Source organism: Vibrio sp. ECSMB14106 (genome assembly GCF_000972265.1).
Taxonomy (GTDB): domain Bacteria; phylum Pseudomonadota; class Gammaproteobacteria; order Enterobacterales; family Vibrionaceae; genus Vibrio; species Vibrio kanaloae.
This window is the reverse complement of record NZ_LAUM01000004.1, coordinates 230,685-312,171: the sequence shown is the minus strand read 5'-3', so window position 1 is coordinate 312,171 and position 81,487 is coordinate 230,685. Positions and strand designations below refer to the sequence as shown.

At 44.6% G+C, this 81,487-nt stretch carries 67 protein-coding genes and 1 pseudogene (1 of these 68 running past the window's edge); 38 read left to right on the top strand and 30 right to left on the bottom strand.

The window, feature by feature from the left end:
• Positions 1 to 211 precede the first annotated feature (211 nt).
• Positions 212 to 913: a lipoate--protein ligase family protein gene (locus tag WR49_RS04770; RefSeq protein WP_046223259.1), complete on the top strand. Its 702-nt coding sequence runs from the start codon at positions 212 to 214 to the stop codon at positions 911 to 913.
• Positions 914 to 1,080: 167 nt separating this feature from the next.
• Here the strand turns inward: WR49_RS04770 and WR49_RS04765 are convergent, their stop codons facing one another.
• Both WR49_RS04765 and WR49_RS04760 read right to left on the bottom strand, forming a co-directional pair.
• A complete protein-coding gene (locus tag WR49_RS04765; protein WP_046223258.1) occupies positions 1,081 to 1,890 on the bottom strand; it encodes an SDR family NAD(P)-dependent oxidoreductase in 810 nt (269 codons plus the stop codon).
• 279 nt (positions 1,891 to 2,169) lie between these two features.
• Positions 2,170 to 4,242, bottom strand: a complete 2,073-nt coding sequence (locus WR49_RS04760; RefSeq protein ID WP_046223257.1) for an alkyl/aryl-sulfatase — start codon at positions 4,240 to 4,242, stop codon at positions 2,170 to 2,172.
• A 189-nt stretch (positions 4,243 to 4,431) separates the two neighbouring features.
• Between WR49_RS04760 and WR49_RS04755 the strand changes: the two genes are divergently transcribed.
• The gene (locus WR49_RS04755) at positions 4,432 to 5,334 is read left to right on the top strand and encodes a LysR family transcriptional regulator (RefSeq protein ID WP_046223256.1); all 903 of its coding nucleotides are present in this window, start codon (positions 4,432 to 4,434) and stop codon (positions 5,332 to 5,334) included.
• Here WR49_RS04755 and WR49_RS04750 read toward each other — a convergent pair.
• On the bottom strand, positions 5,331 to 6,230 hold the full coding sequence (locus WR49_RS04750; protein WP_082082739.1) for a DMT family transporter: 900 nt from the start codon (positions 6,228 to 6,230) through the stop codon (positions 5,331 to 5,333). The two genes, WR49_RS04755 and WR49_RS04750, sit on opposite strands and share 4 nt — an antisense overlap.
• Positions 6,231 to 6,427: 197 nt before the next feature.
• Here WR49_RS04750 and WR49_RS04745 point away from each other — a divergent pair, with 197 nt between their 5' ends.
• Complete coding sequence (locus tag WR49_RS04745) at positions 6,428 to 6,817, top strand: VOC family protein (RefSeq protein WP_046223254.1); 390 nt, start codon at positions 6,428 to 6,430, stop codon at positions 6,815 to 6,817.
• A gap of 51 nt (positions 6,818 to 6,868) precedes the next feature.
• Positions 6,869 to 7,180 (top strand): annotated as a pseudogene (locus WR49_RS04740) (hypothetical protein).
• Between the two features lie 47 nt (positions 7,181 to 7,227).
• Here WR49_RS04740 and WR49_RS04735 read toward each other — a convergent pair.
• Positions 7,228 to 8,607 (bottom strand): hypothetical protein, encoded by a 1,380-nt coding sequence (locus WR49_RS04735; RefSeq protein WP_046223253.1) that lies wholly within the window; start codon positions 8,605 to 8,607, stop codon positions 7,228 to 7,230.
• Positions 8,608 to 8,668: 61 nt separating this feature from the next.
• Complete coding sequence (locus WR49_RS04730; protein ID WP_046223252.1) at positions 8,669 to 10,231, bottom strand: bifunctional metallophosphatase/5'-nucleotidase; 1,563 nt, start codon at positions 10,229 to 10,231, stop codon at positions 8,669 to 8,671.
• A 317-nt stretch (positions 10,232 to 10,548) separates the two neighbouring features.
• Between WR49_RS04730 and WR49_RS04725 the strand changes: the two genes are divergently transcribed.
• From WR49_RS04725 to WR49_RS04715, 3 genes are all read left to right on the top strand, one after another.
• Positions 10,549 to 11,988 (top strand): 6-phospho-beta-glucosidase, encoded by a 1,440-nt coding sequence (locus WR49_RS04725; RefSeq protein WP_046223251.1) that lies wholly within the window; start codon positions 10,549 to 10,551, stop codon positions 11,986 to 11,988.
• Between the two features lie 98 nt (positions 11,989 to 12,086).
• On the top strand, positions 12,087 to 13,085 hold the full coding sequence (locus WR49_RS04720; RefSeq protein WP_046223250.1) for a LacI family DNA-binding transcriptional regulator: 999 nt from the start codon (positions 12,087 to 12,089) through the stop codon (positions 13,083 to 13,085).
• Positions 13,086 to 13,286: 201 nt separating this feature from the next.
• Entirely contained in the window at positions 13,287 to 13,850 is a 564-nt protein-coding gene (locus tag WR49_RS04715) for a sugar O-acetyltransferase (protein ID WP_046223249.1), read from the top strand.
• Between the two features lie 57 nt (positions 13,851 to 13,907).
• Here the strand turns inward: WR49_RS04715 and WR49_RS04710 are convergent, their stop codons facing one another.
• Positions 13,908 to 15,095 carry an MFS transporter gene (locus WR49_RS04710; RefSeq protein WP_017062388.1) on the bottom strand — a complete coding sequence of 396 codons (1,188 nt, stop codon included), beginning with the start codon at positions 15,093 to 15,095 and terminating at the stop codon, positions 13,908 to 13,910.
• A 281-nt stretch (positions 15,096 to 15,376) separates the two neighbouring features.
• Here WR49_RS04710 and WR49_RS04705 point away from each other — a divergent pair, with 281 nt between their 5' ends.
• Positions 15,377 to 16,258, top strand: coding sequence for a LysR family transcriptional regulator (locus WR49_RS04705; protein ID WP_046223248.1), 882 nt, complete (start codon positions 15,377 to 15,379; stop codon positions 16,256 to 16,258).
• 246 nt (positions 16,259 to 16,504) lie between these two features.
• Positions 16,505 to 18,037 carry a phospholipase D family protein gene (locus tag WR49_RS04700; RefSeq protein ID WP_046223247.1) on the top strand — a complete coding sequence of 511 codons (1,533 nt, stop codon included), beginning with the start codon at positions 16,505 to 16,507 and terminating at the stop codon, positions 18,035 to 18,037.
• Between the two features lie 90 nt (positions 18,038 to 18,127).
• Here the strand turns inward: WR49_RS04700 and nfsA are convergent, their stop codons facing one another.
• The 3 genes from nfsA to arcC form a co-directional block, all read right to left on the bottom strand.
• The gene (nfsA, locus tag WR49_RS04695; protein WP_046223246.1) at positions 18,128 to 18,850 is read right to left on the bottom strand and encodes an oxygen-insensitive NADPH nitroreductase; all 723 of its coding nucleotides are present in this window, start codon (positions 18,848 to 18,850) and stop codon (positions 18,128 to 18,130) included.
• Positions 18,851 to 18,943: 93 nt separating this feature from the next.
• Positions 18,944 to 19,564 carry a TetR/AcrR family transcriptional regulator gene (locus WR49_RS04690; protein ID WP_046223245.1) on the bottom strand — a complete coding sequence of 207 codons (621 nt, stop codon included), beginning with the start codon at positions 19,562 to 19,564 and terminating at the stop codon, positions 18,944 to 18,946.
• A 124-nt stretch (positions 19,565 to 19,688) separates the two neighbouring features.
• Entirely contained in the window at positions 19,689 to 20,597 is a 909-nt protein-coding gene (arcC, locus tag WR49_RS04685) for a carbamate kinase (protein WP_046223244.1), read from the bottom strand.
• A gap of 396 nt (positions 20,598 to 20,993) precedes the next feature.
• Between arcC and WR49_RS04680 the strand changes: the two genes are divergently transcribed.
• The 7 genes from WR49_RS04680 (at position 20,994) to WR49_RS04650 (ending at position 28,675) form a co-directional block, all read left to right on the top strand.
• A complete protein-coding gene (locus WR49_RS04680; RefSeq protein WP_046223243.1) occupies positions 20,994 to 22,430 on the top strand; it encodes an APC family permease in 1,437 nt (478 codons plus the stop codon).
• A 16-nt stretch (positions 22,431 to 22,446) separates the two neighbouring features.
• Complete coding sequence (aguA, locus tag WR49_RS04675; RefSeq protein ID WP_046223242.1) at positions 22,447 to 23,538, top strand: agmatine deiminase; 1,092 nt, start codon at positions 22,447 to 22,449, stop codon at positions 23,536 to 23,538.
• A 170-nt stretch (positions 23,539 to 23,708) separates the two neighbouring features.
• Complete coding sequence (gene argF / locus WR49_RS04670; protein WP_046223241.1) at positions 23,709 to 24,755, top strand: ornithine carbamoyltransferase; 1,047 nt, start codon at positions 23,709 to 23,711, stop codon at positions 24,753 to 24,755.
• A 175-nt stretch (positions 24,756 to 24,930) separates the two neighbouring features.
• Positions 24,931 to 26,196 carry a RidA family protein gene (locus tag WR49_RS04665; RefSeq protein WP_046223240.1) on the top strand — a complete coding sequence of 422 codons (1,266 nt, stop codon included), beginning with the start codon at positions 24,931 to 24,933 and terminating at the stop codon, positions 26,194 to 26,196.
• A 178-nt stretch (positions 26,197 to 26,374) separates the two neighbouring features.
• Positions 26,375 to 27,358 carry an HAD family hydrolase gene (locus WR49_RS04660; protein ID WP_046223239.1) on the top strand — a complete coding sequence of 328 codons (984 nt, stop codon included), beginning with the start codon at positions 26,375 to 26,377 and terminating at the stop codon, positions 27,356 to 27,358.
• Between the two features lie 207 nt (positions 27,359 to 27,565).
• The gene (locus WR49_RS04655; RefSeq protein WP_046223238.1) at positions 27,566 to 28,261 is read left to right on the top strand and encodes an aspartate/glutamate racemase family protein; all 696 of its coding nucleotides are present in this window, start codon (positions 27,566 to 27,568) and stop codon (positions 28,259 to 28,261) included.
• A gap of 177 nt (positions 28,262 to 28,438) precedes the next feature.
• Positions 28,439 to 28,675, top strand: a complete 237-nt coding sequence (locus WR49_RS04650) for a YdcH family protein (protein WP_017057820.1) — start codon at positions 28,439 to 28,441, stop codon at positions 28,673 to 28,675.
• A gap of 228 nt (positions 28,676 to 28,903) precedes the next feature.
• On the opposite strand, the gene glpD is transcribed toward WR49_RS04650, so the two are convergent.
• From glpD to WR49_RS04625, 5 genes are all read right to left on the bottom strand, one after another.
• On the bottom strand, positions 28,904 to 30,463 hold the full coding sequence (gene glpD / locus WR49_RS04645; RefSeq protein ID WP_046223237.1) for a glycerol-3-phosphate dehydrogenase: 1,560 nt from the start codon (positions 30,461 to 30,463) through the stop codon (positions 28,904 to 28,906).
• Positions 30,464 to 30,742: 279 nt separating this feature from the next.
• On the bottom strand, positions 30,743 to 31,534 hold the full coding sequence (locus WR49_RS04640) for a DeoR/GlpR family transcriptional regulator (RefSeq protein ID WP_029627181.1): 792 nt from the start codon (positions 31,532 to 31,534) through the stop codon (positions 30,743 to 30,745).
• A 253-nt stretch (positions 31,535 to 31,787) separates the two neighbouring features.
• Positions 31,788 to 33,314: a glycerol kinase GlpK gene (gene glpK, locus WR49_RS04635; RefSeq protein ID WP_017057823.1), complete on the bottom strand. Its 1,527-nt coding sequence runs from the start codon at positions 33,312 to 33,314 to the stop codon at positions 31,788 to 31,790.
• A 60-nt stretch (positions 33,315 to 33,374) separates the two neighbouring features.
• On the bottom strand, positions 33,375 to 34,220 hold the full coding sequence (locus tag WR49_RS04630) for an MIP/aquaporin family protein (RefSeq protein WP_046223236.1): 846 nt from the start codon (positions 34,218 to 34,220) through the stop codon (positions 33,375 to 33,377).
• Between the two features lie 448 nt (positions 34,221 to 34,668).
• The gene (locus WR49_RS04625; RefSeq protein ID WP_046223235.1) at positions 34,669 to 35,100 is read right to left on the bottom strand and encodes a PACE efflux transporter; all 432 of its coding nucleotides are present in this window, start codon (positions 35,098 to 35,100) and stop codon (positions 34,669 to 34,671) included.
• A 130-nt stretch (positions 35,101 to 35,230) separates the two neighbouring features.
• On the opposite strand from WR49_RS04625, the gene WR49_RS04620 reads away from it, so the two are divergent.
• Positions 35,231 to 36,118 (top strand): LysR family transcriptional regulator, encoded by an 888-nt coding sequence (locus WR49_RS04620; protein WP_046223234.1) that lies wholly within the window; start codon positions 35,231 to 35,233, stop codon positions 36,116 to 36,118.
• A 112-nt stretch (positions 36,119 to 36,230) separates the two neighbouring features.
• Here the strand turns inward: WR49_RS04620 and arsB are convergent, their stop codons facing one another.
• The 3 genes from arsB to WR49_RS04605 form a co-directional block, all read right to left on the bottom strand.
• Complete coding sequence (arsB, locus tag WR49_RS04615) at positions 36,231 to 37,286, bottom strand: ACR3 family arsenite efflux transporter (RefSeq protein ID WP_046223233.1); 1,056 nt, start codon at positions 37,284 to 37,286, stop codon at positions 36,231 to 36,233.
• A gap of 105 nt (positions 37,287 to 37,391) precedes the next feature.
• Positions 37,392 to 37,733 carry an ArsR/SmtB family transcription factor gene (locus WR49_RS04610; RefSeq protein ID WP_046223232.1) on the bottom strand — a complete coding sequence of 114 codons (342 nt, stop codon included), beginning with the start codon at positions 37,731 to 37,733 and terminating at the stop codon, positions 37,392 to 37,394.
• 124 nt (positions 37,734 to 37,857) lie between these two features.
• Complete coding sequence (locus tag WR49_RS04605; protein WP_017057829.1) at positions 37,858 to 38,391, bottom strand: HPP family protein; 534 nt, start codon at positions 38,389 to 38,391, stop codon at positions 37,858 to 37,860.
• A 141-nt stretch (positions 38,392 to 38,532) separates the two neighbouring features.
• Here WR49_RS04605 and WR49_RS04600 point away from each other — a divergent pair, with 141 nt between their 5' ends.
• The 5 genes from WR49_RS04600 to WR49_RS04580 all read left to right on the top strand — a co-directional run bounded on the left by WR49_RS04600 (position 38,533) and on the right by WR49_RS04580 (position 42,694).
• A complete protein-coding gene (locus tag WR49_RS04600; RefSeq protein ID WP_046223231.1) occupies positions 38,533 to 39,117 on the top strand; it encodes a TetR/AcrR family transcriptional regulator in 585 nt (194 codons plus the stop codon).
• 241 nt (positions 39,118 to 39,358) lie between these two features.
• Complete coding sequence (locus tag WR49_RS04595) at positions 39,359 to 40,156, top strand: Cof-type HAD-IIB family hydrolase (RefSeq protein ID WP_046223230.1); 798 nt, start codon at positions 39,359 to 39,361, stop codon at positions 40,154 to 40,156.
• Positions 40,157 to 40,337: 181 nt separating this feature from the next.
• On the top strand, positions 40,338 to 40,985 hold the full coding sequence (locus tag WR49_RS04590; protein ID WP_046223229.1) for a DsbA family oxidoreductase: 648 nt from the start codon (positions 40,338 to 40,340) through the stop codon (positions 40,983 to 40,985).
• Positions 40,986 to 41,019: 34 nt separating this feature from the next.
• Positions 41,020 to 42,219: a winged helix-turn-helix domain-containing protein gene (locus WR49_RS04585; RefSeq protein ID WP_046223228.1), complete on the top strand. Its 1,200-nt coding sequence runs from the start codon at positions 41,020 to 41,022 to the stop codon at positions 42,217 to 42,219.
• A gap of 136 nt (positions 42,220 to 42,355) precedes the next feature.
• A complete protein-coding gene (locus WR49_RS04580) occupies positions 42,356 to 42,694 on the top strand; it encodes a hypothetical protein (RefSeq protein WP_046223227.1) in 339 nt (112 codons plus the stop codon).
• 102 nt (positions 42,695 to 42,796) lie between these two features.
• Here WR49_RS04580 and WR49_RS04575 read toward each other — a convergent pair whose 3' ends face one another.
• Positions 42,797 to 43,552: a DeoR/GlpR family DNA-binding transcription regulator gene (locus WR49_RS04575; protein WP_046223226.1), complete on the bottom strand. Its 756-nt coding sequence runs from the start codon at positions 43,550 to 43,552 to the stop codon at positions 42,797 to 42,799.
• A gap of 281 nt (positions 43,553 to 43,833) precedes the next feature.
• Between WR49_RS04575 and ltnD the strand changes: the two genes are divergently transcribed.
• The 8 genes from ltnD to WR49_RS04535 all read left to right on the top strand — a co-directional run bounded on the left by ltnD (position 43,834) and on the right by WR49_RS04535 (position 53,105).
• Positions 43,834 to 44,748, top strand: coding sequence for an L-threonate dehydrogenase (ltnD, locus tag WR49_RS04570; RefSeq protein ID WP_046223225.1), 915 nt, complete (start codon positions 43,834 to 43,836; stop codon positions 44,746 to 44,748).
• Positions 44,749 to 44,750: 2 nt separating this feature from the next.
• Positions 44,751 to 46,007: a 3-oxo-tetronate kinase gene (gene otnK / locus WR49_RS04565; protein ID WP_046223224.1), complete on the top strand. Its 1,257-nt coding sequence runs from the start codon at positions 44,751 to 44,753 to the stop codon at positions 46,005 to 46,007.
• An 11-nt stretch (positions 46,008 to 46,018) separates the two neighbouring features.
• Complete coding sequence (gene otnC / locus WR49_RS04560; RefSeq protein ID WP_372257019.1) at positions 46,019 to 46,684, top strand: 3-oxo-tetronate 4-phosphate decarboxylase; 666 nt, start codon at positions 46,019 to 46,021, stop codon at positions 46,682 to 46,684.
• Positions 46,684 to 47,460 (top strand): 2-oxo-tetronate isomerase, encoded by a 777-nt coding sequence (otnI, locus tag WR49_RS04555; RefSeq protein WP_046223223.1) that lies wholly within the window; start codon positions 46,684 to 46,686, stop codon positions 47,458 to 47,460. The genes otnC and otnI overlap by 1 nt, the downstream gene beginning before the upstream one ends.
• Before the next feature lie 167 nt (positions 47,461 to 47,627).
• On the top strand, positions 47,628 to 49,082 hold the full coding sequence (locus WR49_RS04550; RefSeq protein ID WP_046223222.1) for a GntP family permease: 1,455 nt from the start codon (positions 47,628 to 47,630) through the stop codon (positions 49,080 to 49,082).
• A 113-nt stretch (positions 49,083 to 49,195) separates the two neighbouring features.
• Positions 49,196 to 50,365, top strand: a complete 1,170-nt coding sequence (locus tag WR49_RS04545) for a glycerate kinase (protein ID WP_046223221.1) — start codon at positions 49,196 to 49,198, stop codon at positions 50,363 to 50,365.
• 199 nt (positions 50,366 to 50,564) lie between these two features.
• Positions 50,565 to 52,016: a catalase gene (locus tag WR49_RS04540; protein ID WP_046223220.1), complete on the top strand. Its 1,452-nt coding sequence runs from the start codon at positions 50,565 to 50,567 to the stop codon at positions 52,014 to 52,016.
• A gap of 216 nt (positions 52,017 to 52,232) precedes the next feature.
• A complete protein-coding gene (locus tag WR49_RS04535; RefSeq protein WP_046223219.1) occupies positions 52,233 to 53,105 on the top strand; it encodes a patatin-like phospholipase family protein in 873 nt (290 codons plus the stop codon).
• Between the two features lie 102 nt (positions 53,106 to 53,207).
• Here the strand turns inward: WR49_RS04535 and WR49_RS04530 are convergent, their stop codons facing one another.
• Both WR49_RS04530 and WR49_RS04525 read right to left on the bottom strand, forming a co-directional pair.
• Complete coding sequence (locus tag WR49_RS04530) at positions 53,208 to 54,200, bottom strand: 2-hydroxyacid dehydrogenase (protein ID WP_046223218.1); 993 nt, start codon at positions 54,198 to 54,200, stop codon at positions 53,208 to 53,210.
• A gap of 327 nt (positions 54,201 to 54,527) precedes the next feature.
• Entirely contained in the window at positions 54,528 to 55,331 is an 804-nt protein-coding gene (locus WR49_RS04525; protein WP_046223217.1) for a ferredoxin--NADP reductase, read from the bottom strand.
• Between the two features lie 327 nt (positions 55,332 to 55,658).
• On the opposite strand from WR49_RS04525, the gene WR49_RS04520 reads away from it, so the two are divergent.
• Positions 55,659 to 56,603 carry an acyltransferase gene (locus WR49_RS04520; RefSeq protein WP_052715019.1) on the top strand — a complete coding sequence of 315 codons (945 nt, stop codon included), beginning with the start codon at positions 55,659 to 55,661 and terminating at the stop codon, positions 56,601 to 56,603.
• Between the two features lie 110 nt (positions 56,604 to 56,713).
• On the opposite strand, the gene WR49_RS04515 is transcribed toward WR49_RS04520, so the two are convergent.
• The 3 genes from WR49_RS04515 to glgX all read right to left on the bottom strand — a co-directional run bounded on the left by WR49_RS04515 (position 56,714) and on the right by glgX (position 61,526).
• Complete coding sequence (locus WR49_RS04515) at positions 56,714 to 57,436, bottom strand: tRNA (adenine(22)-N(1))-methyltransferase (protein WP_046223216.1); 723 nt, start codon at positions 57,434 to 57,436, stop codon at positions 56,714 to 56,716.
• Positions 57,437 to 57,581: 145 nt separating this feature from the next.
• Entirely contained in the window at positions 57,582 to 59,324 is a 1,743-nt protein-coding gene (locus tag WR49_RS04510; RefSeq protein ID WP_046223215.1) for a sensor domain-containing diguanylate cyclase, read from the bottom strand.
• Positions 59,325 to 59,552: 228 nt separating this feature from the next.
• Positions 59,553 to 61,526: a glycogen debranching protein GlgX gene (glgX, locus tag WR49_RS04505; RefSeq protein WP_046223214.1), complete on the bottom strand. Its 1,974-nt coding sequence runs from the start codon at positions 61,524 to 61,526 to the stop codon at positions 59,553 to 59,555.
• Positions 61,527 to 61,963: 437 nt separating this feature from the next.
• Here glgX and lamB point away from each other — a divergent pair, with 437 nt between their 5' ends.
• Positions 61,964 to 63,172 (top strand): maltoporin LamB, encoded by a 1,209-nt coding sequence (lamB, locus tag WR49_RS04500; RefSeq protein ID WP_017057851.1) that lies wholly within the window; start codon positions 61,964 to 61,966, stop codon positions 63,170 to 63,172.
• Between the two features lie 165 nt (positions 63,173 to 63,337).
• The gene (locus WR49_RS04495) at positions 63,338 to 64,165 is read left to right on the top strand and encodes a MalM family protein (protein WP_017057852.1); all 828 of its coding nucleotides are present in this window, start codon (positions 63,338 to 63,340) and stop codon (positions 64,163 to 64,165) included.
• Positions 64,166 to 64,732: 567 nt separating this feature from the next.
• Here WR49_RS04495 and pulA read toward each other — a convergent pair.
• The gene (pulA, locus tag WR49_RS04490) at positions 64,733 to 68,380 is read right to left on the bottom strand and encodes a pullulanase-type alpha-1,6-glucosidase (protein WP_156155660.1); all 3,648 of its coding nucleotides are present in this window, start codon (positions 68,378 to 68,380) and stop codon (positions 64,733 to 64,735) included.
• 554 nt (positions 68,381 to 68,934) lie between these two features.
• Here pulA and WR49_RS04485 point away from each other — a divergent pair.
• Entirely contained in the window at positions 68,935 to 69,324 is a 390-nt protein-coding gene (locus WR49_RS04485; protein WP_046223213.1) for a DUF1294 domain-containing protein, read from the top strand.
• Between the two features lie 54 nt (positions 69,325 to 69,378).
• Here the strand turns inward: WR49_RS04485 and WR49_RS04480 are convergent, their stop codons facing one another.
• A complete protein-coding gene (locus tag WR49_RS04480; protein WP_017057855.1) occupies positions 69,379 to 69,963 on the bottom strand; it encodes a LysE family translocator in 585 nt (194 codons plus the stop codon).
• A 142-nt stretch (positions 69,964 to 70,105) separates the two neighbouring features.
• On the opposite strand from WR49_RS04480, the gene WR49_RS04475 reads away from it, so the two are divergent.
• Positions 70,106 to 70,546: an Lrp/AsnC family transcriptional regulator gene (locus WR49_RS04475; protein WP_032547968.1), complete on the top strand. Its 441-nt coding sequence runs from the start codon at positions 70,106 to 70,108 to the stop codon at positions 70,544 to 70,546.
• A gap of 26 nt (positions 70,547 to 70,572) precedes the next feature.
• Positions 70,573 to 71,502 (top strand): LysR family transcriptional regulator, encoded by a 930-nt coding sequence (locus tag WR49_RS04470; protein ID WP_017057857.1) that lies wholly within the window; start codon positions 70,573 to 70,575, stop codon positions 71,500 to 71,502.
• A gap of 145 nt (positions 71,503 to 71,647) precedes the next feature.
• Here WR49_RS04470 and WR49_RS04465 read toward each other — a convergent pair whose 3' ends face one another.
• The 5 genes from WR49_RS04465 to dsrO all read right to left on the bottom strand — a co-directional run bounded on the left by WR49_RS04465 (position 71,648) and on the right by dsrO (position 78,863).
• A complete protein-coding gene (locus WR49_RS04465; protein ID WP_046223212.1) occupies positions 71,648 to 72,703 on the bottom strand; it encodes a c-type cytochrome in 1,056 nt (351 codons plus the stop codon).
• Between the two features lie 9 nt (positions 72,704 to 72,712).
• The gene (locus tag WR49_RS04460) at positions 72,713 to 73,354 is read right to left on the bottom strand and encodes a c-type cytochrome (RefSeq protein ID WP_017057859.1); all 642 of its coding nucleotides are present in this window, start codon (positions 73,352 to 73,354) and stop codon (positions 72,713 to 72,715) included.
• Positions 73,355 to 73,801: 447 nt separating this feature from the next.
• On the bottom strand, positions 73,802 to 76,894 hold the full coding sequence (locus WR49_RS04455; protein WP_046223211.1) for a tetrathionate reductase subunit A: 3,093 nt from the start codon (positions 76,892 to 76,894) through the stop codon (positions 73,802 to 73,804).
• Positions 76,895 to 76,908: 14 nt separating this feature from the next.
• The gene (gene nrfD / locus WR49_RS04450) at positions 76,909 to 78,030 is read right to left on the bottom strand and encodes an NrfD/PsrC family molybdoenzyme membrane anchor subunit (RefSeq protein WP_046223210.1); all 1,122 of its coding nucleotides are present in this window, start codon (positions 78,028 to 78,030) and stop codon (positions 76,909 to 76,911) included.
• Positions 78,027 to 78,863, bottom strand: a complete 837-nt coding sequence (dsrO, locus tag WR49_RS04445) for a sulfate reduction electron transfer complex DsrMKJOP subunit DsrO (RefSeq protein ID WP_046223209.1) — start codon at positions 78,861 to 78,863, stop codon at positions 78,027 to 78,029. The genes nrfD and dsrO overlap by 4 nt, the downstream gene beginning before the upstream one ends.
• 259 nt (positions 78,864 to 79,122) lie before the next feature.
• On the opposite strand from dsrO, the gene WR49_RS04440 reads away from it, so the two are divergent.
• Both WR49_RS04440 and WR49_RS04435 read left to right on the top strand, forming a co-directional pair.
• Positions 79,123 to 81,006: a sensor histidine kinase gene (locus WR49_RS04440; protein WP_046223208.1), complete on the top strand. Its 1,884-nt coding sequence runs from the start codon at positions 79,123 to 79,125 to the stop codon at positions 81,004 to 81,006.
• 11 nt (positions 81,007 to 81,017) lie between these two features.
• On the top strand, positions 81,018 to 81,487 hold the 5' portion of the coding sequence (locus WR49_RS04435; protein WP_046223207.1) for a response regulator transcription factor. The gene runs 133 nt beyond the window's last position; only the first 470 of its 603 coding nucleotides appear in the window; it begins with the start codon at positions 81,018 to 81,020; its stop codon lies beyond the right edge, outside the window.

Here is an 81,487-nt window from a genome sequence, read left to right as displayed (position 1 = left end):
CTTCACGTCACCCCTTATTCCATAAGGGGTTTTCATGATCTTGCCCTGTGGTTTATGTGCAAACAGGGATCGAGTAAATATAAGAATAACAAGCGACTATGGCGCCAATAACTAACTTTTGGTGCTGTTTCTATCTTATATCGCTCTATTTATAATCAACAATTTCAGAACGTGAAATGGTAGGTCACCACCATCTGTAGAGGAAAGTGCATTGAAGTTAACGAATAAACTCGTACGTTACCCGAACATTGATGTTGATCGTGCGTTTGAAAAAGAAGCTGAATTATTGCAGCAAATACAGGCCGGTGAGATTGGACAAGCCTTAATGCTTTGGCAAGCAAAAACGCCGACACTCGTTTTGCCTGCGGGTAAAAAGTGGCCAGTGACGTTAGAGTCTAGAAAACAACTTGCGGAACAAGGCTGGCAACTCACCTCGCGAAAAACAGGTGGCGCTCCCGTTCCTCAGCTACCGGGGATCATTAACCTATCGCACATTTACCATTGGCCTCGCGATGAAGCCTATAATATCCAAAAAGCGTATCGACATTTATGCGATGTATTAACCCTGTTTTTTAAAGAACTGGGCATCGATGTGGATGTACACGCAACCCCCGGTTCTTATTGTGATGGTGACTACAACCTCAATATCAATAAACAAAAAATAGTGGGTACTGCGCAGCGTGTATTGCTTAAACAAGGGGGCGGCCAAATTGTACTTTCGCAAGCTTGTATCTTGTTAGATGCCGACTTAGAGAACATTGTTGCGCCTGTGAATTTTTATAATCAGATTTGCGGTAACCCGACGGTGGTGGATGCGCAGGTTCATACGCTGTTGTCCGCACATTTGACGAGCCTCCCCAACGTAGACTCACTCTTTCAGCGGTTAAGCCAAGCTTTTATCAAGTATGCGTAATGTCTTCCTTTCGCTAACACCAGTTAACTTGTCGGGTGGATGAACCATTTCAATTCTATCTAAACAATTGCTGGAGTTCTGTCGTAACCACATCAGACAACTTTGGGTTGTGGAGTGCTCCTAAATACGGAGCACTCATTGTATCTGACTAGTGAGCGTGGCATTAGCTAGAGCGGTTCTGTAAGTAACTGGTCGAGAGTCGTCATCAGTTTCTGATTTTTCTCCGTATTTAGTGCATCAGCATGAGGGTCTTTAAATAGCCCTGAGTCATTATCAAAATACTTCCCAGAAGCGTTAGAAAATTCTTCCGATAGTGCCGCTCGGCATAAGATATCAGCGCCAATCCTTAAGTCATTACCTTCCAAACCATACGCATCTTTAACCAATTTACTGCCAAGAAATGAGGCCGGATTAACGGGAATGATTAGAGGCCCTTGATCTCTTAATTGATGCGCAAGATGGATTGACCACATCGTTAACGCCAACTTACTTTGTGCGTAGATGGGGCCATCTAAAGCGTCAGAATTTGGGCTGACAAGCGCCTCGAGATCGACCGATGACTGAGCTGCTGAAGATAGATTGACGATGCGACCGTTGGCATCAAAAAGTGGTAGCAGCTTTTGAGTCAGTAAATAAGGGGCAATGGTGTTCACAACAAAACGTACATCAAGGTTGTCTGAGGTGGTGACTTCCGAAACCTTGTAGACACCAGCATTGTTAATGAGTACATCGAGCTGTTCATGCTTCGACTTTATTTGGTTGGCGAGGGCTTTAACTTCAGAAAGAGAAGAGAGATCAGCAACATAACTTTCGATAATCGCATCCTTGGATAATCGAGAAAGGCCGGTTTCTACTTTGCTGAGTTTTGTTGGGTTACGTCCATGGATAAGGATGTGATGCCCTTGTTGGGCTAGCATTTTCGCGGTCTCTAAACCGATACCATCTGTCGCACCTGTGATCATGATCTTTTTTCGCATCTTCCTTCCTTGAATAAAGAGTCCGGATGACTTTTATAACAAAGTTTGATTGCACAAAGTTTCTACTACTTCACATGCTGAGATATAGAAAGTACGGATGTGTATTGCTATTGAGAAACCGTGAAACAAGGGTGTGGTTTTTCATTTTATTTTCTTGATATCGAATAAAGCTCAAATCAAAAAAGCCTCAACCAGTTTAATGGTTGAGGCTTGGTCGTATTAGCCTTGTTTCAGCCTATTTAGGCCAGTTTGACGTTGTGATTTTTACCTTTGATCTGCTTAGTGAGCGTGCTCGTGTGAATCTTGGTATAGCTCTGCATCCACTTCTTCGCCTTTGTTTGGACGCGGTACAATCTCAAAAGAGGTGTCAGCTTCTGTCAGTGAAGACAGCAGTTTGTTAAGTGATGTCTTATCACCTTTCACGCCTGCTTGTCCGTCTTCTAACAGTTTTCCAAGGCTTGTTTTCTTAAGCACGATGTCAGACACGTCAGATTTATTGATGATCAGTGTCGTATCGGCGTCTTGTAGCTCGTTCACTTGAATGTTGTTCAGGTTGCCGTTAGACATTTCAACGTAGTAGAACTCTTGCACATCTGGTAGCTGAATATTCAATGTAAATGGTGTTTCTTGCGCTTTTAGCGAATCCACTTTTACTGCTAAGTAATCGAGTAGGTTTTCAATGGTCATGTTCGCTAACACATCCGGAGATGCAGTCTTTGGTGCGCCCGGTTGTGTGCCAATACGGAGCTCTTGAGCACCCGTTAGATAGATGTTTCTCCAACCAGCACCTTCTGATTGATAACCCAATTGCTCGTAAGTATCTGCCAATAGGCCACGCGCAACTTTGTTCTCTGGTTCTGCTTGAATCACCTTATTCAGTGCTGTTGCAACGAAGCGGTATTCACCTTCTTGGAAGTCTTGCTGTGCTTTTTCAATCACAGCGTCGCTGCCGCCCATGTACTCAACAAACTTCACTGACTCTGACTTGATTGGTAATGGGTTTAGGTTAGCTGGGTTCATGTCGAAGTAACCAAGGTACATGTTGTACACAGCGCGAGCGTTGTGAGAGTAAGTACCGTGGTAACCGTTGGTGTGCCAAGACTGTTGAATGCTGTCTGGCATTACCTTGTAAATCTCGTCACCGATGTCTTGGAGAACCACACCGTTATTGGCTAAGCGAAGCGTTTGGTTATGAGTAAAACCGTAAGCGTCACGCTGCATTTTTAGGTAATCAGAGATCTCTTGTTCGCCCCAGATTGGCGATGAGTGAGACGCAAACAGCACCTCAGTATCTTCACCCCAAGTGACTAACATCTCGTTGATTTTCTTAGACCATTTCAAGCCGTCACGCACTTTAGCGCCACGCAGCGTGTACAGGTTGTGCATGCCTTGGTAGGTCAGTTCGCCAGTCCAAAGTGCTTTCATGCTTGGAATGTAGGTCACCATTTCAGAGGCCGCTTCGGTACCTGAAGCATCCATGAATTGCATTTCTAAGCCGTCGATAACCAGAGTTTCAATCTCTTCGTTATGGTTCAGTTCGTAGTCTGGCAGTACGTAAGTAATGCTACCGGTTGATAGGCCTTTCGACAGTGCTGCATCAACAATACCGTGTTCGTGTCGATTCAGGGTTGCGCCATATTGATAAGCAGTACGACGAGACATTGCATTACCTGCCAATACGTTTTCGTCGACGATTTCTTTAGTGATGTTTTTCGAACCGTACACTTTTACATCTGGGTACGCGTCTTTGATTGCTCTTGCGCCACCAAAGTGATCAGCGTGCGAGTGAGAGTAAATCATTGCAACGACGGGCAGTTCGCCGCCATCAGGCACATTGTTCTTGAAGAATTTGAGTGATTTAGCGGCCGCTTCTTTGGTAAGAAGAACATCGTAAGCGATCCAACCGTTGTCACTACGAATGAAAGAGATAGACGCTAAGTCAGCACCTCGAACTTGGTAAACTTTACCCGGAACAACTTCATATAAGCCTTCTGCTGCTTGGTTCAATACCGCTTGGCGCCACAGTGAAGGGTTTACTGAATCTGGTGCTTGGTCTGCATTCGTCACACTTGGGTCGATGAAGTTAAAGCTATTGCGAATGATGTCGCCCGTCTCTTGGTCGAAGCTAGCAATAAGACCCTTGTTGTTATTGTCGAAAGCGCGAGTGTCGGCAAAGTTAAGTGTTTTTGCGAACTCTTGGTTTGCCTTAGTCGTCATCTCGGTTGCGCTTTTGCCACCTTGGTCGCCAATTTCGCTGAAGTGTGCGTGATCATGGTTAGCTGCAGCTGCAGGGAATGCGAGCGAGATAGCTAGGAACAGTGATGCATTTTTGAACGTGCGAGAAGTTGTCATAAGAGCCTCTTCATTACAGAAATTTGTTTCGTTGAGGCGATTATAGGAATAAGACATATAGCAAAAAATAAAGTAAGCTTTATTTAACACATCACGAACTGTTATGTGTTGTATGCTTAAACGTAGCAGATTGAAGCGCAAAGCTTGTCGCATACCCAATGCGAGTGCACCTAAACATGGAGAGTGACCGTGAGTGATGTTGAAAAGTTAGATCTAAATTTACTGAGCGTATTTTTGGAAGTGTACCGACTGCAGTCGATCACCTTAGCATCTGAATCGCTTGGTATGACTCAGCCTGGGGTGAGTGGAGCCTTGAAGCGATTGCGATCTCAGCTTGATACCGACCTGTTTATTCGTGAAGGGCGCGGGATTATTCCGACCAACGCTGCGGTGCAATTAGCAAACCGAGTGGAACCAGCCCTTGAAGGCATAACCAGTGCAGTTAGCACCTTAAAGCAGTTCGATAATCAGCAGCATCATGTGTTTCGAATTCTGGTGAATGAGATCGGCTTAACCAAGCTTCAACCCCTTGTCGAGCAAGATGAAACGCTGGGGAATATCTCTATCGAGTTCAATATGGTGCCGAACAACGAAGAAGAGCTTCTTCAGAGTTTAAGCATGCAGCAAGCCGATTTGGCGATTGATATCCATTACCCGCAAGTGAATGGATATATGAAGCAGCCGATGATTGAAGATGAGTTGGTGCTGATAGCTCGAAAGGGGCATCCGAGAATCAATGGTTCAGTGACTGAAGAGCAATATTACAACGAAAAGCATGTTACTTTTAGAATGCGTCGAACCCGTTTATACACGGCAGATTATTTTACCAAGTCGCCACTGAAACAGAGAAAAGTGAGTGCCGAGTGTGACTCGCTGATGACCATGTGTGTGCTGGTATCGGGCTCAGATTGTGTCGGCAGTACGTCGCGTGATTTTGCCAATCAATTTTCTGAACCCTTCCAGCTTCAAGTCCTTGATCAGCCGTTTGAAATATTGCCGATGCAGCAGTACATGATCTGGCATAAAAGAACCGATTTGAATCCTGCTCATCAGTGGTTGAGAAACAAGATTCAACAATATATGGCTGACTAACGAGCCGCTATTGCTGCTCGTTTTTGTTTGGCGCTCTCTATCATCTTAGAAGGCGTCATACCGGTCACTAACATGGTGCCGATGATAACCAGAATTGAACCAACAATCGTATTGATGCCAATTGCTTCATCTAAGAACAAGTTACCCCAGAGAATACCAAATACCGGAATGATGAAGGTCACGGACAGGGCTGAAGGTGCGCCGAGTTCAGAGACTAGATTGAAGTAAAGTAGATACGCTAACCCAGTACATACCGCTCCTAATAAGATAACTGACGTAGTGATCGTAACGTCGGGTGTTTCTCTCATTGGAATAAAGGATACAAATGGCAAAACCAGCAACACCGCAGCCCACATGCTGCCATGAGCATTGTTGAATGCCTCAACTTTAGGGGCTTGCTTGGTATAGTTTGACGCTATTCCGTAGCTAAAGGCCGCCATCACTGCTGCAAAGATAGGAAGCATAGCCTCACGGCCAATGTTCATCGCATCCCAACCGACTAACACGCCAACTCCCGTTACCCCAATCCCAAGTCCCAATAGAACTTTCGCCTCGAGTGCTGTTTTGGTCCATATTGCACCAATGATTGCCGCCCATATTGGCGCGGTAGAGTTCAAGATGGCGAGTGTCGAGGCGTTAAGTGTCTGCGCGGCATAAGCGAAAAGCAAAAAAGGAAGTGTGGTGTTAAACAGCCCGAGAATGAAGAAGTGTTTAGCGTGATCATGAAAAGAGACCTTCTTTTTTAAATAAAAAGAAACTAAAAGCAGAGTAAGTGCTGCAAACAGAACTCGCGCTTCAATCAAGACTGCGGGCCCTAATGGATTGGCCGCCATTCTCATGAAAAGAAACGAGCCTCCCCATATAGCCGCAAGTAGTATCAGTTTTAAAAAGCTCACAGTTTGAATCTCAGATTGTGTAAAACCTGACTATGGAGGAAAGATAACTATTACACAAACATAGATGCCAATACTGTGCAGTTATGGATATAAAATCGAGCCCGTTAATCAGGAACAATTTCGATGAATTTCGTTCTGTTTATTGTTCCTTATTTGATGAGTAATCTAGCGGTAGATATCAAACTTAGGCAAACAAAATGAAGATTGAACACATCGCAATTTGGACCAAAAAACTCGAAGTACTGAAGCGATTTTATGAAGATTATTTCGGTGCCACATCGAACTCAAAATATCACAACCCAACCAAAGGGTTTTCTTCATACTTCCTCTCTTTCGAAACTGGGAGCCGTTTAGAGATCATGGAAATGGACTCGGTGCCTGAATCGAAAGATGACATCTATGATCAATTTACAGGCTTCATTCATATGGCGATTTCATTAGGCTCGGAACAAGCGGTTGATGAACTTACAAGTCGCTTGGTCGAAGACGGCTATGAGCGCTTAGATGGCCCAAGAAGAACAGGCGATGGCTATTATGAGAGCTGTGTACTCGATCCAGATGGTAATCGCTTGGAACTTACCGTTTAATGGAGGGCACTTGAATAGTTTTTAACTCACTAACGGAACTGAGGTATTACAATGATGAAGCATGCTGCGACTTTCCTTTTTAGTCTTGGGCTGATGGGATGTGCTACCTCAGAACCGGTATATGAACCAGAGGCTGACTCGAAGCCTGAACCATCCCAACCCATAGGTTACCTTGGCTTCAAAGCCCATCAAGAGTGGGCCATTCAATTTAACGATTGCACGGTCTACGATTTAACAGGCGCACAACCCTAAGAGGGTTGGATTCACCTCACACTAGCCGATCAGACACTCGTTCAGTTCTACCCAGGAACTCAAGACCAATCTGGAAAATCACAACACGACCAGTATTTTGAGCAGCATTGATGTTGGGATGCCATTCGTTCTTATTATGATAAGAGGTTTGTACAGCTTTATTTGGAAGCTGAGGCGTTGAGCGCTGTGACTATTTCTAGAATTGATTCGAATTCATATTCGGCGAAACATTGGCGTCTATCTTGGCTATAGGTGAAGTTGTATAAGTAGTTGAATATGGTACGCCAATGCTGCGACATCTGGTAAGAGATGGTCTTTTGATATTGGGTTGGTAGCCATTGAACTAGCTGGTTTAAGTAGTTTTGATGCCATTCAATGCCGTTGAACTCAAGGTTCGGTTCTTTGCTTTCAGTTAGAGCGCATAGAGTGACATCCCAATAGCCACTTGGATATTGCTTAGTTTGAGTCGACCAGTTTTCTCCCCACCAACCAATACTCTTTTGCTCAATATCAGTCTCGGAATTGTTTTCCGAGGGTGTTGTGTATAGGTAATAAAGATTGTAACGACCAGCCATTATACCTTGGGTAAGATTGGTGATAGCGCCACCGCGAATGAAACTCTCGTGTTCTAGAAAGAAGTCGAATCGGTGATGTTGAGGCAATATCTTAGACAAACTTATCCAATGGGCGTGGGCTGCATAGACAGGTCGAAGCACGCTTCCTTCATTGGACTGACACTCCATTTGATAGGCGTAACCAAATTCATCAAATTTACTTCGAGAGAAAATCTTATCGTAAGTCGCTTGAACGGTTGCTAAAGGTGAAGTTGACGACTCATCCGTTGTTTCGACGGAGTCTAAGTAATAAAGCCCTGCGGGGCTGTTCTGTGCGTCATGTCGATAAAAGTTGTCAGTGTCTAAGACATGGAAACCATACTGGCTTTCGGTAGTCGAAAGGTTCCAGCATTTCAGGGTATTTCCTTTTCCTGAGCGTGATAAAAATACGAAGCTTGAGGTGTGCAGCGACATGCTGCTTTCGGCCTTGCTAAGATACTTTTGAATCAGCAGTTGATTGAACTGTTGCAGCAATTGAGCCAACTGTTTTATGCGTGCGTAGAACAATTTGCTATTGAGTTGAGATAGCCGTTGAAGATCTTTAGGTGAAACGCCAGAAGTGATCAGCGTTAACAAAGGTTGCAGTTTGCTACTGGTCTTGTGCGGATTGAGTAGGCTGAACACCGTTGAGCATTGTTTGCATCTAACACGCGGTGTGCCGATCTTTGTGCTCCCATAGGCACTGGTTTTAGTGTGTCTTAAGCAAGTAGGGCATTCAATCTCAGGTAAGCGGAGTTGATTAGTTTCGATTTGCTTCGCTAAAGCGAGGATCGGCTCGTTTTCCAGTATCGGAGTAAATGCCCCACACAAGGGGCATTTATAAGACGCGAAGCCTAATTGAGAGCTGCGCTGATAAAGGCTTAGATCAGGATTAGCTAGGTTAAAACAATTATATGTTTTACAGCAATTGAACTGAGTTCTCATGAGTGTTGTACCTGCTAATCCCTGATACGTATCTTATGACGTAGGTTGTTGGATATCTCTGTTACTGACGACTTACATCGACTTGACGACCAAGTTCAGGAACTGTGATGTTTTTACGTTCTTGGAAACCTTCAATCAGTACTTGCATGACCGGATCTCCGTTCGATAGTGTTTCGCCTTTATTAAATACAGTGTAACCATCGCCGCCACTTGCCGCGTATGAATACGTAGCAACTTTGTACTTCTGATTCTTGGTTACGGGCTCGCCGTTGATACTCAAGCTAATCAAACGCTCACCTTCCGGTTGTGTACTGTCGTAAGTGGCTTTGATCCCTGAGAATTGCGCCAGACCGTAAGGTAATGTGTAGCTGTATTCCAGCAGCTCTTGAACGTTGTCACCTGTTAATTCAACCACAGTTAGTGTGTCAGTAAACGGGAAAAGGTTCATTACATTTTCACGAGTGACTGCACCTGGATTTAGGTCAACACGAAGGCTGCCTGAGCTGATCATCGCGATGTCAGCTTGGCCTGCATCTTTCATCAAATCAGCCACTAGGTTGCCAACATTCGACTCTCGATAGTAACGGCGTGATGCGGCTTTATCTAGGGTAGAAAGCTGATCGGCTAATGTTGGGTGAGCATCGCGAATTTTCTGAATCAATGCGTAAGTCGCTTCGTCACGCTCTAATTTGGCAGATTCAACGGGAATCAATTTTCCGCCTAAGAATGTCACATCATGCTTTTCGGTATCGACGGTAAATTTGGTGTAGCCAAGGTGCATGCCTTGACCAAAGGTTAAACCAATAACCGTGCCTGTTTTTGGATGAACGACTGGTTCAACTAAACCATTATCAGAGTGGCCCCCGAAGATCACATCAACGCCTTTGAGCTTTCCGGCCATTTCGTAGTCTTCATCGAATCCGCGCTGAACTTCTGCATCGGCTTCTTTGTCGGTTTGCATTGGCGCCGTCTTGTTTTGGTGCGTTAGTACTACGATCATGTCAACATCATCGCGGATCTTATCAGCCCATTGTTGAGCGATTTCCGTAGGATCTTTGACGGTTAGCCCTTTACGGTTTCCTTTCCACATTGTGTTGTAGAACGCATCAATTCCCATGACACCAATTACGCCGATTTTAACGCCATCACGCTCAAGGATTGTGTAAGGTTGAGCAAACATCGAATCAGAAGCTTCATGGAAGATATTCGCGTTGAGCACAGGGAAACGAGCACGCGGCATAGTTTCTACCAGTGATTCCCAACCGTATTCGAATTCATGATTACCCAGTGTGATTACGTCATAACCCATTGAGTTATACAGGTCGAAAGGCAGCTTACCTTTCGATTTTTTAGAGAGTGCGCCCGTATAAATATCACCAGCGTCTAATAGAAAACTGGTTCCTTCTTCAGCTTGAACGTTTTTGATCAACGTCGCCAAGTAAGGGATACCGCCAATCAGCTCAATGTCATCATTCCAGAACGCGTCTACGGGTTCGTAAACACTTTCAATATCGTTGGTATGAAGCAGAGTGATCTCTTTTATTTCGGCTAAGGTTGGCATTGAAGCCACTGTCGTTAATACGGAGACAGCAAAGCATAAAGGTTTCATTTTAAGGTTTTTCATAGCGTGCTCAGTCAGTGAAGGAAACGTTTGCCATTTTAGTGAGCACGAGTGGGATGAGTGTGCGCCAAAGCACAGTCTTTAGCCTAGATTGATCCTGGAAATTAAGAAATTACCTTTTGAGTTGGTTTTTGGTTAAAGGAGTCTAGTTGTCAGGTGTGACCTTAAATGCCTCCTAACTTTGATCAAAAAAAGATCAAAAAGGCATTGCTGAAGCCGGTTTCAATCTGTATCTTTGCTTTTATTGAAATCGGTTTCAGGGTTGTAATCGCAGCTCTAATCCTGGTATTTTTCACGAATAACTTGTAGCGAGTGATGGTATGAACAACGAATTTCCGAACGATTTTTTATGGGGTGGTGCAGTAGCAGCGCATCAGTTAGAAGGCGGCTGGGATGCGAATGGTAAAGGTGTCAGTGTTGTTGATGTATTAACAGCGGGCGCTCATGGTGTACAACGTCGAATCACCGATGGTGTGATTGATGGCGAAAACTATCCAAACCAAGTCGCAGTGGATTTCTACCATCGCTATAAAGAAGACATTAAGTTATTTGCTGAGATGGGCTTTAAGTGTTTCCGTACCAGTATTGCTTGGACGCGTATTTTCCCAAATGGCGATGAAGCTGAGCCATGTGAAGCGGGTTTAGCGTTTTACGATGATCTGTTTGATGAGCTTCTGAAATACGACATTCAGCCTGTGGTAACACTGAGCCACTTTGAAATGCCTTATCACTTAGCCAAAGAATACGGCGGCTGGATGAACCGCAAAGTGATCGATTTCTTTGTTAAGTATTCAACTACGGTGATGGAGCGATACCAGCACAAAGTAAAATACTGGATGACGTTTAACGAGATCAACAACCAGATGAACACTTCGGCGGACATTTTCGGTTGGTTGTGCTCTGGCGTGAAGTTTCCACAATGTGAAAAGCCGCAAGAAGCGATGTATCAAGCGGTTCACCATCAGTTTGTGGCAAGTGCTTTGGTGGTTAAGAAAGGTCACGAGATCAATCCAGATCTTCAAATCGGCGCAATGTGTGCGATGGTGCCTTTCTACCCTCGTTCATCTAAACCGGAAGATATTATGGTGGCACAGCAAGCGATGCGTGATCGCTACTTCTTCTCGGACGTGATGGTGCGCGGTCATTACCCAAATTACGCTAAGCGTGACTGGGCAATCAAAGGCTTCAACATTGAGATGCAGCCCGAAGATCAGCAGATCCTAAAAGAAGGCAAGGCTGATTACTTAGGCTTTAGTTACTACATGTCGAATACCTTGGATTCTTCTTCGCATCAGTCGACTGAAGAGGCGATGGACGGCGGTCATGAGAATTCGGTCGATAACCCGTTCATCCAGTCTAGCGATTGGGGCTGGCCAATTGACCCAACGGGTTTACGTTTCTGTTTAGCGTCTCTGTATGAACGTTATGAAGTACCATTGTTCATCGTTGAGAACGGTTTTGGCGCTGTTGATACTATTGAAGAAGATGGCGGCATTGATGACGACTATCGCATTGCTTACCTTGGCGATCACATCAAAGAGATGAAAAAAGCCGTTGCGATTGATGGTGTTGATTTGATGGGCTATACCCCTTGGGGCTGTATCGATTTAGTGTCGTTCACCACGGGTGAGATGAAAAAACGCTACGGATTCATTTACGTAGATAAACACAACGATCAGTCTGGCTCACTAGAACGCAAGCGCAAGAAGTCTTTTGAGTGGTATAAAGGCGTGATTGCATCTAACGGTGCCACTATTTAGAATGCATTTCCCAGCGCAGTTATGTGAACTGTGAGCTGTCATTTTGCAATGAATTAGTCGGCCTATGTCGGCTAATTTTTTATAAAGGAAAGAAGCGAATGGTAACCATGCTTGATGTCGCGAACCGCGCAGGCGTATCTAAATCGACCGTTTCTCGTGTCTTAAATGGCAAGAACATCGTGCGCCCAGATGTGGTGAAAAAGGTATTCGATGCGATTCAAGAAACAGGTTATCGCCCGAACTTGTTGGCCCAGCAATTGGCGACCAAGAAGACCAATTTCATCGGCTTTGTAATCACTAATGAGTTGTTCAATGGCCCTTACTTTTCTTCCTTGATGTATCACGCGGCTTCTTATAGCGAAAAGTCGAATCACCAACTGGTGATCACCGATGGCAAACACAGCGCTGAAGACGAAAGAAAGGCGATCAACTTCCTGCTGGATATGAAGTGCGCGGGCATCATCATCTATCCGCAATGCTTAACCGAAAGCGAGATTGCAAAGATCATCGACAGCACTGATACACCGATTCTGGTACTCAACCGAGAAATGCCGTCGAAGCCTAATCATGCTATCACCACCGACCACTATCAGAGCGCTTGTTTGATGGTGGAGCACATCATCGAGCAAGGCCATACCGAGATTGCAGTCATTCGTGGTAAAGCAGGCTCGTCGACTGATGAGCAGCGTTATCAAGCCTATCAAGATGTACTAACCAAGCAGGGTATGGCATTGGATGAGTCTAAGGTTGTTCAAGGTGATTGGACGATGGAGAGCGGTTATCACGCGGCTCAGGCTCTGGTAAAAAGCAAAGTAACCTTCACTGCTATCTTGTCTGAAAACGATGACATGGCGATTGGTGTGATTAAGGCGTTAACCGAACTTGGGTACTCATTGCCTCAAGATGTTTCTATCGTCGGCTTTGATAACAGCAAAGTGGGGGCGTTTTTAACGCCAAGCTTAACGTCTGTCAGTGTGCCATTAGAGCAAATGACGCAAAAGGCGATCCTGCAAATTGTCGGTGAAACAGAGCAAGCGACCACCATCAATACCACTGGCAGTTTGGTGTTACGTGATTCGATAGCGAAGATAAATTAACACTGTTCGAATTTCATATTTCACCTACAAAAAGTGACGAGCTGCGCATCTCTTAAACCAAGCGTAGACACTCATTATTCACTGTTATTTAGATGTGCGATATTGCGTTTTTGGTCGATGAATTGACCACCATGAGTTAAGCAATGTGAAAACGGTAAGTAATGTGAAACTAGCTAAGTGATGTGAGAATAGGTAAGTAACGTGAAAACAGAAAAACAAAAAATGCTAGCAGGCGAACCTTATCAGGCTTGGGATAAAGAGCTTTATGCTGCTCGTATCGAATGTCGCAAGGTGCTTCAAAAACTCAATAACAGTATTCCTGACACACCTGAATGGGAAGCGGCAACGCAAGAGCTCATTCCTGGCTGTGAAAATGCGCATTTAGAACCTCCATTTCGTTGTGATTACGGCTCGAACATCAAGCTGGGCAAGAACTTCTACGCTAACTTTAACTGCGTGATATTGGATGTGACTGAAGTGACCATTGGCGACAATGTGCTGCTTGGTCCGAATGTTCAAATCCTGACCGCAGGTCACCCACTCGATGTGAAAGGCCGTGTAGAAGAAGGCGTTGAGTTTGGCACACCGATCAACGTCGGCAACAATGTTTGGCTTGGCGGTGGTGTGATCATTTGCCCGGGTGTCACTATTGGCGAAAGCAGCGTGATTGGCGCAGGCAGTGTGGTAACTAAAGACATCCCAGCTAATGTGGTTGCAGTCGGTAACCCATGTAAAGTGCTGAAATCGATCGATAACGGACAATAATCAGATTTAAATGACGAAGCCCGAACCTAGGTTCGGGCTTTGTTTTTTCTATTCTTGCTAGATGCTAGATGGAACAGCTTGTTGTGCTTGCTTCTTATCTAACGCACCACTGAATCGAGTCAGAACAAGAGCGATCAGAACGATCACAGCACCTACCCAAGGGGTGTTCATTAATCCAGATTTCGCAACAATCAAACCACCGCCCCATGAGCCCAATGCAATACCGACGTTGAAGGCTGCAATGTTCAACCCAGAAGCGACATCGACGGCGTCAGGTGTGTATTTCTCAGCCAGTTTCACAACATACACTTGTAGCCCCGGAACGTTACCGAATGCAAATGCACCCCAAACCAAAATAGTCGCAACGGCTGCGTAAGGGTTTACAGCGGTAAAGTTGAATACCACCAATACCGCGGCTAAACCAGAGAAGATAACGGTCAGCGCTTTAATCGGGCCCATCTTGTCAGCCATTTTTCCGCCCCAGATGTTACCCACCGCCACTGACACACCGTAAACCAACATGATGAGGCTGATTGAGCTCGAATCAAACCCTGATACGTTTTCCAGTATTGGAGCAAGGAAGGTAAAGGCTGTGAATGTGCCGCCATAACCTAGTGCTGTGATAGCGTAAACCAACAGCAAGCGTGGTTGAGTTAGAACCTTTAGTTGTGCCGAAATCTTCGCCGCTGGTGGTTGCTTAAGGTTGCTTGGAACCAAGATAGCGCTACCGATAAGAGCAATAAGACCAAGCAGAGCAACGATCAAGAAGGTCGCTTGCCATCCAAAGGTTTGGCCGATATAAGTACCCAGTGGTACTCCAGTTACCAATGCAACCGTTAAACCCGTAAACATGATCGCAATGGCACTGGCTGCTTTATCTTTTGAAACCAAACCTGTCGCGATGGTCGATCCGATCGAGAAGAACACACCATGGGCAAGGCCGGTCAAAATTCGTGCGGCGATCAGCGTGTTATAGCCTGGAGCTTGCCACGCCAATAAGTTACCAATGACAAACAATGCCATCACGGTTAGCAGCACCGCTTTACGATTCCATTTTCCGGTTAATGCCGTTAATACTGGTGCGCCAATAGCAACGCCAAGCGCGTATAAACTGACTAATAGGCCTGCCGATGGCAGAGATACATTCAAGTCGCTCGCCATGGTAGGAATCAAGCCTACGATGACAAATTCTGTGGTTCCGATGGCAAAGGCGCTGAGCGTCAATGCAAGTAATGCTAGTGGCATAATCATCTCTCTTACTGTTCTTTGTTAAATACCGAGCGCGATAAAATGGGGCAGCTTGTGACTGTAATAGGAGCGCTTCGTTTGATGGCGAGGATTATCTAGCAAAATATATTTGTGAAAAATGCTACCATTAACAAATAACCTTTGTGTTATTTGCAATAATTGGAGAGTTAGCCGATCATAGGGTTAAGCTGATGAGGTCGAAAAGACACAGATGATTTGAGCTGTGATGATCACAAGCGAGATGACATTAAACAAAATGAAGATAGCGAAGGAGCCTCATGTTAACCCGTTCAGATGATTTAGAAATGGTACTCACCGTTGTCGATGCTGGTGGTTTTTCTGCGGCGGCAGAGGCGCTGGATGTGCAGGTCGCCAAGGTGTCTCGTTCGGTGAGTAAGGTTGAGTCGCAACTCGGCGTCTCAATATTCAACCGAACAACGAGACGCGTGGAATTGACGGAGGAAGGGCGGCAGTTTGTCGATTCAGTCAGAGTGGGATTACAAATGATCCAGAGCGCGGAAGAAGAAATCGTGTCGCGCGGTGAGTTGCCAAAAGGTCGTTTAAGAGTCGATGCCGCAAGTCCATTCGTATTCCATCAGCTAGTGCCGTTGGTGCAGCCATTCAAAGAGGCTTACCCAGACATTGAGTTGGAACTCACTTCCAACGAAGGCTTCGTTGATCTTCTGGAAAAGAGAACTGATGTTGCGATTCGAATCGGTAAGTTGTCCGATTCAACACTGCACGCTCGCCCGTTAGGAAAAAGTTTACTCCATATTGTGGCGTCACCTGATTATTTCGCAAAGCGTGGGCTGCCCACCAAACCGGAAGATTTGAGTTCACATCAAATTGTGGGTTTTGCAGGGAACAAAGTGCTTAACCATTGGCCTTTACCAAACCAAAGTTATGTCGCGCCTACTGTGACAGCCAGTAATGGTGAAACCGTGCGTCAACTAGCACTAGCTGGAAACGGGATTGCTTGTTTATCGGGTTTTATGGTGCAGGAAGATATGGCAGCAGGGCGTCTAATCCCTATTCTGGAACAAGACAAACTTGCCAACACAGATCGAGAGCGAGTGAATGCGGTTTACTACAAGTCGTCTTCTGTCTCTAAACGTATCTCGGCGTTTATTGATTTTATACAGCCCCGTTTGAAGCTCTAACTAAGGCAGACTACTTGGACTGTAACTAAGCAATCTTAGTCATCTCGTTAAGTGTAAATAACGTAACATCCAGTATTCATTAATTCTACTTTGCCTTGGATGATGATGTTGTTCTTATCTTGGATAATTACCTATAAATTTCCGGCTTTAGCAGTAATAATCAATTAATAGATCGGGATAGCTTGTTCATTGAAAAGCTGTACGGAAAGTTTCTAAAGACGTCATCGTGAAAAGGAAGTCAGATACATGCCTGTGCTCCAACGCATCAGTTTAACGTTAATCTTAATCGCCGTTTTAGGTGGGTGTTCTTCACTTCCTGAAGGCATCGATCACCCGACAGAACCGCCAACCTCTCCTGCACCTAGTTCTTTATCGGTTCTAACCAATGAGTTTCAGCCTGAAGCTTTAGAGCAAGGCACCACTGCGGTTCGTCTGCAAGAGTCGGGTTGGGATGCTTTGGCACAGCGATTAGCACTGGTTGAAAGTGCAGAGCACACCATAGATATTCAATACTACATCTGGAACTCTGACGAATCGGGCCGTTATCTAGCCAGTCGTTTGTTAGAAGCAGCGGATCGGGGGGTAAAGGTGCGCGTGATGCTTGATGATATTAATCTCAATGAGCGTGAAGGCCTGTTGTCGGCTCTGGATGCACACCCGAATGTAGAGATCCGAATCTTTAACCCAACGCCAACGCGCCGTGGCTTCAGCAAATGGTTGAGCTTTGTTGGTGACTTTTCTCGCTTAAATCGCCGAATGCACAACAAGTCGTTTACCGTCGATGGCACTTTGTCTGTGGTTGGCGGCCGTAATATTGGTGATGAATACTTCGATCTTTCTGACGAGATCAACTTCCGAGATCGTGATGTATTAGTGATGGGCTCAGTCGTTACCACTATCCAAACTAGCTTTATAGAGTACTGGAATAGCCGTTGGTCTTATCCCATCGATATGTTGGGTGATGAGGTGTTGCCAGATATCTCTATTTTGATTGGCACTGAACCTCCTTCTTATAAACATTTTCCTGAGTTACCAATAGACGGTAAATCAGCGGCTAAATTATTGAAAAGTACATTGAGTCAAATGACCTGGGTCAATGCTCGTTTTGTATACGATCCCCCCGTGCCTATCGACTCGGATAATACCGACTTACCGAAAGTTACGGCAGTTTTACTGGCAGATTTAGCGCGCAAGTCTAAATACGAAATCTTATTGGAATCCGCTTACCTGGTGTTTGACGATGGCCAACTTGATGAGTGGCATTCATTAAGTAACAACAACGTTGAGATAAAGGCGCTCACCAATTCAATGGCTTCGAATGATCTGGTGACCAACCACTCTGCTTACGCAGGAAGGCGTAGCGATATGTTAGAGCATGGTATTGAATTATTTGAGCTGAAGCCTGAATCTCAGTTATGTGAGGCATCTACCAAAGACGCTTCTAAATGTGCACCATCAACAGCTTATGGTTTGCATGCGAAGTCGGTCGTATTTGATAAACGCATTGCCAGTATTGGATCATTTAACTTCAATTTACGTTCTACGTATCTCAACACGGAATCAGTGCTAATCATCGAAAACAAAACCATTGCCGAAAAACTAGCAGAAACCATTGAGCAAGCAATGAGCGAAGAAAACAGCTGGCGGTTAAAACTTAATGAGGGGGATGTGAATTGGTATTCCGGCGAGCAAAGTTGGGACAGCGAACCTGAGACAGGTCAATGGGAACGAATACAGTCAGGCTTCTTACAATTGTTACCGATTGAGAAATATCTGTAACAAAACAATTACCGTATAAACAAAAAATGTCAGCGTATATTGCGCTGACATTTTTGTTTGTGCTGCTTTTTGCTGCAATAGCTTAACGACTCAACGCTTGGTCAACTGCTTGCTGTTCAAGTAAGGCAGGATATGCGGTCGAGATTCACCAGACAGCTTTTGTGTGATTTGTTGTGACCAACTGCTTTGTTTCTGATTGCTTGAACGGTTCGCGTAGTAGCTTTGCATCGAATCATCGTAACGTGCAATCTCATTGAGACTCAGCGGCTGGTATTGGTTCTCATGCATCACCACGTGAGCAGGAAGGCGAGGCTTAACCTCTGGTTGTTGTGCCGGGTGACCTAAGCACATCCCGAACAACACGGCGGTATGTTGTGGTAGTTCTAACAGTTCATCCACTTGTTGTGCGCTGTTACGTAAGCCACCAATATACACACCACCTAAACCCAAAGATTCCGCAGCCAGCATACAGTTTTGTGCCATGATGCCAGAATCGACAGCGCCAATCAGAGTCAGTTCAGTGAAATCTGTTTTAACCTCTGGGTTGATTTGAACGTGGCGTTGATAGTCGATACAAAACACCAAAAACTCAGCCGCACTTTCTACATAAGCTTGATTACCTGCGTATTCCGCTAGCAGCTTACGCTTCTCTTTATCTGTCACTCTCACGATAGAAACGGCTTGCAATAAGCTAGACGATGAAGCCGCGAGGCCAGCCTGAATAATCACATCAAGTTGTGCTTTTTCAATCGGTTGATTTGTATATTGACGAATGGAGCGATGCCCTAAGATGGTATCAATCGTGCTGTTCATGCTATCAGACAGTCCTTGTTTTTATGATGTATTACAAATCACCATAACGACATTTGAGGTTGAGGTAAACCTCAAAACAGCCTTTGTTGAAGACTAGTGGGTTTGGTTTTTCATCGTTTTAGGGCAAATGTGAGGAATGTACAATTGTAGGTAAGATTCCGTTAGCCGGATGGCTTCATTAGCAAGTTCTGGAGTGATGTGACCGTGTTGGCGATAAGATAACGAGTATATTTTATCTGCGACTTGCAGTGAGATAGCGAAGACATTGATGGATTGCGGTAACTGAGGAACATCAAAAAACTGTCGATAAATCGTTTCTACTTCTTTACCAAGAATTAAGTCATTCTCGGTGTCTGCATGTCCTAGTTCAGTGAATGTATGACGACCTAGAATTAACTTTTTAGCAATCGGGTGATTGTTGTAATAATTAACATACGCTGTTTCAATCATGCGATTGATGTCAGTCCAATGATTAACATGCTCGTAATCTATACATTTACCTAGCAGAGAGTCGAAATCAGTAAAAACGTCATCTAATAGATTATGAAATAAGTTCTCTATGTTTGGATAGTGGTGATAAACCGTGGATGTTGCCATTCCACACTCTTTGGCAACATCGTACATTGAAATATCAGTCGCTTCACGGCGTTCCATTAGTTGCACAACAGCATCATGAATTCGAATTAACTTTTCTTCGGTTGTTACTTTGCGCATCTAATGATCCTAATTTTTATTTGGAACACAAAAAACATAAAGGGTTTTCAAGAAAAGTTCCAATCGGAATATCGAAACTTAGACTTTATTACCCTTTATTTATATAAAGCATTATAACCCAATATTAAGCATTAATATGTGTCCCCGTTTTTCCTTCTATGATCTCTAATGCACTCGACAGGTCACCAATGTATCCATGCTGTTTTGTTTTTTTTACAAATTGACAACATGCGTCGACCTTCGGCCCCATAGAACCTGCTGGGAAAGTGTACTTTTTCATTTGTTCAACTGACACGTTCTCAAGCTTCTCTTCCTTTGGGGTTCCCCAATCTAAACAAACATGAGAGCCGTCAGTGAGGATCAGTAAATGTTCTGCGCCGATTTCTTCTGCGATAAGAGCCGCTGTCATGTCTTTGTCGATTACCGCTTCAAAACCCACATAAGCGCCATCTTTTTCGACGACTGGAGCGCCACCGCCACCGCCACAAATAATTAGGTGCTCTTTCTCTAGCAAGTCTTTGATGGCTTTTATTTCAAGCACTTCTTTTGGTGAAGGCGATGGCACCACGCGACGCCAGTGTGCACCGTCAGGTTTCACAACCCATTGGTTGGCTTCTGCGAGTTGTTTGGCTTGTTCTTCTGTATAGATAGGGCCAATAAATTTGGCTGGGTCGGCAATCGCAGGATCATTCTCGTCAATCACAATTCGAGTCAGAATCGTGGTCGTAAAGCGATCTTTAATTGCAGCATTTAGCCCTTGCTGGATGAGGTAACCAATCATCCCTTGAGTCTCGGCACCAAGCACATCAAACGGATAAGGAGGGCAATCTTTATAAGCATTGTTCTGTAATGAGAGTAGGCCGACTTGAGGGCCATTTCCGTGCACAACCACTAAACGGTAGTCTTTGCTGAGTTCAGCCAAAGAGCTGGCGGTTTGCGCGATGCTCTTTTTTTGGTTTTCGCAACTCATTACTTCACCACGCTGTAGTAAAGCGTTCCCACCGACAGCAACAACAATAATAGGCTTCGACATGTTTAACTCTCCAAATAATATTTTGCTCAGGGCAAATAAGTTAGTTTGAATTGTATTTAAATAATGCAGGTGTCGTGGGGATAGAAATCACAATTCGATTTGTGCTTAATATTTGATGTTTTTAGTCGCCTATATGTCACAGAAAGCCTTAATTCCCCCTAGATTAACTAGATATGTGATCTTGGTTTTGAAATGGAAAATGTATTTATTAATCGAATGGTTATTGACCAAAATCAAGTATTCCGACTTTTAGCATTATAAATCTAATATTTGTTGGGTTTATTTTGTTTTTGCTCCGAACTCGTTTGTGTAAAACCGATATTCAATTTTCATCCCAGTTTACTTCATCGCTTTGCCATTTAATTAATCCCGAATTAGAGATTAAGGAGTTAAGAGATGAGTAACGATACGCAAGGAAAAATGGGGGTTACGGGAATTGCACTCTTTACACTGTGTGCAGTTTTGGTGGTCGACACATTAACCGCGTCAGCCAGTATTGGTGTCAGTGCCATTGGTTGGTGGGTGTTAATGCTGGTCTTCTTTGTCATTCCATATGGCTTAATTACTTCCGAACTGAGTACCACCTACCCAGGTGAAGGTGGGATTTACGATTGGGTAAAACAAGCCTTCAATTTTAAATGGGCAGTCAGAACAACGTGGTTTTACTGGATTAACGTTGGTTTATGGATGCCTGCGGTGTACATCATGTTTGCAGGGATGTTTGCCGAACTCTTCATGCCAGATCTGTCTTTATGGGGACAAATCGCCATTTGTATATTACTGACTTGGCTAACGGTTTTGATTTGTAATGTGTCTGCCGACATCGGTGTGTGGGTCACCAATATTGGCGCAATATTAAAAATTGTTGTGATTAGTACATTGGGTGTGGGCGGCTTTATCTATGCAATGAAAAACGGCGTTGCCAACGAATTTACGTTGCCAGCTATGATGCCTTCATTGGATTCTGCGGTCTCTTTCTTACCCGCGATTGTGTTCAACCTAATGGGTTTTGAACTGGTTGCGACCATGACTAAAGAAATGAAAGATGTTCGCGACATGCCTAAGGCCGTCTTCCTTTCTATCGGTATCACCGCTTTCTTATACATCTTCGGTACGGTAGGCATCTTGATGGCGCTTCCTGTTGAAAGCATTGGCTTAGTGTCTGGTCTTATCGACACCTTTAAAACACTTTTCGGCACTGGTGTGGTTGGTACAGCGATGGTGTACATCTTCGGTACTTTCGCTTTGTTAACGCTTATCGGCAACATGGTGAGTTGGACAATGGGCGCTAGCCGAGCTGCTGCTGAAGCCGCTCAAGAAGGTGAACTTCCAGCCCCAGTCGCGAAAGTGTCTGAGAAAGGCTCTCCAGTTGGCGCAAACAACATCACAGGCACAGTATCAACGGTCGTTATCCTGTCTTACGCGCTGTTTGCTCAGGGTAATGATGATCTGTTCTGGTCGATATTTGCCTTCTCTAGCTGCATTTTCTTACTTCCTTACCTGTTCATGTTCCCTGCATACCTAAAGCTTCGAGTGGTTGATGGTAAACGCGAACGCCCATTCAAAGTTCCGGGTGGCATGGCGGCTCAATGGGTCATGTCGATTGTTTGTTTCTTGGTCGTCCTTCAAGCCGTGATCTTATTCATTTTCCCTGAGGCCCTTGATCTCACTGTTGCTGATTGGGGATACACAGGACCTGTTTTGATTGGCGTGATCGCCACCATCCTTGCTGGTGAATGGATTCTTCTAGGCGCTCTAAAGCGCAAGAAGCAGCAAGGTTCAGGCGATGACGACACGACCGAGACACAAGATAAAAAAGAAGCTCAAGCATAATTTAGGGGACATAACGATGAAAAAACTGATTGAGACTACTCCAAAACATGATGGCTTCAGAATGCCAGGGGAACACGAGCCACACAGCGAAATTTGGATGGCTTGGCCAGAACGTACTGACAACTGGCGCAATGGGGCAAAACCAGCGCAAGCGGTGTTTGCAGACGTTGCTACCAAGATCAGCCATACAACACCAGTCACCATGCTTGCGAGTTCTGACCAATACGATAACGCAGTATCTCGCTTACCAGAGGACATTCGAGTGTTGGAAATCTCGACTGATGACTCTTGGATGCGTGATATCGGTGCGACTTATGTTGTTGATGACAGCGGTGAACGCCGAGGTGTGGATTGGGAATTCAATGCATGGGGCGGGTTTGTGGATGGTTTGTATTCACCGTGGAATCGTGACAACCAAGTTGCTCAAAAGATGTGTGAAACCATTCGTGACTCTCGATACCGCGCTCCAATCGTACTAGAAGGCGGCTCAATTCACGTTGATGGCGAAGGCACGCTCTACACAACAGAAGAATGCTTGTTACACGAAAGCCGAAACCCAGATATGAGCAAAGAAGAGCTGACTGAAGTACTTTGCGAACACCTCAATGTTGAGAAGGTAATTTGGCTACCTCGTGGTTTATACAACGATGAAACCAATGGTCACGTCGACAACATCCTTCACGTCGTGAAGCCGGGGGAAGTCGTTCTGACGTGGTGCGATGACAAGAATGATCCTCAATATGAGATCAGCAAAGAAGCCTATGACTACATTACCAGTCAAACCGATGCCAAAGGCCGTCAGATAAAGGTACATAAGCTGCCAATGCCAGGCCCTCTATTCATGACCGAGGAAGAAGCGGCAGGTATCGATATCGCAGACGGAATGGAGCGAGAAGCGGGTGAGCGTTTAGCGGCGTCGTATGCCAATTACCTGATTACCAATAACCAAATCGTGTTGCCGTTGTTGGATAAGCGCTACGACAACGATGTTATCGGGATCTTAGAAGGCATTTATCCCGGCTACGAAGTGAACGGCGTCCCGGCTCGAGAGATTTTGTTAGGTGGCGGCAATATCCACTGCATCACCCAACAAGTGCCAAGAGTTTAGTTACAACGATAAAGCCTAATAACAGCTAAAGACTGAGAACAGTCGTTAACACCAATATTTAATCCCAAACGTAGCGGTTCTTGAAAGTGATGGCAGGTATTCAAAATCAAATTGCCATGAAAGTGAACTGAAAGAACTGCGCACAAAATTATGAAAAATAGGAACTTATTATGAAATTACCTTCTTCTAGCGCGACTGAACTAAACAAAGCAAACCTAGAGCACATGGTTTCCATGAAAGATTTCTCTGTTGAAGAGATGGATAACATGATGGAGCTGATGACTCACCTGAAGCAGGCGCGCAAAGACAACGCAATTCCACCATTGTTTAAAGGCAAGTCAGTTGGGATGATCTTCGAAGCGGGCTCTACTCGTACACGTGTTTCTTTCGAGGTAGCGGCAACATTACTGGGTGGGCATGCGCTATTCCTATCACCAAAAGACATTCACTTAGGTGGTAAAGAGTCGATTGATGATACTTCTCGAGTGTTATCACGTATGTGCGACATCATCATGGCTCGTACCAATAGTCCTGAAACACTAGATGGCCTACTTGAAATGTCGACAGTGCCAGTAATCAACGGCCTTGATACGCGTTTCCACCCAACTCAAATGCTTGCTGATCTCTACACGATCAGAGAACACATCACTGATGGACGTAAGTTGTCTGATCTCACCTTGGCATTCATGGGTGACGCGACGGATGTGTGTCGTTCGCTGATGCTGACTTGTGCTAAGTACGGTATGGGCTTTAAGCAAATTGGTCCTAAGAAGTACCACATGGAGCAAGAGTGGATCGATATGGCGCTGAACTTCTGTGAAGAGTCTGGTGGCACGATTGAAATTACGGATGATGTAGAACGCATCAGCGCCTGTGATGTGGTGTACGGCGATAGCTTCTACTGGGTCACTCAAATGGATGAAAAGGAAGAGCGTCTTGCGGCATTCATGCCCAACTACGTTATCACAGAAGAGTTAATGGCGAAGGCTCGTCCGGGCGCAATGCTACTGCACTGCCTACCTGCGAATGACAAAGAAGAAGTGACTCGCGGCGCACTAGAAAGTGAATACTCAGTGGCGTTTGATGAAGCAGAAAACCGACTCACAGCTCAGATGGCGATTTTGGTGTACTTCACACATAAAGATGCGGTTATCCCGACACAAGAAACCGTTAAGCATCATGAAGAAAAAATCAGTAGCTTCCTAAGCACTCTGTAGAGGTTTATTTGTGGGGGCGTAAGAACCTCCACTGTGTTGCTCGAATTAAGCTGAACCAGTATTTATCACGATTTATTGGTTCGGCTATTTTTGTACCTTTTATTTTGAAATGTCGATAAACACGTGGCCGATTGGCTCTATCTGACATCAATACTCGAATAGGAGATGTATCGACATGAGTGCCGATATTATTAAAGTTTCAAGAAACACTGAAGATGCACCGCTGAGCCCTTTCTCAACACAATCGGTGGCATTCTCACACTACAATAACCTCTCTGCTCAATTACCGATTAATCCAAGAACGGGCGGTTTGATCTCTGACTCTTTGGAAGATCAAACCAAGCAGTGTTTGTTAAACATTCAAGCGATTGTGGAGAGCATTGGACACCGCATGCACGATGTTGTGAGAGTAAATATATATTTGAAGAACATTGCGGATATCGACTCGGTTAATGAAATCTATGCGTCCTTTTTCCAACACTACGTACCAACGTGCACGACACTCGCTGTAGCCGATTTACCGCTCGAAGGTGCTTATTTGCAAATGGATGCGGTGATCTCTAATGGTGAAGGCACCTACCCTCAAGCGGCTTGTGAGTTAGTTAAAATTGCAAGAAACACCCAACACGCACCAGTCAGTTCTTTATCGACTCAGACGGTGGCTTTCTCTCACTATAATCACGTTTCAGCTCAGCTACCTATTGACCCTCAATCGGGCAGTATCGTTGCTGGTGGAGCAAAAGAGCACGCGATTCAATGCCTCAGAAACATTAAATCGATACTGGAAAATGTTGATGTTCCTCTTGATGACATTGTGAAGGTAAATATCCATGTCAGAAGCCTTGATGACCTTGCAGCAGTCAATGAAGTGTATACCACCTTCTTCCCGGACTCCGCGATTGCGAGGGCTGTCGGCTACATGCCTGCGCGCTCGGTGACGGTGGTTGAAGGCCTTGCAATGGGAGCGTTAGTACAGATGGATGCGACCGTGTCACACGGTGATGGGACTCCGCCGCAAGCGGTTGAAGACCGACATGGGATTGTAATTAATGCGAACAATACCAAAGCTGCGCCAATAAGCCCGCTTTCAACGCAAACTGTCGCCTTTTCACACTACAACAATATCTCCGCTCAATTACCGATGGATCCAAGAGTTGGATCGATTGTTGCGAATGGCGCAAAAGAGCAGGCGATGCAGTGCCTGAATAACATTAAAGAAGTGATTGAGAGCGTTGGTCATGTCATGGATGATATCGTGAAGTTGAATATCCAATTAAGAGACATGGCAGATCTAGATGTGCTTAATGACGTTTGCACGCACTACTTTGACGGTCCGTTGCCTGCGCGCATGGTGATCGGTGTGTCTGATATTCCTATGGGTGCTTTAGTGCAAATTGATGCGATTGCTTCCAATGGTGAAGGTACTCCACCTAGCCTTTAAGCTTTCTATTTAGCTTTTTAAACAACGAGGGTTGGCCGTGAGGTTAGCCCTCGTTTTACGTTTGTTCCAATACCAACATGAGTATTGGTTATAGTGTCCATAAGTGGAAAATCAGAGTAGACCAACTAGGATGAATTGAATTAAACCCTACAATTAATTCAACAACATGGTAGTTGCTATGAAGAAAATAACTCTTTTATCCGTCGCGATCTTATCCAGCCTCTCTTTCTCATCTTTTGCTAAAGATTGTGATCCTAACTTGCTGTCATCTTGGAAGGACAGTGACAGTAAATCCGCCATCGTCGACTTTGTGGCCCAAGCCACCAAAGCTGAATCCGATACGTTCGTGGCAATTGAAGATCGTATCGCCGTGTTCGATAATGACGGTACGCTTTGGTCAGAAAAACCTTACTACTTCCAACTAGCCTTTGCACTAGACCGTGTAAAAGAGATGGCGCCTGAACACCCTGAATGGAAAACAGAAGCACCGTTTAAGTATGTACTTGAAGATGATATTGAAAGTGTTCTGGGCAGTGGCGAAGAAGGGTTATTGAAAATCATTATGGCGACACATTCTGGTATGACTGTTGAGCAATACCAACAAGACGTTGAGCAATGGTTGACGGTAGCAAAAGACGGACGTTTCAATAAAGACTACACAGACCTGACTTATCAGCCAATGAAAGAGATGCTGACTTACTTACAAGAGCATGATTTTAAGACTTACATCGTGTCGGGAGGTGGAGTTGACTTTATGCGAGCGTGGGCTCCGCAAGCGTATAACATTCCGCCAGAGCAGATCATCGGCAGCGCGCTTAAATACAACTACAGCTACAACGATGGTAATCCGACCGTGACCAAAGACTCGTCCATTTTGACGATTGATGATAAAGCCGGAAAAGTCACTAATATTCAGCATATTATCGGTAAGAAGCCGATTTTGGCGGTGGGTAACTCAGACGGTGATCAAGCGATGATGCAATGGGCAACCAGTCAACCAAATTCAATGTCAATGATTGTTCACCATACTGACGCCGAGCGCGAGTGGAAGTACGATCGCGAATCTCATGTCGGTAAGCTTGATAAAGCACTCGATGAAGCGAATTCTAGAGATGATTGGACACTGATCGACATGAAATCCGATTGGTGTGAGGTGTATTAACACCTAGCTAACTCTTCACTAAAACAAAAAAAGCTCGGATTTTTAATTCGAGCCTTTTTTGGGAACGGACGTTTTTTAACTCAGAATTACGGGGAACGGTTTTGCAAACAATAGAGGCCTAATGTCTCGCTTTAAGCAAGAACGTACTATAAATTTTTAGCGCATGGCGGTTTAATCGGGGTAGTCGGAAAATAAAGGAATAGAAACATGAAAACGATCGGTTTACTTGGCGGTATGAGTTGGGAGTCGACAATGAGCTATTATAAATCCATTAACGAAGGTGTAAAAGCCACACTCGGCGGACTCAATTCTGCAAAGGTTTGTATGTATAGCTTGAACTTCGATGAGATAGAAAAACTGCAACACCAAGGTCGTTGGGTTGATACTGCAGACATCTTGTCGGACGCGGCTTTATCGGTTGAAAAAGGCGGGGCGGATTTCATCCTGATTTGTACCAATACTATGCATAAGGTCGTTCCTGAGATCGAAGAGAAGATCACGATTCCTATCTTGCACATCGCTGATACCACCGCGCAGAAGTTGATTGAGCAAGGTGTACAAAAAGTAGGACTGCTTGGTACGGCTTTCACGATGGAGCAGGATTTCTACAAAGGGCGCTTAACCGATAAATTCGGTATCGATGTCGTGATTCCTGATGAAAGTGATCGAAAACAAGTGCACAACATCATTTACCAAGAGTTGTGCCGAGGCGAAATAAAAGAAGAGTCTCGAGTTGTTTATCATCAAATCATTGAGAAGCTAAGCCAGCAAGGTGCTGAGGCGGTTATTCTTGGGTGCACTGAAATTGCTTTGTTGATTCAGCAACAACACACCGATGTTCCGTTGTTTGATACCACTGCCATCCATGCTGAAGCGGCAGTGCGCTTGGCGATAGGAGCCTAGTGATAAGCTTCTAACAGGTTCCTATTTTGTGGCTACACGCTGTATGTTTGTGAATCTTAGTCGTCGATATTCTATGCTGTGTACTGGATCTCATTTGTTATTCCTGCCAATTGCTAAGGTAATTAGTGAATATGTAGTAGACATACCCAATCACTTTACTCAACTGAAGAGGTTTCTATGCTAGGTGAAAATCACTCTCTTGTTCACGAATTTCCTGAAATGAAAGACAAAATTGCTGAGCTCGCTAAAACAGACGATGGCTTTGCAACAGACATGAAGACATACGACAACCTTGATAAAGAGATTCGTAAACTAGAGCTGAAAGATTCACCCATTGATGACAGTTCGATGCAGCTACTAAAACATGAGCGCTCTGTGCTTAAAGACTCATTGCATATTCGTTTATCTGCTTAGTTAGTCGACGTGCTCTAGTTTTAAATAATTAAACTCCTTCGGGAGTTTAATTATTTTGGTTCAATGTAGAGCAATGGTATGTTCATAAAGCGCTCTAATGCTGCTAACTGCTAATGTGAGGACTTGCACACGATTATTAATATTTTTTTAATCAGATAATAAAAAAAGCTTAGCGTGGGTAGCGCTAAGCTTTGTGACTTTTAGGAACAATTCACTCTATAAGAATAATTATCCTACTTGAGAAAAATTCACCACTTTGCTTTGAAGTTTTTCTTTCAAGTAATCAGAAACGGCTTGCTGCTCTGCTTCGTTTAAGTACAGGCCAAGCTTGGTTCTGCGCCATAAGATGTCTTCGTCTGTCATCGCCATCTCTTCGTTGATCAAGTAATCGATCTCAGCTTGATAAACGCCATGTGCTTCGTTTGAAAAGTTAATTCCAAGGTCAGCTTCGCTCGTTGCACCTTCCAATAGGTTCCACGTGTAGGTACCAAATTGAGTCACGTAACGCAGCAGAAGTGCTTCTGATACCCAAGGGTATTTAGTGTGGATCATCTTCGCCAGTTGTTCTCTGCTGCAGCTGAAGTTACCACCTGGCAGAGTATCGTTAGCCGTCCACGGAGCCCCCATGTTTTTCAGGTATGGTTCAAGCTTTTTAAGTGCCGCTTCACCGAGCTTACGGTAGGTCGTTAACTTACCGCCAAAAATTGAAAGCAGTGGTGCTTGGTCTAGCTCTGCATCTAACTCTAGTGTGTAGTCGCGAGTGATCGCTTGTGGAGAATCAGATTCGTCATCACACAGTGGTCGAACGCCGCTGTATGTCCAAACTACATCCTCACGAGTTAGTTGATGAACAAAGTGCTGGTTAACGATGTCGACCAAGTAATCTACTTCGTCATCAGAGATAGCAACTTCACGTGGGTCGCCTTTGTATTCAAGATCGGTGGTGCCAATGATCGAAAACTTATCTAGGTAAGGGATCATAAACACAATGCGATTGTCTTTGTTTTGCAGAATGTACGCTTGGGGTTCGTCGTGAATACGCGGTACAACAATGTGCGAGCCTTTAATAAGACGAATATTACGGGGTGAAGCTTGCTCTAAGCCATCATCGAAGAATTGCTTAACCCAAGGTCCTGCCGCATTGACGAGTGCCTTTGCTTTGCGTTCGAAACGTTGATCCGTCATTACATCGTGGATCGTCACGTGCCAGATCCCACCTGCACGGTGTGCTTTCTCAACACGGCAGTAGTTACGTGCTTCAGCGTTATTCTCTTTGGCTGCTAGAACGTTAAGCAATACCATACGCGCATCATCAACCCAACAATCTGAGTATTCGAATCCTGTCTTCATTTCTGGTTTCAGTAGGCCAGATTTCGCTAAGTTGACTGTCTTACTCCCAGGAAGCGTGGTGCGCTTACCTAAGTTATCGTAAAGGAACAGGCCACAACGAATCATCCAAGCTGGGCGTAAAAATGGTCGATGGGGTAAACGGAAACGCATGGGTTGAGCAACATGAGGCGCTTTTCTTAGTAATACTTCACGTTCAGCAAGAGCTTCCGATACCAAACGAAATTCGTAATGTTCAAGGTAGCGTAGGCCACCGTGGATAAGCTTTGAGCTAGCAGAAGATGTCGCAGACGCGAAATCATTTGCTTCGTATAAGCCAACGTTAAGACCACGACCTGCTGCATCTGCCGCGATGCCTGCACCATTGATGCCGCCGCCGATCACGATCAAGTCTAAAGTGGAAGGTGTACTATTTTTTGAATTATTTTGTTGAGCACTCATGATTTTGACCTCTTTCTGAGCGAACGAGCATTTTAGAACATAATTGAATCCTATATGAACTTTCGTTTTTGGTCATTATTTATTTTCGTTTATGCGCGTTTTATGTGATTTGAGCATAAAAAAACCTCTGCTTATGAAAGCAGAGGTTCAAATAAGTCTAATTCGAGCATAGAATTGGTATAGATAAACAGCAAGATATACTCGCTCAATGCTAATCAATAATCGCGTTTTTTACAAAGAGCGCGTTTATGTGATTCCCTTGTTCACGTGTTTCTTACGTTACGATTCTTCAGCCGTTACTTGAGCCGTATTGATAACTTCGAGCGGTATGGAGAAGTCCTTAAGTATGTTTGTAATCTCTTCTGGTGGTTGTTTATTGGTAAACACCATGTGTGCTTGAGATATATTTCCGAGCTTAACCATCGCATTACGACCAAATTTACTGTGGTCGACGGCTAGCAAGATGCTACGGCTGTTGTCTATGATCGCTTGTTTCACACGAACTTCATGGTAATCAAAATCGAGCAGTGAACCATCGAAGTCGATGCCACTGATCCCTAAGATGCCGAAGTCGAGACGGAATTGCTTCACGAAATCGAGAGTGGCTTCACCCACGATACCGCCATCGCGATTCCGTACTTCGCCGCCTGCCAATATAACTTTGATCTCTGGATTAGACAGAAGAATGCTCGCAACATTGATGTTGTTGGTGACAACTCTAAGTTGCTTATGATTCTTGTTGAGAGCTCGGGCTACCGATTCTGGTGTGGTGCCGATATCAACAAACAAGGTAGCACCATCTGGGATATGCTTAACCAGTTGATCCGCTATCACATCTTTTTCGTTGAAGTTGAGTGCTTTACGAGTGCTGTAAGAGGTGTTTTCTGAGCTTAAAGGAATAGTTGCACCACCATGATAGCGACGAATCTTATTGTTATCGGCGAGTTCGTTTAGGTCGCGTCTTATAGTTTGAGGACTGACATCGAACTTCTCTACTAGCTCTTCGGTACTCACATATCCTTGTGTTTTAACCAGGTCGACTATTTGCTGGTGTCTTGGTATTTGCTTCACTTTACTTACCACTCCCTGCGCGCTGCTGTGTTTTAGCGCACCTAATTCTAAACATAACCTCGCGCTATTGTGCTCGAATTGATACGTAGAGAGAAGTAATGATGGTAAGGAATCATGTCTAAACCGCAAAAACGAAGCTCAAAATACAAAAACAAACGCTGAAACGCAAAAAAGAGCACAATAAAGTGCTCTTTTTAGTTTCGTTTACTGCGACTCGAACAACTGTACCTGTCCGATATAGCCTATTTGTATCTTAGTCTTCGCCTTCATCTTCAGTGTGAAGCTCAGACCAAACTTGAGCACACTTGATTGCGCGTTTCCAGCCTTTGTAGCGGCGGTTACGCTTCTCTTCATCGTGGTGAGGCATAAATGTACGGTTTAGAACGGCTTTGTATTGAAGCTCGTCAATATTGTCCCAGAAACCAACCGCCAGGCCAGCAAGGTAAGCCGCACCAAGCGCTGTTACTTCTGTTACTTCAGGGCGATGAACTTCAGTATCCAGTACGTCTGATTGGAATTGCATTAGGAAGTTATTCGCTACTGCTCCACCATCAACTCGTAGGTTTGCTAGCTTGATGCCAGAGTCTGCTTGCATCGCGTCTAGGACGTCGCGAGTTTGGTAGGCAATCCCTTCTAGTGTTGCACGGATGATATGATTAGAGTTAACGCCACGAGTGAGGCCAACGATCGTACCACGAGCATAAGCGTCCCAGTATGGCGCGCCTAAACCAGTAAACGCAGGCACCACATAAACGCCGTTTGAAGTATCTACTTTCGTCGCGAAGTATTCAGAGTCTTCAGCGCCATCCAGTAGCTTCATCTCATCACGTAGCCATTGGATTGATGCCCCTCCCATGAATACCGCACCTTCAAGCGCGTATGCAGGTTCGCCTTTAGGGCCACATGCTAGCGTTGTTAGTAGGCCGTTTTTAGACGTTACTTTCTCTTGGCCTGTGTTCATTAAAAGGAAACAACCTGTACCGTAAGTGTTCTTAGCTTGACCTGCTTCTACACACATTTGACCGTAAAGTGCAGCTTGTTGGTCACCCGCAATACCCGCGATTGGGATACGAGTACCACCTTTACCACCAAGGTTTGTTTGACCGTATACCTCAGAAGAACGTTTCACTTCTGGCATCATTGACGTTGGAATACCCATTTCGTCAAGTAGCTTCTGATCCCAACATAGGTCATTGATGTTGAACAACATAGTACGTGACGCGTTGGTGTAATCCGTAACGTGTACACGTCCTTGGGTCATTTTCCAAACCAACCAAGTATCAACCGTACCGAACAATAGCTTGCCTGCTTCAGCGTCTTCACGAGCGCCTTCAACGTTGTCTAGAATCCATTTTACTTTGGTACCTGAGAAATACGGGTCAAGGACTAAGCCTGTATTATCACGTACGTAGTCTTCTAGGCCACGTGCTTTAAGGTCTTCACAGATATCTGCAGTACGGCGACATTGCCATACAATTGCGTTATAAACTGGTTTGCCAGTTTCTTTGTTCCAAACAATAGTGGTTTCACGTTGGTTAGTGATACCAATGCCTGCCAATTCATCGCTGCGAATACCCGCTTTAGCTAGGGCTTCAACCAATGTAGAGCTTTGAGAGGCCCAGATTTCCATTGGATCATGCTCAACCCAACCGGCTTTAGGGTAGATCTGAGTGAATTCTCGTTGAGAAGAACTTACGATGTTTGCATCGTGATCGAGGATTACAGCGCGAGAACTTGTGGTGCCTTGGTCTAGGGCAACAATGTATTTTTGCTCGGTCATGGTAAGAATCCTTTTTTGTCTTGTTATTTATATTTTAGTAAATGTACGGTCGCTTAGGGATTAAGCTTGAGCTTCTTCTTCTGTTTCACATTGGTTTGGAATCGTGCAACCTTGGCCTTCTATTGGTAAGTAAGCACCGATAGCTTTTGGGTACAACCAACCACCAAAGCACGCGCCAGCAATTGGAGCGATAATTGGTACGATGAAGTAAGGGATATCACGAGCACCAGTCAGAGCGAAGTCCCAGCCAGCAAAGTAAGCAAAGAGTTTTGGTCCGAAGTCACGAGCAGGGTTCATTGCAAAGCCTGTCAGTGGGCCTAAAGAACCGCCAATTACCGCGATAAGAATACCGATTAGCAGTGGGTTCATTGCACCGCGAGATGCGCCATTGTTCTCATCACCTAGTGCCAAAATTGCAAACATCAACACAGCTGTAATCACGAATTCCACAGCAAAAGCGCCAAAGAAAGAAAGTGAAGCATGTGGGTAAGTTGAGAAGATACCAGCGGTTGATAGTGCGTCTTGGCTGCTACGAACGAAGTTATGTGCAATCTCGTAGTCAGTGAATAGGTTGCTGTACAGGCTGTAAACTAATGCCGCAGAGCAAAATGCGCCAAGTAGCTGAGAAATGATGTAAGGCACAACTTTCGCTTTATCAAAGCCATGGAACATTGCCAGTGCGATGGTGACTGCAGGGTTAATGTGTGCGCCAGAAACACCGGCAGTACAGTAGATTGCGATAGCAACACCTAAGCCCCAGATGATGCTGATTTCCCATTGTCCGAATGTCGCACCAGTTAATACCAGTGCAGCCACACAGCCAACGCCGAAGAATATGAGTAATCCTGTACCGATAAATTCAGCCAAGCATTGCCCAAATAAAGAAGGGTGTTTGTTTGTTGTCATGTTCGAGTCCTTTTTAGTTTTGCTTATCTAGCACGTGTATTGTGCATATATTTGCGAACTCGAAAATAAACGAACATCAAAAGTGAGCGTTTGAGCATAAAATTGTTAATTAAAGTCACTTGAAATGTTAATCCGAACACTTTTGCTCGAAAAAGATGCTCGCATGAATGTCATTGTTCTAATTGATAGGTTGCGAAGCCGCTCAAACTACCTATATGTAAATGAATGCGCAACTGGTACGAGGAGTTTATGTTTGGATTTGTGATGCTACTTCGTGAGTGGCGGATTATTAGACTTAATTAGGGAGGGCTGTGTGATGTTTTTGCTATGTAACAGGGGCGTTAACAAATGAGCTTATATGCATAAATGAATAAACTGCCAACTATGTTGTAGTTTGGCAGTTTTAATTTGGGTGTATGTTCTTGTTATACGATACGAACTTACCGCTCTAAACCAGAGCTGCCACTTTTCCTTTCGCTACCAATTGATCTCGAACCGAGTCATATACCCAGTTGAACGCAATCGCGTAAAGTACGAAGAAAATAACTAGGCCGATGTCCATGATCAGTACGGTTAGGAAGTCGAGTTGTAGAACCCACATCAAGACAGGCAAAGTCACTGTCATCAAGCCAAGTTCAAAACCTAATCCGTGCAGAATACGTGTTTTCTTAGTTCTTTTGCTTCGGTCTGCTCCGTAAATTTTGTCGTAGCCATAGTTGTAAACGTAGTTCCACGCCATCGCTATCAATGATATTGCGAGCGCTAAGCCTGCCATTTCACCTGCGCCGTTTCCTGTAATATAGGTTGCAAGCCCTGCCATCAAAATCAAAGCAACCAATTCAAATAGCACCATGTGCAACATGCGTTCTTTATGTGACATTTTTCTAACTCTCTTTACGATTAAATAGCCGCCGATGGGCTAATGACTTGGCTAGATAATATCTACTTAAGTGATAATATAAAGATAGTTAGTATCACATATTATGATAGTAAGTTTTGGGAGAAACCGAATGTACAACGTTGAACAACTGAAAATGTTTGTGTATGCCGTTGAATTAGGGTCATTTTCTGCCAGTGCTCGTCATTTGGGTAAGGTGCAGTCAGCGGTAAGCCAAGGCATCAGTAATCTTGAAATCGATTTTAATGTTGAGCTTTTTGATCGTTCGACTCGAAAGCCTTCACTAACCAAAGCTGGCGAGCAGTTATTTAAACAGGTGAAAGCGATCGTGCTTCAGGTTGAAGATCTGAATGTGACGGTTAGTGCGATGGGTAGCGGTGAAGAGGGGCTCATCAAAATTGCATTAGATGATTCATTACTGGTTCCGAACTTATCTAAGATCCTTAGTCAGTTCAGTCAACAATTCCCTGCTACTGAAGTTGAACTGGTTGCGTGTACCACAACAGAGGTCAATCCGTTAATTATCGAAGAGAGAGCCGACATTGGATTGATGTTTACCAACTTGGCTTTTGATGTCGGTTCTGAGCCATGCTTTATCGGTCACTTACCGTTTATTGCTGTGTGTCATCCAAGTCATGCGCTCGCAAAAACAGGTGTGGCGAAACTCACTGACTTACTCCCGCATCGTCAGTTAATGTTGAGGGGAGACAAAGGCAAGGTGATGGATCAGTTTCCGCTGATTGCCGGAAAGGTATGGTGGTCAAACAGCTTTATTGTGATCAAAGAGATGGTACTTGGCAGCGATATTGGCTGGGCATACTTACCCAAGCACCTTGTCGAAGAGGAGCTGAATAAGCAGCGTTTAGTGGAGATTAATGTCTCATTCGATCACAAAACATGGTCGCCGCCCGTTGATCTTGTTCTGTCTAAAACACGCTCTAAAGGCCCTGCGTTACTTTGGCTTGAACAAGCTTTGAAAGGCTTATTAGACGAAACGTAAACTGGACGAGACTTAAATTGGATCAAACTGAATAAAGAAAAGGCTCACCGTTTAACGTGTGAGCCTTTCTGTTTGACGTGATGCTGCTTTTTATCAGCTCTAGATGTAGACGCTAGACGCTAGGTTTAACCGTCTGACCGTTGTAGTACTTGTCTTTCATCTTAAGCGCCACGTTCACTAGGTAAATCAGCACAGGTACTTCAATCAGTGGACCGATAACACCTGCAAACGCTTGGTCTGAGTTGATACCGAATACTGAGATAGCAACGGCAATCGCTAGCTCGAAGTTGTTACCTGTCGCTGTGAATGCAATTGATGCGTTCTTGTCGTATTCAATACCCATCTTCTTACCAATGAAGAAGCTGATGAAGAACATCGCTGTGAAGTAGATAGTCAGTGGAACAGCAATCAACAATACGTCCATTGGCAGTTCTACAATCATCTCGCCTTTTAGGCTGAACATCAGAACGATAGTCGCCAGTAGTGCAATCAGTGTGATTGGAGAGATACGTGGAATAAACACATCGTTGTACCACTGCTCGCCTTTCATCGACACAAGGATCTTACGGCTTAGGAAGCCCGCTAAGAATGGGATACCTAGGTAAATAAGTACACTGTGTGCAATGTCGATCATTGAGATATCAACCATCATGCCTTCGTAACCGAATATCGGTGGTAGAACGCTGATGAACAACCACGCCATAAAGCTGTAGCTCACCACTTGGAACGCACTGTTTAGAGCAACCAACGCCGCACCGTACTCTTTGTTACCGCCGCCGATGTCGTTCCAAACCAAAACCATCGCAACACAACGAGCAAGACCAATCAGAATCACGCCGACCATGTAACCTGGGTGATCGCCTAAGAATGTTAGCGCCAACACGAACATCAGAATCGGGCCAACAAGCCAGTTCATGATCAGAGATAGTTTGATGGCTTTCTTATCTTTGACCACAGTACCTAATAGGTTGTAGTTAACCTTAGCCAGAGGTGGGTACATCATTAAGATAAGGCCAATCGCAAGCGGAATGTTGGTGGTACCAACCGACATCGATTCATTCCACTGTTCGATCTGTGGGAACAGGATGCCAAGCAATACACCAAGGCCCATGGCAATAAAGATCCACAGTGTTAAGTAGCGATCTAGAAAACCTAACTTTGGTTTCATGATATTTTCTCTTTGGTTGATATCGCCAATCGTCGAAAGGCGATGCTGGAAAGCAAAAAAATACGCTTAGTTTATTCCGTATTCGACAAACTAAGCGCGATAAATCTATTTCAAAATGGTGCCGATTAGCGTCTCAAATTGCTGAATATTATCTCGGTTAATGCGATAACACATCTTCGGTGGTATCGATTCAGCAGTGATGAAACCTGAGGTTTTCAAGATTCTTAGGTGCTCTGATACTGTCGATTGCGCCAAACCTAATTCGCTAACCAAGTCACTGTTCAAACAGCCCCCCGATTTTTCTAGCGTTGAAAGAATACTCAATATACGAACTCTTGCCGGGTGAGCGAGTGCTTTCGCTAACGCAGCCATCTCTTTTTCTGCTTCAGCATTACTCGGCGGAAGAGGTAGAGAACAGCTATCTGTTGCTTGGCATGTTGCAGTCATACTTAGTGGACTCATTACTACTAATCGTTAAAAGACGATTAATAGTAAGACTATTTTTGCTAGGGGTCAATGCGAATTTATTTATTAGCCTGCATGGACGTTCATTACTTGGCTCTGCCATCTATTAGCCGTTTTCGATTTTTGATTTCCCTACCCAATACAATGGCCATTTTTGTTGTGGCGACGTGTTATTGAGCATGGCTCCAATACAAACCAGTGCAATGCTGCCGACTAAGACGGGGGTGAATAAGAAAGTCCAGTCTACGGATGCTGTGCCTGCCAGTGTAATTACGATTGGATTGGCTCCCGCTGGTGGATGAACGGCGCGAAAGTACAGCATCAACATAATTGCGGATCCTACCGCCAACGCCATCACTAAATAAGAATCACCAAACCCATACAGTGCGATCAACCCAACCACGGCAGAGATAAAATGACCAGCGATGATGTTTCTGGGTTGAGCTAGCGGCGATGTTGGAACTGCGAATAATAGAACACACGTTGCTCCAAACGGAGCCATTAACCAAGGTACTTCAGATTGCTCTGCGAGCATGCACAATACGAATATCCCTGCGGTCCCTCCGATAAAGCCTTTTAACAGCTGACTGATCGTCGCGCGTGGAGGAAGTTCACCTCCGCCGGTTAGCTTTTTAATCATCACGATTTCCTTCATTTAAGATTAAGAATATAAAGTGTACAGATCTGTACATGTTGAGTTAAATGATACAGATCTGTACACTATTGGCAACAGAAAATTTAGCAATACTAAATTTTATCGGATTTGAGATGGGGGGCAGGCATGAGTAAGAAAGAGCAGATCTTGGATGTAGCTGAGTCTTTGTTTAACCAATTTGGCTATACCGCGGTTGGTGTAGATATGATCCGAGATGAAGCTGGAGTTTCTAAGACATCGATGTACCGCCACTTTGGGTCCAAAACCAGACTAATTGAGGCGGTATTGACTAGGCGTCATCAGCGGTTTGAATTGAGCCTAGAAACGTTTCTTATATCGGGTGCTGGTGCTGGTGCTGGTGCTGGTGCTGGTGCTGAGGGTCAACTTGACGCGTTATTAGACTGGCACTTTGCTTGGTTTGAGCAACCTGATTTCAAAGGATGCATGTTCATGCACGCTTTAGCGGAGTTTAAAGCGTCTGAGGATGATATAGCGATGCTATCCCAGCAACATAAAGCGTGGCTTAAAAACACGATTCTTCGTGTGATTAATCATGATAAAAATGGAGATGATGCGTTACTGGAATTGTGTAGTGAATCGGTGATGACCTTTATTGAAGGTCTTATCGTGAGGAGTGAGTTTGGGAAATTAGGTTTAAATAGAGAACCTTATCGAAAAGCTTTGCATGCATTGGCTGATCTAACGATATAATCGAACGCAGAACCGTTACACAAGATAACGAAAAATCATAATTTGCTATTTAATTTTCATACCAATCACAGTAAGTAAATGATCAGAAATAGCGCAAGAAAAAGACTTGAGAACAAGGCGGAATTTTTTGATAAGTAGTTATTCTACAATCAAAAATTCTAACGCAGTTATCGAGTATTTTAACCAGCTAGGATGAACAGTTATTTACTACGATTGGTATTACTTATAGGTAAGCCCGGAAATGCCACAACAGAACATCAAATTTATCGCTGCTGATATGGACGGCACTCTGCTTAATGAACACGGGAAGTTAGACCCGGAATTTTTCAAGCTTTATGAGCGCTTAGAAGCCCAAGACATTATTTTTGCTGCGGCATCGGGTCGTCAGTACTACAGCTTGATGGAAACCTTTGCTCCACTTAAAGATCGCATGATGTTCGTTGCTGAAAACGGCACATTGGTGATGCACAAAGGCCAAGAGCTTTATAGCTGCTTGCTTGATACCGATGCCATCAAAGAGATCATCAAAGAAGCTCGTGCTATTGAAGGCGCGCATGTGGTGCTATGCGGTAAGAAATCAGCATACATCGAAACTAAAGATGAGCGTGCTCTAACTGAGATCTCCAAGTACTACCACCGCCGTGAGCAAGTCGAAGACTTGCTGGCGGTAGAAGATGATTTTATTAAGGTAGCTATCTGCCATTTTGATGGTTCACAAGAGAAAGTGAATCCAAGCATCAACGCCAAGTTTGGTGACAATTACCAAGTGGTGGTAAGTGCGAAAATTTGGCTGGATGTGATGAACGCAGAGGCATCAAAAGGTGCGGCGATTAAACACCTACAAAACACACTCGACTTCACTTACGAGCAGACCATGAGTTTTGGTGATTATCTAAATGACTTGGAAATGCTTAAAGAGAGCTACCACTCTTACGCAATGGAAAACGCACATCCTAAGCTAAAAGAGATCGCACGTTTTGGCGCGCCAAGTAACGTTGATGCGGGTGTGTTCCAAGTACTAGAGAAGCTGCTAGCGTAACGTGGTAAAGCTCAATCAGATTGTTATCAAAGCCAACTCGGTAATATGAGTTGGCTTTTTTGTTGGTTACTGGCTCATCGAGTTTAATTTGAACGATTGTTCAAATCATTGTAGTCTTAGTGACAAAGATGGGTATCCACTTTGAATTGGATACGCCTTAGTAACGATAATTGGAATGATTATGAGCAACAAACTTCAACTTGATATTATTTCTGACGTAATGTGCCCGTGGTGCGTGGTCGGTTACAAAAACTTAGAGCAAGCCGTTTCAGAACTTGGCTTAGAACAACAGGTTGAACTTGAATGGCAGCCGTTTGAGCTCAACCCTGATATGCCACAAGAGGGTGAAAACCTGCGTGATCACATCATGAGAAAGTACGGTTCTAGCGCAGAAGAGAGTCAACGTTCACGTGAACAGCTTGCGGCTCGTGGAAAAGCGGTTGGGTTCGATTTCAATTTCTATGACAGCATGAGAATGGTCAATTCACGTCATCTACATGTGCTTCTCGATTTTGCACTAGCGCACGGTAAACAGACTGAGTTAAAGCTACGCTTTTTTACTGCTCACTTCACAGAGCAGAAAGACCTGTCTGACCTTGAAGTCATGGCACAAGAACTTGAAGCGGTTGGGCTAAACTCAACGAAGGCACTGAAGCGCCTAAAGAACACCGACAACTTGAAGCAAATTGAAGCGCAAGAGTTTGAATGGCAACGCATGGGCATCTCAGCTGTTCCTACTGTGGTGTTCAACCGTAAGAGTGCAGTAACGGGCGCGCAGACGGTAGAAACGTACAAGCAGATTCTTCAAGAGCTTATTGCTGAATCATAAACGGATCATTGGTATCAATTAGAGTCTGAATTACATGGAATCATTGTCACTCGCTCAAGCGCAAAAAATTGTATTGCTTTCGCAAAAGCTCCCCCCAAAGAAGCAACGCAATGGCAGCGCTTTGGCGAATACCCTGTCTGCGATTGAAAACCTTGGGTATGTGCAAATCGATACCATCTCTGTGATTCAGCGAGCCCACCATCATACGTTGTGGAATCGTAATCAAGACTACCAATTGAACCATCTTGATAAGCTGCTAGAGCGTCGAGAGGTGTTTGAGTATTGGTCGCACGCCGCCGCATATTTACCCATGCGAGATTACCGTTTCAGCCTGCATCGAAAGAATGGGTTTGCGAGCGGTAAGCTTAAGCATTGGTATAAAAAAGACGACGCACTCATGGCGCATGTTCTCAAACGTATTGAGAGTGAAGGGCCATTAATGGCCAAAGACTTTGAAGGGGATAGACCAAACCCTGGTGGATGGGGCGGAAAACCTGCCAAACAGGCGCTAGAGACTTTGTTTATGCAAGGTAACTTAATGGTGCCGAGCCGAGTGAACTTTCATAAGGTGTATGACCTAACCGAGCGAGTTTTACCAAGCGGAATTGATACCTCTGAGCCGACAGAACAAGAGTACATTGAGCATCTGATCACGCGTTATTTAGAAGCCAATGGTGTGGGAATCGTATCGGAAATGAGCTATCTCCTTAAGAATACGAAACCACTGATTCAGAAAACACTCCAACAGATGTTTGAAGATAAACAAGTCGTGAAGGTGGATATTCAGGGTTCTGAATATTATGTGTTGCCTGATGCGTTTGAACTGCTGAATCAGCCTCTTTCTCGAACTAAGTTAAAGATACTTTCTCCGTTCGATAATCTGTTGATTCAACGCAAGCGAATACAATCACTGTTCAATTTTAACTACCTTCTTGAGTGCTATGTTCCTGAAGCCAAGCGTCAGTTTGGTTACTTTAGTTTACCAATTCTGTGGCAAAGTGGGCTGGTGGCACGAATGGATTGTAAGGTTGACAGGAAGAGTCGAATATTTCATATCCGTAACTTGGTTGTTGAAGACAGAGTTAAAAGTCATGAGTCATTGATTCACGCTTTATGCAATGAACTTAAGCATTTTATGGTGTTCAATCAGTGTGATGAGATGATTGTTTCCACCACCACGCCCACAAACTTTGGTCAAGGCTTGATGGAGCATTGGCATAGTGGTCGCCGTTAAGTCTTAATGCTTAATCTCGATATATCTGATTTGATAAATACTTTGCATTTGCAATAGTCACAGTGTCCAATGTCGGTTAAGACAATATTGACCGAAAAACCTTACTTTTTAAGGTGTTAAATAGGAATCTCGCTTCATGCGAAAATCAGATAAGAAACTAGAGAATCAAATCAGAGACGTACTAACGGACGTTTGCGAAGACACGTTGAAAAGCTATGACGGTTTTTTGTGGGTAACGCACGTGGTCAACTTTTCCTCTTTCCCGCAAAGCTTAAAAATCATCTGCGTATTCGATACCAATCAGGATAGAACTAACTTTTTGAATGGCGAAGGCAAGCAGAGTGTTTCTGAGGCAACCCAAAAGGCGTTTAATCAGGTTGGGATCCAACTGAAGAATATCGATAAGCATGTCAGTTACGATACACAGGAAAACTGTGACCGTGATCACCAAGGGAAATGGAGTAAGAGGTTGTAAGCGTTTTGGTGGGGGCTCACAGAGTGGTGGCCCTCGTGATGATGCTTTCTCAATACTGATAATCGGGACTCGACGAATGCTATTTGGAAAATTTGCTTATCATTAACAGATAGCTTGAATGCCTTTTTCTTCAAGTTCTTCAATAACACTAGTGGATAAGTTTTTGTCAGTAATGACACCATCAAGTGTATCCAGGTCTAAGGCGTGAAAGGTTGCAATTCGACCATACTTAGTAGAGTCAGATATTAGGTAGTTGGCTTGTGCTGCTTTTACAATGGCCTTTTTAACCAACACTTTATTTTCGTTTGGTGTCGATAAGCCTTTTAAACTCCAAGAAGAAGAGGAAATAAACGCAATATCAATATTCATCCCTGCCAAGAACTCAGCGACTTTCCCACCAACACTCGATTGGTTCTCTCGATCGACTTTACCACCCGTATGATAAATCTCGCATGGTGAGTGGTTCATTAAATAAGCCGCGATTGAGAAGTCATTGGTGATGATTAACAGATCTTCACGTGTTGTTAACTGATGGGCGATTTCCAATGAGGTCGTTCCAGCATCTAAATAGACAGTGGCATCTTTTTCGATAAGTTGGGCAGCAAGCTTACCGATTTGGACCTTTTCGTTTGCTTGTTGTTCTACTTTAGCATCATGAGACAGCTCGCGATGCAAGGCTTGAGCTAATTGGACCCCTCCAGATACTGAAACGACTTTTCCAGAAGCTTCCAGCTTTACTATGTCTCGACGAATGGTCATGTGTGACACGTCGAGCTGTTCGACTAACTCAGAAATACTAATCACTTCTTGGTGTGATAACAGTGACAAAATGGTTCTCTGACGCTCTGCTGGAATCATGGTTTTCTTCTATGTTCTTGTTTTTCATCATCCTAACAACCTTTACCTTGTTTGTGAAGATCTGTGAACTTATGTTCCCTGTTTGGGCTTTAAAGTGTGATATCCGCCTTTTACGTGAATTTTTGCTGCCTATAAAGGTCTAAATTGAGTGGTTGTGTTAAATTTTGTTAAAAATGTGACTTATCACTAAGTCATTGGTATCTTCTTCACATATAATCACAAACATAAACAAGAATTAACAAGCTTAAAATTTACGAAATTACCAAGAAGGCATTGATATTATGAGTGAAGTTCAATCTGTCGGAGTGATCGGTTTAGGTTCAATGGGAATGGGCGCAGCGAAATCATGTGTGCGTGCTGGCCTTGATGTCTATGGTTTTGACCTAAATGCACAAGCATTAGAAGAGCTGGGTTCGTTTGGTGCAAAAGCGGTATCGACGAATGCTGTCGAGTTTGCAGACAAACTTGATTCTGTTTTGGTATTAGTTGTGAATGCTGCTCAAGTTAACACGGTACTGTTTAAGACTGGTCTTGCGGCGGCACTAAGACCTAACACGCCAGTTATGGTCTCGGCTACGATCTCAGCAGAAGACGCGAAACAAATCGAAGCTCAGCTTGCTGAATATGAGCTTGTGATGCTGGATGCGCCAGTGTCCGGCGGTGCAGTAAAAGCAGAAGCAGGCGAAATGACGATTATGGCTTCAGGTGCGGCGACCACATTTGAAGCACTGGCTCCGGTACTTGATGCAACTGCCGCGAAAGTCTACAACATCGGTGAGGACATTGGCCTTGGTGCGACCGTTAAGATTATCCACCAGTTACTAGCAGGTGTTCATATTGCTGCGGGCGCTGAAGCGATGGCACTCGCCGCACGCGCCAACATTCCGCTTGATTTGATGTACGACGTTGTGACGAATGCAGCAGGCAACTCTTGGATGTTCGAGAACCGCATGAAGCACGTAGTCGATGGTGATTACTCTCCAAAATCTATGGTTGATATCTTTGTGAAGGATTTGAACTTGGTATCAGATACCGCTCAAGACCTGAATTTCCCACTTCCACTATCAAGTGCTGCACTAAATATGTTCGTTAGCGCGAGCAATGCAGGCTTTGGTCAAGAAGACGACAGCGCTGTGATTAAAGTCTTCCAAGGTATTGATCTTCCTGGTGTAAGTACGTCAAAGGTGGAGAAGTAATCATGTTATTAGGTGTAATTGCAGACGACTTCACTGGTGCAACAGACATTGCAGGTTTCTTGGTTGAAAACGGTATGCGCACTGTTCAATTAAATGGCATTCCTACAGGAGAGTTTGACGCATCAGCAGATGCTGTGGTGATCAGCCTTAAATCTCGCTCTTGCCCAGTTGACGAAGCGGTAACTGATTCTATTGCTGCGCTTAAATGGCTTCAATCTCAAGGTTGCCAACAGTTTTATTTTAAATACTGCTCAACGTTCGACAGTACTGCTGAGGGCAACATCGGTCCCGTAACAGATGCACTTTTGGCTGAACTTGGAGAATCTTTCACTATGGTTTGCCCTGCATTACCAGTAAATGGTCGCACGGTTTACAACGGTCACTTGTTTGTTTTTGGTGAGTTGCTCAGTGATTCAGGTATGCGTAATCACCCTGTTACACCAATGACGGATTCAAGTGTGGTTCGAATGATGGACGCACAATCAGGAGGTGTTTCCGGTTTAGTTAACTTTCAAACGATTGAACAGGGCTCTGATGCGGTTACCGCTCGTTTTAACGAACTCAAAGCTCAAGGTAGTCGCTACGCTGTGGTAGACGCATTTAATGCCGAGCACTTGGTGACGTTAGGTCAAGTAGCTAAATCTCTGAAACTAATCACAGGTGGCTCAGGCTTAGCTGCTGGTATCGCTAAAAATTGGACAGAACATCTTGCTGACCAAAGTGATGCAAAACATGCAGGTAGCCCAGTCAAAGCACCAACCGTAGTGTTCTCTGGTTCTTGTTCAGTGATGACTAACCAACAAGTTGCGGTATACAAGCAGCTTGCTCCTCACTTTGTTATCGATGTGAAGGCTTGCTTAACCAATGATCAATACGCCAATGAAGTGTTCGATTGGGTGATGACCAATAACCAAGGTGAATTTGCTCCTTTGGTTTATGCAACCGCAGATGCTGCCGAACTTAAAGCAATTCAAGATGAATACGGCGCACACACTTCAAGCTACGCCGTTGAACAGTTTTTTAGTCAACTCGCTATCAAACTAAAACAACATGGCGTGAAAAACTTCATCGTTGCTGGTGGTGAAACCTCTGGTGTCGTAACTCAAAGCTTAGGGGTAAAAGGTTTCCATATCGGTCCTCAAATTACACCGGGTGTACCTTGGGTGAAATCGGTTGAAGGTGAACTTTGTCTGGCTCTTAAGTCAGGCAATTTTGGTGACGAAAACTTCTTTGCTAAAGCACAGTCATTTTTTCTATAGGTGGTGATTCGATGGGTAATAATTTAATGAATGTACAGCCACTTTTGAGCGAGCAGCAGTTGCGTGAACAAATGGTCACGCTCGCTCGTTCAATGTTCGAACGAGGTTACGCGACAGGTGGCGCAGGTAACCTATCTATCAAATTGCCAAATGGGCATTTTCTAGCAACACCAACAGGTTCTTCATTTGGTCGTCTTGTGGCTGAGGAGTTGTCGGTTGTTGATATCGATGGTAACCATATTTCAGGTAAAAAGCCTTCGAAAGAGGCCGAATTCCACTTAGCTATTTACCGTAACAATCCTGTATGCAATGCGATTGTTCATCTGCACTCTACCTATCTTACCGCACTGTCGTGTCTTGAAGGGTTGGATCGTAACAACGCGATTAAGGCTTTCACACCGTATTTCGTGATGCGAATTGGTGAGTTACCAGTGATTCCTTACTTACGGCCTGGTGACCCACAAATCGCTGAAGAATTGGCAAAGCGAGCGGGAGACTATCGAGCATTTTTGTTGGCGAATCACGGCCCAGTAGTAACAGGCACTGACTTTGTTGATGCCGTTGATAACGCTGAAGAGCTAGAAGAGACCGCCAAATTAGCATTCTTATTGAAAGGGAATGATATCCGTTACCTAACGGACGAAGAAGTGATGGATTTAAAAGGGAGAGGCAAATAATGGCTAAGTTCGCAGCAAACTTAACGATGTTATTCACAGAAGTACCATTTATAGATCGTTTTGAGAAGGCACACCAAGCGGGCTTCAAAGCAGTTGAATACCTATTCCCTTATGCATTTGAGGCCGAAGAGCTTGCAGACAAAATGCAGAAATTTGGTTTTGAACAGGCGTTGTTCAATATGCCTCCTGGTGATTGGGACGCAGGTGAACGAGGCTTCGCTGCTATTCCTGGCCGTGAAGATGAGTTTAAAGCCAGCGTTGATACGGCACTTATGTACGCTAAAGTGCTGAACTGCAAGAAAGTTCATGCAATGTCGGGTTTGATGAATGACAACTTTACTCGACAGCAGCATGTAGAAACCTTCATTTCAAACATTCGATTTGCCGCAGATAAATTTGCCGAGCATGGTATCGAATTGATGATTGAACCTCTTAACAACCGTGACGTTCCTAACTATTTTGTGGCGCATCAACGCAATGCTGTTGAGCTCATTAAGTTGGTAGCGCGTCCAAACGTAAAGCTGCAGCTAGACCTTTACCACGCGCAGATCATGGATGGTGATCTGAGTACATTGATTCGTGACGTTGCTGCTTATACTGGCCATATTCAAATCGCATCGGTACCTGAAAGGCATGAGCCTTCTGAAGGTGAGTTGAGTTATTCACATCTATTTGATGTTTTGGATGACTCAGGCTACCAAGGCTGGATTGGCTGTGAATACAACCCGAGAGCCTCGACTGAAGAAGGTTTGGGATGGTTAAAGCCCTATTTATAGCAACAGTTAGTAAGCATAAGCTTTTAGCACTGATTCTTTAGTACGTAATAACACAATAAAGCAGCCCGAATAATAAGCCGCTGTATAGAAAGTACAGCAGGAGGCGCACCCATGTCTCTTGTATGCAACCCCTACACAACAAAAATAGACATAAAAAGGAATACACAATGGATGGAGCACTGATAGGCATCGTGATTGGCATTTTAGCCATGATGGGCATGATTATAAAAACAAGAATTCCAGTGGCGCTTGCGATGATTATCGCAAGTATCATCATGGGTCTGTTTGCTGGGATGGTACCCACAGAACTTATTAATGCAATCAAAGCGGGCTTTGGTGGCGTGCTTGGTGGTATTGGGTTAATTATTGCATTCGGCGTTATCATGGGCGCGTGTTTCGAACGCTCTGGAGCCGCTGTTCGAATGGCAAAAACGTTTGTAAAGCTGTGTGGTAAAGGTCGTGAAGACTTAGCACTAGGTTTTACAGGGGTGCTTGTCGCTATCCCAGTTTTCTGTGACTCTGCGTACATCATTTTGCATTCTCTTGTTCGCGCAATTTCACGTGATACGGGTAAGTCAGCGGTTGGCCTTGGTGTAACTCTAGCGCTTGGCTTGCTTATCACTCACGCACTTGTGCCACCAACACCGGGTCCAGTTGCTGTGGCTGGAATTCTGGGTGTAGACCTAGGTGAATACATGTTATGGGGTTTGATGGTTTCTATCCCTATGATGCTTCTTTCTATGATTTATATTCGCCGAGTAGGTAACGAGTTCTACCGCGTACCAAACGGAGAGACATGGATTACTAACCAAGCTGATTGGGCAAACCTTGAGAAAGTAAAAGAAACAGATGACAGAGAGCTACCAAGTAACTTTTTATCATTCGGTCCAATTCTGCTGCCAATCGCCTTCATCCTAATCAACACGCTTGTTGGTCAAGGTGACACTGCAATGCACAACGTTATTTCGTTGATTGGTAACCCAGTGGTTGCTGTTGGTATCGGTGTTCTGATGGCGCTATACGGTCTTACTCGTCATATTGAACGCAAAGACATGGTTAGCTCTATGGATGATGCTCTGTCTACTACAGGTCTAATTCTTGTGGTAACTGGCTGTGGTGGCGCAATGGGTGCAGTACTTAAAGCATCAGGTGCTGGTCCTCAAGTCGCCGAAGCTATCGCAAGCAGCGGTATTCCACCTCTACTTGTACCACTAGCAATTGCTTCAATGCTTCGTCTAATCCAAGGTTCAGCAACAGCTTCTATGATGGTTGCAGCAACGATGACACTGCCTCTAGTCGAAACGTTAGGTCTAGACCCAGTATTCGTAGCACTTGCATGTGCGGTAGGTCCGGTTGGCTTCTCTCATTTGAACGATTCATACTTCCACATCATCAACCGTACGTTAGGTATTACTGAACTAGCTGACCAAATTAAGATCTGGTCTGTGTCTTCAACTATCGCATGGGCGATTGGTGCAAGCATCATCATGATTCTAAACTTAGTGTTTGGTAAAGGCGGTACGTTGATCGACCCACTGATTCCAATAGCGGTTCTAGGTGCTGTATTCGTGTGGCTAAAAAGCAAAGAGAAATCACAAGTAAAGACAGCCGTTACTAACTAATACGACTTACCTTTATATACTGCCCCTATTAAGTGATTAGCTTGCTGATCTTCAATAGGGGCATTTTTGGATCGGGCACTCATCAAAATTACTATTCCTTTGGATTTATCAATATGAAAATTGTTATTGCACCAGACTCGTTTAAAGAATCTTTATCGGCGGTATCGGTGGCGGCGTGTATTGAAAAAGGCTTTCGTGAAATCTTCCCAGACGCTGATTATGTGACCTTACCTTTGGCTGATGGTGGTGAAGGTACGGTAGATGTATTGCTGCAAGGTTTGGCTGGGCAAAAACGAACGCATCAAGTGGAGGGGCCATTGGGTGAGCAGATTAATGCCGAATGGGCGATGCTTGAAGCTTCAGATAGCAACCCCAACAAAACCGCACTCATTGAAATTGCTGCCGCATCTGGCTTGGATTTACTGACTCCAGATCAGCGTGATCCTTTACTAGCCTCTTCATTCGGCACTGGGCAATTGATTTTAGAAGCGATAGAGCAGGACGCTCAAATGATTATTCTTGGATTGGGTGGCAGTGCGACTAATGATGGTGGTGCGGGTATTGTTCAAGCTCTAGGTGGTCGTTTGTTAGATGGTAAAGGACATGAACTTAACCGAGGTGGTGTTGCACTCTCAAAGCTAGCATCAATAGATCTTACAGGCCTAGATTCGCGCTGCGCTGATGTCGAGTTGATTGTGGCATGCGATGTTGATAATCCACTGTGTGGTGAGAATGGTGCTAGCTATATCTTCGGCCCACAAAAAGGAGCGACGCCTGACCAAGTCTTACTGCTTGATACAGCGATAGCGAATTTTGCACAAATTGCTGAATCGCAAGGTTGTGTTGGTGGCGATGAACCCGTTAACAAGCGTACAGGTTATGGTGCAGCTGGTGGTGCGCCTATGGGGCTTGGTTTGTTATTTGATATGCAGATGAAGCCCGGTATCGAGATGGTACTCGATGTTTTACAAGCCGACGAAGTATTGAAGGGCGCAGACCTTGTGATTACAGGTGAAGGGCAAATGGACAACCAAACCCTGCAAGGAAAAACACCTTATGGCATTGCTAAACGTGCGAGCTTACAAGGTATTCCAACGATCGGAATTGCAGGTTCTTTAGGCTCCGAAGTTGAAGCACTTTACGGTGAAATGAGCAGCCTGTTCGGCACAGTACGTTCCCCTCAACTTCTCAATCAGGTATTGCAAGAAGCGGATATTAACCTAACACGAACCGCGAGAAATATTGCTGCAACATTAAAATTAGGCCAGGAGATTGTTGAATAAATGTATGTTAAACAAGCTCTTACTTAATATTTTAGTTCGATAGGTTTTATAAATAGTAGCGATATATATAAACGATTATATTTTATTCCAACTCAGGTTTATTCTTTTTTGATAGTAATTTAGTGGTTTTTAATTGGGAAACCCACTCAAATCTAAGATGTGGTAAGACGATTGCATCTTTAACTCTAAGGAATAGATCATGAGTAAAAAACTAACTACAGCGGCAGGCTGCCCCGTTGCTCATAACCAGCATGTTCAAACTGCGGGTAAACGTGGTCCACAACTTCTTCAAGATGTTTGGTTTTTGGAGAAATTGGCTCACTTTGATCGTGAAGTGATTCCTGAGCGTCGTATGCATGCGAAAGGCTCAGGTGCTTACGGTACATTTACTGTTACGCACGACATTACCAAATACACCAAGGCAAAACTGTTTTCTGAAATAGGTAAACAGACCGACCTGTTTGCACGTTTTACAACAGTTGCGGGTGAGCGTGGTGCCGCTGATGCTGAGCGTGATATCCGCGGCTTTGCATTGAAGTTTTATACTGAAGAAGGCAACTGGGATATGGTGGGTAACAACACGCCAGTATTCTTTCTTCGTGATCCTCTTAAGTTCCCAGACTTAAACCACGCGGTTAAACGTGACCCGCGCACCAACATGCGCAGCGCGAAGAACAACTGGGATTTCTGGACCTCTCTGCCGGAAGCTCTACACCAAATCACCATCGTAATGAGTGACCGTGGTATTCCTGCTACTTACCGTAATATGCATGGTTTTGGTAGCCACACGTTCAGCTTTATTAACGCAGACAACGAGCGTTTTTGGGTGAAATTCCACTTCAAATCTCAGCAAGGTATTAAAAACCTGTCTGATGCAGAAGCGGCACAAGTGATCGGTGACGATCGCGAAAGCCACCAACGTGATTTGCTAGACAGCATCGATAATCAAGACTTCCCTAAATGGACACTGAAAGTACAAGTGATGCCAGAAGCGGATGCGGCGAAAGTGCCTTACAACCCGTTCGACCTTACTAAAATCTGGCCACACGCAGATTACCCATTAATTGAAGTGGGTGAGTTTGAATTGAACCGTAACCCGCAAAACTTCTTCGCTGAAGTAGAACAGTCTGCATTCAACCCTGCAAACGTGGTTCCGGGGATTAGCTTCTCACCAGACAAGATGCTACAAGGTCGTTTGTTCGCTTACGGTGATGCGCAGCGTTATCGTTTGGGTGTTAACCATCAGCATATTCCAGTGAACGCACCTCGCTGCCCAGTACACAGCTACCACCGTGATGGTGCAATGCGTGTTGATGGTAACTTTGGTAGCACACTAGGTTATGAGCCAAATAACGAAGGCCAATGGGCAGAGCAACCTGATTTCGCTGAGCCAGCTCTGAACCTTGATGGAGCAGCAGCGCACTGGGATCACCGCGAAGATGAAGATTACTTCTCGCAACCGGGTGACTTGTTCCGTCTAATGACCCCAGAAAAACAAGCGATTCTGTTTGATAATACAGCTCGTAACCTAGGCGGTGTGCCGAAAGAGATTCAACTACGCCACCTAAGACACTGTTACAAAGCCGACCCTGCATACGGTGAGGGGATTGGTAAATTGCTTGAAATAGATGTCAGTGAATTTAAGTCATAATCAATAAGTTTGATTAGTTAAATGAAAGGCTGTTGAGTGGCTCACTCAATGGCCTTTTTTGATCTCGCTGTTCATCAAACCCCCTAGAATGTTGAAAAATCGAACTATTTATATTGATAGTTTGTACCTATCGAATTGATAAATTTATCCCATTATCTTTATAAGATGGACAGGATTATCCTAGCGTTATCAGTTTATAAAATAGTAGAGTTTGAGATGAGTAAAAGCGCATTAATCGTTGAAGGTGGGGCTATGAGAGGCATCTTCGCTGCCGGAGTGTTGGACGCCTTTATGGAAGACGATTTCCGTCCTTATGATTTTGCCATTGGCGTATCTGCGGGTGTGTCCAATCTGGTTGGTTACTTATCTCAAGCACCAAAACGCAGCTATAACGTGATCACCACGATGGCGACCGACAAAACCTTCTTCAACCCCGCTCGCTTTGCCAAAGGTGGCAACCTGGTGGACGTGAAGTGGCTATGGAATGAATCAAACCAACGCTATCCACTTGATTGTGGTGAGATGTTTTCAAGTATCCCATTGATTGCCGCTGTGACTAATGTTGATACGGGCAGTGCAGATTACTACCACATTAAGCCAGAAAACCTCTCAAATGTGGTTGAAGCGACAACCGCATTACCAATTGCTTACCGTGAAACACCTTGTTTCTCAGGTGGTTGCTATACCGATGGTGGGGTCGCCGATTCGATTCCAGTTCGTGAAGCCTATCGTCGTGGTGCTCGTGATATTACCGTGATTCTGTCTCACCCATTAAGCTACAGAATGAAGCCGCAGAAATACCAGTGGATGCTGAAAAAGATGCTGAAGAAATACCCGAACATCGCTGAGTCGATGGCGGTTCGTGCCGATAATTATAATCAGTCCCTCGACTTTATTCGTCATCCACCAAAGGATGCGATCATTAAGGTGATTGCGCCGCCTGAAGCGTTCGCAGTTAAGCGTTTAACGATGGATCAAACCATTTTGAATGCAGGTTATGAGATGGGTATAAAGGCTGGCGCAGAGCATCTGGCGATTCGCAAAGGCATTTATGGTTTGGATACCGAGGATTGTCACTTTTGTGTCTAGTTCTGTTCCTGATAATGGTATCAACCAAAAAGCCACGCTGTTCATCAAGAATTAGCGTGGCTTCATATTTTAGAAACGAGTCTGTTTTAACTCGGTCTGTTATTAAACCAGTTCGTTGCCACTGGTGTTGCCTGCAAAGAAAGCATCGACGCTGGTTAGCGTTGTATTAGCAATGTTGAACAGAGCATCTTTAGTCAAGAAGGCTTGGTGACCGGTGAACAGCACGTTATGACAAGCAGACAGGCGACGGAACACGTCATCGACAATCACATCGTTAGACTTGTCTTGGAAGAACAGCTCTTTCTCGTTGTCGTACACATCTAGGCCAAGCGCACCAATCTTGCTCTGTTTGAGCGCTTCAATTGCAGCTGTTGAATCAAGTAACTCACCACGACTGGTGTTGACGATCATCACGCCATCTTTCATCTTCTCAAATGCAGTCGCGTCTAATAGATGGTAATTCTCTTTGCTCATAGGGCAGTGTAGAGAAATCACATCAGACTCTTGGTAAAGCTCGTCGAGTTCAACGTATTTAGCGCCTAACTCAACAGCTAACGGGTTTGGATATGGGTCGTAGCATAGAATGTTCATGCCTAAACCTTTCAGAATTCGCATGGTCGCCAGGCCAATCTTACCCGAACCAATTACTCCGACCGTTTTACCGTGGAAGTTGAAGCCAACCAAACCCTCAAGAGAGAAGTTCGCATCACGAGTACGTTGGTATGCCTTGTGTAGTTTACGGTTCAAGCACATCATCATGCCAACCGTGTGTTCTGCTACCGATTCTGGTGAATAAGCAGGAACGCGAACCACTTGTAGACCAAACTCTTTGGCCGCGTCTAGGTCGACTTTATCAAAGCCCGCACAGCGCATCGCAATCAGCCTAGTCCCGCCTTGTGCAAGAACCTTTAACACGTCTCGCGATAGGTCGTCGTTTACAAATGCACAAACGACCTCGTTGTCGTGCGCCATTTTCGCTGTGGTTGATGTGAGGCGAAAATCATGGAAATGAAACTCAGCGTTGAGTTCACCTTTCGCAAGATTGAATGATTTTTCGTCGTATGACTTTGAGCTAAAAAAAGCAATGTTAATCATGGCTTCCTCTCTTACCTAAAAAATGAATACCCCAACTATTTTGATTTGATGTGGGGTTAAAGCTAACAACTCTGTTCAGTGTGCTAGAGTTTTATAACCTTGTCTATCAACATTAGTTATTGTAACTACTATGGTTATTTGGCTTTTATCATCACTTCTGAACATCGAAAATCACATTACGAAGTCGCTTGCTCATAAGTTCATCAATATGAATGAATCTTACTTTCGCGGGTTGAACCTCTTCTCTAGTTCTAACTGTCCTTTGAAGCTTGTGCTTCTGCGCTTTTATGTTTTTGTGCTTTTATGTAACTGGTGGAGGCCCAATGTTTACCAGTAGTTCTCACTACTGAATTGGCCGGGCTTTCTGCGTAAGTGCTTATCGAACCCTAAGCTGATTAACGCTTCACTTGTGTCGCGAACCATTTGCGGATTGCCGCAAAGGTAGAAGAAGCTGTGGGTTTGATTGAAAGCGACAGACGCGGTTTGCTCAAGGTCGCCTCTAAGTAACAAGCTTGGTATTCGTCCGCGCAAAGTCCCGGTGACGGATTCTCTAGAAATAATTGGCACATATTTTAGTTTCCCCTGAAAGTGATTAACGAGTTGAGCGATACGATCTTGGTAAGTTAGGTCTTGTTTTGTTCTTACCGCGTGAACCAGTATCAGGTTTTTGAACGAGGTAGCTTTTTTTGAATTAGATCCATGCTGTTGCTGTATTTGCATGCTTTCAAGCATTGAAATAAATGGGCCCACTGCAGTTCCGGTTGAAAGCATCCATAGATCGTCGGCGATCTCTGGGATCTCATCTAATGTCATAAAACCGCTTGGGTCTTTGCCGACAAAGATGTCATCGCCGACCTTCAATTCGTGAAGCTGAGGAGAGAGCTGACCGCTCTGATCCTTAATAATTAAAAACTCAAGATGTTGGTACCCTTGCTCATGCTCTGGCGCATTCACCATTGAGTACGCACGTCTGACGAACTCACCTTCACTGTTAAGTAAGCCAAGCTTTGTGAATTGGCCCGCCTGATAGGGTGAGACGGGAGCACTGACTTGGAGTGAGAACAGTTGATCTGTCCATTCTGTCTTGTGTAAGACTTTACCAGTTACCAAACCATGGGGAATATCTGTCATATCATCACCTTTATTTAGATAAGCTACCTCATTAAGGATACTCAACTATCTTACTTTTTGGCGTTGCATGTGTCATGCCATAGTGAGAATGCTTATCAATTGTAGATTTGTGATTGATGTTAGTTTTATTCATGTCACAAAGACTGATGATTGGGTTAGTCTATATGACTCGAAATGGTCTTTTGATAGGTTGTTAACGCGGATTTAAAGTGATCTCTTACCAAGCTTGTGGAGTGGTTTGACCCCTGAAGTTTGCATTAATAACTACAGAGAATAATTTGCAGATGCGTATAATGGCGGCTTTCGATCTCAATATAGCTGTGTTTTATGCTTGATAATCTTCGTATGGTCTTGAACGTATTGTTCGTGACCATTAATACCGCAATGACTGCGTTTACTGTGAGTTTCTTTGGCCTCATTAAACTGATTCTTCCAATCTCTTTTGTTCAAAAGTCATGTACTCGTTTAGCGAATTTTACATTTTGGTGCTGGGCTTCGCTCAACCTTTGGATGCTGAACGTGAATAATGACATCGAGTGGCAAGTGGAAGGTGGGGAAGATATTTCGACCAAGCAGTGGTACTTGATGATGTCGAATCATCTTAGCTGGGCGGACATTGTAATTTTGTCTTCTATCTTGAAAGACAAAATGCCGATGGCGAAGTTTTTCCTTAAGCATGAACTTCTGTACGTGCCATTTGTCGGTTTGGCCTGCTGGGGCTTGGATATGCCATTCATGCGACGTCACTCACGCGAGTTTTTGCTGCGTAACCCTGAGCGTCGTAATGATGATTTCGATGCGATTAACAAGGCATGTACTAAGTTCAAGCTAGCGCCTACAACATTGGTTAACTTTGTGGAAGGAACGCGTGCTAACCAAGATAAATTGGCGACAGCGAAAACACCGTACCGACACCTACTCAAACCGAAAACCGGTGGTGTGGCGTTTGCTCTTTCGGCAATGGGCCCAATCTTAGATGGTATCGTGGATGTCACGTTGGCTTACCCAGAAAACCAAATCTCTCCGTTTGAAGATATGCTGAAAGGCAAAATGACCAAGGTGGTAGTGCGTATTAAACTGCACCCAATGGATGAGAACGTAAACGGTAATTACTTTGAAGATAAAGCGTTTAAACGTCGCTTTCACAGTTGGTTGAACAACGCGTGGAAAGAGAAAGACGCCTATCTTGATACAATTTATGAGGGTGATATGCCCCGTGAGGTTGAAACGGTGGATGGACCTGATGCGGTTTATAAGCAACAAGAGCAGTAAGCTCAAACCAAATCGATAGCATCAAAAAAGCCGATCGTTCATTGAACTATCGGCTTTTTTATTGATCAGGCTCTATCAGAGGTAAGCGATAAAGTTAGTGCTTACTACAGTTAAATCGCATGGTAAGCATCGATGATGTGCTTCACTTGGCTAGGCTTACCTTGCTTCTCTTGGCCTTGATGGATGCGTAGGTAGTGCTGCAATGTTTTGGCTTTATATTGCTGAGATACTTTCACCTGAGTTTCACAACTGGGTGTCCAGATCTTGTCACCCACGTTTGATATTTCGCTCACTGCTCGGTTCTTTTCAGCTTCACCTTGGTTATTGCTGACCAATAAAATCTCGTAGTAACGGCGGTTCTCTTCAATTAATACTTCGTCAATCAAACTGAACTTGAGTGTTTTTAAATGGCTTCTTAGCTCAAATTGTTGATGCACAGGGCACAGCAAGAAATCGATCGCTTTGTCTGGGTGTTGACGGTGAATATCATCGACTAGTTTTTGAGTCAGATCGCCACCTACACCCGCTATGATGACCAAGTGTCTGCCAGTGTGACTATCCAGTGGAATAGCTGCGACATCTAAACAATAGACTTTCCATTGACTTTGCTTATGTTGCTCAACGTTGTTATCTTGAGGAAAGTAACGCGTAAGTGTACCTTCCAGCTCACTCATTAGAGACGGGACAATATCGACAAAGTGAATCTGAGGGGCTTTGTTATCCGACAACAATTGAACACCCAAGAAGCCATGATCACAGCAACAATCCCAAATGTGTTGGTAGTCATTACTGACAAGAGAGCGGAGAGTTTGTAGTCGGTTGCTGAGCTTCATAAGTTCGTGTCGTTAGAAAGTGATAGGCGTTGTTGTATCGAAAGCGCATTGTAATGACTTTATACAAAAACAAAAGCACCTAGGGTATGAACCCTAGGTGCTTTAGTGTTGTCAGTATCGTATGAATCGGTTCGATACGATATACCTATGAGGCTTTGGCGACAGCCTTGATATGGCCTTCCACTCGATTCTTACCAAGTTGTTTCGCAATTAGTTTCGCTTGTTCCGCAAGTGCCAAAGCAGAATCTCGTTCTCCTTCTATCTGTGAAAATCCGATACTGACTCCTAGTGATAATGTGATGTCTGGTGTCACAATGGCTTTCTCTGCGACGCCAATTCGACATTGTTCTAACTGGAGTTTCGCGTCCTTGGCGTCATTAGCTTGGAACAATATGGCGAATTCTTTCCCTCCTATACGAGCAAGACAAAGCCCTTTTGGCATAGGAAAATAAGAGTGTATTGCTTCTGCCGTCAGCTTGATCATCTTGTCGCCAACTGCTTCACCGTAAGCTCGGTTTACGTGGTCAAAGTTGTCGATATCAAGCAGAGCAACATAAGTACCGGGCTCGCTTGCATAGCTCTCGATCGCAATGTTGAAACTGCTTCTGTTGTCTAGCTGTGTCATCAAGTCTTTGCTGTTCAGTTGATGCTGAAGTAGCAAGTTAGATAACGAGACCTCTGCGTAATCTCTGATCATTCTCAGAATGCACTGGCTGATTGGTAAGCTAACGTTTACGTAGATCACCGCGATCAATTGTTTACGAGAGTACAGAGGAATGCAGTAATGGCGTTGGTGTATTTTTAGTTTACACGCCAATGGGTCTGCGTATTTTCCAGACCTGTAAGCTATGGTGTCTGGTGCAAAATGTTCGGGGAGGGCATTATCACAATGTACTGTTGATTTGTTTCCGTGATAGTCGATGGTACTGAATGAGTGATTCTCAGGCTGATACAGACAGAATTGGATGCCTTTGTGGTGCGTAAAGCTATCAAATATGGATTTTGTTTCACGCTTGAAGCTAGCTAGCTCATCAACCTTGTTGAGTCGTGAAAGTGAAATGTTTAGTTGATAAGTGAGATAGTGGGCTCCAATCCATAATAGAAGCAGTGAGCCAAGTACGATGCCTGTCAGCGTAAACTGATGAGAGCTGGTGAGAATATCGCGGCGATCAGTGCTAGCAATGAACACCCAATTTAAGCGGTTGTTCGCATCAAATTCCGATATCTTGAAGCTGTCTTGATAGTAGTATTCACTCTGACCGTTGGTTTCGCCTTGTGAAAGCTGGTGGCTTATTCCCGCATGGTAGCTGATAGACTTGGAACCAATGCGTTTAGGATCGGGATGGAATACCAACCTTTCAGTTGCTCGATCGACAATGAATACATAGCCGTTGTTTAGTGTTTTAAGATCACTCAACTCTTGTGTGGTGTGCAATAGGTCAAACTCAATCCATATTTCTTCATTCAATCTTTCCACTGTGTGTTTGACAGCGAAAACCCAACGACCATCAGCCTTTTGATAAACCGAAGAGAGGTAAAGCTCCTCAACGACACTGTCTATTGAACGCCACTGTATCGCTGCGATTCGTTCATTCGAAAGAGGAAGGCCTCGAGTGGAAATATAACGCTGAGATTGAGGTCGATATCGAATGATATCGGAGAAATTTGGCGTGCTTTTTAGAATATTGTCACTGAGTTCTCGAAATTGTTTGTCATCAGTGCTAGTAACTTTAGGTAAGGTTAAGCTGGCTTCTAGGAGGTAGAGCTTGCCAAACATCGCTTCGATGTTGGAGCGAATGATGGAGTTGGCAATTCGAATATTTGATGATGATTGATTAGCTGCAGTTTTCTCAACTTTTTCCAATTGAATGACTGCAAGGTAAAACATGCCTCCAGTTAACAAGAGTATGTATGGTTTGAAAAGCCGAATAAGTGTTTTAGGTAAAGCCATGATATCCAAAGACGTTATAGATTCATTTTTATAGTACGGCCATACTAAACAGTTTTCAAAATCACATCAATGCAAATGATTCCATATAAATAAAAGGGTTTTGTGATATTCAACCTAAAAAGCCAGTGATCAATATGACTGGCTTTTTAGGTTTTCGATATTTTACTAAGCTGGATTCGTCTTGTTTGGCGAATAGTGCAAAATAGCCATTGAAGTTGGAGAGAGTAGCATTTCACCTTCTGCATGACCGAGTTTGACGTTTCGTAAGTTGGTATCACAGATAGTGGCCCAGCTTTGTTTACGGTCGTTAGGTAATGAAAAACGAGCTGGAGCATTGGTTTGGTTGATTAGATAAATCAATTCGTCTCCATCTTTACCAATACCTAGATGCAATGCCACTGAGCTTAAACGGTTCCAATCATCATGTCCCATTAAAGTGCCATCAACACGGCTCCAGAAGATACGGTTAGAGTTACGTTTCTCGCCACTGAATGCCTTAATAAATGGCACCATGTATTGTTGACGAGCGGAGATCATTTCCGATAGCCAAGTCTTGAAGTATGTCTTGCGCTCCGAGTCTTCCCAATTTAGCCAACTTGTCACACCGTCTTGACAGTAGGCGTTGTTGTTACCCTTTTGAGTATGAGATAACACGTCCGCTGTTAAAATATGGGGAATCCCAAAGGCAAACAGCAAGCTCGCCATGAAGTTTCGTTTCTGCTTTTCACGCGTCGCAATGACTAAGAGGTTTTCGGTTTCACCCTCTACACCATAGTTTTCAGAGCGATTGTCACCGTGTCCATCACGGTTATTCTCACCATTTTCTTCATTGTGCTTATGCTTGTAAGAGACAAGATCTTGCATGGTGAAGCCATCATGGTAAGTGATGTAGTTGACCGTTAATCTGTGTGGCCAATGCGCTGCACTGTAGATGTCACGCGACCCCATCAAGCGCGTTGCAAACTCTTTTAAGTAACCTTGGTCACCCCGCCAGAAGCTGCGTGTGATGTCTCTGAGCTTGTCGTTGCACTCATTCCAACCCATCGGAAAATTACCAACTTGGTAGCCATTGGGGCCGATATCCCACGGTTCTGCGATTAATTTGGTTTCTTTGAGTAACGGATCTTGAGCGACAGCTTTGAAGAAAGCAGCCTCTGGGTTGTAGTTGTCACCTTCGCGTCCTAGTGTTGCTGCCAAATCAAAACGGAAGCCGTCGACTTGGAATTCATTAACCCAGTAACGAAGCGTATCCATCACTAAGTTCAAGGCTGGTTGGTGAGTGAGGTCAACCGTATTGCCACAACCAGTGAAGTTCGCATAATGGCAGCCATGTTTGATGTAGTAGCGGCTATCTAGCGCTTTTAAGTTGAAGGTGGCACCGCCTTCACCGCCTTCAGCCGTGTGGTTGTATACAACGTCTAGAATAACTTCGATGCCATTTCGGTGCAGCTCACGAATCGTAGTCTTAAGTTCAGAGACTGCGTCTTTTTCTGCGTAGCGAGGGTCTGGCACCATAAACAAATAAGGGTTGTAACCCCAATAGTTCACCTTATCCATATCTAATAGGTGTGGTTCATGCATACACGCCGCAATAGGTAAAAGTTGTAGCGAGTTGATATTTTGCTGTTTGTAGAACGCGAGCATTTCAGGGCTAACTAACCCTAAGTAACGGCCTTTAGTATGTGTCGCGACTTCAGGGTGAAGCTTAGATAGGCCTTTTACATGGGTTTCGAAAAGAACGGTCTCTTCTCGACTAATACGCGGCTTGTCTACATCTTGCCAGTCGAAAGTGTCATCAATAACAACACATTTCGCCATCGAAAAGCTTTTTTCATTGGTATACGGTGTGGCGTAATCGAGCGGTTCGCTGATTGCTTTAGCGTAAGGATCTGAAAGTAAGATTGGACCATTTTCAGTTTCAGCAATGAAGCCGTATTTTTGTCCTGCTTTTATTCCGTCGATAAACACATATCGAATATCAGCGTATTCATTTTCCAACTTATAAGTGGTGAACTCATCGTTCTCGTCAAAGAGTGCGAGGGAAAGTGATTTACAGTCAGGAGAATAAATTGAGAAGTTGCAGCCAGTGTTACCTAGCGTTGCGCCTAGTGGATAAGGGCGAGCGAGCGTTCTAGTCATTGCTTGATTTCTTGTTCGTTTATCGACATCAGTGAACTATAAGTAAAAAGCTTTGTCACAATAAGGTCAAGCAACTTCACATAATAATAATTATTGTTAAAAAAATAATTAATCGATGAAGTTCAAATTATATATTTGAACTAGATCTCATTTAATATGAATAATTAGATCTGTGTGCTGTCTACTCCTCCTAAATTAAGTGATCTAACTCCTGTAAACACCATTCTGTATAATTTCTACTCCCTTCTCATCCCCCTTAATTTAGTTCAGGGCGGAGGAAGTAAAACTTGTCATCCCCTCTTAATATAAACTCCGTTGAAACGAATCAGGGGAAACCCTAAACCTCTCTATCTTACGTCCGCCATTACTGCCTTTGGTTGCCGCAAGAGAGCAAAAATATAAAAACCTAAAATAAATCGTCCTTAATGGAGTTAAGAATGAAAAAAGTAAGTTTAATTGCTGCTGCAGTGGCAACTACATTAGCTGCTGGCTCTGCGTTCGCTGTGGATTTTAATGGTTACATGCGTGCTGGTACAGGTATTAGTGGTAATGATGGTGGTGATGTTGCATTCATGAAGAACGGTATTGGCCGTCTAGGTAATGAAAGCGACAACTATTCTGAGTTTGGCTTAGCTGAAGAACTAAAAACTGGTGAGCAAACTTGGCGAGTTGAGTCGATGATTGCTTCTGGTGCTGATGGCGCAAATGGTTGGGAAGACGGCGACTTTAACGTCGCTCAGTTCGCTGTTAAAGCAAAAGGCGTTCTATCTTTTGATGAAGAAGCGACGCTTTGGGCTGGTAAAACATACTACCAACGTAAAGATATCCACATCACTGACTTCTACTTCCTAAATACATCAGGTACTGGTGGCGGTATTGAAAATATCTCGGTTGGTAACCAAAAACTTTCTTTAGCGATTATCCAAGACGGCGAAGATGAGAATGGCGCTGGATACATGGCTGATGCTCGCTTGGCTAATATCGGTCTATGGGAAGATGCTAGTTTAGAGCTTGGTGTTGTTTACAACTTCGGTACTGAAAACAAGAATGGTAAATACGATGGCGATGATGGCCTTCTAGCTACAGGTATTATCCATCAAAATATGAGCAATGGCTTTAACCAAACTGTTGTTCAGCTAGGTACTGCTGGTTACGGTGTTCAAATGGCTAACTTCTGGGGTTCAGGTGCGTACTATGATCGCTCTGGTGAGCAAGATGATGGTTTTGGTTACCGTATTCTGAACTGGGGTGTAATGAATCTAGGCGAATCTTGGGAAATGGGTCACCAACTTGCATACCTAGCAGGTTCTGACTTAGGTGTTGATAAGCATGATTCAAGCCAATACTCTATCGTGGCTCGTCCAATGTATAAGTGGAACGACACAATGCGTACTATCTTCGAAGCGGGCTATAACGCTGGTGAAGTAGATGACGTTGACTTTGGTGGCGCTAAATTTACTGTTGCTCAAGCATGGGCAATGGGTGATAGCTTCTGGGCTCGTCCTGAAATCCGTGTATACGGTAGCTACTTGATGGATCTAGAAGGTGATTCATTCGGTGAGGTTAAAGATGCAAACGGTGTTGTGACTGGTCAAGGTGCAGACAACGATTTCGTTGTTGGTATCCAAGTTGAAGCTTGGTGGTAAACACTTAGTGTAAAAAATCCTAAACTGTCCTAATTCATAGCCGGCTCGCGTCGGCTATTTTTTTAAGGAATGTACGATTAAGTTGATCGTTCCCTAGGTGAATAGTTCTCTTTGTGGTAATTAAAGTGAGTAAATTTCTTAAAAAAATAACAAGAAGGAAGGGTTATGTATTTTAAAGCTCTAATGTTGAGTGGCTGTGTTGCGTTGGCCGGTTGTCAATCTGCGCAAGTTGTCGAGCAAGTGCAAGTGGCACAAGCTGAACAAGTTAACTCTATTGCTGGTCTTCAATTTGCTCCGATGAAGCTGCCAAGTTCAGCTATTTTCGATGTGACACCCGATAGCCAAGTATTAAACTATCAAGGAATAAACAGCCCTGTAGTCGCGATTGAACTGCCTGCAAATCGCGGTGAGTACTCTATTAACATCACTAGTATAATTGGTGACACCGCATTTGTTCCTAATGCTGTCATCTATGACAAGAACGGTCGTGAGTTAGAGCATTATGGAAAAGAGAGCTTTGAGTACGCAAAACCAAGATTACACTTGGGGAACCGTTTGGTTGCTGAAAATGATTTTTACCCGCCAACAACGGCTGAATCGGTTTACTTAGTAATCTATACAGATCAAAACGATTTGGATGGTTTTACCGATGTGATTCATCCGGCTCGCTTAGATGCGGAAGGCCGTGGTAATTATTTACCTGAAGTGAAAGATATCCCGATTCCAAATGCGAACGTGGGTAAGATAGAAGTTACAATCGATAAAGCGAGCTTCTTCTCAATTGGTTCTAGCAGTGATTCTAATGCTAATCCAGCGGCAGCAGCCAAGGTTGAAACGGTTCAACCAGAAACGCAAACTTACTACCACAACGCGATTCAAACGGCAGTCGACGCAGACAATATTCCAAAAGCTCTAAGCTTATTAGATGAAGCAAAAGCACTTGGTATTGAAGGTGCACAAGAAGTGTTTGTCAAAGCCGTAAATAAAAAGTAGTCGAATAGTTCGTAAATACTGATTGATATAAAAGAGAAGGGCTCCTAGTAGGGAGCCTTTTTTATTGTTTGAGATAAATGAACAAGTATATATTCACCTAATTATTGAAATTAAAGTGACCACTGGCTTACGCATAATTATAAATAATCAATATAAGTGCAAGTTAGCAGTTATTCATAGCTCTGAGTCAATAGGTGGTGACGAAAATTACTTTCACCTCTTTCACTCATCTTGAGTAACTAGATACGAACTCTATAGACTAATAGCTACTCTAATTATTGATCTTAAATTATATTCATGATGTCCCCTCAGTTAAACTAAAAGTTCACTCCGAAGCCGCCATCCTTTCTACTAAGAACTAAGAACTAAGAACTAAGAACTAAGAACTAAGAACTAAGAAGGCTCGTTTATCACTTAACTCTGAGTATTTATCTATGATAGGCAAAGACCATTGTGTGGTGCATTTGGATTGGTATTTGTTGAGGATAAAAAAGGGAGACTGACGTCTCCCCAAAGGCTAGCTTTCGCTGGTTTATTATCTGTTTATTAGATTCTAAGCTTTTAGGCTTAATTCTTGATGACTGAAACCACGGCCTTATCTCCATTGTCATCTAGCTCGTGCGTCGCATTCAAGGTGAACGTGTAATCACCACTCTCCGCTACGCTCAATTGACAGTTACCGTCAGTACCTAGGTTGATTGAACCATCAGAAAGTTCAACAGAATCACAACCAAAGTTAGGTGTTTTCCAATCTGCATCCGCAAACTTGAAACCATAGTCTCCCGCTTCCAAAGTACCCGTTACAGAATAAACCCCATTAGCCACAAAGCTCATCGCCCAATCATCAGATGTGCCCCATCCATTCATGTCACCACGAACATACACGGTTGTTTGACCGTATGGTGGAATGCTAGACACATCTTTGCCTGAGTTATCAACTGGCAAGCCAACACCTTGTGCGTCACCTTGAGCTTGCACAAATACAGCGGTGGTTAATGCAGGTACGGTGAAGGTTTGAGCGGCAAAGCTTGCACCTTTCACTGTGTCGTCAGCCGAGTTTTGTTGAACGTCATGAAGTGTAAAGCCGGTTGCTCCTGTGATTTTGAATGATTGAGATTCATTAGTTGAGTTTACAACTGCCACAATCGCATCATTTGCAGGGTCGAGATCGTCGCCCGCAGACACACCATCATCGATCGACATGACAATCAGGCCTTCGACTTGATCTTCGCCAACGTTACGGAAGTCGACACGCTTCATAACTTCGTCAGCTGTGTCTAAGCGGAACAGTTCGCTTGAGCTACGAATTTTTAATAGCTCTAGGAATTGCTGTTTAGTCAGGTCAATGTCGTCTGCGTCTGGTTTAGCCGTACTGTCAGCAATGATAGTTTTGATCAGATCCCAGTTAGCACTATCTTTGTCTTCACGTGGCAAGCCGACGTTCCAGTTGTTGTCAGTACCATCGAACATGACGCGGTTGTACCAGTCACCAGAATCGTAAGAGTCACGCTGCATAGACTTAGAACGAAGTAGTTCAGAACCCATGTGGATGAATGGTATGCCTTGGCCCAACATCACAGTGGAGAGCGATACAGACTGCATACGCGCGCGGTTTGCAGAGCTCGTACCTGCAGCGATTTTGTAGGCGTTGTTATCCCAAAGCGTTTGGTTATCGTGTTTTGAAACGTAAGAGATGTTCTCTGACGGCACCTTGGTGTAACCAGCAGGTGCACCGTTATAGTCAACGTTTTTACCCAGTTTGGTATCGCCTTTGTAATCAATCAGCACGTATTCTGCGAGGTTACCTGCCATCCCTAAACGAACAAGATCTTGGTTATGTAAACGACCATTGATCGAATCTTGATCAACTTTGGTTTCTTCATTGGCAATAGCTGCGTTACCAAAGCCTTGGTTAAAGCGAAGTGGGTGGTTGCCCTCAGAGTCGATGCCACCATCGAACGGGCTACCACCACGTACGGCGTCACGCAAACGGTCTGAGAACGTGCCGATCTCTGTGCCTGCCATGTTGATTTGGTTTGCTTGGTCGAAGCGGGCATTGTTTGCTACTTCACCAAAGTCCCAACCTTCTCCATAGAACAAGGTATTCGGATCGATCTTACGCACTTCTTCCAATGCCTCTACCATTACGTCTTTTGGTTGGTGAGCCATTAAGTCAAAACGGAAACCATCTACTTTATAATCGTCAGCCCATACCTTGAGTGAGTCGACCATCAATTTACCCATCATTAGGTTTTCGGTCGCGGTGTTGTCACAACAGGTCGAGTTTTCCACGCCACCTGTGTTGACGTTAAGACGGTGATAGTACCCAGGGACAATCTTATCCAGTACCGACTTATCGTTCACACCAGACGCATTGGTGTGGTTGTATACCACGTCCATGATCAGCTTAAGATCCATGTCGTGCGTGGCTTTGACCATTTGACGGAATTCGAGAATACGCTGTGCACCGTTAGGGTTGGTCGCGTAACTTCCCTCAGGAACCGTGTAATGGAATGGGTCGTATCCCCAGTTGAAGCTATCAAGCATACGAAGGTCATTCATTAATGCTTGTGCGTCACCCGTTGAAGGGTCATAGCCATCGAGTACATCTTTAATGGTTTTGTTTTCATCTTCGTTACCACACAAAGCGGCAGCAGGTTTTACACCACATAGCTTACCAACGGTGTCAGTAATATCGACACGGCTCGCGGCATCTTCATCGACGGTAGCAATATCAAATGCCGGTAAGATATGCAGCGTGGTTAAACCCGCATCTTTCAGAGTTTGTAGGTGCTTGACCGACTCACGATCGGCTTCTGTAAGAGCGAGGTACTTGCCATTTAGGCTAGCTGTGCCGAGCTTATCGCTGAAGCTAAAGTCACGTAGGTGTGATTCGTAAAGTACGTGGTCTTCGTCTTTCTCTACGGTTGGTCGTTGGTAGTGGTCCCAGTTCACTGGTTTCAAGGTTGAATCATTCAGGTCAATCACTTGAGAGTATGCAGAGTTCTTCGACAAACTGAGAGAGTATGGGTCGGTTACAAGGCGAGTCTCGATGTTGCCTGTGGTTGGATGGTACACCTTCACTTGGTAACGATAGTAACTGTTGACTGCATTAGACACTGCGTCAGTCGCCCAAATACCCGTCTCAGTGTTTTCCGTCATTTGGAGCACTTGTGAACTTTGCAGATCTTCGCTGTATAGGACGAGCTCAACATCTTGCGCGGTTGGTGCCCAAAGCTTGAAGGTCGCTGCACTGCCTTCAACAATCGCGCCTAGTTCTTCACTCATCGCATTACCAGCATCTTCACTAGCAAATACCGCATCAAGTACACCAGCTTTTTGAACCTCAGTTGAAGAGATAACATCGCCATTAGCGTTGTAGGCAACAAGAATTATCTGAGATTTTAAGATGGTACGTAAAGTATTGTCGTCAACGTCAATAGCAAGGGCCGGTAAACTTGCAAGGTGGCGGAAACGTTCTTTTAATTCAGAAGATAGATCTCCGTCTTTGCTTAGTTCAATTGCAGTTCCGCCGACAATCTCTTTGTCATCGTTCATTGTGATGCTGTTGTCTAACGCATAGAAGAGTTTTACAGAATCAGTATTACTTGCCGCTTCCCAACCAATCGTGGTTGCATCTAGCCAGTGTGCTTTTTGACCATCAATATTGACTGGTTGTTCCGAGATCGGGTCGTAGTACAACTCGCTGCTGCCATGGAAACCGAATACACCTTGTGAATCGCCAAGCTTAGTTAACTCGACCTTCGAGTTCGCACTGCCAAATGCTTTTTCATCACCATTGTGCAAGATGAAGTTCATGCATTTGTGTGGGTCAGAGGCATCTGGGTCAACTTTCAATATGTAGTAGGCACCGTAGGTATCGCTGATACCGTCAAATTCATAAGGTGCTTCCCAGTTGGTTCCGGTTTCGCTTAACCCCATGCCGATTAAGTCTGTGCTAGTACAACCTTCGCCATTCCAAAGATGAAGACCCCAACCGTCGTAGGTCGAGTGAGACGCACTTGCGGCCGCGATATCACGTTTGTAGTAAACAACGACTTCGTTTTCGCCAGCTTTGTATAAGCCACTGCTGGCTGCGTCCGTACCGTTGTCGCTATTATTATCACTGCCACATCCCGCGATTAAAGTAGCAGTGAAGAGAGGTAAAATCGCTTTGGCCAAGGTAGATCGTTTGAAACGTCTTTTATTCAAAATATTGACCGTGTTATTGAGATTTATAGTTCTATTGTTCATGTTCACGTTTGATATCCATATGTCACTTTTAATTAGTTGGATATCGTAGTGTTTGTTATGGTCAGCTATTTGTGACCGCTATATATAAAGTTATTTTCAACGGGTAAATATAAGAAACTTAGTGAGCAAATCACAATTTGCGTCGGGTATTTCAAATTTTATTGGGTCGATAACACATAAAAAAGAAGTATATTATCAAGGGCGTAGAACCTAGGCGTAGGCAATAAGGGGGAGTACTCATCCTTCTTTGTGTGAGGTAATTATCACTATGTTAAGTGCTTATTTTTTAATAGGAATAAAGATCTTTAATATCGTTGGAAAATTATCCGTATAGATAAAGTGAGTATTTTGATTGAGTATCTTTATAATTGAGCCACTTTTATTAAAGCGGTATAGGGGTTTACTATGAGATTGCGAAGTCGAATAGTAAATGAGTAGTCTGTCTTAATCATCCTTATGACAATTGATAGGGCGTAATTGCTAGAGAATGTGAGCTGTTAGCCAAAAAGGGGTCGATGTTGTCTTCATCTATTCAAATCTCCATCACTTATCTGGTGATGGTAGCGGTGTCTGTGTTGTTTGTAAAAAGTTCGAAAGTACTATTAGTGTGGTATTTAGCTGTCGGAGTGGTGACGTTTTTTGTGTATGCAAAGGACAAGAAAGCGGCAATTAATGGCAATTGGCGTGTGCCAGAGAAAACTCTGCACACCTTCTCTTTTGCTGGTGGTTGGCTAGGGGCTTTGATTGCTCAAGATAAACTGCGTCATAAAACGAAAAAGCAGCCGTTCAGAGCGATTTATTGGCTAACAGTAGCAATGAATGTAGCGGCGTTTGTGTGGACGTTAACACCGAGCGGGCAGGCGATATTTGGTCGTTGGGTTAGTGAAATTACCGGGTTTCTTTAAAAACAATGATGGTTAGCAGCTGTGTGCTAACCATCAATAGCTATAGTGAGTCGATTAGAGCATTGGAATCGTTGATGCTAACAGCAAGCCCGCCATACCGTAATTAAAGCTTTTGATGCGTACTGGTGTTGTTAGCCAGTGTTGCAGTTGCTTGCCTGCTGCCGTCCAGAAGGTCACTGATGGTAAGTTAGCGAGAGTGAAAATAGCCGCGATGATCGCAAGCTCCCACCATGAACTGCCACTGCTGTAAACGGAAATGGCAGTCAACGCCATTGACCAACCTTTTGGATTCACCCACTGAAAACTTGCAGCGCCGATGAAGGTCATTGGCTTATAAGCTTCGGTACTTTTAGCTTTGCCACTCAATGCTATCTTAATCGCAAGGTACACGAGGTAAGCAAGACTTAGGTATTTCAAAATTTGGTGTGTCACTGGGTATGCATTGAAAATACCCATTAAGCCGAAACCTACCAATAACAACATCGCTGCAAACCCCAGAGCAATGCCAAGCATGTGCGGAATCGTACGTGCAAAGCCAACATTGGCACCTGATGTCATGAGCATGATGTTATTGGGACCTGGTGTGAAGGTCGAGACAAACGCAAACAAGGCAAGCGCGCTAAGTTGTTCTAAAGGCATTATGGTTCTCCAGCAATAAAATGAACGAAGGTGACTGACCGGTCATGACTTTCACGCGTTGAGAAATATAGTATGTGGAAAGTGAGGCAATTATGTGCTTTTATTATCTCTATTATCACTTAATGCACAATAATAATTAGCTATGGATAGATTTGACGAAAGGATATTGCAAGAACTTAAGTTGGACGGCAGAATCTCCAACATTGAGCTCTCTGAACGAATTGGTTTGTCGGCTTCAGCAACGCTCAGACGAGTACAAGATCTCGAACGTAAAGGTATCATTCAAGGTTACCGCGCGGTTTTGGATAACGGCCTGATGGGGGTGGGCTTTATTGCGTATGTTTCTATTGGGCTTTCTAGTCACAGCAAATCGGCTCAGTTAGAATTTGAACAGCACGTCAGTTTGGAAAAAGAGGTGGTGGAGTGCCACAATATTACCGGTGCGAATGAGTACTTGATCAGGGTAGAGACCAAAGATCTTCCAGCCTATAAAAAGTTTCATGCCAATGTACTTGGCGAGTGTGCTCAGGTTCAATCTATAACGACCATGGTGGTCATGGATACCCCTAAAGACGAACGTTAGTCGAGTTGTATGTCAGGAGAGGCGCAGTGCCCAATACTAATCAGTTGTTATTGTTCTTAGATGTGGTTCAACAAGGGTCGTTCACCAAAGCGGCAACCTTACATGATATGGATAACTCATCCCTCTCTAAACAGATTAAAAAGCTTGAGCAAGACTTAGGTGTGCAGCTGCTCAATCGTTCTACGCGCTCGTTTTCTTTAACGTCGGCGGGTGAAGATATTCTCGCGCAAACCTATGTGTTAAAAGATACCATCAATCAGATACAAGGCATTGCTGATTCCTATCAGTCTGAGCCTAAAGGTGTGCTACGAATTACGTCGCCGATCTATTTTGGTCAGCAATACCTGCAACCTATCATCACTCAGTTTATGAGAAGGTATCCTGATGTTCAGATTGTGCTGTCGCTAGACGACAAGATAGCCAACATTATTGCTGGTCAGTTTGATATCGCATTTCGCTTTAGCAAGCTTGTTGAATCAAATTTGATCGCAAAGAAGATTGCCGATAGTAACTTCATGCTGGTTGCGTCAAACGACTTTGTGAAAAAACATGGTGAGCCTAAGACGCCACAAGACTTGCTCGCGTTACCTGCTGTTATTTATACCAATGGCGATATGACGGTCGATCATCTAAGTATCAGCGAAGAGCCGCATGGTAACACTTTCCAAAGTCTAACGATTCGTGGCAATTATAAGGTGAGCGATGTCCGCACTATGGTGTCTTGCGTTAAAGATGGCTTAGGGTATGGCTTTGTTGACCAATCTAATCTGTACGCCTCAATGAAAGAGCTGGGCTTGGTCACCTTACTTCCTGATTACCCAATCTCAACGATAGATACGGCTATCTACGCTGTGTATCCGCACCGCAAGCAGACTAAACTGGTGAAAGAGTTCATCACTACAGTTCAAGACTATATTGGATCTCCAACGATTTGGGAGAAAATGCAGCAAGGTTAGTTGTATTTTAAATATATCAAACGTGAAAAAGGAGCCAGTTCGTCATACGATCTGGCTCCTTTTTATTATTCCCGCGAGAACCGATTTACAATGTAAAGTATAGCTATGACTGACGTGAACGGCTATTTGTATTCACAAATGTCTATCAATGAATCACGTCCTTTCCGCTCGGGTAGGCTTTTGAACCTGTGACATGACCGTCGACTTTTTTACCATAGTAACCTTGGTGATTGTGGTAACGCTTAGCATTGCCAGCAACATCCCCCTTATATCGAGGGTCTTGTGGACGTTCATGGCTGTTGACGAAAGCAGCCACATCCCATGCTTCCTGAATCGAAAGCTGTTGGCTCTTTCCAAGCGGCATGTTTTCGTAAATGAAGTATGCAGCCGTGTTTACGCGATGCATACCTGCGCCCCAGTTGAATGAGTTCTCGCCCCAAAGTGGTGGTAGATATGAGTGATCGTCTGCGCCTTTAATACCTTCACCATTTTGACCGTGACACGTCTGACAGCTCGCCTGGTAAACCTTTTCACCACGTGCTATTGATGGTTCTTTTTCAGGGTTATCGATCTTAGGGTAGCCACGACCTGCTAGCTTGCTGCGGTCATCGATTGGGTATTTGCTTAGCAGCTCCTCAGGAAGAGGGAAGCTTTCAGTTTTACCACCGACTTGTAAGTCTGCATCGCTTATCTCAGGAACGGGCGTATCTTGTAGGCCATTCTTGTCTAAGATTCCTCCCATGGTTAACCAGTATGAATAAGCTGTAAGTGCAACCATCTCTTTTGAATCAACTGCTGGTGGTAAGCCATTCATAGAGTAAGTGAAACAACCTTGGATCCGTTCCGCGTAGCTATTTACCTTATCGTTTTTCTTACGGTAAGCAGGGTAGGCCATGTATGCACCCCAAAGAGGCGCGGCATTTGGTTTCATGCCCGCTTGCATGTGGCAGTTTACACAGTTTTGTTCATTGCCAACGAACGTACCACGCATCTGCTGTGAGTCGACAAACAGCGAATAGCCCAGTTTGACTTTGTCACCAAATTCCCCTGCAGGAATATTGACTAAATCTCGTGGCACCAGATATTTGTTATCTTGAGGTTTCTCAACGGCTGGCAGTTCGGTTTGACGATCGGGCAATTCACCTTCGGCATAAGCGATTCCAGAGGCAAGGGTTGCGGTAATTAAGAGTAATGTTTTCATGCGAGCCCTTTAGTATCGGAAAGATGCGAAGTAGTAAGATAGGTTTTTGATTTCATCGTCGGTCAACTTGCCAGCGATATTGCCCATCATGTTCAAATCATCCCCCTTGCGAGTGCCGCTTTTCCAAGCGTTGAGCTGGGTTTGAATGTAGTCGGCGTGCTGGCTCGCTAGACGTGGGAACTTGTCTACGCCCATACCACTTGGCCCGTGACACGTAGCACACGCTGGAATGTTTCGATCCCAATCGCCTTGGAATACCAGCTTGCGATACGGGTTATCAATATCAGCCTGTGAGCCGCGCTGCTCTAAATCGGTGAATTCGTAAGAAGGTAATGATGCGAAGTACTCTGCAACTTCACGACGAATAGCAGGGTCGGATACACCATCCGCCATGCCTTTCATGATTGCACTTTGACGCTCGCCACTAGAAAACAAAATCAGTTGATGTTCGAGGTAATCAGCATTGAGCCCTGCAAGCATAGGGGCGATGTTGGGCATGCCTTTTCCATCAGCTTGGTGGCAGCCGCTGCAGGTTTCTGCGGCTTCTGGCATTGGATTAGGCGCGGCTTGTGCAAAACCAGCTAAAGAAAGGCTTCCTAAAGCTGCGATGCAAAGCGTTAAAGTTTGAGTTCTAATTTTCAGCTTAGTCATGAGGTGTCGCTATTGGTTATAATGCACGCATTTTCGGCATAATTGATTGTTGGCGCTATTGTGGATTTCCACATTAATTCATTAATAACTTGAGGTAAGTCTCACATTAATAACCTCACTTAACTTAGTGATAATAACTCAACCTAGCGGTAATGGTGTGAAGTCCGATTGGCTGATCCAATTACTGTTAATGAAACGCAAGGGAGCTGCCATGTTCGCCTCAGTGTCAATGTTTGTTAAGGCTCTTTTATGGCACCGATAGTGTAAGCATAGCCGCTTGATAGGGGCTGGCTAAAAAAGTTGTGGTGAAGTGAAGATTGCCTGCTTTCTATATAAAGGAGGGGAAAAGCAGAGCAACCCCTAAACGATGGATTGCTCTGTTGTACCCATAATTACGCATGAGTCGAGGCGTGTGTGGCCCAATGATGCGACCTTGTATAGATCGGCTTACACTTTGTAGATCCTAGCCGGAAGCGCTTGCCTTGCTGCTGCGCCCACAACCCAATCGAGCATGACGCCTTTGCCTTCTCTCGTCGGGTCAATCAAGCCTATATCATTGATGTTAACGCCATCGTTCGACTTCATTTTTACTGGTTGCTGCGTGTCACCAATCCAGTGTGCACGCTCACCGAGTTCTTTATGGCCAAAGCCGTGTTCAAAACCTAATGTGCCCGGCTTGATACCATCAATAACCATCGCCAATGCCTGTGTGGTTGAGCTCGGTGTTTCAATGGCAAATACGTCACCGGTTTTGATGCCTGCTGAAGAGGCGTCTTGTGGGTGAATGTAAACCGGGTTCACGCCTTTGATGGACTCTAAGCGTGGTGACAAGTTAGACACTGCACTGTGAATGTTGGATTTAAAGTTAGTCAGGGTGAACGGCCACTCTTTTACTGGGAACTGCTCTGCCAAAGGTGTGCCGTCTGCCAGCTTTTGTGGGTACCATGTCGGACAACCCATGTACTGTTCGCCACTAATGGTGTTGCGAGAGGTGCCAAGCTTTTCATTCCAGATAGCCAATGGTTTGGTCCATTTGTACTTCATGGTTTCACTGGTGTACGCATTGGTTGCGTCTTCAAAACGACCGCCACGCGCAAAGATATACGCCACTTTAAGCATCTCTTCTGGTTTGAGCGTTTTGTTCATCACGGGTACTAGGCGTTCTAAACCAGACCAAACGATATCTTCAGCATCGACATTCGGCACGCCGCCTTTTACGAATGCCAAGTTAGCCGCTGAGCGCAGGTAGAAATCTTCAGCGCTATGAATACCGTGCCAGTTACCTTGGCTATCTTTAATTACGTTGTCGCCAAAGCCACCTAAGCCAAGCGTTTTCGCCACATCAATAAAGAAATTCTCTAGGTTGATGGCGCGCCCGTCTTGAGTGCGTGAGGTTTTCGGTTCAACAATCGGCCAACGAGCGGTGATCGTTTTAGTTGCGACGCCATGCCACGGTGTGGCCATGCCCCAGCTTTCGTAGGTCACTGTGTCTGGCACGAGGTAATCCGATAACGCTGTGGTCTCATTGATGAAGGCATCGATAGAGACTATCAAGCCAAGCTGTTTTGGATCTTTAAGCTTCTCACCCAACAAGTTGTCTAAACCCGGAACCCCATAAAGTGGGTTCGCCATGTGGTTGATCCACGCTTTTGCTCGGTAGGGGTAGCCATCAATGGCAGCTGATAAGTGCTCAGTTAAAAGCGGCGCAGAGATTGGGTACCACGGCGCGCGTGTCGGGTAGGGTGATTCACCGGCTGCAATACGACGTTTGTATTCGCTGGTTTTGTGATACGGGAATTTACTGCGAGATAAGAACACGCCTTGAGGCTTAGTCTTACCCTTGAACTTAGTAAAGTCGTAACGAGGACCTGCGACCGAAGTTGGGTAGCCGCCCGCTTTCGCCATCGCACCGCCTTTTGCGTTGATGTTACCGATCAGCGCGTTCAACATTAAGATAGAGAACGAGTTGTAGAAGCCGTTGGTGTGCATGTTGCCACCGTGGGTATCGACAACGGCTTTCGTTCCGTAGCTAGTGAAGCGTTTTGCTAGTGCAATAATTTGGTCTTGCGGGATTTCACACTGCTCGCTGTAGTAAGCAAGGTCATATTTGAAGGCTTCTTCTTTCAACCTTTGTAGAGAAGACTTAACACGAACGGTCTGACCATCGATCTCTACGTCTTGATCGACAAACAGAGCTGCTTCATCTACTTGAATATGTGATGTTAATAGTGACGTTGTCACATCAAGCGTGATGAATCCGTCATCGTCAGATAGTGGTTCGCCCGTTTCTAGCAAACCAATATCCGATGTGCGAAGCATGCGCCCGTTTTGTGGGTGTGTTTCGTCGCTGATAACAAGGTGAGATGCATTACACCAGTGTGTGGTGCCAGCTTTCTGCATCGCTTGTGCGCTTGGGCGAGACAAGAAGTCGTGATTGTAGCGCTGGTTTTCGATGATCCATTGGATCATGCCCAAAACTAATGCTGAATCGGTGCCCGGCTTGATCGGCAGCCAGTTGTTGCGATCGCCCGCCGCGAGGCTTGATGACCCTGCAGGAAGGCTTGGTGTCACTATGGTGTAGCTTAGCTTTCCGTTCGTGCGAGCTTCAGCAAGTTGTCGTGCTTGACGCTTAAACGGGTTACCCGCTTGAGCCGGAGACATACCGATGAACAGAATGAACTCAGCGTTGTTGAAGTCGGGCTTTAAATGCGAGAACTTGTCTAGATCGTTCATGATTGCACCTGAACCTGCGCGGAACGCGTAACCACAGTAAGAGCCGTGGTGACCGAAGTTGCGAGTACCGTAACTGTTGAATGCAAAGCGCTTCAAGATATCGTCACGACCTTCATTACCGGCATTGGTCACAAGCAGTTGGTTGGCTTTTGGTCCGTATTCTGGGTTGTTCGGATCAAGTGGTGTTTCGATGTCGCGAATCGAACGCAATCCTTCCACTTCGCCTTCACCGAACAAGTCACCACCTTCGGTGATTTCAGAGATTAGCTGCTCGTAACTGATTGGCTCCCACTTGCCTTCACCACGCTTACCGACACGTTTGAGCGGTTGAGTGATTCGGTATGGGCTGTTTTGAATCTCTAACATACCGTTACCACGGGCGCAGGCAGTCGAGCGGTTATTGATACCCGATTCACCAGACAAGCCAATATAGGCGTCTTTTACAGGCGTTGTGAAGGGGATATGTTGGTCGTTTGATAGCGGATGATACGGGTTGCCCGAGATACGTAAGATCTCGTCATTACGATTATCGATCCGTACACGCAAGCCACACAGTGTCCAGCAACCAAAACACATAGAGGGTGCAACACGTTGGTTTGGATTTGGTGAGATCTTACCTTGTTCATCGACACTGTATTCCGTCTCTAATGAATTACCGTGGTGGATGTGGTTGGTTTTTTTACCCGCGGTGCCATCGATAGCACCGTGAACCATGTGTTTTGTGGTTGTCGCATAGCCTGCAGCAAAAGCTCCAACACCACCGGCAGCAAGGCCTGTTTTCAAAAATTGACGACGTTTGTTATCCATAATGATTCCTTAGACTACAAGCTATGTGAACGGTTAAGTGGTGACGATGTTTTATGAGCTGATTTAACCGATAGGGCTTTTGTTGATACGATTTCAGAAGCGAACAACGCAAGTGCTAACCAAAGGCCACACATACCAACAATGCCGAGTAAACCAGAGCTGCCTATTGGCAGTTCGTAAGGGAATGGACCCACATCAAAACGTGGAATGGTTTGAACTTCCATCATGGTGACCCAACGTACTACCCATGCTGAAAGGATGGTCGCAAGCGCAATACAGACGATTCCAAGCTTGCTTCGCGATAGGCGCTGCAGTGGCAGAACTAAAATCATGCACAGCAAAATGCTCGTGGTCATGATGCCTAAATTGATGCCCCACGTGTCATTCTCATATAGGTTGAAGTGACCATGGTTAGATGCCCAAATTGATGTGAGAATGATGGCAAGGCCACCTGTTAAGGTAATGGTTTTCTGTATCAGTGATAGATCGGTTGTTTTTAGGTTTGGCTCACTTGATGGCAAAAGAGCCCAAATCAATAGGGCTAAACCTATTGCGGCAAAGAATGCCGTGGAGAACCAAAGTAGTGGAGATGCAGGTTGGTGCCAAAGTGGTCGGCTCGCCAAAATTGCAATCTCGGCACCGGTGTAAAGCGCAATGCTTAAGCCGGATACAGCCGTCACAGCAGCGAGTGCAATCATTAGCTTGGTTGAAACCTGCCATTGGCCTAGCGTAAGCCAAGACAAGCGTTTTAACAGTGGATTTTCACTCTCTTTAAGCTGTGCGATGTCGTCTCGTAGGTAAACCCACGCGGTAGCAACAGCAAGGCCTGAAAATAGAGGCAGAAACAGAGAACCCACCCACATCCACGACCAAGGTGTGATGTGAGCATAAAAATGCCACGCGCGTCCCGGTTGGTGTAAGTCACCTGTTAGCGCGAGTGGTCCAACAATCCCGCCAATCGCCATGACAAGCACAAGCGCTGATCGGAATTGGTGACTGGTTGAGTCTTTGAATATCAGTGCAATCAAAAACAGAATAGCGGCCGCGTAAGCCGAACCAATGTAGAAAAAATATTGAACCGCCCACGGTAGCCAGGCCATTTCTTGAGCGGGAACTAACACCTCAGTGATATTCATGCTGTCTCTCCTTGTTTACCTTGTGTCGCGATTGCCAGTTCTTGTTTGCTAGAGGACAAGTTATCAATGGCGGCTGGATCATAAATCGCAGGCTGACCTTCGATATGGCTAACGAAACGCTCGTTCATGCCGATATAGAAAACATGTGGGTTGGTATTTTGCTCTGGCTTGAGCACCTTGATGTCGTCTTGGTTTTCATTAAGCAGGCGGTTGATCTCGCTGTTTGGGTCTTTGAGGTCACCAATAACGCGCGCACCACCAACACAGGTTTCGACACAAGCGGGCAGTAAGCCATCTTCAAGGCGGTGTGCACAGAAGGTACATTTGTCTGCGGTAAGGGTGTCGTTATTGATGAAGCGAGCGTCGTAAGGACAGGCTTGAACACAGTAAGCACAAGCTACGCAACGTTCGTTGTCGACCATTACAATGCCGTCTTCGCGTTGGAAGGTCGCTTGAACAGGACAAACCTTAATGCACGGAGCATCGTCGCAGTGGTTACACAGACGAGGCAACATGAATGACTTCACCTCTTGTTGAGTAATCGAACCATCATCAAGGGAGACTTCATACTGTTTTACGGTGGTTCTGAACTGGCCAATTGGCGCTTGGTTTTCAACGCTACAGCCAACAGTGCACGCCTGACAGCCAACGCATTTACGTAAATCAACCGCCATGGCGTAGCGTTTACCTACTTCGCCTTTGCGGTCAGGTTGGTTGTTATTGCGAATGGCTGTGCTTGCGACTGCGGTATTAATTCCGGTAATGGGAATGAGCGCAGCACCCGCGGAAACCTTGCCGAATTGGCTGAGAAACCGTCTTTTCAATGAGTCCATATTGGTACCTATAAATGGGTATTCGTTCTGTTGGGCTCATTGTCAGTTTTTGACCCTTCATGGGATATTGTGGATTTCCACATACCCAGATCAAAGTTGATCTAGAACAAATGTGGTTTTGCCAATCTAGCTGTTATGCTTTGTTTTAGAGGCTTATTTAAGGCGATCTAAAGCATAAGTTGAGCGTTCAACATGTTGCTGACATAAAATGAATCGAGAATAAATTGAATAAACAGTCCGTTTGGAGAAATAGATCTTAGTGAGTGTTCGAAAACTAATGACAATCGTTAGCCTTTGTTGGTTAAGCCTAACCTCAGGTGCGTGTTTCGCGGCTCGATCTGAACAAGCGATAGTAGCCCCAAGCCCAAGCCCAAGCCTCGCTGAACCCGACCAGATTATCGAAGTTGGCGTGTTAGCAACTCGAGGTAAGCTTTCGGCGCGGCAACGCTGGCAACCAACAATGGATTGGTTGTCTGAGCGAATCCCAGGTAAGCACTTTGTCCTCAAACCATTTAACTTGGAAGAGATGGCCGAAGCGGTGAAAGACGTCAACGTCGATTTTGTTGTCACCAACCCGGGGCAGGCGGTGCGATTAGGGCGTCAGTATGCGCTCTCTTGGATGGCAACCATGACCAGTCACAATTACGACGATCAAGGTGTGAGCAGCACGCGCAGTATCGGTTCCGCATTGGTGGTGAGAAGAATGTCACCTTATATCTCTTTTGAACAATTGAGCGGAAAGCCAATTGCTGCCGTGTCAGAAAATGCGTTTGGTGGTTACCTGACTATGCGTTATCAAATAATGCAAGAGGGGCTCAATCCCAACCACTTTTTCTCTAATACTCAGTTCTTAGGTTTTCCTATTGATGCCAGCTTATACCAGCTGCGAGAAGAGCACATTGAAGCGGCTGTGGTACCTGTGTGTTTAGTTGAGAGCATGATCAGCGAAGGTTTGCTAGTCGCTGGCCAATATCGAATTATCGGCAATCAAGCGCCTGAAGGATTCCGATGCCAAGTGTCTACGCCGTTGTACCCTAACTGGTCGTTTGCCAAAACAGAAAGAGCCTCTTCAGCACTGGCTAAACAAATGAGTCAGGTGCTGTTTTCAATGGCAAAGAGCAGTGCACCCGCCATTGCGGCAAATGCTTCAGGTTGGACGTCACCGACAAGCCTGCTCTCGATAGACAAGCTCTATCAACAACTCGACATGCATCCACTGCAACAGCCTTGGTGGAAAGAAGCGTTAATCTGGCTTAAGTACAACCAGCAGTGGGCGTGGGCGTTCTTTATTCTTGTCGTATTACTGAATGCTTACCATTTTTGGTTGGAATATAAATTTAGCCGCAGTAAAAAACAGTTAGAAGCCACGTTGCACAAGTTAAAAAGTAAGAGTGAGCAGCTCGAGCATTCGCAACGGATCGCGGTAGTCGGTGAGTTGGGAAGCAGTTTGGCACACGAAATCAATCAGCCTCTGGCAGCGATTCGTAACTATAGCGAAGGTGGTTTACTGCGGGTTTCGAAGAACAAACCATTGACCGATATTGAACCTGTGTTCGAAAAAATTCAGTCTCAAGTGGATCGTGCTGATGCGATCATTCAACGCTTAAGAAACATGATTAAGAAACGCTCATCTGAGAAGTCTCAGACCGACATCGAGCAGCTACTCACAGACACCATTGAGTTGCTGCAATTTCGATTACAGAAGCACAATATCACTATTAAACGCTACGCGGTCGGACAGCCTATTACTTTGTATATTGATCCTGTGGGCATACAACAAGTAATTGTAAACCTGATCAATAATGCGACAGATGCGTGTAACATACAGCAGCAACGCGAACACAGCGCGATGTCTGATATTAATAACAAAAACGGCAAGCTTGCGACAATTAAAGTGATTACCGAGTATCAACCGGATAAAATGATGTTGTCGGTTATTGATAACGGAACGGGGTTAGATCTTGCCGAGCAACAAGTTACCCAAGCCTTTGTAAGCAGTAAAGAAAATGGCTTGGGATTAGGGCTTTCGATCTGCCAAGACGTGATTGAAGATCACAGTGGCAAAATGGCCATTATGTCACTCGCTCCTCATGGCTGTCACGTTGAGGTAACGTTACCTTTTTCTCTTTCAAATGATTCATAAGGAATCTTGTTATGTCTGAACTTCATCAAACGTTGCCGGTCTATGTGGTTGATGACGATGAGTCGATGCGTGACTCATTGGTGTTCTTATTGAAAGAGCATGATTTTACGGTGTCAGCTTATGAAGATGGCCCGAACTTTCTAGATTCTGTCGACTTGAGTGCTCCGGGGTGTGTAATTTTGGATAGCAGAATGCCAGAGATGAGAGGGCAGCAAGTCCATGAGTTGATGGTGAAAGCGCAGAGTCCATTGTCGGTGATTTATCTGACGGGTCATGGTGATGTACCAATGGCGGTGGAAGCCTTGCAATCGGGCGCGGTGAACTTCTTCCAAAAGCCGGTGAAAGGTGGTGAATTGTCCGAGGCAATCAAGCAAGGATTAGAGGCTTCTGAAAAGAATCTTCATATGAATGTGTATCGCCAAGCTTATGCGTCGTTGACCGAGCGTGAAATCGATATTCTTAAGCAGATCATTGACGGCAA

Excerpts from the sequence above, each read along its gene's own strand:
- WR49_RS04765 (WP_046223258.1), bottom strand. The coding sequence starts at position 1,890 with ATGCGAAAAAAGATCATGATCACAGGTGCGACAGATGGTATCGGTTTA.
- WR49_RS04760 (WP_046223257.1), bottom strand. The coding sequence starts at position 4,242 with ATGACAACTTCTCGCACGTTCAAAAATGCATCACTGTTCCTAGCTATC.
- WR49_RS04745 (WP_046223254.1), top strand. The coding sequence starts at position 6,428 with ATGAAGATTGAACACATCGCAATTTGGACCAAAAAACTCGAAGTACTG.
- WR49_RS04735 (WP_046223253.1), bottom strand. The coding sequence starts at position 8,607 with ATGAGAACTCAGTTCAATTGCTGTAAAACATATAATTGTTTTAACCTA.
- WR49_RS04730 (WP_046223252.1), bottom strand. The coding sequence starts at position 10,231 with ATGAAAAACCTTAAAATGAAACCTTTATGCTTTGCTGTCTCCGTATTA.
- WR49_RS04725 (WP_046223251.1), top strand. The coding sequence starts at position 10,549 with ATGAACAACGAATTTCCGAACGATTTTTTATGGGGTGGTGCAGTAGCA.
- WR49_RS04720 (WP_046223250.1), top strand. The coding sequence starts at position 12,087 with ATGGTAACCATGCTTGATGTCGCGAACCGCGCAGGCGTATCTAAATCG.
- WR49_RS04710 (WP_017062388.1), bottom strand. The coding sequence starts at position 15,095 with ATGCCACTAGCATTACTTGCATTGACGCTCAGCGCCTTTGCCATCGGA.
- WR49_RS04705 (WP_046223248.1), top strand. The coding sequence starts at position 15,377 with ATGTTAACCCGTTCAGATGATTTAGAAATGGTACTCACCGTTGTCGAT.
- WR49_RS04700 (WP_046223247.1), top strand. The coding sequence starts at position 16,505 with ATGCCTGTGCTCCAACGCATCAGTTTAACGTTAATCTTAATCGCCGTT.
- nfsA (WP_046223246.1), bottom strand. The coding sequence starts at position 18,850 with ATGAACAGCACGATTGATACCATCTTAGGGCATCGCTCCATTCGTCAA.
- WR49_RS04690 (WP_046223245.1), bottom strand. The coding sequence starts at position 19,564 with ATGCGCAAAGTAACAACCGAAGAAAAGTTAATTCGAATTCATGATGCT.
- arcC (WP_046223244.1), bottom strand. The coding sequence starts at position 20,597 with ATGTCGAAGCCTATTATTGTTGTTGCTGTCGGTGGGAACGCTTTACTA.
- WR49_RS04680 (WP_046223243.1), top strand. The coding sequence starts at position 20,994 with ATGAGTAACGATACGCAAGGAAAAATGGGGGTTACGGGAATTGCACTC.
- aguA (WP_046223242.1), top strand. The coding sequence starts at position 22,447 with ATGAAAAAACTGATTGAGACTACTCCAAAACATGATGGCTTCAGAATG.
- argF (WP_046223241.1), top strand. The coding sequence starts at position 23,709 with ATGAAATTACCTTCTTCTAGCGCGACTGAACTAAACAAAGCAAACCTA.
- WR49_RS04665 (WP_046223240.1), top strand. The coding sequence starts at position 24,931 with ATGAGTGCCGATATTATTAAAGTTTCAAGAAACACTGAAGATGCACCG.
- WR49_RS04660 (WP_046223239.1), top strand. The coding sequence starts at position 26,375 with ATGAAGAAAATAACTCTTTTATCCGTCGCGATCTTATCCAGCCTCTCT.
- WR49_RS04655 (WP_046223238.1), top strand. The coding sequence starts at position 27,566 with ATGAAAACGATCGGTTTACTTGGCGGTATGAGTTGGGAGTCGACAATG.
- WR49_RS04650 (WP_017057820.1), top strand. The coding sequence starts at position 28,439 with ATGCTAGGTGAAAATCACTCTCTTGTTCACGAATTTCCTGAAATGAAA.
- glpD (WP_046223237.1), bottom strand. The coding sequence starts at position 30,463 with ATGAGTGCTCAACAAAATAATTCAAAAAATAGTACACCTTCCACTTTA.
- glpK (WP_017057823.1), bottom strand. The coding sequence starts at position 33,314 with ATGACCGAGCAAAAATACATTGTTGCCCTAGACCAAGGCACCACAAGT.
- WR49_RS04630 (WP_046223236.1), bottom strand. The coding sequence starts at position 34,220 with ATGACAACAAACAAACACCCTTCTTTATTTGGGCAATGCTTGGCTGAA.
- WR49_RS04625 (WP_046223235.1), bottom strand. The coding sequence starts at position 35,100 with ATGTCACATAAAGAACGCATGTTGCACATGGTGCTATTTGAATTGGTT.
- WR49_RS04620 (WP_046223234.1), top strand. The coding sequence starts at position 35,231 with ATGTACAACGTTGAACAACTGAAAATGTTTGTGTATGCCGTTGAATTA.
- arsB (WP_046223233.1), bottom strand. The coding sequence starts at position 37,286 with ATGAAACCAAAGTTAGGTTTTCTAGATCGCTACTTAACACTGTGGATC.
- WR49_RS04610 (WP_046223232.1), bottom strand. The coding sequence starts at position 37,733 with ATGACTGCAACATGCCAAGCAACAGATAGCTGTTCTCTACCTCTTCCG.
- WR49_RS04605 (WP_017057829.1), bottom strand. The coding sequence starts at position 38,391 with ATGATTAAAAAGCTAACCGGCGGAGGTGAACTTCCTCCACGCGCGACG.
- WR49_RS04600 (WP_046223231.1), top strand. The coding sequence starts at position 38,533 with ATGAGTAAGAAAGAGCAGATCTTGGATGTAGCTGAGTCTTTGTTTAAC.
- WR49_RS04595 (WP_046223230.1), top strand. The coding sequence starts at position 39,359 with ATGCCACAACAGAACATCAAATTTATCGCTGCTGATATGGACGGCACT.
- WR49_RS04590 (WP_046223229.1), top strand. The coding sequence starts at position 40,338 with ATGAGCAACAAACTTCAACTTGATATTATTTCTGACGTAATGTGCCCG.
- WR49_RS04585 (WP_046223228.1), top strand. The coding sequence starts at position 41,020 with ATGGAATCATTGTCACTCGCTCAAGCGCAAAAAATTGTATTGCTTTCG.
- WR49_RS04580 (WP_046223227.1), top strand. The coding sequence starts at position 42,356 with ATGCGAAAATCAGATAAGAAACTAGAGAATCAAATCAGAGACGTACTA.
- WR49_RS04575 (WP_046223226.1), bottom strand. The coding sequence starts at position 43,552 with ATGATTCCAGCAGAGCGTCAGAGAACCATTTTGTCACTGTTATCACAC.
- ltnD (WP_046223225.1), top strand. The coding sequence starts at position 43,834 with ATGAGTGAAGTTCAATCTGTCGGAGTGATCGGTTTAGGTTCAATGGGA.
- otnK (WP_046223224.1), top strand. The coding sequence starts at position 44,751 with ATGTTATTAGGTGTAATTGCAGACGACTTCACTGGTGCAACAGACATT.
- otnC (WP_372257019.1), top strand. The coding sequence starts at position 46,019 with ATGGGTAATAATTTAATGAATGTACAGCCACTTTTGAGCGAGCAGCAG.
- otnI (WP_046223223.1), top strand. The coding sequence starts at position 46,684 with ATGGCTAAGTTCGCAGCAAACTTAACGATGTTATTCACAGAAGTACCA.
- WR49_RS04550 (WP_046223222.1), top strand. The coding sequence starts at position 47,628 with ATGGATGGAGCACTGATAGGCATCGTGATTGGCATTTTAGCCATGATG.
- WR49_RS04545 (WP_046223221.1), top strand. The coding sequence starts at position 49,196 with ATGAAAATTGTTATTGCACCAGACTCGTTTAAAGAATCTTTATCGGCG.
- WR49_RS04540 (WP_046223220.1), top strand. The coding sequence starts at position 50,565 with ATGAGTAAAAAACTAACTACAGCGGCAGGCTGCCCCGTTGCTCATAAC.
- WR49_RS04535 (WP_046223219.1), top strand. The coding sequence starts at position 52,233 with ATGAGTAAAAGCGCATTAATCGTTGAAGGTGGGGCTATGAGAGGCATC.
- WR49_RS04530 (WP_046223218.1), bottom strand. The coding sequence starts at position 54,200 with ATGATTAACATTGCTTTTTTTAGCTCAAAGTCATACGACGAAAAATCA.
- WR49_RS04525 (WP_046223217.1), bottom strand. The coding sequence starts at position 55,331 with ATGACAGATATTCCCCATGGTTTGGTAACTGGTAAAGTCTTACACAAG.
- WR49_RS04520 (WP_052715019.1), top strand. The coding sequence starts at position 55,659 with ATGCTTGATAATCTTCGTATGGTCTTGAACGTATTGTTCGTGACCATT.
- WR49_RS04515 (WP_046223216.1), bottom strand. The coding sequence starts at position 57,436 with ATGAAGCTCAGCAACCGACTACAAACTCTCCGCTCTCTTGTCAGTAAT.
- WR49_RS04510 (WP_046223215.1), bottom strand. The coding sequence starts at position 59,324 with ATGTTTTACCTTGCAGTCATTCAATTGGAAAAAGTTGAGAAAACTGCA.
- glgX (WP_046223214.1), bottom strand. The coding sequence starts at position 61,526 with ATGACTAGAACGCTCGCTCGCCCTTATCCACTAGGCGCAACGCTAGGT.
- lamB (WP_017057851.1), top strand. The coding sequence starts at position 61,964 with ATGAAAAAAGTAAGTTTAATTGCTGCTGCAGTGGCAACTACATTAGCT.
- WR49_RS04495 (WP_017057852.1), top strand. The coding sequence starts at position 63,338 with ATGTATTTTAAAGCTCTAATGTTGAGTGGCTGTGTTGCGTTGGCCGGT.
- WR49_RS04485 (WP_046223213.1), top strand. The coding sequence starts at position 68,935 with ATGTTGTCTTCATCTATTCAAATCTCCATCACTTATCTGGTGATGGTA.
- WR49_RS04480 (WP_017057855.1), bottom strand. The coding sequence starts at position 69,963 with ATGCCTTTAGAACAACTTAGCGCGCTTGCCTTGTTTGCGTTTGTCTCG.
- WR49_RS04475 (WP_032547968.1), top strand. The coding sequence starts at position 70,106 with ATGGATAGATTTGACGAAAGGATATTGCAAGAACTTAAGTTGGACGGC.
- WR49_RS04465 (WP_046223212.1), bottom strand. The coding sequence starts at position 72,703 with ATGAAAACATTACTCTTAATTACCGCAACCCTTGCCTCTGGAATCGCT.
- WR49_RS04460 (WP_017057859.1), bottom strand. The coding sequence starts at position 73,354 with ATGACTAAGCTGAAAATTAGAACTCAAACTTTAACGCTTTGCATCGCA.
- WR49_RS04455 (WP_046223211.1), bottom strand. The coding sequence starts at position 76,894 with ATGGATAACAAACGTCGTCAATTTTTGAAAACAGGCCTTGCTGCCGGT.
- nrfD (WP_046223210.1), bottom strand. The coding sequence starts at position 78,030 with ATGAATATCACTGAGGTGTTAGTTCCCGCTCAAGAAATGGCCTGGCTA.
- dsrO (WP_046223209.1), bottom strand. The coding sequence starts at position 78,863 with ATGGACTCATTGAAAAGACGGTTTCTCAGCCAATTCGGCAAGGTTTCC.